Source organism: Aeromicrobium sp. 9AM (genome assembly GCF_902506105.1).
Lineage (GTDB): Bacteria > Actinomycetota > Actinomycetes > Propionibacteriales > Nocardioidaceae > Aeromicrobium.
The window spans coordinates 224,527-337,227 of record NZ_LR733303.1 but is presented as its reverse complement, the minus strand read 5'-3'; the positions used below and the strand labels follow the sequence as shown (position 1 = coordinate 337,227).

Here is a 112,701-nt window from a genome sequence, read left to right as displayed (position 1 = left end):
CCTCCTTCAATCCGACGAGATTTGGAACAGAGGCAAGTCGATCTATAACTTCAGGAGCGAATACCACTCCGCCCAAACTTGGCGTGAGGTTGAATCCGATCAGGTCGACACCTGCGTCTGAAAGCCTCTGAAAGTAGTCGTACACCAGAGCGGGGGGCAAAGGCGTCCCGCTGAATGCTGGTATGGAGAACACGAGCAGCGAGTCGGCGCCCGCGTCCTTCAGCTGCCGGGCGAGCTCGACTGCCTGTTCTGTTTGAGCAGCGATTAGGCCCGAGGCAACGTGGAAATCATGGCCGACTTCTTCACGGACTGCCGCGACCACTTTCAGCCGCTCGTCCACGGTGAGGTGGGCTCCTTCTCCCGTGTCGGCATTTACCGTGACACCGATGATGCCCTGGCCTTTTAGCCAAGACGCGTAACGTCTCAGCGCCGAGTAGTCGGGGGAGAAGTTCGCTGTCATCGGGAGTGCCATCGAGGCGTTCACCCCAGCGAATCGGGTGATGCCATCTGGTGATCGTGTCATCGAAATCCTTCCGAAATCTGTCGAGTGATTAAGAGGCTGTCCAGCCACCGTCAACGATGATGGTTTGGCCGGTGACGTAGGCGGATGCAGGTGAAGCGAGGTAGACGAAAGTGCCGGCGAGGTCATCAGGCGATCCCAATCGCCCCAAAGGGACTCGCTCGAGCAGCCTTTCGCGCTGCGCAGGATCGTTGGCGAGCCAGTCACGATTCATCTCAGTTGCGATATAACCCGGTGCGATGGTGTTCGCCCGCACGTGGGCAGGGCCCAGATCGACCGCCAGGCTTTGGGTGTATTGGCGGACCGCTCCCTTGGTCGCGGCGTATGCGGCCCGGTCCTTAAGTCCCAGCACTGAGCCAAGCGATCCGACGTTGATGATGGAGCCGGCCCCACTTTGGACAAGGGCTGGCAGGAGCTCTTGGGTAACGGCGTAAAGGCCTCGGACGTTGACGCTCCAAACCTCGTCCAGGTGCTGAAGTCCGGCGTCCAGTGAGGAAGCTCGACGAATGACCCCCGCCGCGTTGATCAAGATGCTTACGCCGCCAAGCTCGTCGACAAGAGACCGAAGAGCTTGAACTTCTTGGGCGTGGCGAAGATCCGCGGCTTGGGCGATGACCTTGTTTCCTTCGGCTCGCATGCGAGCGACTGAATCCAACAAAGTGTCACCGTCGATATCTACGGCGACGACCTCCGCACCGGCCGTCGCCAACGCTGAGGCTGCGCTTCGTCCGATTCCACGGCCGGCCCCGGTCACGACAGCTCGCAGGCCACTCAGGTCGAATCCAGACAGAGGTTCGCCCGGTCTTACGGATTCATCGATGTACGCCATATGCGGCGGCCCCCTCTCTCAGGTCTCACTTAATCTGTTCTGCGTCACGGAACGACTTGCGGTGTGAGAAAACGTATTCCTTCCGGAGGCAGGCTGTCAACGCGCGCCAGATCGGGTCTGCGCGTGTCGAGCGCCCCTTGACTACAAGGTTTGCAGTGTCAATAGTGTTCTCTATCGCAAAGATTCATTCTCTATGAGAGAACGACACCGACACTAGGATTGACTATGACTCGCAGCTCACCGTCCACGGACTTCTCGCACGATCTTCGGCCCAACCAGCTTTCGACCTCCAACCTCATCTACCTCGTGCTCGCGGCGGCCGCACCGCTCGCAGGCGTGGTTGCAGCGGTGCCGCTGGTGGTGAGTGGCGTCGGTATCGGCGCGCCAGGCATGTACCTGGCTATGGGCGTTATCCTCGCCTGCTTCGCAGTTGGCTACGCCACAATGGGCCGCCACGTCCTCCGGCCAGGCGCCTTCTACGCGTACATCACGCTCGGCATCGGGACACTCCCCGGTATGGCGTCGGCAGCGATCGCCGCGGTCTCCTATGTGCTGTGCTACATAGGGACTGTGGCCATAACCTCGGCCTTCGCCTCTAACATCATCGAGGATCACACTGGGCGGCGAATCAGTTGGATCCTGCTGGGTGCCATCCTCCTGGCGTTCGTATCACTGGCTGCTCGCCGTGGAATTCAGGTCAGTGCCCGCATCCTCACAGTCGTCTTCTCGTTCGAAATCCTGATCGTGTTGCTGTTGGATCTGGTCATCCTGATTCGACAAGGCTTCGGAGCTTTTTCGCTGTCCTCGTTCTCACCAGAGAACATTCTTGACGGATCGCCAGGTTTCGCCTTCGCGTTCGCGGCTGTTTCGTTCGTCGGCTTCGAGGCGACGGCCATCTACAGCCGCGAGACCAAAGATCCTGATCGCACCGTCCCACGAGCGACATACGGTGCGGTCGCGCTTGTCGCGACCTTCTATGTGTTGGCCGCGTGGTCACTCGTAGCCGCCAACGGCGGGGAGAAGTCGGGCGATGTCGCAGGAGCAGATCCAGGGGCGTTCACGTTCGACACGATGGATCGCTTTATAGGGTCCGGAGCCACCACTGTGATGAACCTTCTGTTCCTTACCAGCTACGTAGCGTGCGCAATCGGCACTCACAACAACGGCGCGCGCTATGTCTACTCGCTGGCACGGGACAGGATGCTTCCGCGCATGCTCGGCAAGGCCCACCCTGACCATGCATCCCCGTATGTCTCAAGCGATTTCATCACCGGAGCAACCGCTCTCATCCTCATGATCGGGTTCGCAACGAGCCTTGACCCATTCCTTGTGATCGGCGTCGCGACAGTCGGGCTGACGGGTGTAGGAATTCTGCTCCTTCAGACGTTGGTGTGCATCTCTGCGATTTTCTACTTCTGGTCTCGTCCAGAGCGGCATTGGGCCAAGACGATAGTTTTCCCCGCACTAGGGGCAATCGGGATGTCATTCGGATTGGTGCTTGTGATTAGCAATTGGGAGTTCATTGGACGCACGCCCTCATCCATTCTGAACGCCCTGCCCTGGTTGATGGTGGTCTCGGCTGTCGCTGCCATCGCTTACGGGTTGCACCTGAAGCGTTCCGCGCCCCAGTTGTACGCCGCATTCGGACGTTCATCTGAACCGACGGACCCGACGCGCGCGCGAGCTATCAACTAGAGCCAACCTGGCCGTGGATGGATACAACATCCACGGCCAGGCCGGCTTCGACCGGACATCAGATTGACCTGACTGGGTTGCGCCGCGGCGGCGGGCGCACCACGTGCGCCTGCTAGTTGCAGGGTGTCCGGCCCCCCGTTTCTGTCCGCTTCTGTGTGAATGCCTCAGATACTGAGAGTGCTAGTGGCGATTGAGGATGCCAGCAACTAAGAGGTACACGACAGAGCAGATCGTGTGGACTCCGAGGTTGCGGACTCGGATCCAGTGCGCGGGGTCCGTTGCGTAGTAGTCGATACAGTCGGCGTCCGATGCGCCGGTCGGAATATCAATCAGTTCTTCGAGAGGGACCGCCTCCACGCTCCACGTGATGGTGGTCAGATCAACAGATCCATAGTCGCGGAGAAGGTGATCGTTGTTGGCATGGTCATACAGCCATTGTTCGAGGACATCGTCGGGCCAGCGGAGCTCGACGGTCTCGGGCATCGTCCGAAAGGTCGCAAAGCCATGCCCATTTTCACGGCAAGACTCGGCTGCGCGTGCGAACTCGGCTAGGTGCATCTCATGCTCGTTACCTATGGGCTCGGTCCCGGTATTTCTTGCGGAGGTCTTCGATCTCGTTCTGGATGGACTCGGCCCGTTGTCTGGAAAGGTCGGGCGTCTCATACGTGAATCCTCTAGCCGAGTCGTGAGTGTCCTGAGATCTGTCCCGAATGGCGCGCACCGGCCCTCGCCGAAGACACTGAGTGCGGCGAACGGTCAATCAGCAGAGGCAGCCAAGAACTTGGGGCGACTGGCGTCGAGACGACGAACGAGCTCGCGGTCTGGGCGAGCGAAAACGAGCATGAACGAGATCTCGATGAGCCTAGGCGGTTCACGAATCCCAACGTGTGCAACACAGTCCCATATCGACTACGGGCCCAACTGCCGGAATCGTTCATGGTCGACTACGAAGACCCCTCGTCAGCACTTCTAGGCACCGGCGGCTACTGCTTCGACTTCAAAAAGAATGTCGGGTGCAGCCAAGCTAGCAACGCCGATAACAGTTTGCGTAGGCGGCAGGTCGCCGCATCGTGCCGCCACTGCCTGCCCGATTGTTGCGAGCTTCTCGAAGTCAAGATCCACGACGTAAGTCCTCAACTGGACAACATTCATAAGATCGAGATCGTGGGCGGCGAGGGCAATATCTACATTGCTGAATGCCTGCTGAACCTGTGCGGCGAAATCCGCCGAGACAACCGTTCCTTCGGTACCCGACCCGTACTGGCCCGACACGAACACGAGATCCGTCCCTGCGGGGACTGATGCAGTGTGGCTATAGCCGAACGGAACCGGGTTGTGCAGACCGTATGGATTGAGGATGGCATGGGACATAGCACTACCTTTCTACGTTTGAGTTTCCCGACGGGCTGTCAGAAACGTGTTCAGAACTGACTCGGAGCGCGAAGGCAAGCTGCGCCAGGACGATCTCTCGATACGCGTTGACTTGTGGTGCGAAGTGCCCGAGGACCACCGGGTAGAGAAGGCCGACGATGCTCGACACGAGTGACTCGACAATTACCTGAACCTCGAACCGCGGGCTGAACGCGCCGCGTTCTGTACCTAGTTGCACTGCTTTCACATAAGGTTCCCGATACTGCTTGGCCAATGCAGCAGCGTGCTCTTGCAACTCGGCATCGTGGACGGCCGCGGTCCAGAACTCCATCAGCATTCGCCAAGTGGGGGCAGGTGTGCTGAGGCCCTGATCTACCATCGCGACCAACTGCTGCCAAGAACCGTCGCACTGCGACGCGAGTTCGTTCATCGCGTCAACGACCACCACGGTGGCTCGTTCAAATGCCTCGATCAGCATGTCTTCGCGCGAGCCGAAGTACCCCTGCAGAGTACTAACGGCGATACCGGATGCCTCGGCTACATCGGCATAACGCGTAGCGGCTAAGCCCCGTTCTGCGACTACTGCAATCGCGTGATCAAGCACGTACGCGCGCCTCTCGCCACCCGCGCGCCGTGAACGCCGAACAACCCCCTCGCTCATGTTGCTACCGTATCACAATACGGTAGCAACATGAGCGACAGTTCAAACCCCTGCCGCGGTCCGATCTCGCCCTTGCACGGGTTCTCCTCAGCCCTCAAGCAACGCCCCTATCAAACGGCATCGAACTCCCGACTCTGGGGATGAAATGCTGTTGAGGTCCGCGTCGACTCCGTACCCAGCGTGACCCCGAGGGGTGCTTCTTTGGAACCACGCCAAGGCGTCCCACCGCTCATCATGCATTTGAGCTAGCCAACTGACGTTGAAGAAAGTGATGAGGATGCTTCGGGGCGTTCGGCCTTGTGTATGCGCATCCGCACCGCAGATATGGCGCAAAGCGCAACCCCAAGAAAAGACAAAGTGATGCCGGCATGAACCAAAGCTGAGGTGAGGTACGCAGATGACTCGTCATCAACGACATACGCTGCGAGCTGCCGGAGGGACCAGAACGGCATAATGTGCGCGAATGTTCCGTCAGGATTCGCGAGCATCTGCACCGACAATATGGTCAGGAGGGCAAGGGCCCCTTCCAACTCTCGGCGAAGCAGCGCCCCTAGCAGCGCTCCCAACGGAACGCTGATCGCTACCGCCAGCGCAAACATCAGCGCGAGCGCCCAATGCCGGGCAAGCGCTTGGTCGACGATGACCAGCCCAAAGCCCGCGGCAGCGAGCAGGGTCCCGACTGCAGAAACTGCCAGCACTCGCCCGCCAAGAAGTTGCAGAACCGAGTAGCCAGCCACCCGCAGACGTCGTTCAACTGGGATAGCACCTACAGTTACGAACAGAGCAAGAGTCGAAATCGTCCAGCCGAGACCCAACGAGAGCAATCGAATGGATTGGCCCGGCAGATCGTGGCGGGCAAGATAGAACGCGACCGGCAGCAGCGCGAGGAGGGCCAGCATTTGCTTCCTTCGGCTCAGTTCGTGGAGAACTTGTCGCGCGACAATCGTCATTCGGGCCCTCCATGCGGCAGGAGCTCAAGCACATGGTCGACTTCATCAGGTTCGTGGAGAAGATGTGTAACCACAACCACGGCAGTTCCGGATTCGCGCCATCGACGCACCTCGCCCCAGAAGTCCGCGTAACTACCCCGGTCAAAACCTTGGTAGGGCTCGTCAAGGAGCAACAGTTCGGGTCGACTCAACTCTCCGAGAATCAAGTTCAATTTTTGCTTAGTTCCACCGGAGAGCTCCGACACAGGCTGTTGCGCCCTCGGTCGCCATCCCAGCCGCGCCGCAAGACGTTCACCCGTCGCACGAGATCGGCCCCGACCAATTCTCGACGCTCCCCCAAACAACTCGAAATGCTCCTGAGCGCTCAGCAAATCGTATGTTCCACCGGACTGCGGCACCCATCCCACGTGTGGCACTCGCTCTACTTTTCCTTCGCTGGCGTTCTGGAGCCCCGCGCAAATTTCCAACAATGTTGATTTGCCTGCCCCATTCGCGCCAACGACCGCGACGACTTGCCCGGCTCGAACCTCCAGATCGACGTCTCCTAGGACGCGGCGGCGCCCGTACGTCTTACCAACACTCGAAAGCCGAAGTACCACCCCTCCAGACTGACGATTGAGCGGCTCAGCCACCGCGACCCGCGAGGCGCGAGCGAGCTGCTCTGCGTAAGTCCTGGCCGGACCGAAAAGGGCTGCCGGGTGGAGTTCCGCGGCGCGCGCTTCGTCCATCGCGTCCTCGGTCATTTGTGCCGCCAGGGGGACTTCGACTCCCGCAGCATGCAGTCCGATACGGAACTGGCTACGCCATTCCTCTGGATCTGCGGACTTCATTTTCTCACCGCTGCTGAACCCGCGCCCATAACTCTGCTCATCTGCGCACTGAAGGACTCCCAATCGGCGGCGCCGGCGTGAGCTGCTCGACGCCCTTCTTCTGTGAGGCGGAAGTACTTCCGGGGTGGACCCGTCCGTGATGCCTCACGCTCCCCGACAATAAGTCCCGAGGTTTCGAGACGGACAAGCGCTGGGTAGAGGGTGCCTCCCGGCACACTTGAGAACCCCGCGTCTTCCAGGCGTTTGGCGATGCCGAGCCCATAGTCGCGCTGCTCGAGCAATAGCCGGACTATGCACACATCGAGAAATCCGTACAACCAACTGTTCGCAGTCACGTACTTAGCCTACCTGGTAACCAGACAGACTATCTACTGGGCTAGGCCAACCTCTCGGGTGACTCGTTGATCGACATCGAGATCCTGGCAAGCCGCTAGCGGGTGCGACTTCATCGGCGAGTACGGCAAAAAGGTTCAGGAAGCAGCGCGGCTGCTTCGCAGGAACTGACCGAGTTCACGAGAGCCTGAGCCTATGCGCCGGCTTCTGGCGGCGCGGATCACCCCCCGAAGGCTTCATCGATCAACGACGCGACCCGCGCCGAATCAGATGACGCCACGGTCTGGTGAATCCGGCCGACCTTCAATAGGCATAACTCGTCGGCGTGGATCTTGGCACGCTCGAGGCTCTGCTCGACGAGTAGCACCCCCATCCCTTCGCTCTGGAGCTCGGCAATCTTTTGGTACACAAGATCGACCATTACAGGCGCAAGGCCCAGAGCAGGCTCGTCCAACAGGAGGTAGTTCGGGCGCCGAAGCATCGCGCGTCCCAGCGCCACCATCTGCTGCTGCCCCCCGCTGAGCAGGGCGACCTCGTCGTGCAGTCGGCCGCGAAGGTCGGGGAACACGTCCAGCGCCTCGTCGACGCGCTTCCTCACGTCGACATCGCCACCGATCACGAGGTTCTCCATGACCGTGAACTCTCCAAGCAGGCCTCGCCCCTCGTGCACCACGGAGTTGCCGGCCCGTACACGGTCGTGCGTCTTCATTGCTGCGAGGTCCCGTCCCTCCAGGCGCAACGAACCGGACGAAGCCACCAGACCCAGGATCGATCGGACCACAGTGGTCTTGCCTGCGCCGTTCGTGCCCACTAGCGCCACCGTCTGTCCCCTGTGAATCGAGAGAGACACTCCGAAGAGAGCCTGCACCCTGCCGTACGACGCGGTGACGTCCTGCAGTTCAATCATGTGAAGCACTCCCGAAGTAGGCGAGCCGGACGGATTCCTGAGAAAGCACGTCACCGGGAGGCCCAGCGGCGATCAGCCGGCCTGCGTCGAGTGCGAACGCCTCAGAGCACAAGCGGCGGACGAGCCCCACGTCGTGCTCGACAAGCACCACAGTGCACGCGTACGACGCATGGATAGCCAACAGAACCTCCTCGAGGTCTCGCCGCGCCCCTTCGTCCAGTCCGGCCGCAGGCTCGTCGAGCAGCATCACCGACGGACGCGATACGAGGACCCTCCCGATCTCGACGAGGCGACGGCTCGCGAACGGCAGCTCGGAGACCGGGCGGTGCCGCTGTTGGTTCAGGCCGAGCAACTGCAGAACCTCCGTTGCTGTCTCGTTGGGCGCTCGCTCTGCGCGTCGCATCGACCGGGTCCCGGCCAACTGCGCTAGCAGGCCGGGGTACGGAAGACGGTCGAGACCCACGAGCACGTTCGTCAGAACCGACTCATCCTCAAGCAGTCGCACCGTCTGGAAGCTGCGCATCAAGCCTCGGTGCACCCGCTCGGCCGGCGACGCAGATGTGACGTCCTCATCCTCCAGCCATACCTCGCCGGCCGAGATGTGGGTCAGCCCGGCGAATACATTGAGCAGGGTGCTCTTCCCGGCCCCGTTGGGACCGGTGATGCCGGTGATGCTGCCGGTCGCTACCCCCAAGCTCACGTCCGCCAGGGCGGCCAGGGCCCCGTACTTTACTGTGACGGCGTCGGTCCGCAGCACCACGAGATCGGCGCTCATCGCCGCGCCCACATAGAGAATCGACGGCGCCCCGACGTCGCGGCGCTGGCAAGGCCACCCGGCGCCGCAAGAGCGACAATCGTGAGGAGTAACCCCGCCGTCAGCGGGTAGAGGTTTGCCTTGTCGATCAGGTTGAAGAACTGTGGCGCCAGCACGAGGTAAAACGCTCCAAGCCATGCCCCTACGACGCTCCTCGACCCGCCGATGACGACGGCAACGAAGAGGTAGATCGACGAGAATAGGTGGAAGTCGGTTGGGGCGAGGAAACCCGTCACTGCCGCAAACACCCATCCCGCAACGCCTGCGAAAACCGCGGCGATCAGAAAGGCGATGATCTTGGTGCTGCGCACGGACGCTCCGACGGAGTCAACGACGAGCTCGGAGTCCCGGACCGCGGCCATTCGTCTGCCCAGCTTGGTCCGAGGGAGGTTCCACGCGACGTAGGTCGCAATGATCGCAGGGACGACGGCGAACAAGTACGCGTCCACCGGCTGAGTGGTGTCGAGACCGGCGATCAGCATGCCAGGGACTGGCGCGCCCTGCGTACCACCCGTCAGGTCGGTCGTCTCGGTCAAGCTCCAGACAAAGATCTCGCCGAACGCCAGAGTTACCAAGCCGAGCCGCAAACCCGAAAGACGGAGCGTGGGTACGGCACCAGAGCACCAGCGACGAGCCCTACACCCACCACGGCGAGAAGTTGGACCAGTGGGTCGACGTCGCGCTGGGCTAGCACGAGCGTCGTGTAGGCCCCTACGCCCATGAACGACGCATGGGCGAGTGAGAGCTGACCCGTCCGACCGAACAGAATGTGCAGCCCTAGCGTCGCGATGCCGTACGCCAGGAGCTGCGTCGCGATGAACAACCAATACGTGCCCAACACAAACGGGGGCAGCGCCACAAGGGCTAGCAGTCCCACCGCGACGAGTGCTGAGCGCACCCGTCTGGATCTCGGAGCACCGGTCGACGTGATGGGCGATCGGACGTCGGCGATCGTCATGCTCGTGCCTCCTTACGCTCGTCTACAAGTCGTTGAGGCGTGAGACCAAGAGCGACGATCACCAGTGCGAAGACTGCCGGCACGGCTGCGGACGCTCCAAGGGAGTACACCACGAACGACTCATAGATCCCGAGCGCCACTGCGATCAGCAGCGGGGTCCAGAATCGATTGAGGCCGCCGATCATCCCGGCGACGAATGCCTTGATCAGCAATGAGGTCATGTAGAAGGGGTCGACCGCGAGCCGGCTGGCCGCCAGAATGGCGACCACGGCGACAATCAGGCCCGAGACTGCCCAGATTGCGGTCTTGAGTCGCGGAACATCGACGCCAGCGGCTGAAGCGATTGTTGCGCTGCTCGCACTCGCCCTCGCCGACAGCCCCACGGCGGTGCGGTTCCAGAAGTACCAAACGCCGAGCACGGCGATCGTCGAGACGATTACAACGACGGCGTCACTCACGTTGACGGACACTCCTCCAACGGAGATTCCGGTGTTCGTCCCAAGAGCGAGGAATGAGTGCGAGTCTGCATCTACAAGCAGTTCCATTGCTGTGGTGATGAACAGAAAGATGCCGAGCGTGACGACAACGTCAAGGCCCGGCTGCGCGGCCGACACTCGCCTCATGGCGAGTCGCTCGATCATGGCAGAGAGCACCGCGCCCGTGATCAGGGCAAGCGTCACAGCCAATGGCACGGGCAGGCCGACTCGCGCGTAAAGTGCCCAGCACCCGAGCGCGGCGGCCATCCCGACCTGTCCGTACGCGAAGTTGATCGTCCCGCTGACCTGGAAGACGATCAGCACACCGAGCAGGAGGAGCGCGTAGAGCAGACCTGTCGTCGTCCCGCCAATGAGGACTTGAATGATGTCAGCGAACATGCCATCCATGGCGATCGCCCCGTCAGTCGATCGGGACAGTGTTCTCAAGCACGGTCACCTTCGAGCCACTGATCTTGCCGACGCCAATCGCCTCGACTCCTGAGCGGTCGCCCTTGCCCCATGTCACGGGTGGAATGATGCCGGTTTCGAAGCCCTTGATTTGTTCAAGCCCTCTCATGAGGCACGGGCGGTTGAGGCCCTTGGCCTGCCTGAGACCCTCGGCCGTCAGTTCGGCCTGGACCCAGCCGATCGCGTTGAACTTTGTCGGAGCCTTGCCAGTTTGCTTCGTGAAGTCGGCGACGAACTTCTTGACTTTGGGGTCGTCGCTCGTCAGCTGCGCTGCGTCGAGCACAACGGACATGTCTTGGACGAGCGGCGAGAACTCTGCAAGGAACGTCTCGTCAGTCATGCCGGCCCACGCCGCGGTGCGCGGCTCGTAGCCGATCCGCTTCGTCGCTTGAGCAGGCCACCCGTGTCAGCGTTCGTCATGATAAGGAACATCCAGTCAGCGTCGAAGCGTCGCAGCTGGGCCGCGATCGGGCCGAAGTCGGTAGTGCCGGGCTTCTCCGGCACGTACAGAATCTCAGAGTTGTCTCCTACGGCTGCCTCGATGCCGACCTTGGCCGAGTCGCCGATGTCCCCCGCCACGCCGACCAGAGCGATCCTCTTCGGCGCGGGTTGGTCTTTGAAGACGTATGTCGCGAGGCCAGTGAACTGCTTCTCGTAGTCGACCGTCGCCGAGAAGATGGACGGCGTGTCGGTCCCGCCGATCTGAGTGCTCGGCGCGTTCGGGGCTATCGCCGGGACATCCCGCTGCTTGAGGTATGGCACCGTGCTGAGAAAATTGGGGGTACCCATCCCTCCGGAGATCGCGAGCACCTTGTCGCGCTCGACGAGCTGACGCGTCTTCTGTTGAGACTTGGCAGGATCGAATTCGTTGGCACTCCTTCAATAGGCCAGGCCCGCGCCTACCTCCGGGAGCCGTCAAGCCCACCCGGCGCGAATGGCCAAGATGGCGGCCTGGACTCGGTCGCGGCTGCCGGTCTTGTCGAGGACGTTACCGACATAGGTTTTGACGGTTGAGATCGAGAGATGGAGAGCGTCAGCGATCTCGGCGTTCGTACGTCCGTTCCCTATCAAGGACAGCACGTCACATTCACGGCCAGTTAATGAGTACGCCGCCAGGTCGACCAACGTGACTGGACCTGCAGCACGGACCCTTTCGAGCACCGCTCCCGTCACTTCCGGGGAAAGGATCGAGTGGCCCGCCGCTACCCGTCGTACCGATTCGACCAGTTCGCGGCCGCTGCATCGCTTCAGCAGGAAACCTCGGGCACCTGCTGCGATCGCGTCGATGACGTACTCGTCTTGTTCGAATGTCGTCACCACGATCACCGCCGGCGCATGAGGCAGCGCCAATACCGCCCGCGTAGCGTTCAGACCGTTCATGATTGGCATCCGGATGTCGACCAAAGCGACATCAAGGTGGGGGTCGAGTCGTACGGAGTCAAGAAAGGCTTTGCCGTTCGCCGACTGCACCACAACTTCGATGTCGTCGTTTGCGCCCAAGATCAGGGCGAAGCCCTCCCGGACCATCACCTGGTCGTCAACGACCGCTACTCGAATCACAGCCGCGGTTCCAGGGGCAATACCACGTCAATGACAGTGCTGCCGCCGAGCCGCCCAGCCAATTCCCATGACCCAGCCTGCGCAGCCACTCGCTCTCGGATCCCGATCAATCCCGAGCCGCGACGGGCCACAGGGTCGAGCGTCGAGGGTGGCCCGACGCCGTTGTCGGTGACCCGCACCCGCAGGTGCCGGTCCAGACGGACCACCTCAACCCAGGACTCGGTCGCTTGCGCGTGGCGGGCCACGTTGGTGAGTGCCTCCTGCACGATGCGGTAGACCGTCAGCGCCTGCACGTCGTTCAGTTCCACGTCGGCACTGATATGGACGGTGGTCGCGACCCCTTGCAGCCGGAGTGGTGCCGCTAGCAACTCGTCGATGTCAGAGAGCTGAGGCGGTGCGGACACTTGCAGGTCGGTGTTCAGGTCTCGTAGATGGTCCACCATGCTGTCTAGCTCGCCCAGTGCCGTGCGCCCCAGGGCCCCAATCGCCCGCAACGCGCCCTCAGCGTCCGTGACCAGTCCGGCCTCGGCCTGGATCACAATCGCGGTCACTTGGTGACCGATCACGTCGTGCAGCTCGCGAGCCATCACCGCACGCTGCTCCAGCCAGCGGGCTTGTCCGCTAAGCTCATCGGCCCTCTCGACCAACTCAGTGACCCGCATCCGGTAACGAATCAGCAACCCCACTCCCCCGCCGAGACCGACTGCGAGGAATGGGACTGGAGACGCGCTGGCGGGGTTGAACATGATGGCTAGGACTGCGCCGGCGACACCCCCCACCCACGCCGACACGACCACTCGCCTGCGCTCTTCCACCGTGGCAAGCAATGAGAAGGCCGCGATGAGTGGCCACACATAGGTGCCGCCGGGCGGTGCCCAGAAGGCCACGACTGCCGCACCCGCCGCGAGCGCTTCGCTCCGCAGGCGCGGGATCCTCCACGTGAGGAGGGCGAAAACAGGTGAAGCGAGCGTCGCCCTAAAAGGGGACTGATCGGCGTAGTAGAACGTCTGCGTCCGCACCACGATTAGGACGCCCACCAGCGTGGTGGCCCAGAGGACCCAGGCCCCTGCCCGGAGTCTGACCGGATCGGTCAGGGACCTTCCTTTGATACGCACCACCACAGTCTCACCGATAGTCGTCACCGGTAGGAAGCGATGTGCCGACCTTTGGTACCGAGGTACCAAACGGAACGCTACCTGAGGTGGAACCACCCGAAGCACTTGTGACGGATCGTCGCTTAGGTGAAAAAGTCCTCAGACCGGCAGTTCTTGCTGCCTTGCTCGGCGCGGGTGGTGGGCCACCCGGGGACCGCCTGGTCGATAGCAGCGGTCTCAGTGGTCTGCTACCTGATCTTTCAAGTGATCCCCTCGCCGCCGACGTTCCACGACATGGCGGTCTATCGTGCCGAGGGAATGGCCATGCGCCAAGGTTTGGGCCTCTATGGCGCACTGCCCGGCGTGCATGGACTGGCTACTTACCCGCCATTCGCAGCAATCTTGTTCGTGCCAACCACGGTCCTGCCTCTGTCGATGCTCGGCCCCATGTCTTTGGCCTTCAACCTCGCACTGCTCATACCCGTCGCCCATCTCTCTCTACGCCTGACCGGCGCCTCGGGGCATCGGTTGAATGCAGGAACGGCCATGGTCATCGCCGCGGCTTTGTGGTGCGAACCGATCCAGGCCACGCTCGGATTCGGGCAGATTAACCTGCTCCTGCTCACCCTGATCCTGGCCGATTTCACGGTACTCCGCGACACCCGCTGGGCCGGCGTAGGCATCGGGCTGGCAACGGGCCTGAAGATCACCCCCGCCATCTTCGGCATCTACCTGATGATCACCGGTCGCCGTCGAGCTGGCTTGACCACCATTGCCACCACCACCGCCACCCTGGTGGTCTCCGCCATCGTCGCTACTCGAGACACCTGGGACTTCTGGACCCGCTATTTGTTTGACGATCGGCGAGTGGGGCGACCTGAAAACGTCTCAAATCAGACAATCCGTGGCTGGCTGGTCCGGGCCTTCCAAACTCGGGAACTGCAGGGCTGGCAGCTGGTCCTCCTCGCGACCATCGTGCTCGTCCTGCTGGTTCTCGGGATGAGCATCGCACTTCGCGCACAACGTCGAGGAGACGAACTGGGCGGGCTCTTGGCCACGGCCTGTACCGCTCTGCTGATTTCTCCCATCTCATGGAGCCACCATTGGGTGTGGTGCGCCCCCATTCTTGTCTACGCCTGGCACCGATCCCGGCTGCTCCTTGCCGTGACACTAGCCCTGACGTGGACCGGCGTCGTTTGGGTCGTCCCGCACGGTGACCGCCTCGAGCTGGCTCTTACACCCCTCCAAGTCGCCGTCTCCGGACCATACGTGGTCTGGGGGGTGGCGACTCTCGCGATGACAGGGCGCCATCCAGGCCGCGCCCGTCGAGTCGACAGGTCTTCGACGGTTGCAAACCAGAAGTAGGGAACGGGCGAGCTGACATGACGTCCGATCCCAGGTTGGCGTCCGCCCAGAGCTGATCGGCTTGGTCGACGTCCCCTGCGAGCTGCCACGCCAGCCAAGTCGCAACCCACTCAGCATCTTGAGAAGAGGCAAGGGAATTGACCGCGGCACGCAGGGCAGATCTATTCGACAGGAGCCTTCTCAAACTCGCGCACCAATAACGAGATGTCGCCTATCGGGAGACATTCCTAACCGGATGAATGCGACCTTGGCAGACCCGAAAGTGAGGCCGACCACTCCCACGATTACCAGCAGTGGAAGCACTAGCTGGCCATCAGGAATGACGCCCTCGTCGCGCGCCACACCGAACGGAATGATCGTCGCCAGCGACGCGACTGAACCATAGAGCACACCCACGCCCGCCACGACGACCGCCTCCAGCATCACGGAACTGGAAAGCTGTTCTGCATCTCCACCGATCAATCGGAGTCGCCTGAACTCCTCTCGTCGGTCGGAGAAAACGGCGGCGAACGAGTTGATCACCATGATGGCAGCGAACAAAGCGATCATGATCACTACGACGTTGTTGAGCAGATTGACCGAGCCGCTTGTGTCGTCTTGGAGCGCCGAGCGGTCGAGGGTACGGCCATCGATGCCTACGAGCATCAGAGTGCCAACCGCAGTTGCCGTCAACACGATGACAGGGCCGAGCACACCCGCGAGCATCCTTCTGCGGCGCACGACACTGAAGCGCGCAAGGTGGCCAGGCGCCCCGAAGCGGGCGAGGATCGGGCTGGCCAGGCCCGCCACCGTGCCCAAAAGCACAGGACTGAGCAAGGCAAATCCAATACCGACCAGAATCGAGCTGGACCCCGACGTCGCCATGGCCGCATACGGATCGTCGGACTTTGCTGTCACTGTGATCGTGACGATGCCGAGCACGACGCCGTACATGATGAAGACGACCGCGGCCAAGATCCGATACCAGCGCATCTTGGAGCGATCGTTGGCGGCCCTGCGAGCGAGCAACTTGATCGACGACCGTGTCGCTCTGCGACCAGCAACCGATGCAGCCACGGCACTCACGATGATCATGATCACGAAGACGATTGACAATGCGACCCACCCCGTCTTGCCCGCTACCGAAGTTGCGATCAGATCGCGCCTCTTCAGAAGCGACAACAGTGCCCGCCCTGCGCCGGCTGCGAAGATTGCGCCCAGAGCCGAAGCGATCAGTGCGATGAACACCGCCTCCGAGCGAATAAGTGTACGCACTTGCCGCGGAGTCGCCCCGATAGAACGAAGCATCCCGATCTCGGACTCGCGTTGACGCACCGTAACCCCGAGCGTCGAGGCCACAGAGAACAGCACAATCAGCACGCCCCAACTGCCGACTACCGCGCCAATCGTCACTAGAGTCTGGCGATCCGCACTGGACATCTGTCCTGTTGCAGTTTCTATAAGGGTCGCGAACGTCCCGATGATGAAAGTGCCGAGCGCAATCGACGCAAAGGCTGCAGTCGATGAACTCGCGCGGTGACGCAGAGAACGCAGTGCCAAGGTCGTCATGCCACCCTCCGCCCCAGATGAGCGAGTCGAGACGCAACAATGTCGGCCGTGGGGTTGACCAGACTCCCGTCGATTTGTCCGTCCACCAGGAACACGACCGCCTCGGCGCGAGCCGCAGCAGCAGGATCGTGGGTCACCATGACTACCGTGGCGTCCAAGTTGTTGACACAACTCACCAACAGATCAAGAATCTCAACGGCTGACTGGGAGTCGAGCGAGCCTGTGGGCTCGTCGGCAAGAATGACATCCGGGCCCGTGACAAGTGCACGCGCAATTGATACGCGCTGTTGCTGTCCGCCTGAGAGTTCTGACGGCATGTGGTCCGCGCGGCCACCGAGACCTACTGCCTCTAGCAACTCGCGTACACGTTCGTCGTCGACGCGCCTTCCCGCCAAGCGCAGGGGAAGCCCAACGTTCTCAGCTGCCGTCAGGTAAGGCATGAGCTGGAAATCTTGAAACACCATTCCCACGTGAGCACGCCGAAACTCAGCCAGTTGCCTCTCGTTCATGCCAGTTATCTCGCGGCCACCTATCCGAATAGTTCCGCTGTCAACGGCTTCCAAGCCAACGACGCTGTTGAGAAGTGTGCTCTTGCCCGACCCCGACGGCCCCATCACAGCCGTGAACGAGCCGTTGAAAAGAGTCAGATCTATGCCATCTAGCGCCGTGACCGGGGCTGCCGGTCCGCCGAAAGTGCGGCTCACTCCGCGGACTTCAAGGGCAGGGGTCATGGTGTCCTTCTTCGTTCGAGTGTGTGATGAGTTCACGCTACGGAGGAACGCCCTGCGGACGCGATGGGCTGAACTCCACCGGACGGGTAGGCGTAGACCCACCTCTCCACTCTCGCGACGATGTTCGAAGCTGACCTGCCGCCGCCTTCCTCGCATCGACGGGCGATGATGCCTGGACACCGGCCCAGCCCGCGCCGTCGGGGATGATCCTTGTCTCATCCACGGGCAACCGGCTGACGACCCCACGACCGGCAACCCGACGTGCTGGCCGTTGCCGACAGCGGCGGTCGCTACCAAGCAACCTCGGAGTCAACCGGGCGGTCAGCCCACGGTAGGCCGCAATCGACTCTTGATCGCCCAACACGTCGCCCGATCCCGTGGTCGTCGGTCTGGCCGATCTCCTCGACGTCCAGATCCTCGCTACAGGGTGCGATGCGTCAAACCCAGGTAAAGGCGTCGACCAATGGACCAGGATCACTCACGCTGACTCAGCGTAGAGCGGCTCGACACCGCTGGCTTCGAGTTGGGCCGCCTGTGCAGAGTGCTCATACGTACCAGCTCGCGTAGGGCAACGAACAGACAGAACGCCGCGTACGCGGCAGACAGAGCATGTGCGCTCAGCACCAAGGCCAGGACCGCTCCTACTGCCGCACCGGGGGCTGCTCCGAGGATGAGAGTGAGGCTCAACCGCCGAGCTGCCGTTCCTTGGCGAGCGTGCATGATCCAGCCGACAATCGAGTTCGGAAAGAACATCAGCAACGATGTACCCACTGCCGTGTGCAGGTCGCAGCCAAACAGCACCATCATCACGGGTACAGCGAGTAGCCCCCCGCCGAGCCCAATCGCAGATGACCACGCACCGATCAAGACTCCGCATATCACAGAGAGTGGCGCGATGTAGGCCCAACTATGCACCGCACCTGCTGGAACTAGGGCACCTCCATCGAGTGGGTCGATACCGGCGGTAGCGAGCACGAACTTCGCCACAGAGAGCAGCAACACGGTCACGAACAACCATCGCAACAGGCTGTGCGAAACCTTCAAGATCAATGCCGCGCCGAACAGGCCTCCGAAGGTGCCCCCCGCGAGCATGCCCAAGCCTGCGTTCCAGTCCAGGTGACCACCGACTAGCGCGAATGTAAGCGCTCCAACGCCGACTACCGCGGTGTTAGCAGCAGTCGCCGTTCCATGCAGGCTCGGACGCTGCAAGGTGGTGAGGCCTTCCAGGGTGGGGACGTAGAAGACGCCACTGCCGCCGCCAAACAGCCCGCCAATGAGGCCGCCGATCGCGCCGACCCCCATCTCAGCGGGAAGTCCACCGCGCAGCGCCTCGGCCCGAGAGGATGGGGCATTGGGTCCGGGAACCTTTGGCATCTTGTGCCTTTCTCCTTGCTAAACGTGCCACGAAAGTTGACACACTTGTCTGAGGAGTAGACAAGTTGTACTCTGCCTGAGACACGGTCCTAGGAAAATGAGCGACACCTCAGACAAGCAGAGGAGTTTTGATGCCGAGCGCTGTCCAGCGGGACGCATTAGGTGCACAGACCGCGCAGATACTGCTCGAACGCATCAAGGCCGGCGAGTGGGCCCTAGGGCACAAACTGCCGGGCGAAACCACGCTGGCTGCCCAACTCGGGGTGGGCCGGTCGACGGTGCGCGAGGCAATCCGTGAGCTGGCCGGCAGGGGTGTGCTCGATCCACGTCAGGGAGCGGGCGTGTTCGTCACTGCCATCGACGCCACCGAGGACTGGGACGCCGTGCTCAAGCGGGCTGATATCGCCTCAGTCATCGAGGGGCGAATCGCTATCGAAACCGAAGCAGCGGGACTAGCAGCGCTCCGGCGTACGGCCGCCGACATTCGCGCAATGCGCCGAGCTCTCGGGCGCCGTGTGGTTGATGGACAGACCACTGAGGAGTACGTGGATGCAGACATGACGCTGCACCGCACCGTTGTTGCGGCCGCCCACAACGACGTTCTCCTGGAGCTATTCGACGGGTTCGTTCCCCGAATCCGCCGAGCGATGATCGAACTCCTTCGCATGCGACCCCACAGTCGCCACGCCAACGGGGATGACCAGGGTGCCCACGCCGCACTCGTGGCGGCCATTGTCGACCATGATCCCGCCACAGCGGCTGACAAGAGCCGATCTCACCTTGCAGAGATGAAGGACGCGCTGACATGACGGCATACGACAGGAGCGCCAACCCAGCGCCGGTTATCCAACTCGACAACGTCACGTTTCGACGCGGCGACCGGACGATACTGGATGCCATTAGTTTCGCCGTCCGGGCTGGCGAGCACTGGTCACTGATCGGCCCCAACGGCGCCGGCAAAAGCACCATCCTCGGCTTCTGTGGTGCCGTGACGCATCCGACCTCGGGGACGGTCGACATCCTCGGCCGGCGTCTGGGGCACGTCGAGCTTCAGACCCTGCGCCGCTCGATCGGGCATGTAGATCCCCGCCACCCGATCAGGTCCCCCTTGAGCTTGCGGGAGGTTGTCCTGACGGGTCTGACCGGGACGATCGAGACACTTTTGCGATGGCGCCCCGAGCGCGCGCAAGTCGAACACGCCGACAAGTTGATCGACCAGATCGGACTGAGCAAAAGAAGTGACGATGTGTGGCCGAACCTGTCCCAAGGTGAACGAGGACGGGCTCTTGTCGCGCGCGCGCTCATGAGCAAGCCGTCTCTCCTCCTTCTCGACGAGCCCACCACCGGTCTGGATGTCGCCGCCCGCGAGCAACTACTCACGACGATCGCCGACTTGGAGCACACGCAGCCCGAGCTGGCCTCGATCTTGGTCACCCACCATCTTGAGGAGTTGCCTAGCAGCACCTCGCACGCGGTCCTGCTCAGTGACGGCCGCGTCGTGAGCGCCGGACCGATCCACGATGTGCTGACCACAGCGAATGTGTCATCGGCCTTCGAGCATCCCATCCGGGTAGGCCAACACGACCGCCGGTGGTATGCACTGGCTGAGTCGCCACCGAGTCTTCGCGCCCTTGCATGACCTCAACGAGGACATAGGGGTCCGCGAAGGTGGGATTTTTGTGACGAACCACTATGTCTACATTATTCTCAGACGTACCGGATTCATGTGCGTGCGGACATGCGTTGGACTACTGTTCACGGTGTGGACTTACCAAAGCTGCTCGACGGCCGGCTCAAGCTGAAGCACCTTGTTCTCGTTGACATTCTGATGACTCAGGGCTCCGTGGTCGGCGCTGCCAAGGCTCTCCACGTCACGCAACCGGTGGTCACTCGAAGTCTTCAGGACCTTGAAGCCGTGCTTGGGGTCCCCCTTTTTGATCGAGGGGCTCGCGGCTTGTCGCCTACTGAGTTTGGCGTGGCTTTCACGGCTCATGCTCGCGCCGTGATTGCACAGCTCCGACAGTCGGCCCGCCATCTGACTGAGATCGCTGACGCTGATCGAGGACAGGTGTCGATCGGGACGCACCTGGCTGGCTCCAATATCCTGATCCCCCGCGCCATAGCAAAGCTGAAATCGGCTCATCCCTTGCTCACTGTGATCGTCAAAGAGGGGCCATCTGACTCCTTGCTGACTGATCTCGCGGCGGGGCGGATCGATCTCATCGTCGGACGATTGACCGCACCCTCGAACGAGGGCCTGATCCGCCGGCCCTTGTATCAGGAATCCGTGCGCGTGGTGGTCGGAGCCCAGCACCCATTTGCTGGCGCGGACGTTCTTGAGCTCGGCGATTTGGCGGCATTTCCGTGGATCCTTCCTGGCCCGGACACCGTACTCCGGGGAGAGCTCGAGGCGTACTTCCTCGAGCAGGGCTTCGAGGTTCCTCGGAACCGAGTCGAGACGACCTCATTCCTCACTGCTCGGCAGCTGATGCTCGAGACCGAGCATGTTGCCGTGATGCCTGAACTCATTGCTCGCGAGGATCCACGCATCTCCCGACTGCCAATCTCACTCGAGCCCATCGGCCATAGCGTAGGCCTCACGCTCAGCGCCGAGAGACAGCTCAACCCTGCTTCCACTGCCATGATCGCGGCGCTCCGAAACGCAGCACTTCACATGACGGGCTGAGCCGCATTCAACCGTGGCCGGAGACCTAGGAACAGCTCTGCGTTGCCCCGAAGAACCTTCTCGCGCTGCTCAGCAGTGAGATCTGGGCTGGTTCGCACGACGTGTCCGGCAGGGCGCTCTCCCAGTGGATAGGGATAGTCGCTCCCCAGCAGTACGTGATCGTGCCCTACCGTTTCCACCAGCAGGCGTAGCGCGCGATGATCGAACACCACTGAGTCGGTGTAGAACCGCCCAAGATAGTGGGACGGGGGGTGTTCGGAAGTCCCGATGACGTCATGCCGTTGGCGCCAAGCATTGTCCATCCTGCCGACCCAGAAGGCAAAGGAGCCTCCCCCATGCGCAAAACAAATACGCAATGTGGGAGGAAGTCTGTCGAAGGCGCCTCCGAGGATCATGGCCAGGATGGACAGATGAGTCTCTGACGGCATCCCAGCCAACCATTGCGCCATCCAACGGTCCAGACGAGGAGAGCTCGCCATGTCCCACGGATGCACGAATACCGGAACTCCCAACGAAGCGGCGTGCTGAAGGAACGTCACAACGCCGGCACTATCTAGGTCAAGATCACCGACGTGGTTCCCAATCTCCACCCCGCCGTGCCCATTGGCGATCGAGCGTTCGAGCTCCCGGCAAGCCGCATCTGCATCCTGCAGCGGCACCTGACAAAACGGGATGAGACGTTCCGGCGCTGAAGCGCAGATCTCAAGCGCCAAGTCATTGAAGATGGCGGCAATCTTCGCTGCCTGCTCTGAGGGATGACCGTAGGAGAAGAAGGCCGGCGTCGGGGACAAGACCTGGATGTCAACTCCGTCCGCGTCCATCTGCACAAGCCGCGCGTCCGCGTTCCAAGCGTTGTCCTGAACCGTCCTGAACTCCCGCGACCCCATCATGATGGTCGCTTCGCGCTCTGAATCGATCCGGAGCTTCGGCATGGGGTGGTCCGCAGTACCCAGGTCGGGCCACCCTCGAGGCACGTAATGAGTGTGGACGTCGATAGATCCAACCACGCTGATCGTCAGCCCTTACCTGGGTGCACGGCCCCGCAGTTCTGACATGTCCGACCCTCGGTGCTCTCGTAGAAGGTACGGAAGACTGGCGGGAGGTCCTCGACGATGTCGCGAACCTGAAGCTCCACTTCGTGGACAAGGTGAGAACAGTTGGGGCAGTACCACTGAAACTTCTCGAGGGTCCCTTCCTGGCGCACACGCTCGATGACCAGCCCAATGGAACCCGCCTCTGGACGCTGCGGCGAATGGGGCAGGTTTCCGGGCAACAGCCACATCTCGCCTTCGCGAATGTGGACCGTCCGCGGACCTTCGGCGGTCATCAAGTCGACGTGCATGCTCCCCTTGACCTGATAGAACCACTCCTCGTACGGGTCGAGATGGAAGTCCGTTCGCTGGTTCGGACCGCCGACGACCTGAACGATGAAGTCTGAGCCGGTCGCCATGGCGCAGTTGTTGACCGGCGGCTTGAGCAGGTGCTCGTGCTCCTCGACCCAGGCCTTGAAGTTGATGGGGGCGGTGACGTTTGCGGCGGTCATAGTGATGCTCCTTCATTCTGATACTTCCGGCGACTCGCGATGACTTGTAGCTCAACGAGCAGATGGGGATGCGGCAATTGGTGGACGGCGACGGTGGTCCTCGTGGGACCGTTCTCGTCGAAGCGTTCGGCATAAACCTCATTGAATCCGCCGAAGTCGTTCATCGACGTCAGGAACGCAGTGACCTGAAGGACATCGGTGAGGTCGGATCCAACTTCAGCCAGGATGCGTTCGATGGTGTCGATCACGGCCCGGGTCTGAGCACGTATATCGAGATTGGTCGTTCCGAACTCGTCGACCTCGACCCCTGCAAAGGTGTTGTCGGCGCGCCGCGAGCTCGTCCCTGAGACGAAGACGAGGTCGCCCGCAACCTTCACGTGGGGAAATGATCCGCGCGGGATGGCCAGCCCCTCGACAACAACGCTTCCCATCGATGCAGGTTTCATGAAGCCTCCTCCATCGAGGTTCCAGTGGCGGTAAAGGAGACGCGCCCTAGCCCGGCGATCGTGGTGGTCACGGACCCGCCAACCAGCGGAACTGCTCCGGTCGCAGCCCCGGCGAGGATGATGTCGCCCCGCCGCAGCACAAACCCTTGCGACCGAGCGACGCTCGTCAACAGAGCCAGCCCACGCCACGGGTCGCCGAGGATGGCCCCGGTCGTTCCAGTCGCTGCCACGGTCGATCCCACGGTCATCCTGACTGCCAAGTTGCTCAGGTCGCGAGGCGACACCCATCGGCCGGTCACGAAAGCCGCCCCTGACGTGTTGTCGGCGATGACGTCACCGTGGCTGAAGAGGAAGTCCCGATAGCGAGAGTCGATGATCTCTATGGCCGGGGCAACGGCGTCGATCGCGGCCTCCACAGAGCACCGCGGATCATCAAGATCGAGGTCATCGCCGATCCGCAAGGCCACTTCTGGTTCTACGCGGGGATGGATGAGCCCCTCGAGATTGAGGTCGCCACCGTCAGGTACCTCCATGGCATCCGTGAGGTGGCCGACGATCACATCGTCCACTCCCATCTGCCGCATCTTGGCACGACTGGTGAATCCCAGCTTCAGCCCGACCGGCGTCTCACCACGATCGACGCGGCGGGCCACGAGGAGTCTCTGCACCTCGTAGGCCGAGTCGATGTCCCACTGAATGACGCGGCCCTCGATCGGGGCACCGCTGAGGTGCGCATCGTCGAGAACGCGGGACGCCTCTCGAGCTTCAAACAGCGCCTCGATCATGCGTGGTCACCTCGTGCGGCAAGGAGGTCCAATGCGACATCCGGGATCATGTCTTCCTGACCTCCCACGAGCTGTCGACGCCCCACCTCCATCAAGATGGAGCGAACATCGATCCCGAACTTCTCCGACGCCCGCCGAGCGTGCAGCAGGAAGCTGGAGTAGACACCGGCAAACCCCAGCGTCAGTGTGTCTCGATCCACTCGCACCGGGTGCAGACTCGCTGGTCGAACGACATCATCGGCCACATCCTGCAAGGCAAAAAGGTCGGCGCCGTGCTGCCAGCCGAGCAAATCGGCTACGGCAACGAATGGCTCAGCGGGACAGTTGCCCGCGCCCGCTCCCTGGCCTGCAAGCGCAACATCGACGCGGACAGCCCCGTGCTCCACGGCGGCAATGCTATTGGCGACCGAGAGTGACAGGTTCTCATGCGCATGAATCCCAACTTGGGTGGTTGGAGAGAGCACCTCGCGATAGGCGTCGACACGGTCCGTGACACCGTGGCTGGTGAGGCGACCCCCCGAGTCCGTCACGTAGACGCAATGAGCTCCGTAAGACTCCATCAGGAGCGCCTGCTTCGCGAGCTCTTCAGGCTCGGCCATGTGGCTGAGCATCAAGAAACCGGAGACATCCATGTCGTGTGAACGGGCCCAGTCGATGTGCTGCGCGGCAACATTCGCCTCGGTGCAGTGCGTCGCGACACGGACGCTGGTGACTCCCTGACGGTGCGCCCGCGCGAGATCTTCGATGGTCCCGATGCCCGGGATGAGAAGCGTGGTCAGCCGTGCTTGCTGGACTACGTCCGCCGCTGCCTCGATCCATTCTGCGTCAGTGCAGGAACCGAACCCATACGTCGCGCTGGATCCGCCCAGCCCATCACCGTGCGCCACCTCGATTGCATCGACGCCAGCACGATCGACCGCAGAGGCAATCGCTCGAACTTGCTCGACCGTGTACGCATGACCCATCGCGTGCATGCCGTCACGCAGCGTGACGTCTTGCAGGTACAAAGTCATCGGGCTGCCACCTCTCGAAGTTCGAGCATCCGTTCTGCTGTCCGGAGCGCAGCGGAGGTCATGATGTCGAGATTGCCGGCGTACTCAGGAAGGTAGTGACCCGCGCCGGAGACCTCGAGGAATGCGGTGACCATGGTTCCGCTGACATGCCGGCCGAGTGCAGGCACGAACACCTCATGGAGGTCGTCGAACTGCAGTGACTGCTTGAGCCGGTAACCAGGCACGAACTCCTGCACGCCTGCCACCATGTCGTGAATCGAGGTGGTGATCGCGTCTTGACGGAGAACATCTCCCCCCGCAGAATGCTCCACCAGGCAGGACACGGTGTCCCGCATGATGATGGCGGGTTCCGCGGGGTTGAGGATGATGATCGCCTTGCCAACCGAGGCGCCCCCGACCGATTCGATCGCGCGACTCGTCGTTTCAGTGAACTCGTCGATGTTGGCACGAGTCCCGGGTCCCGCAGAGCGCGAAGCAATCGAGGCGACGATCTCAGCGTAGGCGACTGGCATCACACGAGAGACCGCAGCGACGATCGGAATGGTGGCCTGCCCGCCGCACGTGATCATGTTGACGTTGTCTGAGTGGAGGGACTGACCGAGGTTGACGGTTGGAACGACGTATGGCCCTAGCGCGGCAGGAGTGAGATCCACCATCAGTAGCCCGTGGTCACGCGCGAAACGAGCATTCTCAGCGTGTGCCTTGGCCGACGTTGCGTCAAAGACCACCCGCGCGTCGGTCAGCTCGCGCATCGCCGCCAACCCCTCGATGCCCCCGGCCGTCGTCGCAATGCCACGCTTCGCCGCTCGGGCAAGTCCGTCCGATGCCTGATCGATGCCTACCATTGCGGCGACGACCAACCGGTCTGACAGACGCTCGATCTTGAACATCAGGTCCGTTCCAATGTTTCCCGACCCGACGATTACTGCCCCAACCTTCATCGGACTGCTCCTTGAGTGAAAATGACGTCTACCTCGCCGAGCTCGCTGAAGCGCGCGGTGAACCGTCCTGGGCCACTGACATCGACCATGGGTCCCAGCGCTCCGGCGAGCACCACATCGCCGCGTCGGAGCGGCTGGCCGCGCCGGGCGAGCTCACGCGCCACCCAGGTTGCAGAAACCACCGGAGAACCCATGCAAGCAGCGCCGGATCCGTACGAGACGTCGTCGCCGTCGAGGTCCAGCACCATGCCCACCTGACTCAGGTCGAGGCCGTCGAGTGAGTGAGGAACCGTGCCAAGCACCACTCCCCCGCTGGACGCATTGTCGGCCACCGTGTCCGCGATCGTGACGTCCCAGGACTGAATACGCGAATCGACGATCTCGATCGCTGGCAGCACGAACCGTGTTGCCCCGAGAAGATCTGCGATCGACGTGGTCGGTGATTCCAGATCTTCGCCCAGAACGAAGGCGATCTCGGCCTCAACTTTCGGCTGAAGGAAGGCGTCCAACGACAGCTCGACCCCTTTCGGGTGAAGCATGTCATCGAGGACCACCCCGAAGTCTGGTTCGAAGACGCCGAACTGCTGCTGAACCGCGGCGGAAGTCAATCCGATCTTGCAACCCACGACCACGGCTCCGGCATCGCGTCGGCGTGCCACCACACGCTCCTGCACCGCATACGCGGCGTCCAGATCGCCAGCGCCGATCAGATCTCGGACCGGCTCACAGGGCACTCGGTCACGATGTGCGCGAAGCAGTCGGTTGGCAGCCTCGTCGATGACCGCGCTCACAGCTGTACGCACACGTTCGTCGGCTCTGTGTAGAAGTGCAGCGATGACTCGCCGCCCTCTCGACCGATGCCGGACAGGCCCGCGCCGCCGAAGGGTGAACGGAGGTCGCGCAGAAACCACGTATTGACCCAGGACATTCCAACATTCATTGCCTGCGCAACTTGGTGTCCCCGCACAAGGTCAGAGGTCCACACAGATGCTGCTAAGCCGTACTCCGAATCATTGGCCAAGCTGATGGCCTCAGCATCGGTGTCAAAGGGGACCAGGCCTGCAACCGGACCAAAGATCTCCTCGCGCATGGGGCGCGCGTCATTGTCCATCCCCACCCAGAGCGTAGGTTCGATCCAAGCCCCATCCTCATACTTCGCGCCAAGGTCTGGCACGCCCCCTCCCACGACCGCCCTGGCACCGGCGGCCTCCGCCAGCGCGAAGTACGCCAGAACCTTGTCGCGGTGGGCACGCGAGATCAACGGTCCGGTCGTGGTGCCGGTATCTCGTGGATCGCCCAGAACCAGACGTGCCGCGCGATCCGCGAGCCCTTCGACGACGTCGTCGAACACCGACCGCTGCACGTAGACCCGCTCGGTGCAGAGACACACCTGTCCGGTGTTCGAGAAGACGGATCGGGTCAAACCATCCAAGGTGGCGTCGAGATCGGCGTCGGCAAAAACGACAGCTGCGTTCTTGCCGCCGAGCTCGAACGACACCGGCCGGACACCGGTCGCAGCGGCCCGCATGACCTGAGTGCCGGTGGCAGTGGAGCCTGTAAACGTCACACCGTCGACCCCAGAGTGCCCGACAAGATGGCTTCCCGCGGAGTCCAGCCCATATCCGTGGACGACGTTGTAGACGCCGTCCGGAAGCCCAACCTCCCGAAACACATCCGCCAGCAGCGTGGCGGTGGTGGGGGTCTCTTCCGACGGTTTGACGACGACGGCATTGCCGCACGCGAGAGCTGGCGCCACCTTCCACGTCAACAAGAGGAGGGGAAGGTTCCATGGCACCACGACGGCGACCACACCCAGAGGTTTGCGAACCACGTAGTTCAACGCCTGCCGACCGCCAGGCAGTTCTGAACGGAATGATGACTCACCCGCTGCGCTCACCACGTCGGCGAAGGTGCTCAGGTTCGCTACGGCCCGAGCGACGTCTACCTCACGGGCGTGGGTGATCGGCTTGCCGGTGTCGCGGATCTCGGCTTCGACAAACTCTTCGAACCGCTCCTCGATGCGCAGAGCGGCGCGACGAAGGAGGGCGGCTCGCTCGCGCGTTGACCACTTGGACCACTCGCCGGCGACAGCATTCCGAGCCGACCGCACCGCCCGATCTACCAGCGATGCATCCGCCTCGTGCACGCTCGCGACCGCACGACCTGTGACTGGATCAACGTCGTCGAAAAGACGGGTCGGGTCCGGATCGACGAATCGGCCGGCGACGAAGTTGCGGACGATCTCGTCCGGCGCTACTGAACTCATGCACTCAGCCTGTGGCATTTGCCTATGTCTGACAAATGCATTCTGGCACTGCTGCCATGTCTCAATCCACATGTCAGGGCGCAGGGCATCCCAAATGTCACCACGACTCGCCTCTCGGGATTCCGTGCACGTGATCGGCTACCTCGACCAGGGCGTCGACCGACGCTTCAAGTTGTGACCCGAAGTGGTGCCAGAGATGGGGCATGCCCTCGAAGACCGACAACGAGACCTCGACCCCTACAGCCTCGGCGGCGCGAGCCAAGGCTTCCGCGTCACCGCGCAGCACTTCCTGTGAACCGACTTGTATCAGCAGGCGGGGTAGGCCAGTCAGGTCTGCGAAGAGTGGTGAGGCCGAAGGATCGGTAGCCGGTGTCGTTCCCAGGTAATGACCGGCTGATGCCTTCAGCGACTCACGACTCACGAAGCTGTCATTTCCCGTTTCGAAGGCCGGATTGGTGCATGTCAGATCGACCCACGGCGACATGGCGACGAGGCTCCCTGGTAGCGGCAGCGCAGCGTCGCGTACCGCGACAGCCGTAGAGATGGTCAGGCCGCCGCCGGCAGACTCTCCGCAGATGGTCACCTGGCTAGCCTCGTACCCCTGCGACAACAACCATTGGAATGCACGGGTCGAGGACCGCCTGGCCGCGGGGAAAGGGTTCTCAGGCGCGAGTGGATAGTCGATTAGAAGCGCCGCCGCTCCACAGCTTCGTGCGAACCGGCTGACCATCTCCACGTGCCCTTCCGACCCACCGACGACGTAGGCTCCCCCGTGGAGGTAGAGCAGGACCCTGCCAGGTTTCGACTCTGGGACCGTGATCCATCGGGCTGGTGTCCCGTCAGCATTGACGGTGGCCACCTTGACATCGTGCTCGATGATGAACTGTCGGCACCAGAGTCGGTAGGCTTCCCGGCGCGCAAGGACAGAGACACCGTCGCCCGTCGGCATCATCGACGAAAGCGACATCACGGCCCGACGCGTTGCGTCGTTCTCTGCGTACTGGTGCTCGATTATCCGCATTTCCAGCCCTCTCCGTGGGGACCGTCCCGTGCCTTCCTGTTTGGGAAGCACGAGACGATCCCGCGGGGTATCGCCCGCGCGACCTGTGGGTCCGCACGCGGCGAAGTCTCAGCTCGCAGGCGTGACAGCCTGCTGTCGGGTGCTCACCTTGTAGTCAGCGATACGAAGAAGTTCTTCGGCGTCCCGAACCGGCGGATAGATGCGCTCCCGATTGGTGCGCTGCTTGTGAGCTTTCGCCTCGGCGCCCAACTTCTGGACAGTCCGCTCCCACCCTGTTGTGTACACCGCTCCGGCAGGACCGAGATCGACGCAGGTTGCGTACGGTGCAGGTTCGAATGGAGCGAGATCTGTGCCGATGATCGCCGCGACGGCGTTGTAGCCGGCGAACTTTCCGAGAGGAATGGCGTGCTGACAGCTTGGCATCACGGTATGTCCCTCTTCCGCGATCGCGGCAGCGGTGTCGCCAGCGACCAGGACATCGGGTGTGCCGGTCGCCCGAAGGAATTCATCCACAACGACGCGACCGATTGGATCTCGATCACGCGAGACCATCTTGGTGAGCTCCGACGCGCGAATGCCAGCAGTCCACACGACGGTACGCGCTGAGATGCTCGTCCCGTCGTCAAGGACGACCTGGTCCGGAGCCACCCGGGTCACTGTCCTGCCCAGCAATACATCTACGCCAAGGTCAGCCAAGGATTGTTCAATCACTGGGCGGGGCCCAGCCCCTAGATCGGGGCCCACCACGGCTTCCCGCTCGACGAGGATGACTTTGGCAGGATTGGCAGAATCGGGCGTGAGGTCTGCGAGTCGCCCCACGAGCTCAGTCGCGATCTCAATGCCGGTGAACCCTGCGCCGACCACGACCACGGTAGGACGTTCACCCCGGGACGCCTCTTGGCGAAGATGCCGATCGAGTGCGATCGAGCCTTCCATGGTGTCGACATCATGGAGAAGGTCCGCCCCCTCGAAGTGAGGTTTCGCAAGGCGGCTCCCCGTAGCCAGGATCAGCTTCCGGTACTCGACCGTGCCCATCGTGCCGTCGGATTCCTCGATGGAGAGCATGTGCGAAAGTGGATCGACAGCTTGCACGGATGCCTTCACCCGCCTCAGTTGAGTTCCCCCGAAGATGTCCTCCAACGGCACCCCGAGCAGTTCCGGCTGATCCTCGTACAAGCGCGGACGGATGACCAGCGAGTCGTTTGGGGAGATCAGGGTGATGTCGAGGTCCGTGTCGCTCTCCCGAGCGGCACGCAGTGCGGCAGCGGCACTCCACACTCCGGCGAATCCTCCGCCAACGACTGCGATATCGGTCTTCATGATTGTTCTCTTTCTACTAGCGGTCTGGATGATCGAGTGCCGTCAAATGAAGTTGGGTGCCACCTCAGCGGGTTCTGCCGCCCGTCCGATCTCCACTTCCGGGGTGATCTTGAAGAGGACAAGTGCGGAGCCAAGGCTGGCCGCGCTCATCAGGATCATGTATGCCGTGATGAGCGACGCGTCATCCGTCAGGCCGAACAGCCATTGCGCGATGAACGGAGAGAGCCCACCGATGACGGAGGCCAGGCCGAGGATCCAACCCATACCTGAGTACCGCATGCCTGCGGGGAACACGTCCGCCATGATGCTGCCCTGCAGTCCATGCGTCATCGGGAGTACGAATCCCATCGCTGCGAAACCGATCCCGATGGCCACTGCATTTCGCGTGTCGAGCAGAGCGAAGTAGCTGGCGGCGACGATGACCAGAGACACTGAACCACTCAAGAACACCTTGCGACGGCCAACGCGATCAGCAACAGACGTCCAGAAGGGAATCGTGAGCATCCAGACCAGGGAGGCTCCAGCAACACCCAGCAGCAGCGACTGCCGTTCGAATCCGAGCGTCGTGGGACCATAGCTGAGCGTGAACACGGTGAAGACGTACGAACACCCCGCAGCTCCGATGATGAGAAGCACCGTGAGGAGAATCTGGCGCCAGTTGGAACGGACAGCCGCAACACCAGGTGCCGCGAGCACGTCGTTGCGCTGCTTCACCTCGAGGAACTCCGGAGTCTCTGAGATTCCGACACGAATGAGAATCCCGACTGCGACAAGAACGGCGCTGAACAGGAACGGCACTCGCCAAGCCCACGTTGTCAGCGCCTCCTCGGAGACCGCATGCGTGATCACGAGAAACACGATGTTTGCAAGGACCAGGCCCGCAGGAACGCCCATTTGTGGGAACCCGCCGTACAAGTTGCGCTTCCCAGCCGGGGCGTGCTCGAGAGAGATCAGCACCGCACCGCTGGTCTCGCCGCCGAGGCCGATGCCCTGGATCAGACGCAGGAGCACCAGGAGCGCTGGAGCCCAGACGCCGATCGTCGAGTAGGTCGGCAGCACTCCGATCGCCACCGAGGCGATGCCCATGGTCAAGAGTGACGCGACAAGAGTCGTCTTACGACCAATGCGATCGCCAAAGTGTCCGAAGATCAGTCCCCCCACCGGACGAGCGCCAAATCCGACCGCAAACGTCGCGAAGGATGCAAGCACTCCCGCTGTGGGGCTAAGGCCGGGAAAGAACTCCGAACCGAAAACCAACGCGGCGGCTGTCCCGTACAAATAGAAGTCGTACCACTCAATGACTGACCCGATCAAACTCGCGGCGGCGACGCGACGATGCTCCTTGGATAGGCCGCGCTGCACGCGTGCCTCAGGCCGTACGTTCATGTGTGTCTCCGTAATCGGTTGACGTGTTGACTTGTCCCAAGCCAGCGTGATTCAACCCACACATGTTCGTCTAATGCGAAAACCTCAATATGGCATACCCGGATGCCTATACCTAGTCGGTTCGCGCAGGCCACCAAAACGGAACGTGGGGAGAGGCCCCTGGCGTCGCCGTGGAGTGTTCACCGAAGGTTCGCGCTGCCCTTCGTCCGGGACGAAGCGATCTAAAGGCGTTCTTGGCCTAGCTGTACTCGGCTAGGACGTTGGTGACACACGGCTGATCGGTGGCTGTCCTCCGAGGGCTGAGTGGCGTCGTCGATTGTTGTAGTGCTCGAGCCAGGGCGCAAGTGCGGCGGCGCGTTCGTCGTTTGAGTAGAAGATCTGCCGGTATGCCCACTCCGCCTGGAGAGTTCGGTTGAGCCTTTCGACTTTGCCGTTCTGCCAGGGGCAGTGGGCTTTGATGAAGATGTGCTCGGCGCCGAGCAGCTCGACAGCATCTCGCACGTCGTTCGATCGTTTGTAACTCAAGTGGTTGTCGGTCATCACCTGACGGATTCGGGTGATCCCGCGGGCGGCGAGATAGTTCGCTGCTCTGAGCAGGAACGCTGCGCAGGTTGGGCCCTTCTCGTCGGGCAGGATTTCTGAGTAGGCCAGCCGTGTGTGGTCGTCGACGAGCGAGTGGACGTAGTCGAAACCGATGCCGCGTTCGCGAACCCCTTCGCTTCGCCCGTGCGCTTTCCAACCTCCACCGATCGGGATGCGGCCGATCTTCTTGACGTCCATGTGGACCAGATCGCCCGGAGACTCCCGCTCGTAACGGACCGCGGTCTGCTTCGAGGACCGGATCACTTCACCGGTCAGCGGATCACACTCACGCAAAAACGGGACTTGGTGACGACGCAAGATCGATGACACGGTCCGCGCTGGCAGGCCGATCTCGGGCCCGATCCAATCGGGCCCGCGGCGATGCTTGGCCCGCATCGCCAGCACCACCACCTCGGCCTGCGGAGACGTCCGAGACGGTGATCGGTGCGGACGCGACGACCGGTCCTGCAAACCGGCCGGCCCCTCGGCCTTGAACCGGTTGATCCAACGATGAGCGCACTGCCTGGAGATCCCCAGCTCCTTCGCGACATGCGCGACCGGACGACCGTGGTCGAGGACTCGAGAAACGATCAACAGGCGACCGCGGACATTCAAACGGGCATTACGGTGAGACATGAGGACCTCCTGGGCCTCTGGGCGACTTAGACATCACCCACTAAGCCCGGAGGTCCTCACATTTCACAAGACCCGAACTGTCACCAACGTCTCCGCCGAGTACACCTAGCGCTGAGGTGGAGCTCGTGATCCTTGAGACTCAGTCCGGAATCTGAGTCCGTCCGATCGCCGTGTGCGCAGTTGTGAACCGCCCCTTACTGAGTTCGTGCGGCGTGGTGCCCGACAGGCGCACGAACTCTCGCGTGAGATGACTCTGATCGGAATAGCCAAATCTGGATGCAACGCGGGACAGGGGCTGCCGGGTCAGACCGTGCGAGGCCCGCTCGAATCGAACGATGCTGGCTGCGGCCTTCGGCGTTAGCCCGATGCGCTGGAAGAATCGGGACGTCACGTGACGCTGGCTCCATCCCGTCTGCAAAACCAACTCACCGATGCGAGCCCGCCCACCCGAGCCGTGAATCTCCTGCCACATCCACGAAACAAGTGGATCGTGTTCGGCGCCGCTACCCAGAAGCTGAAGCAGTTCTCTCTCCGCCAGTGCGAATCTCTCCGACCAGGTTGACGCGCCTCGCACCTTGTCGAGGAAGGAACCTCCCAAGGCAGGGACGACCTCCTCGACGTCCACCAGGTTCCCTGCCAGTTCACGCCCAGGCACTCCTAGCAGATGACCCACTCCAAGGGGCGTGAGATATATCTGAAGGCAGTACTGGGAGGCGTCGAAGGATGTGGTCGCGTACCCCGGCATGAGGCCGGCGATGAAAGACGACCGACTGCCGGTACCGCCACCGGCAGAAAGCTCGAGGATCTCCAGCGTGGGGCCGAGCGATAGAACAAGCGGTACAAGACTTCCGGCTGGTTGACGACGGATCACGGGTTCGTCGGTGCGCTCGAGGTAGCCGACCATGCCCGCAACGAAACCGCGCAGGGCGGGGTGGACGTTGTGTCGAACCAGAACCGGCCCGCAAGATGCGTCCCTGGAGTCGGGCAACAGTTTGATCCCTCTCGGTCAAATTTCTTCAAGACACGATACGTCCCCGCATCGAGGATGGTGCTCTTACTTACGAAAGGGGCGTTCATGCGCAAACTGGTCGCGATCGAGTTTCTCTCCGTTGACGGAGTGATGCAAGGATTGGGTTCGTACGATGAGGACCGTGAGGGAGGATTCGAGCACGGCGGGTGGGGAGCGCCCTATGCAGAGGCCATCCACGCCACCGTTGGCTCGAGCGGGGCCGACGACACTTCGGCGTACCTGTTCGGACGCAAGACGTACGAGAAGATGGCCGCATTCTGGCCACACCAACCGGACACCAATCCGATTGCGGCAAGCATGAATGCGGCCGAGAAGTTCGTCGTGACGACGACGCGGGACCAGTTCGAGTGGGACAACTCGCGGCGGATTGCCGGAGATGTCGTTGATGGGGTGAGGGCGATGAAAGCCGACGGTGAGGGGATTGTTGCCATGCTTGGAAGCGGCGTCCTCGCTCGTAGCTTGCTCGCCGAGGGGGTCATCGACTCACTCCGATTGTTTATTCACCCCTTGCTGCTCGGAAGTGGAAAACGCCTGTTCGGCGACCTGGGTCGGCCTTGTGATCTAACGTTGACGAACTGCGAAAGCACGCCCTTGGGGAGTGTGATCTTGACATACGACATCACAGCCGGCTTGAGCGAATAGGCGGCACATGGACATGGATCATTCGGAAGTCTCGGACCTGTCAAGATCGGAGTTCGAGAGGACATGCGTCTTCTTGAACACCGCGAGTCTCGGGCGGCCTCCGCAGCGTAGTTGGGACGCTCTTCAGACCGAGCTGTGGCGATGGAAGGAGGGGATGGGCAACCCAATCGATTACGACACCTACATAGCAAGGTCCCGCGAGCTGTATGCGTCGTTGGTCAACGTGTCCGCGCACGATGTCGCGGTGGGTTCTCAAGTCTCTGCCTTTGCCGGAGTCATTGCTGCGGGGCTCCCATCGGGGAGCGAAGTAATCGTTGCACGGGGTGATTTCACGAGCATCATCTTCCCGTTTCTCGCTCAGGAATCGCGCGGCGTTCGAGTGCGCGAGGTTCCCCTCGAAGGTATCGCAGCTGCCGTCGACGGCCGAACGACTCTAGTAGCGGTGTCAGCCGTTCAGTCCGCGGATGGCCGCATCGCACCGCTCGACGACCTCGAACGAGCGTGTGATCAGTACGGTGCGAAGGTTCTCTTGGACACCACCCAAGCAGTGGGGTGGCTGCCCATCGACGCGAGTCGCTGGGCCTTCACTGTGGGGGGAGGCTACAAGTGGTTGATGGGACCCCGAGGGACCGCGTTCATGACAATCCGGGAGCACGATGCGGCCGATCTGCTTCCCCACGCTGCGGGCTGGTATGCCGGTGAGCGTCCCTGGGATGCCATCTACGGATTGCCGTTGCGTTTGGCCACAACGGCCCGCCGATTCGATGTCTCGCCAGCATGGTTCAGTTGGGTTGGGCAAGCACCGTCCCTTGAACTCCTCACCGAGATCGGGCCCGCAATGTTGCACAAGTACTCAGTACATCTCGCGAACCTGTTCCGAACCGAGGTCGGCTTCGCACCAGGCGAATCCGCAATCGTCTCGGTTATCCCGACCGGCGACATCAATCTGGCTCTGGACGAGTCCCGATTGGTAGCTGCAACACGCGCAGGACGGCTTCGGCTGTCGTTCCACATCTGCAACACCATGCAGGACGCCGCCGATGCCGCCACTGCCCTCCGGGGCCTCATTGCCCCCGAACCCGACTAAACCCGCACCTGGAGTATCAATGAGAATCGATCTAGCCCGCCAGTTCGCCGACTCCTGGGTCACCGCGTGGAACTCGCACGACCTGGAAGGCGTGCTTTCACACTTTGCCGACGACGCTGTCTTCAGCTCACCCGTCGCGGCGCAACTGATGCCGAACACCGCCGGCATACTCCGCGGGAAGGAAGCAATAAGGGAGTACTGGTCAAACGGCCTGACGCTCATCCCCGACCTCCGATTCGAGATCCAGCATGTCTTCGTCGGATTGGAGACCGTCGTGATCACCTACCGCAATCAGGCTGACCGGCTCGTCAGCGAAGTCCTGCACTTCAACGACGAGGGCATCGTGACCTCCGGCGCTGGAACGTACCTGACCGACGACGCGGCAACGGCCACCGGGGCAAGCGCTCGCTAGTGCGTCCTATTGCATCTACGTCAGTGTCGCGCGGCCCGCGCTCACCATCTCGTCGACCACCGCTTCCAGTCCCGGGCCGCCACGACTCGACCGCCGCACCACGAGAAAGACTCGACGCATCGCCGACTCATCGCTGAGTGGAAGTGCCATCACGTCGGGGGGTAGCTCGCCTCGACCGAGCCGAGGAACCGCCGCGACGGCAAGTCCATCCCTCACGTAAGCGATGAGCGAAGCGTACTCTGACGCTTCGTGGAGAATCGTGGGATCGATTTGGGACGACAGCCGGTGGCCCGTGAGCCACGTACGGTACGGATCCCCGACCGGAGTTACGGCCCACGGTTCGTCCGCCAAGTCGTGGAGCGTCAGAGAACTCTTCGCGGCCAGCGGATGACTAGCCGGAAGAATCGCGTCAACGCGATCGACTCCAAGTGGAATGCGTTCAAGAACTCCTTCGATGGTTGGTTGCCGACCAGGGCCCCAGGTCTTGGTGACCGCGGCCTGGATGTCTCCCCGCCGTACGGCCTCCAGGGCTTCCTCAGGTCCCAGCTCACGGACCCGCACGTGCAGGTCCGGGTGGGAACGCGCAAGCGTTGACAGCACCGGAATCGCGATCCCGCGGACGGCGGTAGGAAACGCCGCCACGTCCATTGCCCCGACCGGCTCGTCTACGCTGCGCGCGGCCAGATCGTCGAGTTGCAGCAACAGCGGCCGACCGATGTCAGCAAGATTGCGGGCCCGCTCAGTGAGAACGATCCCTCGACCAACACGCTCGACCATCGGTGAGTTCAGCTTGCGCTCCAGTCGGCGCAGATGTTGCGTGACATTCGGAGCGGTGTACCCCAATTCTGTTGCCGCTGCGGTCACCGACTTGGTGTCCTGGATCGCGATGAGGATGCGAAGCCCTTGCACATCTATCATTAAGCAATGCTAAAGCAATATGGAGTCAAACTGTAAATGGAATGAGCACCGCTGATCACTCATCATGGTGGGCATGACTCGGCCATCTAGCGTGATTCCGTCGCAAGCGGCAGGTCGTACGCTGCCCACGATCCTCTTGGGCGCGGCCATGGCCGGATGGGGAACTATCGGCTACTTCACACTTCAGGCGTCGGCCTCTCCCATCACGATCGCAGCGTGGCGCTGTGTGTTCGCTGTCGCGGCATTGCTCGTTCTGGCCAAAGCGAGCGGCTCTCTAGCCGCGTCGCGTTTCACTGCGCGAGCCGTCGCCCTGACGCTACTTGGCGGATTCGCCTTGGTCGCCAACTGGGTGTTGCTCTTCACGGCATTCAAGTCGACGACACTTACGATTGCGACCGTCACCTACCACATGGAGCCGTTCTTTCTCGTCGCATTGAGTGCGATCGCCACGCGCCGCGCGCCGGACGTCCGATCGTTGTGTTGGCTCACAGCAGCGATGATCGGGCTACTGTTCACCACCGAGTTCGTGAGCGCCGCCGGTGTCACTTCAGTTGGAGGTAGATGGGATGGGGTCGCGGCCGCACTCGCTGCTGGCGGACTCTACGCTGTGGCCACTTTCGCGGCCACGCGCACTGAGGGAATCCACCCTCAAGTGATGACACTCATGCAATGCGCCTTGGGCGCAGTCATCCTGCTGCCCTTTGCGGACCGCCTCGATTGGTCAGGGACGTCCTGGATGTGGATTGCGACGCTGGGGTTGTTTCACACTGGCGTCTTGTACTGGGTGCTGTATGCAACCGTCAGACAGCTTTCCGTGGTTGCGATAGCAGCGCTTTCATTCATCAACCCTGCAGTCGCGGTGCTGACCGACATCTGGGTGTACAACCACCCTCTTTCGACGGGTCAGATCGCAGGCATTGCCATCATCGGCGCGGCAACGGTGGCGGTCACACGTAGGGCCAACAGACCGACTGACTGATCACCCCTGTCATCTCTCATCCATGACTCCAGCGCTGCACGACCTTGTGCCGACAAGGCGGCCGCATTGAGAGCCCGTCGTCCGGCGTCGATCGCCGGATGGTTGCGGGTGCCTCGACGGCAGGCCAAGAGCTGGCCTCCCGTCTGTCCAAGATCAGCGACAAGGTCTTGAACGACCGGTTGGGGCAGTTGGTCAGCGACGGCCTTCTGCGTCGGCAGCGATGTTCTGGCTACCCGTCCACAACTGTCTACGAGATGACAGAACGAGGTCGGTTGCTCCGCCCTCTTCTCATCGAGCTGTACAGAACGGGTAGCGCTTCTCACCAGGACTGCGTGACGTCAAAGGCGGGCCGAGAAGGGCTTGTCGCTATCGACGATCAAGGTGTCCATGATGCGTCGCGCCGCCTCGAGACGATCGATCGATTCTGAGAGCTTCGCCCGCTCGGCCGCCAAGCCGTCCAAGAGTTCTGGACACGGTGGCGCTAGCACGTTGTCGGGATCGGCGATGCACGGCAGAATTTCCGCGATCACAGAGGTGTTGAGGCCCGCCGAAAGAAGGACCTTTATCTGGTGCACCTGGCGGACGGCCGATTCGTCATAAGCCCGGTAGCCACTGAGCTGCCGCTCAGGGACGATGAGCCCCTGCTCCTCGTAATAGCGGATCGAGCGAGTGCTGACGCCCGTGAGACGACTCAGTTCTCCAATTCTCATGAATCGAAATTATCATTTGACCTTCACACTGATGTGAATGTTTACGGTGCGGACATGAACACTTCTCATTCCTCATCTCCTCAAGTAACGGTCGTCGGGCTCGGCCCCATGGGTCAAGCCCTCGCAACCACCCTTCTCCAGGCTGGGCACGGGGTCACAGTCTGGAACCGCACCCACCAGAAGGCGCGGCAACTCGTCGAGTCCGGCGCGGAGGCTCATGAAGATCTCCATGAAGCGCTGAGTGGGTCACAGTATGTGCTGATCTGCCTGAGAGACTACGAAGCGGTCCATTCGGTGTTCCGCGACCTCAGCGTTCTTCGTCCCGATCACATCGTGATCAACCTGACAACAGGTGCGCCACAGGACGCGCGAGACATGGCAGAGACAGCACGTGACGCGGACCTCGAGTACTTGGAGGGGGCGATTCTGACGCCCACTCCGACTATCGGTACACCCGCCGCCACGATTCTCTATGCCGGGTCTGAGGCTACCTTTGGGGCCGCTGGACCGATCACTGAGGCACTAGGCGGGTCTCCGCACTACTTGGGACCCGACTTCGGGAGGCCGGCGGCGCTCGACCTGGCCCTGCTCGACGTCTTCTCAACTACAGTGTCCGGCGTGGTCCATGGCTTCGCGCTCGCGAAAGCCGAAGGAATCGCCGCGAGCACATTCGCGGCCTTCGCCAAGGGCATGAGCGCTCTCCTGCCGGAGATCATCGAGCGTTTCAGCGCTCAGATCGATGCACAGTCGTTCCCGGGAGATCGCTCGACGATTGCCTCCGCGAAATCGGGTGTTGGTCACATCATTGAGGCTGCTACGGGGCACGGTCTGAATGTCGCAGCGTTGAAGGGACTAGAGAACGTCATCGACCAAGCCATCTCGGCGGGATATGAGAACGACGGACTGGCTCGCCTGAGCCAGTTCATGCACAACTGACGGCCGGTGGGCCATTCGCTTCCGGCGCAGATGCGGATGGCCCATCAGTCCCAGGTGCGCCCAGATCCGCCGCGGCGACCCTGTATGCGAGCGTGTCACGGCGAAGGATCGAACAGCCCGCACCTCCGGACACTGCGGCTGGCGGTCGCGACAAATCAAGCCAGTCTGGACATTTGCCGCTGCGCTGGGAGCAATGGGCCTGATCGCTGCCTCGGAACCGGCGTTCATCACGATCGAGGTCGTGGGCGCGGCGTACTTGATCTGCCTCGGTTACCAGTCCCTGTTCGTAGCCATTCACTTTCACACCACCCTGCGTCACGATGGTCCAGTCGCGACACTTCCCGGTAGACGCGCGATCCGGCAAGGCCTCATCAACGGTCTGGCCAACCCCAAGATGGCTGCATCTCTTCATGGCCTGCTCCCCCAGTTCGTTTCGGCAGGTAACGCTGCCTTCCTGATCAACATGCTGACGTCTTATGGCTCGCGATTCACTGCCTCGCTGTAAATCGGATCCGAGAGGTCTTGCCCCACTCTCGGATCCGTAGTACGCCGGACAGAGTGTCTGGAGCAGTGCTCGTCACATTCGGACGCCATATACGGTGGTCAACTCAAGGTGCGCTACCACTCGCGGATCTCTTCTGGCTGCGTTGCCGTCTACCCACGTCTCGAACAGACCTAAGGCAACGAGTTCGACATTCTCTCTGGGCGCTTCCTTCAAGTGGGCTGGCGCTAATCGTCGCTCACCGCCGTCGTCGGGTGTCAGTGAGCGCGGAGCGGATTCCACACGTTCGCAGCGCGACCCTCGGCGACGTGCCGCTCGTAGGCGCGGACTTTGCCGCTGATGGCCGCGAGGTGATCGAGAAGGACCCCGATGTCATCGCGAACTCGGTGCTCGTGCGCTCGCAGGAGGTCCAGTCGCTGTTGTTCGTTTCCAGGGCCCTCCCTGACAAGCGCCGCGAAGGCGGCGATGGTCTCGATGGGCATACCGGAAGCGCGGAACCGATTGCACAGAAGGATCCATTCGATGTCCTCCGCGGCATAGCGGCGACGGCCCGACGCCGTACGCGGGAGGTCACGAAGGAGCATTCCTTCTGCCTCGAAGTAACGCAGCGCATGAACGCTCAGCCCGGTCGCCTCGGCGGCCGCTCCGATCGCAAGGTCTTCGGTCACTCTCGTCGATGGCCACTTCGGTTCCCGCCTCGTTGAAGTGAGCGTCGATGTAAGCCATCGCGATCGGGTACCTGAGAGTGGGCGAAGGGGCACCGCTTGTGACGATGCCGATTGGTTCGTCTGTCCCCTTGATCAGGACTGTCTGTCCTTCGCGCGCGATTCGTCGTCCGTCCAGCTCGAGTCCGACGAGCGCACGTTCGACGGGGCGATGTGATCGCTCCTCCAGCGACTTCCTACCCACGAAGTCCGAAGGCTTGTCGAGGGCCACGATCCGGCCCATCCCCGCATCGAATGGAGTGGTTCGGATGTCGAGCTCGTGCCCGTAGAGCGGCATCCCTGCCTCGAGGCGGAGCGTGTCGCGGCATGACAGCCCGGCAGGCTTGAGTCCCTTGGACTCCCCAGCTTTGGTCAAGGCCTTCCAGACTCCCACAGCCTCGCGACTGTTGAGGTAGATCTCGAATCCATCCTCACCCGTGTAACCAGTGCGGGCGATTTTGACCGGAGCGAAGCTGATCACGGACCGCAGGATGGAGTAGTACTTCAAAGTGTCAATCGGGGCGTCGGTGACCTGCCGGAGGATCTCCAGCGAAGCTGGCCCCTGGATCGCTACAAGTGCGTCAGTCTCCGACCGATTAGTTACAGAGGTGTCGAACTCCGCGGCCCGGCTTAGCAGCTGCGTCAGCACGGTCGAATGGTTGCTTGCGTTCGCAACGACCAGGAACTGCTCTTCGCCCGTCCGGTAGACCACCAGGTCGTCGATGACACCCCCAGCGTCATCGCAGATCATCGTGTACTTGGCCTTGCCAACGACCAACTTGGAGATCCAACCGACAAGGGCTGCATCAAGTGCACCGGCAGCGCCGGGACCTTCTAGCTCAATCTGTCCCATGTGCGACAGATCGAAAAGGCCAGCCGCCTCCCTTACGGCGTGATGCTCCTCAATGTCCGAGGAGTAGCGCACTGGCATGTTCCAACCGGCGAAACTGGTGAATGATGCGCCGAGCTGTCGGTGGATTTCGTAGAGCGCGGTGTTGCGCAGCTCGCTCATCGCGAACCACCGACCCAGGCGCAACGGCCGAGACGTTCAAGTCTGCGGGCAAAGCTGCCTTCGATAAGTGGGGTAGCCGAAACTCTGGAAATGGTCATGGGAGGCCTTCGGTGTCATGGCGCGCGTGATACACGCCTTGCTTGGCCTCCCCGCTCTGTCATCGGTACCTGAGAGCTTCACCGTCGAATGAGACGGTTTGCACCGTGGGCGCGGGCTTAGCCCGACTTTCCAGAGTTGCCTAGTCGAATCGGTATGCGGGCCTGAGAGATTCTGGGGAGTGTTGCTCCTTCGGCGCCCATCCAATGGTGATGGTGGGACTCTCCCGACTGACTGCGGCGAGATATGCGGTTGTATGAAGAAGGTAGGTGTAACGGCGCGCGCGTCAACCCATCATCCCGCCGCCTGTGCCACCGGCTGGCGACAGATCACGGCGCCGGGGCGCCGGCCAAGGTCGTACGATGGAGCGCGGTCAGTTTACAAGCGGCGACGCCGAGACCCGCTCCAGCTGCGAGCAATACCCGCTGGCTGCGACGAGCAAGGCGGAGACGAGTCGGGCGCGGATCTGGACCGTGTGGAGACTCAGAAGCACCCAATCGGCACGTGCGTCGACAGGACGCTGGCATCGCCGCCTGGGTGCCAGCGATCTGATTCCGCCGCGGAGGCTCGCGCGCGACATCGACACAATCGACACGAGGCTGCCGGCCGCCCAAGTCCGACTCGAAGACGTTGAGGCCGAACTGGCCGAATGCGAGGACAGAGGTAGCCCGCGACGGAGTCGCGGTAACAGCGGCCCGTGCTTCACAGACCGAGAATGGCAACAGGCCAGGTGAAAAAAGGTCGGGAAGGCGGCCCGCGCACGGCTGACAAACGGCCTGTCCGGACGGGCCTGCACCCACTCTCGTTGGCGACTCCGTCTGGACAGCACTCGCCCACTCGTCATCGACCTAGAGGGCGACTGAGTCGTCCCGCGTCCTGTCACTCGCCGACCACGACGTGGTCGCTGCGCCCGGTCACAGGATCAACAAGCCAGACGCCTACGGCAAAGTCAAACAACGTCCTTAGGCAAAGCGCCTCGCGCAGAGCGAATCGGTCACTGACGACCGCCAGCATCATGCTCAACTGGTCCTGATACTGCTCTGGGCCTTCAGTTACTGCCGCAAACAGCGGCGCTCCAACATAGTCCTCGACTCTCATGCGGACCTCGTCAGTCATCGCCGACTTCCACTCGTTGAACGCATGACGGTAGATCAATACCGAAAGGTCACCCTCAACCTCGCCCAAGTAGTCGACAAAGGCCAACACCTCGTCTTCGTCCCCTACTAGCTGAACCTCTGTTGTCAGTCTTGCCACGTCCATTCCCCTTTCCGGTTGAGCCCCACTGGGGCTTCGTGCCCGGACAGTGCGTGGGGACGGGCGGACGTCAACCACTACCTCGGACTTGGTTGACATGTGTCGTTTTAATACGACAGAGTGACTGATTCTTCTATTGCCCGGCGGAGGTCAACGAAATGGCATTGCGTACGTCGGCGCGCTCCGTTTGCAGATATACCGGCCGACGAGCGGAGCCGGAAACTTTTCTTCAAGAGAGCCCCGTTTTTACTGTCAGGCGGCGGCGCATCGGCACGAGGAGGTGCATGCCTGACACAGTCCCCTCAGTTCTTCACGTACCTATGCTCGACCCAGAGGCAGTCGCCGACGTCCTGCAGATAAGCATTCGCCATCTGGCGGACCTACGCCGCGAAGACGCCACGTTTCCTGCACCGCGCATGGTGGGCTCGCTTCCTCGTTGGACGTATGAGTCCATCTACGCCTGGGTTGAGTTGCCTTCACGTGGGGCCGAAGCCCACCCTGCTGACGCTCTCGCGGCGGTTTCGCGAACGACGCCGTCTCGTTCGAAGGGGGTTGCGCGTGTCCACTAAAGGCACTTCGCGCCGAATGCGGCGCGACATGGACCCGGTGCGCGTGTACGCCGATGGTCGGATTTGTTATTGGACCGGCGGCGTTCCCGGACAGGGGAAGCGCCGCATTCAGCGTTGCGGCACGCTGGAGAACGCCGAGGCGGAGGCCACTAGACTCCGCGCCAAGTTGGCACTGATGCATGGGGCGCAACCGGAGGTTTTCGCCACTGTGGATGCCGCGTTTCAAGCCATGCTCATCTCGATGCGTAAGAACAAGCGACCGGCGGGCACCATTTCGCAGTACAAGTCGAACTGGAACGTGTGGGTTCCCGAGCTTGTCGGGACCACCCGCTGCATTGACATCGAGTTGCGTCACTGGTCGGCCATCTTCGACTATGCGGTCCAGAACGCTGCGTCGAAAGCAACCGTCAAGTCGATTGCGCGAACGGTCAGCGCGTTCACGACTTGGGCTGTTGACCATGGCTACTTTGTGGATGCTGAACCGTTCGGCGAACCGCGCCGTCGGCGTAGCATCGTGAAAAGGGCGTACAACACGGCACCGAGCGCAGGCAGTGATGATGTCGTCACGCTGAATAGGTGCCCGTCGGTGGCAGATATCCAGAAGTTCGCGGCCGCATTCGAGGAGCAGTACCCCGGGTACGGGGAGCGCCTTGTTCTGCTGGCTCTGGGCACGGGGTTGCGTATCAACGAGCTGCTGGCCCTTCGGCACGACTCCATTGACTTGGACACCGGCGTAGTGGCTGTCACCAGTCAGCTGGACCGTTCCGAGCCTTGGCCGGCAACTGTCCCGCCCAAGGGTGAGAAAGCTCGCGTCGCGTTCATGTGGACCGCCACAGCGGACGTCGCGCGAAGTCTCATTGCCGACTCGCTCAAACGCCCTGCCGATGACCCGCACCACGGTTGGCTGTTCCCGCGGTACCGGTCGGTCACGGCATGGGCAGACCGTGCCGGGCACCTTGCGGGCGACGCGACATCGAATTGCGACTGGCAGTGGACGTTCCATTGGCTTCGCCATTCCTATGCTTCATACTCGCTGGCACCTGTTCAGGCCGGTGGGTTTGGGCTGGACTTGAAGTCGGTGTCCGAATGGCTGGGTCACTCCAAGACGAGCATCACCCAAGACATGTATGTGGCTCGTCAAGCAGATGACGTATCCCGGGCGTACGCGGCAACGTCCACACTCCCCGGCCTCTAATCCCGCCCCGTGCTGGGCACGCTTCCAGGTCAACGGTGAGTGGGTGTCGGTGGCCGCGACTAGCGTTACAGACATGCGCTCGGACACTCACGACCTGTGGGTGCCGTTGCGTTCGAACGCCTACTCGTTGGTTGCGGGAGCGCCTGTCGCGGCCATGCGGCGAAGGTTGAAACAGGCCGGGGTCAGCTACGACCACGTGCTGCTCGAAGGCGGTGGGCTGGGAATCACGGCGGGTCTGACGGTTGGATTGAAACTCCCTGCCGACTGAGGCGACCAACGCGTTCCAGACTGCGCGACAACGTCACATCTCACCTGGTCAGCGGTTCCATTTGTCCCGGGGAACGAACGAACAGAACATCGGCGATGGTTCGATGCTCCTTCCAAAGCCTGGTTGGGCGCCCACAGTGAGGACTCCACAACCGATGGAGGAAGCATGGCTCTTTTCAGCCCATCTCAACCGCTGCGTTCGCCGGACACCGATCCGCGATCAGCTGGCGCACTCATCGAGGTCGCACACCAGCACGCTCTTCGAAACAGGGCGCCGAGTGTCCCGTGGCCAACCGACCCCGTCCCGCGAATCCGTGGGGCTGGGCGCCGTTTGCGCATCGTGCGCGTCCCGCGTGACGGATGACTCGTCATTCAAACGCTGCTAAGTCACATGGAGGGGCCAGAGTTCTACACGAACTCTGGCCCCGTCTTGACGCACGCAGTCCATGTGCAACCCAGCACACGTTTTCGTGGCAGCGAAGAGTCAGAGTGAACCCTTCGAAGCTTCAGCTGGCGTGAACGCCCTCATCGCTTGAGGCGCTGTCAGCGCCGTGACCAGCACCGCGACGACCGCCCCGGAGCCCGCCAAAGCTAAGAACAAGTGCGTTGGCACTGAGGCCCTGTCGTCGAAAGCGACCATGGCTCGAGCGACCATCCAGCCAACAACGACTCCAGCCGCCGCGACCGTCAACAGTGGGACCCCGGTTGAGACGATGTGCGCTCTGGCCAATTCGTTTCGTTCGGCACCCAAGACATACAGACCGCGGAGCCTGTTCCGTCGCGCTTCAGCCTCGCCTAGGGCGGCGATAAGGATCGCCACAGAACCCAACACCGTGCTCGCGGACATGCCCAGAAGCAGCCACGTGACCTGGGCTGGGAACTGCTTGGAGCCTGCGTCCAGGCCAGCGAACTCCCCGAGATCGAATTCGGCCGTCGGCGCGGCTGAGCTGAGCAGCGCAAGGGTCCGCGGGACCACATCAAACGGCACATTGATCAGGAAAGACCGAGCGTTTCCGTCTGCGACGGGCTTGATGGACGACGGCGCCAGAAGCAGCCCGTCGAAGCCGACGCCCAAAGCCGGAGCGGGAACGACATCGGCCGCTACCGGAAGAGGCGTCTTGACACCACCTAGAACCACAGTTTTACTGCCGGTTGCCCTGGTCTCTTCGCTGACGGGAGCCCCCGTGGAAGACAACCACTGAAGTCCCCCATCGCACCGCAGCGCTTTGCGTTCGGTGAGCCGTTCCAATGCCGCGCACGACGCGAAAACGGTTGGAACATTCCCTTTGTCGCCCTCCAGTTCACCAATGAGGGCCACGCCCTGGACACCTTCGGTCTTCATGACGGTGTCCAAGCTCAAGAACCCGTCGAAATCATTCACTGCGATCGGTGCTCCGGTGCGCGTCGTCGCGAGTTCGGCCGCGTTGGAGCTGGAGCCGCCGTTGAGAACTGAGGTGAAGGCGACTGTGCCGATGCACAGCACGGTGAGAACCGCCAGGATGCTCGCCATCCGCGTCGCCGTGCCTGGTTCGGTTGCGTTGATTCTGAGACCGATGAGAGTTCCTCCGCGCTTCACTCTCGGCATTGCCGCGCGAGCGAAGGTCACCGTCAGGTCGTTACTGGAGAGCGCCAGGCCAGCCGCGACGACGCCGCAGCCAATCCAAAGAACTAGTGCGTTCGAACCGCCGGCGCCTGACGGCATCCACCGAATTGCGCCAAGCACCACCAGCCCGGCCGCAAGAACGAACAGGCCCGCGTGCCGGCCCACCGTACTGACACGCCTCGCTTTGCGTGACGGTAGAGGACGAGGGTCGATGCTCGCTCCTAGCGCTGCAGCGACCCCGGCGACCACCATCACGCACGCAGCGACGAAAACGATGACGGCGAGTGGAAGGCGTGCATCTTGGGTGAACCAGCCGAAACTGGTTCCGGGCACGGCACTGAAAGTGGCCAATGCCCCCCAATAGGTAGCGGCACCGAGCACAGTTGCGGGCAAAGCCACGGTGAGCGTCTCGACAGCCATGACCCAACGAACCTGCATTCGGCTCAGCCCCAATGCGCGCAAGGTTCGGATGCGTCCGCGGCGGCGGCGACTCGAAAGTCTTGCGCTGATAGCCACAACCACAACCAGGGGCACGCCCAGGACCATTGCCAAGAAGCCAGTCACGACCGTGTTGAGAACGGTGTTGCTGTCTTGCCCACCATCAGTGTTCTGGGTACCGAATCCAACTACCTGGACCAGGCCTGGTGCCTCGACGTTGGCACCGAGAACTGCTCGGAGCTCATGCGGCTGAGTAAGACCTTGTGCATGAACTGTCCCGACAACGCGGTAACCGTGAAAGAGGTTACGGACCACCGCATTGTCCTTGACCAGCTTTCGCAGATCCGGTGACGCGTACATTTCCCCTGGCCCGGGATTGGCAGCAATCCCTGGTGGACGGAGGTCATTTCCTTGCGCCCCCGCAATGATGGTCCGGGTAATCGTGTGACCGTCCCATTGCCGTTGGGCGACGAGCCTTGGGTCCACGGCTGACATCCCGGACGGCTTGTCCTTGGTTGAGACATCCACCGCGAGATGATGCGACCGGGCATCCTGATTCGACGCAGCGAACGGTGCAGAAACACCACACAGTGCGACGAACGTGACAATCGCAATGCCTGCCGCCAGAAGGGCGGCACGAATGACGCTCGCGTAGTCCCGTTGGAACGCGAGTCGAACGCCGACCACAGACAAGCGGCCAATCATCGCGACCTTGTTTCGCCCAGGGGGTCGGCGCGGGCCGTCTCGAGCTCAAGGGTGCGATCGCACTCGCTTGCGACAGCTTGGCTGTGGGTCACCAAGACCAGTGGGGTGTCCAGTGCTCGTGCTGCGCCGATCATCGCCGACACGGCATCTGCGGCCGTCTCCTCGTCGAGCGAACCCGTCGGTTCATCGGCGAAGAGCACCCGAGGTCTGTGCGACATGGCCCGTGCGATTGCCACACGTTGCATCTGTCCGCCTGAAATCTGGTCAATGTTTCGGTCACCCAGGTCGCCGAGGTCGAACTGTCCGAGGAGTTCTCGCACTCTGGCGCTGACGGTGTCGGGGGCGAGCCGCAACAGTTGCAACGGCAGGGCAACGTTCTCCGCGACGGTCAACTCGGGGATGAGGTCCCCATTTTGGAAGACGACGCCGAACGACTTGAGTCGCAGCCGCGAGCGGCGTCGATCCGACCATTGGTCGAATCGACGCCCCTCGAAGGCCACCTCGCCATCACTTGGGGTGAGCAAACCTGCCAGCAGATGCAGCAGAGTCGATTTGCCCGAGCCGCTACGCCCACGTACGGCTAACACCTCGCCCGGGTCGAGGCGTAGCTCGACGTCGGTGAGGATCGGCTGGCCGCGGTACGCAAAACTCAAAGCACTACACGACAGGACTGCTGCGGTCTGCTGAGACCGCAAGATTGGCGATGTGTTAGGACTGCGAAGGCTCACGCATATCCCGTCTTGTAGCTGCTGCAGTCGTCAGGGAACGCGCCCTTTTCTTCACAAACCTTGACCTTCACGTAGCGGTCCTCGGCGAAGTTGTGCACGAAGTTCTTGCCTGTGTCGTTCTCGCCGCTGTAGGACTCCTTGCCGCTTCCGCTGGTGTCGGTGTTCCACTGGATGAAGACGGTGCCTGCGCTGATCTTGAACAGGCGGAACGTGTCGCCTGTGTCGCTGCCGTAGTCACCGGCGTCGGCGGAGAACCGCGCCTTCGCGTCCTTGTCGCCCTCGTTGTTGTAGAAGTACGGGATGCTTTTGCTGGCCTGGGCGGCCGGGGCAAAGTTCAGCACACCCACCGCCACCACCAGCGCTCCAGCCGCTATGGATTTCTTGTTCAATTGCTCGCCTTCCGCTTGAGCGCTGTCGTTGATGCAACGCTTTGGTGCTTAGTCCCGGGAGCGGTGGCGTTATTACAGCCTGACGCGAACAAGCGTCGAAATCTCAGCCGCACAGCGGTGGCCGAGCAACGAGGCTCGGACACGCGGGACTGTTTCAGCTCGCAGACGGCCGGCCCGTCAACGTCCTGACCTCGACCTCGTCAGGTGCCCGCTCGCGCAACACCTTCAGGCGATCTGAGCCCTCACGGGCATACAGGGTCACGTCCACCAGCACCCCAGACGAGTCTGGGAAGAACTCGCCCATCGAGTGGACAGCACCCACATCCATGTGAGCACGATGCGCCTCCACACCCAGGTTCATCACGTCTTCCAACACTTGCATGTCTGCGCCGAGCGTCGCCGGGTCCAGCTTCATGGTTGCCAACAGCGCGGCCACGTGCGGCGACCGGTCAAGAGAAACATCCTCGGCCTGCTCGACGTCCAGCACGTCTGAGTCCAGACGAAGCACCGCAGACTCAATCAAGTGAATATTTGCCGCACGATCGGCGGTAGCGAAGATCAGTGACGCTCTGGCCGGACTTCCGGGTTCCAACCTAGGTGTCATCAACACGACAGCATCCGCCGCCAAAGCTTCAACCGACCACTGGACCCCGGCGCCAACGAACCCAGGATCCTCCGTGTACACGCTTACCTTCGCTGCACGTTCACCGTTCCTCCACGCCCAAACCGCCGGCGGCATCGGCCACTCCTCTGTCCCATGCGGCTCCACCAAGAAGGTCTCAAATGTGTCGTAAGCAATATCACGCATCGCGTTCATAAGGTCCCCCGAAGTTTGTGGCCTTCGACCATACGCGGGCGCAGAACCTTGCGGCCCCAGGACCCGATCCTCGCAACCGCCGCAGCACGCTCACACATCTAAACCACTCGACATGCAGACCTCTGCACTGGTGACGAAAGTTCGTGGTTAGTACCTTGGCAACGACAACAAATTGTTACCCCAATTGCCGTCGGCATGCGTCCGAAGATACGGCTGGCCGTGCGCCGGGCGCACCACGAGCGCCGCAACCCGTGAAGCACCCTGGCCAACCCACGCACGACCGCCTTCGCTGACCCAGTTGACCATGTCCGGCTTGCCGGTGCGCTTGGTCTGGGACGAGTCCGCCCACTCATACTCAGTGATGTGCTCGTGCCCCGTGCCGCCCTCAAGGTGTACCCGCACGATCGTGACCTCTGCCATTGCGTTCTCCTTCACTAGTGGTATCTACCGGTCACACAGCCCAACCGAAAATGACAGCGGCGGACGAACAACTTGCTCGCCATGTTCGAATGTGACCGATGGCTCGCCCGGCCGGACTACTCGACGGCGATCCACTGCCAGCCGGTCAGCACCAAAGCCCTCAGCACCGCGGCCCGATGATGAGCTCCCGGGCCAGGCCAACAGCCGCGTAGGTCGCTTCGGGCGCAATGACCGCCGGGCGGGCTCAACCCATCTGCTCAACGAATCGCTCACCGTCGGCAGTGAGGTGCCACAAAGTGAAGTTGTGGCGACCAGTCACCTCGATAAGGCCACGCGACTGAAGAGACAACATGGTCTCGTGCAGGGACCCCAGCCCCAGCTCACCTGCCAACCGAGTCGCGCTGATGCCACCCACGAACAAATCAGCACGGCCCAGCACGACCCGTTCCCGCTTTGTGAGGGTGGCCCGGCGCTTGGCACGTTTCGCACTCATCAGGTCTTGGCACTGTTTCAGACTCAGGCGCATCTGATGGTAGTCATCAGGGAACCTCAACCCCGGCGGCATACCGAGCGCCTCACCACCAGGGGCCTGACGGCAGTCGCACAACAAGTCGGTCAGCATCTCCGGCGCCCGGGCAACAGTGGTCGCCGGTTCACCGCACTCGCACACGATAGGTGCCAGCAGCTGGTAACCGTTTTCGTCCTTGCCGGCATCAGTCAGGCACGGCTGGATGGGGCGTTGGCGAGTGTTCTTGTCCGCGAAAGGCGCAACCAGGTGCTTGAAAATCACCGCGCCCGGACCCATCACCCGGCGCAGCTGCCGCCCGGAGATCAGGCCGTGCTGCGCCACCACCCAGACAGCGAACTGTCGCACCAGAAGCGATGACCCGTACTTTCCCCTACCAGACCAGCTCCAGTCAGGGTCGGTGTAAACCGTGACGATCCAGTCCACAAACACACGGTCCCGCCACTGCTCCCCCACCCAGTCCGGCAACGGCTCACCGCACACCTCATGAAGCAGCAGGTACCGCAACTCGCGAAACGGCGCATTCGTGACCGTCTGCGCCGCGTCCCGACACATCCGTCCCGACCCGACGAGGGTGCTGACAATCTCATGGCGGGTTCGGCGTTCACCAGTTGCTGTTGCCGGCCGATTCAACGCAAGAACCGTGCTACGTCCCTGCGTGTTGACCGGCCAACGCACCGGACCGAGCTCGGCAACACCATCGACAGTGTTCAGACGCATCGAGGCCACAGCCCACCACGTGCCCTGGACCAGTTCCATCCGAAACTTCGGGAAAATCATCTGGAACGCGACCCGCTCCTGTTGCGTCATGCTGCCTTGGCACGACTTCAACCGTGACAGTGCTCGCACCCACACGTCCGCGCGCACATCAAACGGTTCGTTCACTACTACCTCAGCCGGTTCGGCGCGCAAGTCAGCGACCGCTTTGCGCAAACGGACCACGTCGGCGGTGCGCCGGTCAGCCATCAAGTCATACTCGGCTTCAAGCTCCGCATTGTTCTTTGCGTTCGCTTTCACGGCCATCGTCCTGGCACTCTCAGCTTCACGCTTCGCAGCCGCCAACGCCGCGTTCAATGCGCTGAGCTTCTCAGTGCGCACATCGACAGTGGTCATGTTGCGCGTGGTGCCAAACACCGACTGTCCCGGAAGCATCCGAACCGGCACACCCACGCGGATGGCATCCAAGAACGCGTCAGCCATGCCGTCCAGAATGTCGATGAATCCGGCGTAGCCGACAATTTGCATGTCGGCTGCGTGCCGTCCGATAAGAGACTTCAGGCTTCGACCGTCGCGCACCATCACATGCCTCCGTCGCGCTGGTGCTGGCGAAGTTCAGGATCCACAGCCGGATCCATCGACGACACCGGCCACCGAATGATCCGGTACGACTTGGCGCTACTGGCCTGAAGCTCATAGAACCAGTCGCCATCAATCCAATTCCGGCCCATGAAAGGCCGAATGGTCTTGTGCGCTCGGGCAGCATGCCGTCGGGACACCGTTTTGCCGTCCATCCGGTTCAACATCTCAGGAGACAACAGCCCTCGCAGCAAGTCAGCATCGTCCGAATAGTCCGCCACCGTCACCGCCAGAGGCCGCGGGGAGTTGCAGTCACCGGACTCCAACAGGCGCGACGCCAACGAAGTCGCCTTCAACGCGAACGCCTGAAGAAGCTCCGGTTCAGCCCACCCACCCTCAGGTGTGCCCAACTTGAACAACATCTGCAACTCACCCGGGTCCTTCTTGTCCCGCGGGAACCGCACCACCTTCAAACCCGACAACTCATCCAAGTCCCCGAGCGGGTTCGTGTACCTGTGCAAGTACTCCCCTGCCACCCACACCGGCGCCCACATCAGCAACGTGCGAATGGCCTGCTCAGCATTAACCCGAGCTGACAACGGCTTGTACTGGTTCGTCTTCGGGTCCCTACGAAACGACCGCACACCGACCCTGTCCAACTCGACAGCCTTCTGCGACGGCGGCGCATCAGAACACAAGATGATCAACATCTCGCGAACCGCATCCCGCTTCGACACATCCACCACCAGCTGCTTGGTCTTCTTGTCGAACGTGTAACCAAACGGGACCACCCCCGCACCCAACGGCCACTCGTTGCGTCGCCACTGCGAAACCCTGCCAGCCAACAGCCGCTGCACAATGGCGGTGCGCTCCGACGAGGCACACCACCCCATGATCGTCAGCATCATGAACCCAACCCACGCGTCCTTGCCCAACAGGTTGAACCTCTGATCACGCGCGTCCAACACATCAACCCGGTCACGAAGCGCATCAGCCAAACGTGACGCCTCACGCTCGGACCGGATCAGACGCGACAAGTTCGCCGCGTACACCGTCACGGGGCACAACCGCTCAATCTGCTCAGTCAGAATGCGAGTGAAGTTGTTGTAACCAAACTCCGAAACCTTCGCCGCCGACGCCTGGCTCCACAAATGCCAATAGCCCTCGAAGAAGAACAACACAGCCTTCGTGTCACCGTGCCGGATCCGCGACACCATCACCTCACGTGTGACCGTCTCACCGTCCACCTCCCACAACACCTGAAATGAGTCCGCGTCCAACGGTGACAACCCCACCGCACGAACCGCCTCAACAGCGGGCAAATGGCGCAAGTTCTGGTACGTCATCTCACGCATCGCATTGAACATCTCCAGATCCCACTCATCACTCTCACGAATGACAACCAGACCCAACGGGCGCGAACCCACCCCCCTCTCGACCGCGCGCACGCTCTCGGCCGTAGCAACCCAGTCCAGACCCCTGAACTTCTTCCCGCCCGCCGCCTTGCGAGCCAGCTTCTTCGCCTTGCGTTTCGCCTTCTTCCGCTTCTTCTTCGACCCGGCCCGACCATTCGACGCCGACGCGACGTTCTCGTGATCGTCCCTGGACCCGGGAACGACTAGGCCCGCCGAATCGTGCGCACCTGCCGCCGGTGCGACGGTTCCATCGGACTCGTTCGTCACCTGTTGGTCTTGCGGGTCCGGCTCGACGCTGTTGTTCTCGTGCTCCTTGCTCATGCCTCTTCCCTTCCACCGCGCCCGCTTTGAGCGTCGGTTGAAGCCGACTCGTTGGCTGCCAGAACCAACCAGGCTCGGGCAAGCAACTCGACGACGACCGGGTCGGAGTCCACCAGCGAGAATTGAGGTGAAGAAGCCATGCAAGCAAGTGTCGGATAGAAACGACACTGTCACAAGTTATTTCGCATCACCATCACTGGGGACCCGCACCGGGTGAGGCGAAGAAACCCGTGTGGGCCTGCCTCTGCTCTGGAACAGTGCAGGCCACGTGATGCCGCGCAACCATTCGAGGTCGGATCCCATCTGCCCGTGCCAAGGACCTCTGACGTTCGAACAGGTCTTGGAGGCAGAACTAGGCATCGCAGACCACTGCCTTTGCGTGCCGTCTGGCTGTGCTGCACTTAGCGAAAAGGCCGACCACGAAGTTCCATGGAAGGTCATCGGCTACGCCTTGATGGCGGCGCTGCGCGAAGGGTTGCCAACCACGGGTCGGGATGTGCGGGTGCCGGCGGAGCTTCTTGGAAAGGTGTGGGCCGCCGAGAAGATGCTCGCGCGATACGTGGAATTGGGAAGTGTCGTTGATGTCGATGAGTGGCGTGAGAAGTTGGCGGATGCGGTGAGTGGCGTGGAGGTTGCCCGGTTGGGCGGGTTGCCGTTCGAGGGTTGGGTAGATGTGTCGGGTTTAGTGCTTCAACTGCTTGGGGTTGGGCTGGGACGGTCGTGTTGTCGTGAATTGGGAGTGTCTGGGCCTCTGCGTGTGCGGCGCGTGTTGAATGCTGGGGTTGAGGTCGCCTGGAAGGTGGAGTTGGTGGTTCAGACCCTGGTTGGGGTGGTTTTGATTGGCCCGATCTCGCTTACCTGGGGCGCGGTGGCGTTGGGCCGGGCACCCTCCTGACCATTGGTGTTGTCACAACATGCTGGTCTCGTGACCGCTGACAACGAAGCTGACTGTTGACGTTTGCAATTTGGTCGGCATATTTGGCGAGTGATGCCACGACTAACAGCATCTGTGCGGTCATGCTGACCACATGCGCAAGGCCGCAGAATGGCTCCCGGCGAGCTCGGAGATCAATACCGCCTACCAGGCGGTCGCGGCCGACACCTTGAGCGAGGCCCGACAGGTCAAGGAAATTGCGCAGTACCACGCGCGGGTTGCGGCTCTTCGGCACAAGCACGCCCTGTTCGAGCGAGTCGGTCTCGCCGTCTTCTTGGCTCTGTCCCTAGCAATCTTTGCTTTCTTTATAACCTCCGCGAAGACCATCGTTCCCGTACCCGACGACGTCGAGGTTACGTATGCAAACCTGGGATCGATCTTCGGGCGATACATGGACGACGTCGCTTTTGGTCGAGTGCTCACCTGGGTCGTATTTCCGACGGTGGTGGGATTCTTCATCGCATCTTGGCTGCGTCACCATGCTGTTCCCTTAGGGCCGCCCCTCGCGGCGAGCGACGACGTCCTGCGGATCCTGAACTACGAAGACCCCACGCAGGATCAGGTGAGCCGAGCGCTTGGCGTCGTGACGCACACGTTGTTGATGGCACCGCCGACGCGATATCGGACCAGCACGGCGGCGCAATGGCAGCTCCGTGGGCGGATCGGACTCGCGGTAAAACTTGGCAAGCTCGAGCAGCGCTACCTCGACGATGAAGTCAACGAGTCTGTTGTGCGTGCCGAGATCGTTGCCGCCACGGTCGTATTCGTGCTCGACAAGTGGCCTGACTTGACAGCCGATGAGGCGGCCACGATGGTCAGCCGACCAACGACGGTGTTCCGCAAGGCCCTGATCGTCGCGGGCGTCGTCGCCGCTCTCGGGCCGGTACTCGCAGCCTGGAACTCCGCGTTCGCTTATGGCGCTCGCTGACCTCCGTTGTCAGCGTCGAGACCTCAGCCCGACGATTACTGCGTTTTGATCTTCGCTTTGGACGTCTGCATGTAGTCCTCAGAATTGAGGGTGAGCGTAAGGGTTCCGCCAACCTTGGCTTTGGTGAAAATGAGGCCGAGGGTCCCGGTGGAATCTGCTTCTAGCTCTTCGACGCCGTAGTACGACGAGTTCTGCGACTGTCGTTTGTCGACTCCGCGGTATGCCGCATTGCCCGAGTTGATGGCCACCGGTGCACCCTTGCTCGCCACCTTCACAATTACGAAAAGATCGCCCGATTGCACAGATTGATAGGCGACGAGAAACTCCACCGTCCCGAGTTGTCCGGCGCTCACCTTGCTGCCGTCACCGACGGTGATGCGCTTGTTGAGCGGCACGTTGTTGACGGTGAAGTTTGCGAGCTTGCCGGCAGTCGCCTCGAAGTCGGCCCAGGTCACACAGTCGGACGGGTCGTCCGGATTCGAACAGTCCTTGAAACCGTCATCAACCGTTTCCAACTCTGTTGCCTCGTCTGGTGAACCGTTATCGATGGAGGCATCGACGCCGGCTCGTTGGTACTTGAGGTAAGCCTCGGCGACGGATCCAGGAACCACGAGCTTCATTGCGTCACCGAGTTGGTCAGGATCACCGGAGACGACCGCTTCGAAGTACTCTTTGACGTTCTTGCTGGCAGCCTTCGGCTCGTCGTTGTCGACGCTTTTGGCAGTCGTATCGCCCTTTGCAGACTCGACCTTTGGATCACCGCCGCACGCGCTCAGAAAGACGACCGCAACGAGTGCGATCGAGACGGCAAGAGCGTGCTTCTTCATGAGTGTCCCTAGGTCGGTAGAACGCCTCACCCTAGTGCGTCCCTACCCGCAATATTGGAGAACACTGACGACACGTTCCGCGTGGCGGACAAAGCCCGAACGCAAGGCTTCTTCTTGGCTGAAGCCCACCCTGATGCCGCTCAAACTACGCAGTTGGGAAGAGCGCCGAGCGAGACGAGGGTCCAGATCGTTGGGTCCGTCGTCGGCGCCGTGAAGCCCTCGAAGCGTGTCCAGATTGGTCGTATCGTTCGATCATGGCGCCACATGACCCCGACCGTCTTCTGACTGACGAGGACACGCTCTCGCTGACGATTGGACGAGTCGTCCGCGCCCACGCCCGTGTTGAATACGGACTACGGAACGTTCGTGAAGCCCTCGACCCTAATCCATCCCTTGAGAACAGTCCCGCCGGCTTCCTTGGAGCTGATCGACTCGTGAACGACTGCGTGGCGCGACTGCGGCACTCAGGTGTGACGCCAACAGTCATTGACGCGGGCGTCCGTGCACTTGAGGCAGCAAGGGACGCAAGCGGGCTACGAAACCAGATCGTCCACAATCTTTGGATGCTGGAGTCTGACGGCAGCGAGGGCGAGGAGCCGCTTTGGAACCTCGTCGGTCCCGACCCTAGGCAAGCAGGAAACGGGGTGTGCTCAAGAACGACCACCCAGACAGTCGAGAATGCTCAAACGGCGTTGGAGCACGCAGCCGCCCGCGTCTCCGGACTGTTCATGGCGCTGCATGAAGTTCTTCCACGCTTTTCAGAATCGCCCCGTTCTCGGCGTCAGGTCAGCGGCCTTCCCAGATACCTCGCCCTGATGGACGGGCACTTGCGTCTGGACATCAACGGGGACTGGGAGTTCAGTTCACCAGTCTGAAGATGTGGCGGAATGATGGTGCCGGCACACAGGTCCTCGCCACACCCATCGCGAAGGATGGAGCGAAGTTCCGGCTTATCGCATCCACGTCGATCAAGCTCAACCTGCTTGAAATCTCATCCGACGCACCAAATGAGGCGCGCCCTGCGAACACATCACATTCTGAGCATTTCGGAGGCAGGTGCCACAGCAGGCCCCTACGCTGACGCCTGAACGTTCAGAGATCAGGAGCGAAAATAGCCTACGAGTTCACAAATGGTCCCAAAGTCACACCGCGGACCATTCAGCAGGTGTCCGACGTGATCAAAGAGGTCGGCCAGGAGCGCCGATTCATGGGGATGATGCGTCGGCTTGGAACTCGTAGCAACGTTTCAACGGGGGTGAGTTCGTATTCCTACGGCCCATTCACACCGGATGCAAACGACGATCCGTTCGCATCCGCAGGGGAACAACCGGCTTGGCGCGTCGGGTGGCATTGGGGTGGAAGCGTTACCAACTCCATGAACATGACACTCAACCAAGGATGGCAGGTCATCTTCAACGTTTTCGATGACGGGGGAAGCCGCCGCGTGACGGCTCAAGTACAGGGGGCAGGCATGCGGAAAGAGGTTCAGCGCTTCGTGGACTCCGTGTTTCAGCTTCTCTGATGGTCCTGGGTGGATCGCAAGAGATATCTGAACGGCTGCTCGATCTTCTCCGCGACGCCGGCGTACCCGCGGCAATCGTTGCGGTGATCGGAACCGCTATTGCGGTGTACCAGTTCGCTGACCGGATCGAAACCGGAGTGTACGCATCTGAACAGCAGGCTGTCGCATTGTTCGCCCGTTCGTCGCGGCGGGTGCGCGCCCTGGGCCTCTTTCTCGCATCTCACGTCGTAGCAACAACCACCACTATCGGCGTCGCTACCGAGGTGTTGGCAGATCCTCAAGTGACCACATTCCTCGGCGTCACATCTTCAGAAGGACTATTCCGCGTTCAGGCTTCGATCACCGCGTACTTCCTCGTCATCGACTGGTGGGCAATGAAGCATGGAGACGTTTTGCCGTTGGCGGCAGGGGTGGCAGTAGGCACCCTTGGAGGAATTGGCATCCTGATATTCGGGCTCCGGGATGCCGTAACTGCCGAGAATTGGCAGGTAATGATCCCGTGGCTCGTGGTCATCTTCGTATGGTTCCGTGCTTTTGGCTGGGCCTCCTCCACTGGCTCCGGCCTGGCACGAGCCATCCAGAACCCATGAGCGCACCGAGATCAAGGCGATGATTAGGTTCCCTGAACTCCGATGCGCCCTTTTACAACAACCTCCGGCGATCGCCGGCGGTGACCCAGCGGCCGTCATTTTCCGTACCTTCGCCAGCTCATACGATTTGGACCGGATGAACTGGCCTGGGGCTCGCCGCGGCGCGTCACTGGCGGCGAATCTGACGCGGTCGTGCGATGAAATGACGCTGCTGACCGAAGGCTCGACCATCTCGCCGAACGGGGCGTCGGGGCGTCAGCTCTGGACCGGCGTCTCAGCCACCTCCGGCCCAGCAGTGTCCCGCCTGATCGCGGTCAACTTAACTAAATAGGCGTCCCCAGCGGGAGTCAACTTCCAGTAGACCGCCTTGTCCGCCGGGGTTCGTTTCCTAGCTCCGTTTGTGATGATGCCGAGTGCTCGCAACTGCACCACAACAATGCCCCACGAATCTGCTTGGACGTGGACCGTGAGGTTCTCCGTTCCTCTCCAGCCTCCGTCTTCAATTTCGTGCAACGCTCGGGTAGCGAGTTGCTCGAAAGTCGACTTAAGGAGCGATTCAGGTGCCTCATCCAACATAAGGGGACCTAATCCACCAACGATTTCATCCCAGGTGAACTCCAGCTCGATGGCTTGCGTCTTGAAGTCATAGCCGCTCCAGTACCGTGCGTCGAACTGCAAAGCTACGGCGTCCTCACCGTGCTCAAACGTCTCATCGACTTCGGAAGCCCCTTCGTTCTGAGCTTGCTGCAGTCGCTCCTTTTGCGCTTCGGCCAGAGCCGCACGAAGCTCTGCGATCGCGGTCCGTGTCGCTTCCGTCATAGCTTGGTCGCCCCGAACCCAACCGGGGCGATCGTGCTGCTTCATTGCCCGGATCAAGCCACGTGACACGACCGACGCCAGTTCGTCCGCGGTCCTGTACTCCTTCACCATCCGCGACCTGACCTTCGTACGAAACGCCTCAAGCCGTTCACGAGCTTCCTCGTCTATGTCCGACATCCCGACAGGGATGGAGGCGGGATCGGCGTGGACGAATCCGAGCACTGGGATACCGCACTCCACAGCGAAGTCATATTCCTTCTCGGTATAACTCACCCCCTCCGGCGTAACCGAGCCGTATCGACCGCCCACGATGACCACGTAGTAATCGCTGAGTCGAATGACCTCTTGGATAAGCGACCACTGGTCCTCATTTGCGGCCGGGAACATCTCCATGCCGGCGGGGAAGCAGTCGAGTTCAAGCAACGCCTGGATGACGGCGCGACGCTCCTCGACCAAGTCCAAGTACGTTGAACTGACGAAGACCTGGTGCCGAGTTTCGTGCGCTTGACCCATAGCGGAGACTCTATCGACGAGCTGAGACCACTGACGGTCAACGGAGGACACGCGCCGCGCCCTGTACCACGTCATGTTCTGACGAGCGCGGATGCACCTAGCCTATATATGGCCCCGGATACAAAGGGTGATCGAGCGGTCGCCGCGCGGAGGTCCTGAACGTCGCCACCCGATCCTGCCGCATCAAGCAAACACTGCGGCGTCGCGCGCATTCGGCACAGTCCCAAATCCAACCCAACCCCGGACAAAAGCGCTACCGCGTGCGCCCCGAATGGAACATGTAACCCGGCGAGCGAGCCACACCAGGTCGAAGGCGGCGCCCGCCGCAGGCGCTCTGGTTCCGACACACCATCACCACACATGGCACCGCTACTTGCCGACCGAAAGAAGGAACAACTCATGACGAAGAACCGCAACTTCAAGGTCGAGGTTCGGGCCAGAATGGCCATGACCGGAGAGAAATACACAGTCGCACGTCGGGCAGTGTTGCTGGAGCGCCCCGCCGACCCAACACCCCCGCCAGAGGTCACAGCGTCGCCGCGACCCGGCGATGCACCTATTCAGTGACCCGCCCGGGTGAGGGAGGACGGGCTCGTGCGAGCTTGCGCTATCGAGCGCTGGGAGCAGTCTTCGACGAATTGGCGCGCATCCCTGAGTTCGTGTGCGTCCACCTCCTCGAACTCCTCCAGTACCTCGGCCACAATTTCGGGCGACTCTGCCAGGGCGTCAGCAACCACGCCGCGGAGCGGCTCTTCGTCCGGGAACGACGCCACCTGGCAGGTGAGTAGAAACCATGCCAAGCCTGATTGCCCTAAGTAGGCGCTGGCCATGATGGTGCTCAGTCTTGTGCCGCGGCGAACATCATGGGCGAGGACGCTCCAGGACACGACGTCCAGCGCATCCGTCCTCCGCAGGTGACGCTTGGCCGCATGGATTGTGTCGTCGCTGACAGTGACGGTGATGTCTTCGCGACGCCAGCGGCGCTTTTGTCGCTCGAGACCGAACTGTTCGATAACTTCGTAGAGTATGGCTTTGCGGAACATGTCCTGCCATTCGTTGGGGCCTTGCGCTATGACGTCTTCGCACATGCGCTGAGCTTCGGCGTACTCCCCCGCGAACATGAGGGCCTCGCACATCTGCGACCCAATGTCTTGGACGGTTGCGCCAAGGCGTTGTGCTGTTCTGTAGTGCTCGACTGCAGCCTCAAAGCGTCCCCCGTGCCAATCGATTCCGCCGAGGACCCGGTACGGACGCCACGTCTTCCCGTACCCGTCCGGGTCATCTGAGATGCGCTTTCGCTCAAGCTGAGCCAGAGACTCGGGCTGCCAGATGGCGCGGATCTGCTGAGTATTCAGGCCGACCGCGTGGGCCCGCCGTACCTGCTCGAGTTCGGACTTGCTCAGACCGACAACGGGCAACTCGGCAGCCTTTTGAAAGTTGCCTGGAATTGCGAGAAGTTCGGACATCACATGCGACGGTGCGCACTGTCGCGGAAAGCTTTCCGGCGCAGACGGAGGCCAGATCCGTTTGGCGTAACCGGATGAGTCCATCTGCTCCTCAACCGCATCCAGCAGCTGGGAGTTTGGTTGTGGGGCGACAACGAGAAAGAAGGCCAGTTCGTTGTATGCGAGGAAACCGAACCCTGCGTTGTCGATTTCTGTGGTCACGTCTGGAACTTGCTCCAGCGGCTTCAGGAGAGTCGTCTGCAGTCCCATTGCTACACGAGCTGAGGATGCGTCGGAATGCACAATCCAGACCCGCGTTCGGGCCAAAGGGGCGGGGGCGTCAGCCATGGTTCGTCGCTCCCCGGCCGTAAAGGGCCCCTTGTCTTGCTTGTGAATTAGCGCGTACCCCATCCAGGACTTCGTCGCCCATGTCGTTAGCGCAGTCTGTGCATCTTGATCGAGACGAAATGGCCAACCCGCGACGGACCAAGGGCCAAGGAGCTTCTTGACGTCGTCCTCGAGCCGCTTCATCCACCCACCGTTGCATTCGCGACAAACGTCGATGGTCACGTGAGGGAGCAGTTCCGCGACGCGAACGATGTCGCGCTCCACCAACTGATATTTCCCGCGTTCGTCGGTCTGAAGACCACCGACGGCAACGGGAATTCGCCGCCCTGTCGCGCCCCTGAGCAGTTGCTGTGCGCCCACCGACTTCCGCATCCACTGAGCCCACACATGCTCGCGATTCTTGGCACCCGCACCGCCACAAAAGGGACAGCGAAACGGAGTTCGAGACGACATTTCGCTAGCGTAACGACTCGCAAACGGTCGACGTCTGACCTGTGGAACGCGGCAAACCGTTCTGCGCCGCACGGGAAGCAAGGCTCGACCTAAGTGGCTGTGTCGGCCGGGCCAAGCGCGCGGTCTGTTGAGTCCGGTGACAGGAGCCAACCCGGGAGCGATCATCCGGTTAGCGATACGTGCCTTCTCAACGCGAGTAGTCTGCGGTTTCAGGGGACGAGCAATCGGAGACGAAGATGGCCGATTTCACAGTTGATGTGCAACCTCCCACCCTCGCGCTTGAGGTGGGGCAAACAAGAAGTTTCATCGCGAAGCCTTCACTTGATGGTGACGCAACCTACGAGTGGCACTTCGAAGACGGACCCATTCCTGGCGAGACAAAGAGCCAACTTCGGGTCGTCGGCAAACCAGACGCAGTCGGCTGGTACTCGGCCCGGGTAAGTGTTGGGGAGAAGGTCGTCTCGTCCGAGCGAGTTGAAGTATCCCTGGAGCCGGTCGAAACCCCCATCCAGTGGCCAACGAAGTTCGCGAGGATTCTCGCCGGCGTTCTCGCCGGAGCCGGCGCATTCCTTGCCCTCCCCGCTTGGATTTATGCCGTTCGCGGCAACGGCGATGGAACCACCGAACGCGTCATTGCCGGCCTGCTCTTCACTGCCGGGGTCCTTATTCTCGCGGCAGCGGCGTACGTCCTCATCGTGGACTACCGCGGTCACTCACTCAGCGGCGTGCCTGGCGTGTCACGCCGGTCGGCAGTGGCCGATCCGGCAGACGTGATCGATGCGATCAAGGGGCTCTTTGCTGAGTTCGGGAAAGCAACACGTGGTGCCATAGCCCTGCTGATTGCTGGTTTGGTGTTGTGCGCGCTGGCCGCATGGGTCGCGCGCGATGATGACGCTGCCAAGACCCCGCCAAACACACCAACCACCTCGACCCCGGCGACGCCGACCCCTTCGCCAACCTGACGGTGCTCGATAAACGCCCTAGAGGATCGTGCGGATGAAGCAATTCAGGAGTTCAGTCGAGTTGCTGCGAGAGCCTGAGCCAATCTTGGTCACGCTGCAGCGCGGGACCTGCATGTTGGCCACTACATCGAATCCTTATGTTTGGCCCATCCCAGCGTTCATCTGTTACGCCATCCTTGCCTCGTGGCTCCCGCGCGCCGCTCCCGTCGGCATGCTCGTCACGTTTCACAATTTCGCTGGCAACCAGAACACCCCGCCTTTCCGCGAAGTGCACACTGTCTTCGCTGCACCAGATTTTCGGGGACCGCAGGAAAGCGGGACGCCGTCGGCGCCGGTCGTAGTTGGGAGCTGGTTGTTCGAGACCGGGCGCCTCACCCGACATTCCCCCGATCGAACAGATGCGGGCGAAACATGGGCCGTATCGGTAGGTGGCGAACTGCCACGCCGACAACAACTTGGCTCGGCTATCGACAGTGAGACTGACGGCGAAGCAGCCCTTGCCGTACTGAATCATTTCCCGTGGCGCTCCAAAATTTGAGGGCGGTTACACCTTCGGCCTGATACCTGGATAGCTTGCGCCGAACGATGTGCATCCGGAGTCGCAAGTCTCTATTGGTCCCGTGGCGTTGGCTTGACGCGCGCCAACAACCATCTGAACTCGCCGTGGACACCCTCAAGGTCCCCGTACTTTTGCCACGCGAGCGGGTAGTGACCAGCAAGGTGCCTCGTGTTGGCCGGGTAAGTCCCCGTAGCCCATTCCAAGGTCCCGACGAGTTCTAGATGTACTCGGCTAGGACGTTGGTGACACACGGCTGATCGGTGGTTGTCCTCCGAGGGCTGAGTGGCGTCGTCGATTGTTGTAGTGCTCGAGCCAGGGCGCAAGTGCGGCGGCGCGTTCGTCGTTTGAGTAGAAGATCTGCCGGTATGCCCACTCCGCCTGGAGAGTTCGGTTGAGCCTTTCGACTTTGCCGTTCTGCCAGGGGCAGTGGGCTTTGATGAAGATGTGCTCGGCGCCGAGCAGCTCGACAGCATCTCGCACGTCGTTCGATCGTTTGTAACTCAAGTGGTTGTCGGTCATCACCTGACGGATTCGGGTGATCCCGCGGGCGGCGAGATAGTTCGCTGCTCTGAGCAGGAACGCTGCGCAGGTTGGGCCCTTCTCGTCGGGCAGGATTTCTGAGTAGGCCAGCCGTGTGTGGTCGTCGACGAGCGAGTGGACGTAGTCGAAACCGATGCCGCGTTCGCGAACCCCTTCGCTTCGCCCGTGCGCTTTCCAACCTCCACCGATCGGGATGCGGCCGATCTTCTTGACGTCCATGTGGACCAGATCGCCCGGAGACTCCCGCTCGTAACGGACCGCGGTCTGCTTCGAGGACCGGATCACTTCACCGGTCAGCGGATCACACTCACGCAAAAACGGGACTTGGTGACGACGCAAGATCGATGACACGGTCCGCGCTGGCAGGCCGATCTCGGGCCCGATCCAATCGGGCCCGCGGCGATGCTTGGCCCGCATCGCCAGCACCACCACCTCGGCCTGCGGAGACGTCCGAGACGGTGATCGGTGCGGACGCGACGACCGGTCCTGCAAACCGGCCGGCCCCTCGGCCTTGAACCGGTTGATCCAACGATGAGCGCACTGCCTGGAGATCCCCAGCTCCTTCGCGACATGCGCGACCGGACGACCGTGGTCGAGGACTCGAGAAACGATCAACAGGCGACCGCGGACATTCAAACGGGCATTACGGTGAGACATGAGGACCTCCTGGGCCTCTGGGCGACTTAGACATCACCCACTAAGCCCGGAGGTCCTCACATTTCACAAGACCCGAACTGTCACCAACGTCTCCGCCGAGTACATCTAGACCTTCGTGAATTCGGAACGCGTGGTCTCTTGTCGGCCTACTCGAGCGTGGTCGATTCCACAGCGCGGCGTCGTTCGTCAGAAGAATGGCCAAGCCGTTGGTGCTCGGCGAAGCCGCACAGAAACGCTCCAACCTATCAAAGACAAAGTTGCGTCGAGCGAGATCCGGTGCGCCGTGGTGGCGCAAATGAAAGGTTTCGCCCGTAGCAGCGTCCACCCCGTCCCATGCGGCAGTGACGTACTTGAACTCAATCGCTGTTCTGCTGGCAGCGTCGAAACACAACAGGTCCAGATATTCGGCGTTCGTCTGACGTACCTCAAGTCTGACCTGCATCGACGGGTCGAGATCGTGGATCACCTGAGCGAACGCGTGCTGAAAGTCCGCCTCCGAGTGAAAGACCGCGCGTCGAGAGCGCAGTGCGGTGATGACCGAGTGTGCGTTGAGCCGGTGAGCTAAATCGAGGTCGAGCCTGGGGTCGTCCATCATCTAGTCAGACTCAAAGATCGGCGCGTCTGAAAGGTCAGCGTCGATGTTCAAAACCTTCGCTCTTCCAGTCATCTGCGCCAGAAGGACTGCGGCGTTCTCGGCCATTCGCCTCGCAGATGTCCAGCGCAAGTCCATCTGGGCGCCGCCGACGCCGAGTGAAGCGGACGATGCGATGGACAAGGTGACTGACCCGCCGTGCGACAAATGTGAGACGAGTTCCTTGTGGATGCGTCGGCTCGTCCGCTGTCTGGATCGATCCGTCTTGGCATTTCGATAGTTCCCTACTCGTTTGGCAAGATCTATTGACTCCCCTATGTAGATGGATGGCAAGGAGTCGCCGCTCAACGGCTCGAAGTCAAAGCGGTACAGGCCTGGCACGTGCGGAAGGGCTGGGAAGCATGGAATGCCAGCCGGGTCGAGTGTCACACTGCCAGCTGTTCGCCAGGAGAATGAGACGGTGGCGGCGACCGTGTCCAACACTGGCAATGAAAGTTCGTCGAATGCCTGATGACCACTCGAGGCACGCTGACCGTCTTGTCCGATCAAGAACCCGAGCTTCGCTAGCTGGCGCCGCGCGGTCTGGGATTGGAACTGTGGTCGATCGGGCTGTAACGCGATGGCGAGCGCTTGCTTGACGGGCCAACGAACGCCTTCGACCTCTACCCAATGCGTCTGCACTGGACCTGGTGTTCTCCCTCGAAGGCTCGCGCAAATGTCCTCCGCCGTGAGGTCAAACTCCATGCCGTCTACAACGAACCGCATGAGGCATCCTTTCCTGACTTAAAGGTCTTCATTCTCCAAGTCGTCTGGGGTTCGGGCCGATCCGTAGACGCCGAGGAGCAGTAGGCGCTGTTGGAATGCAACTACCTCTGACAGCAATGACGCGACGAATTCCGGCGGAAGTCCAAGCGTTTCAACGAGGGGCGTGCCGTCCTCGTTTTTCGGGTCATCCAATTTCTTGAGTGCCTCGCGGGTGCCCTTGAGGCTGAGCGCCAAAGAGTTCTGGCGCTTTAGGAGTGTGGCCGCTGGACTAGCTAGAGGCTCTTCGTCGGTTTCAGGCTCGTCGGACTTGAGTTGCCAGGTCTGTCGAATCCACGCACTGTCGAGGAGCACGGGTTCGCCGTTGGCGGCGACTACTGTTCCACCCGCTGCGTCGATGCGCCTGGGCGCTTGCCCCGACCTGCCGTCGTGAATGACGGCGATGAGTTGCCGCACACCGTGCTCGTCGTTGACCATGAGTGACAAAACGGCGGTGATGTCTCGCCGGTCCTCTTGCCCGCCGCGTGTCTGGCGCGCGATGACACGGTGCCTAGCCAACCAATAGGAGGCGAGCGCTAGGACGCGACGAATGTGTGGTCCAGGACCGCCGACTGTTTCGAGTTCCGCAACAGCGTCAGCGGCAAAACCAGTGTCTTTCGCGAGGTCGGCTCGTGGTTGAACCGTCCAACCGGACTGAAGCTCGTCCATCTGGTAGATCGCAGTCAACAACGCTCGGGTCGATGTGATCTGCGAATCGGTCAGTGAGCTGCGGAATGAGCGAATTGTCCCTTCCGCTACGAGCTCGGCACGCATCCGTGGCGTCACCTTTGACTTTGACGTCAGGGCCCGCAGCGCTTGGCTTGTGATGCTGTCTCGTTTGCCGAGCTGCTTGAGCAGGTAAGCCGCTCTAACATCCGGGTCAGTTCGAAACCCAGCGTTCCTTGTTTCCTCAGCATCCAGGTGTGCGCCCAGCCACGCTGCTTCGGCTGGCTCGATCCGGCCGGCACTCTCAAGTGCGCGCAAAGCTACATCGAGTTGGACGTCCAGGCGGTTGGATGTGCTCCATGGTCGCGGCGGGTCCACGTGGAGTGTGCCGAGGCGAGAGTAGATCGCGTCGGCCAGGGTGCTTGCCGAATCGTCTCGGACAAATCCCACGATTATTGACGCGGGCGCGGCGATGACCCGCAATTGCGAGATCTCTTCGTCGGAAAGGGCGTCGAGAGACCGCCCGGCGAGCGTCAATACGTTGCCAACCCGTTGACGGAGGGCGCGCTCGTTCGGGGCCAACCGCAACAAGACCTCAGACGGTTCAACGTCCAGATGCGCGTACGCTGCCGTGAGTCGCGAACTGCCGTCCACGGTGGAAAGGACAGCGGTGTCAGCTTTCGACTCAGTCCACTCTTCGGAGTCGGGGCTCGCGACGACCAGTGGCAGCAGAAGCATGGGTTGGCGGATGCCAAGCAGGCCGACGGACTCCTGAAGGTTGTTCGTGGCTCGCAAGTACTCCGTTTGCGCGTCGAGGGCGCTGATGAGATCGACCGTGGGCATCGGCGGAATGACGAGTTCGCAGGCTGCGTCGTCCAGAGCCGGCACCAGGTCGGGCAACGGCGCCTTGCGGTCTTCGCGATCTTCAGCAGGATATGCATAGGTCGTGGAGGTGCGAGGGTTCACCGGGTACGGGATCAGCGCCGGTGTCCACACGTCCACGTGCACGACCTCGAGATAGCCACCTTCGACGCGCATGCGTCCAGGTTCATCGAGCTGTCGCCTCGCGGCCGCTGGATCGCACACAGCCAGCGAGATCGCGTTGGCCGCGTGGGCGTGGTGGCCGCGTGTCATCAACGCGTCCTTGAACTTCCGGACGGCTGGCATTCGCGCCAGATCGGGAAGCGCCGGGATCTTGACCGGTGGGATCGTGGTGTCTTCAGACATGTGGGAAACTTTCATTCGCGTGGGCGATACCCGGGACCGGGCAGGGTGAGGTCACTTCTTGGTCCGAAGCCATGAGACGAGCCGCGGCAGCGACGTCAGGGTCCCGATAACGATCGTGTAGATCAGGGGCGGGACTTGGACCTGTCCGACAGTCAGCATGAGGGAGTCCGACACAGAGCCGTGACCGAGCAACATGAGGCAGAAGTCTGCGGCTGAGATCACGGTCGCAGACCAGACGGTGCACTCGAAAACGACGCGCAGCATCCGTACGCACGCGAGCAAGATCACGACGACCCCGTCGGCGAAGTTCTCGAAGGAGACTACGAAGCGTCCCCATCTGGGACCCAGGACGTGGTCGTCGAGGCACTCGTCGCGAGGGCAACGGTGCACAGCGCACAGCGCACTTGAGGGTGAGTCGAGACTGTTGAGGTTTGGCGATGTCATCGCGGCACCTCAGGTCGTGCAGCACACGACCCCCGCTGGGCGCTCGACATCTCGTCGGCGCTGGCGGTGGGCTGCGCGAATACTGGGTGGGGAGTTCACTAGGGCTCCTGACCTTGCCGAACACCGGCTCTTGTCGGTGTCGAGGTAGGTCGGCCTCGTGCTCCCCTCCAGGATCTCCATGCAAGATGCGTGGCGCAGCCTGTCGGAGTTGTCCTTCGGCTTCGACCGGGTTGAGCTTGGCGTGGAATGCGTCCCAGACCTTGCTCGGCCGACCTTGAGCGACCGTGGTGGCTCAGTGCGTCGTCCGGTTTCTGCAGAAAAGATCAACTGCCTTACGGTCAGTCTAGCAAAGCTGGGCGATCGCGGTGGGTGCTAGCGCGCCGACATGATCGCCGCAGTGCGCTCGAGCTCCGCTCGTAGTCGGACTCGACCCCGAGCCCGTCGGACTTGGCACGCGCGTGACCGACGATCGGATCGTTGCGTGTGTGTGCATCCCGCGACAGCCGTCAGGACAGATCGCGGCGTACCAACCAGCGCAACCGAGGGTCAAGAAGGATGACCGCAGCAGCGTTGGGTACGCGATGATGCCGAGGTGAACCGTGACGAAGCACTAGAAGTCTTGCAGCTCGATGCGAACCCGTCTGCGGACGAAATCCAAACCGCATTTCGCCGGTTTGTGGCCGAAGGGCATCCTGACCGAGGTGGCGATGCCAATTCTTTCAGCCGGGTTGTTGAAGCTCGCGACACGCTAGTCCAGTCGTCTACTGCTTTGGTTCCGATGAATCAGGTCCGTGAAATAGTTTTGGCTGCCACGAGGCCCATGGAGGAACAAGCAAGACGAACAGAGCTGCGAAACGAGACTAACGATGTTGTTCGCGGAGCTGTCCGGGTTCGTACGTCGGAAATAAGGCACCAGCAACGCAGGCTCGCAACCCTCACGTTCATGAGTGCGATGGTCGGCGCTGCGTCACAAGTTGGTCGTCTCGAGCCGTTCAAACAAACTGGTGTCTCTAACAGTCTTGGTGTCGCGTTCGCGGCGATCGCCCTTGCGTTGGGCCTCATGATCGCCCTCACCAACCAGAACAAGGCACAGATTCAGGCCGATATCGAAGACATTGCTGACACGATGAATGACAAGGCGGTTCTTGTCCGGACATTGCACGATGTGCTTGGGCCGGGGGCAACAGCACGACCTTGGTCCCCAGAGGAACTGCACGGCGCGGTTGGGAAATGGGTGCACGAGAGCGGGGAGTCTCGCCCGACTCCGATCCGGGGAGGCGTCTCTCAGCGCCTGCTCGGGCCGACGGGGCGTGCGAGGCCACTTCCGCACTTCGCGCGACGCATGGGTGTCAACGAGTTTGGTCGGCTGCTCCTGGCGAAAGCAAAGGAACGCGGCGTCGTGATCGAAAGCGAGAACTGGGACAACGACCACCTCAGTGTCTCGTACCAGTTCAATCGACCCTCGAAAGGCGAAGCAGAGGGCACAGCGCGTCAAAACAGCTAGACGTACTCCTAAGGCGGGGTCGGTGAGGCTTCCTTGCGTTCAAGCCTGCAGCTCCCCGGAGTCCCAGCGTTCGTTCTGCGGAAGACTGTGCCCATGGATCAGGGGACCTCACCTCACGACCAGCGGACAATCCTGGAGGAGTTGCTTGACCTTTGCGAGGGCAGCCTTGCGACATCCACCGATAGCGCAGTTGTAGCCGTCATTCACTCTTGGTTCGTCCAAACGATCGACAGCGTGAGAGGCGCTCTTATCGTGCATGACGCTGGGCTAGCCAGCACGACAAGCCCCCTGGTGCGTGCGGCGATCGAGTACGCAGTTGGGATGCACTGGCTCCGTCAGGTCTGGGACGCAGGCCTTGGTGGGCTGCACAACTCCCATAAGCGGTGGGCTAAGAACCTCAAGCGAGCACTCGCGACTGCCGAGGCGCAAGACCTGTATCCGGATGACCCAAAGTGGCCTGATGCGTGGGCTGAGCTCCTCGCTGAGATTGAAGCTAGACCTCCTGCGCCGCAGGTGAAAGGGGGCGGGAACATCGCAGAGCGGTTCGAAGTCACCGAGCTAGCCCACGTCTACGTAGCGTGGCTCAGTGAGACCTCCCTGAGCCACGCCACCCACGCCTCGGCGACGCCATACCTGGAGCAGATCCATGGTGGCTACAAGCTCTCCCGAACGCCCCATGCATCGCGCGATGAGTCCTTGGAAGGAAGGTGTTTTGTCGCGCTTGACATCGCGCTTCATGCGATCGCAGAGGCCTTCGACTCGGACCCACTGCGGACGACGCTGACGGATATCGAAGACCGCTTCGCAGCCACTTCCGCGGTCGGCATGGAAGAGGCATAATTGGCGCGGCCCCTTTTGCGGCTACTAGACGATTGCGGTAGGACCGGCGTCTGGCCAGACTCGGTCCAGGTGTCCGGCGGGAGGCTCTCCACGCGGCTGCCCACCGAGTGTTGGTGTGGCTCTCTTCCGGTCTGCAGTCCGTCGGGCACCGTGACGAGGCGTGGCTCGAAAGGGGACTGCCCAGCTCGTGGTAGCACTGCCCACCTCGCCGTCCTATCGGTACGAGGCAAGCAGGAGAACGCTTATGACGAAGGTGATCATCGGGGTCGATCCCCACAAGCTGTCGGCGACCATCGAGGTCATCGACCGACACGAGAAGCGGTTGGGTTCTGGCCGCTTCGGCACCGACCAGGCCGGCTACACCGCGATGCGAACCTACGCGAAGAACTGGCCCGACCGGATCTGGGCGATCGAGGGATCCAACGGCGCCGGCCGACCGTTGGCGCAACGTCTGCTCGAGGCCGGCGAGCATGTCGTGGACGTGCCAGCCAAGCTCGCCGCCAGGGTCCGGCTCTTCGACACCGGCCACAACCGCAAGACCGACGCCCGCGACGCGCACTCCATCGCTGTCGTCGCGGTCCGCACCAAGACCTTGCGGGTGCTGCGCGCCGACGGGGAGCTCGAAGCGTTGCGGATGCTGTGCGACCGGCGAGACGAACTGACCCGGCTGCGGGTCCAGACCGTCAACCGCCTCCAGCGGCTGCTGGCAGAACTGGTCCCCGGCACGACCAAGAAAGACCTCACAGCCCTGCAAGCCAAGGCAATCCTCGCGTCGGTGCGCCCCCGCGACATCGCCGGGAAGACCCGCCGCAAGATCGCGGCCGACGAGCTCGCCGACCTGATCGCGGTCGAGAAGAAGATGACCAAAGCCACCGCCGAACTCAAGGCCCTGGTCAAGGCCCGCGGGTCACGACTGATGGACCTGCACGGTGTCGGACCCGTGGTCGCTGCCCGCACTCTGGCCGACGTCGGCGACATCGCCCGGTTCGCCAATCGCAACAGGTTCGCGTCCTGGAACGGCACCGCACCCCTGGACGCCTCCTCCGGTGAACAGAACCGGCACCGGCTGTCGCGGGCCGGGAACCGGCGGATGAACCACATGATCCACATCGCCGCGATCAGCCAGATCCGCCTCGACACCGAAGGTCGGGCCTACTACCGGCGCAAGCTCTCCGCCGGCAAGACCAAGCTCGAGGCACTGCGCTGCCTCAAGCGCAGGATCTCCGACGCGCTCTACCGACAACTCCTCGCCGATGCCGAACGAGCAGCTCTGGCCACCGCGCCCGATAGCGCTGGCACGGGTCCGGGAGGGCACTGCGGGGCGTCTCAAGAATCCAGCGCGGTCGACCTGCCCCCGCACATCGACACTTCGGATCAGCCACTTCCCGGACCCGCACAACTGACGCTACAACCGCCGAGCACCGGCAGGAAAGCCCCGCCGAGGAAAGCACCCCAGACCACGGGTTGACAACAAAGGGGAGCCGGAAAGACGCACCGTCCTAGGAGCCGCGTCTGCCAGATCGGGCAACGAGGTTCTGACACCGGCGTGCGCCACGATCGTCACATGAGCCAGGCGACTCTCCTACTGTTGTCCGCAGCCGTTTCCGGCGTCGTGTCGTTCGGCGTCACGCGGGCGTCGACTCGGTACGACTACAAGCTCGCACGCCGCTCCCGCGCCGTTGAGCAACTGACACCTCACCTGTACGGACTCCAGGACCTAGTCGTAATGGCCGACTCCGGCATGGTTGCTGGTCGCGAGTTTTCGGACGCCATCTTGGGCTGGAACAAGGCCTGGAATACGTACAGCGTCGGGCTTCCGAGATCTTGGCGGTTCATCTACCGGGAGGCAAACGCAGCCGTAGGCGCGTTCGCTGGTCCACAAGTCTTCGCCGCTATTGATCGCAGAGTGTGGGATGAGCCTCTGGCCGAATACGACCCCGGCTGGCAGACGAAGGCCGAGTTCTACCTGAAGCACCTTGCGGCATGTGTCGCCCGGTGCGACGAGCGGCGGCCTCCTCAGCCGCAGAAGTTTGATACCTGGTTGAAGTCGCATGACGCCAGAAGGGCTGAATAAGAAGCAGAGCCGGCAGGCGGCGGGGTATATGCGCCTCAAGTGTCGGTGTGCCTGCGTACCTTGCAATCTATGGAGACTTGGATCGCAGTAGTTGCCGCATTGGCAGCGGCGGCTGCCGCAATTGCCACAGTTGTGTCCGGCCGCTTCGTCCGACAGCAGGTGCGGGAGATGAGGAGGCAGACAGATCTTCAACAAGCCATCGCGGAGGGCTCATCGTCGCCATATGTTTGGGCCGACGTTCGACTGCAATCCCGCAACGGCTGGAATTTGGAGTTTGTCATCGGGAATTCCGGTCCAACCGTCGCCACAAACGTACGAGTCACGATTGACCCGCCGTTACCAACCGATCACGAGGGCGCCTTCCTGGAGGCGATGCATCAACGCCTCCAGGAGGGCCTGTCGTCTCTCGCGCCAGGGCGCACGCTCCATTGGACGCTGGGGCCTTCACCGGACCTTGTGAACAGATCCGGATCCCTTGCCCACCGGGTCCGTATCGCGTGCGATGGTCCGTACGGGGCTGTGGCGGTGAGCGAGTACTCCATCGATATGGCTGATTTCCGCGAGTCTGTCGCCCGTCACGACGGCTCGTTTGTCGACGTGGCTCGCGAGATTGCCGCCCTTACGAAGAAGTTGCCGGAGCAGAGCAAACCTTTCCGCGTACGGCTCGACGGCGAACAGGACTGAAGCCGGCCGAAGACGTACCTATCGCCGAACGTCTGGATGCCCGGCACGGTCAGTCAGCGACATCATCCTTGAGAGGGTGGTCCTACCGGGCCACATCGGCGCGGTCCAGGCGCCGGTGCACGTACGAGAACAGCGCAAAGGCCTCGAAGAAGTCTTGCTTATCCTCGTCCGAACCGAGTCGAGTCGCGTGGGCGCGCGGGTTGCGATAGTGGCCGTGGATCCCGGTCAGCAGGGTCTTGAAGCCGCGATGCTCGCTCTTCTCGGACTCTGTTTGGAACGGTGTCATAGTGACTAGCGGCTCCGTGACCTTGCCACCGAATACCGCCGCGTAGAGGTCTTCGCCGTCTGTCCCGAGGCCGGCGTGTCGGCGCAGCCGGTCGGGGATCGACTTTGCGGCTTCCTGGATCGCGTGGAACAGCGACTTCCGAAGCAGTTCCTCGTCGCAATACGCAAGCAGAACCGGGTGGCAGGCGCGGCGCCGCAACTCGGCCACGAGCTCGCCCGACAGTTGCGCTGCTTCACCTAGGGTGGAGACCTTCGGCGCTCGCGCAAACTGTCCCTTGTCGTTAACGCGGAACCCGAACAGGATTAGAACCTCGTTGAGTTGACCCTGGAGCTGAGCGAATCGGCTCGGGTCGCTGACGTATCGCGAAGGGTGCATCGCCGCGTTGAGGAACACGATCAGCACGTTGCCGGCGTGCTGCGTGACCTGGGCGTTGTTGAGGGTGATGAGCAGGCGTGTGCGCTTGTTCGGCCCATCCTCCAACCCGAGCTTTGCGGCGCTTAGCACCCTCTCCAACTCCGAGGTGGATAGCGCCGGATAGTCCGTCGCGGCGACCACGTTGCACACCGCCTCGGTCATCGCAGTCGGGAACACCGCCAGTCGCTCGCCCACAACATCTCCTTGTCCGGCGGCATTGTCGCCATCACCGACAATCTGACCGCATACTTCTCTACCGCACTCAAGCGCGGTCCTTCTCCGTCGGGAAAATTGCCGCGCCGAGCATTCTCGCTGACGCCGGGCAGAACTGCTCTCCTAGAGTCTGCGTTCTCGTGCGACGACATGCGGCACCACGGAACGCAATGTCATGGAACCGCCCGCTTCGCGCACACTAGCCGTGTCACGAATTGCTACGAGGCGTTGATGAGCGTTTCTAGCCTCGCACTCAGCCCATCTTTCAAAGCCGCCAGGCCCTCCCGATTTGGGTAGTAGGTCAGCGCGCGAATCGACCTCAGATCGAACGGCACATGCTCCATGTTCTGAGTCGTCAGCACGACGTCGCGTCCAATCGTGTGCGCGATACCCGTCTCATAGAAGACGTTCGCGTTCCTATCAGTCAGATCAGCGACGACTACTCGAGCTGTCCAGATTAACTCAAGTACGTCATCCAGGATGTGCTCGTTCTTCCAGATGTCATCTGCACGTTGGCACCGCATCCCGGCGTCGGCTGACGCCTGACGCAACGTCTCGTACACCGGCGTGAACTTGGCCTCGAACGGCATCATGACCGCGACCAAGTCGTGCGACTGGAGCTTATGTGTGGGGAGACGGAATGCCTTCGGCCCCGGCATTGACGTGCCCGCCACCGTGCCCCACAACGCCGCGTACGCGTCGACGTCCTTTACTGCCCAATGGGTTCGATAGAACTCGAAGTCTTCAATGGCCCAGCGGTCTGCGTCCGCCAGCAGCTTCTCAAGGGGTAATGGGGACACGTTTGCGTCCGGTACGAACCGGAATCTGTAGCTAGCACCGTGCCGGGCGAGGTCCATGATTTGGCCCAGTCGAGCGAACTCCGGTTCACCTTGTCCGATCTCTGGCATCACCAAAGTCGGCAACCCCATTAGTACTGCAGGGTCTGGACCCCCATGCGGTGCGACATGCCCTCGGACACTGTCCGTGGTGTACTCGAACATCCGACTCGCGTGGGCAGTGCCTTCAGGGAAGCCAATCAGCAGGTTGTACATCGAGACTTGATCCCTCCAATACGGTCTGAGACATCGTCCCGCTTTCCCAGCCGAGTCCATGCTAGGGCGCGCGGAATGCTGGGGCTTGTAAACGATGCCGCCTTACTCGCGAGTTGGGGCAAGTCCAAGCACAGAATGCTGGGAGAGCAAGCGGCAACAGCGTCCGCTTCTCGGCGGATCCAAGCTGTTAGGTGCCTCGTCTTTCTGGGCGGTTCGACGTGCCTTCTCGACCCGCGAACCCTGCCAGACCTTCGGTCAACCAACCCACCACAGCAACCACCCACTACGTCCCACTCCTTGAACAACCCGCATCTGCGAATCACAGCTCAACCGGCTCGACCGAAACTTAGACACCGGCCGTGGTCGCGACCACGATGGGTGGGTGGCTCTCGTGACTCGAGGTCTCAACTATCAGCTGTGCGATGCGAAGACTCTTCAACGAATTGCCGCACCTCGAGGAGGTCGTCATCAGCCGATTCATCGAATAGCCGCAGCAACTCGGCTACCACCGTCGCAGAGTCCGCCAGTCCTTCAGATACCGCGTCACGTAGGGGTTCCCCGGGCGAAAGTGGCACCACTTCGCAACTGAGCCCGAACCACGGCATTACTGAATCACCCAAGTAGGCGCTCGCCATGACGGTGCTCAATCTGGTGTCTGGGCGCACATCGTGGGCGAGAACGCTCCACGACACGACGTCCAATGCATCTGACCTGCGCAAATAGCGCTTGGCTACACGAATTGCCTCGTCGCTGACAGTCATCGTCACGTCTTCTCGACGCCGCCGGCGCTTTTGTCGCTTCAGTCCGAGTTCTTCGACGACTTCATAAAGAATGGCGTCGCGGAAGACATCCCGCCATTCATTGCGGCCCTCAGACATCACCTCATCGCACACGCGCTGAGCTTTCGCGAACTCTCCGGCGAACATCAGCGCGTCGCAAAGTTGTGAGCCGATGTCTTGAACGGTTGCACCAAAACGTTGCGCGGTTCGGTAGTGCTCGACTGCGGCCTCGAAGCGTCCGCCGTGCCATTCAATGCCGCCCAGAACCTTGTACGGCCGCCACGTCTTGGCGTACCCATCAGGGTCATCCGAGATGCGCTTTCGTTCGAGTCGAGCCAGAGACTCGGGTTGCCAAACGGCGCGGATCTGGAAAGCGTCAGCACCGGCCTCGTACGCCCGACGCACATCTTCGAGTTCTGTTTTGCCCAGACCTACAACGGGCAAGCCTGTAGCCCGGTGAAAGTTGCCCGGGATCGCGAGAAGGTCGGACATGACGGGCGCCGGCGCGCAGTGCTGGGGAAAACTTGTCGGAGCAGACGCAGGCCAAATTCGTTTCGCGAAACCATTGGAGTCCATGTCCTCCTCAACGAAATCGAGCAGTGGGGACTTCGGCTCTGGCGCGATGGCCATGAAAAAGGCCAGTTCGTTGTATGCGAGGAAGCCAAATCCTGCATTGTCCATTTCTGTTGTGACGTCTGGAACCTCATCCGACGGCTTCATAAGAGTTGGGTGTAGCCCCATTCCTACCCACGCTGTCGGCGCGTCAGAATGCACCACCCAGATCCGCGTTCGCGCAAGGGGCCCAGGTTCGCTGACCATGGCCCGTCGCTCATCACTCGTGAACGGCCCTTCGTCTCGCTGGTGGATCAGCGCGTAAGCCATCCAGGACTTCGTAGCCCACACGGCTAGTGCGGTTTGCGCATCTTGGTCAAGCTGAATAGGCCAACCCGCCGCGGACCAGGGGCCCATCAACGTCTTGGCATCGTCCTCAAGCCGCTTCATCCAACCGCCATTGCAGCCTAGACAAACGTCGATGGTGACGTGAGGCAGCAGTTCGGCGACTCGAACGATGTCGCGCTCTACGAGTTGATACTTCCCGCGTTCGTCTATCTGCAGGTCACCTACAGCAACCGGCACGCGCCGCCCTGTTGCGCCCTTGAGCAGTTGTTGGGCACCTACCGACTTCCGCATCCACTGAGCCCATACGTGCTCGCGGGTCTTGACGCCCGCCTCGCCACAAAAGGGACAGCGAAACGGGGTTCGAGAGGACATCTTGTCAGCGTAACGACCGCCAAACGCAAGGGTTCAGACTCGCCAGGCCACGCACCAGTTCTGCGATGCGCAAGGAGCGCGCCACAGTCAGCGTCAATCGTGGCGTAACGGCGACGGGCCGGGACAGTTCCGGTCCATGAGCACCTTGCCGCAGGCACGTCCCGCCGGACGCGAGCCCCAGCCCCTTTTCACCTGTCCAGAACTTGCAGACGCGGTCCAACAGCTCCTCGCGGAATCACCTGTCGATGAGGACGAATTCGGGGACACCACATTCACGTTCTCTCCGAGAAGCATCTGACCGACACCGAGCGCCGGCAAGCCACCCAACGACGCGCCTCAGGCGCATCTTCGGTTCGTCAATACTCAGTTCGCCGCGAGTCGGGCCATCGAGAGTCGCCCCAGCTCGGCGGTCGCGAGCTGGGGCGTCGCGCCAATCTGGCCAGGGTCACAACAGGATTTCCGACCCTTCAGTGAACACCGAAACACCATCAGCAGGTGCCGGGTAAAAGTTGTAGCCCCAGTCGCACAGGAACTGCAAGTCCCAAAACCACTCAGAGATGGCAGACATGACCTCTCGCGGATTGTCGTTGGTGGCAGCAATCCAGAAGAGTTCCCGACCTCGGTCCTCGGAGTCCCGGAACTCCGGCACCTCCAATGAGCGCGCCACAACTGGCCCCTCACCGCTCGGTGGAAGGCTGACATGTGTGGCGTCGAATACGCCCGTTTGCACGTATTGCATGCTGAAGTGCGCGAGGCGGCGAAAGTCGATGACGTCGTCGTGGGTTGCAGCTTCGAGGAGCTCTTTGAACTTCACGAGCTGGTCCACTGGACCGGAAACTCGTACGGACATGGTGTAAATGGCGGTGTCCAGAACAGACATGGCGGGTCCTTGCGGGTAGGGGACGAGACTCCCCAGACGGTCCGGACCAGCTCGCAGACGTCAAGAGTCCGGGTGACGCGACCGTCCGGCAGGTTGGTCGGGCGTCTCCGTGCTGTTCGGAGACCGGGCTGAATGGTGGGGGCTCGTCAAAGTGGCGAGGTGCCGCTACGGTCGTCTCAAGCTTCACCGCGCTACCGCATGGGAGTTGAGCATGGCCGGAAAATTCGAGGTGTTCACCGACAGCGCCGGCAAGTTCCGGTTCCGTCTCAAAGCACGCAATGGCGAGGTTGTCGCCAGCAGCGAGGCGTACGAGTCGAAGTCTGCCGCCATTGGCGGCACCGAAGCGGTTCAGCGTGCTGCCGACGGTGCTTCGGTCGTAGACCTGACCTGAGGGGCGCCACCCTCCTCGAAGTCGGGTGTCAGAAGGGGTCGCCCCACTCGCTGTGTACGACATTTGCGAACGCTTGTAGGTCTGCGACGCGGCCTTGAGCGGCAGCTTCGATGACGGTCAGCCCGCCTAGTTCTGGCATCGGGGTATCGCGGATGAGCAGCGCCACGGACCAGGAGTCGCACGAGCGGAGACGGGTCATGACGATGTCCAAGTGTGGCCGCACGCGGACCCGACCCTCGATGGACTCGAATTGGAAGACTGGTACGACGAGTGCCCCATCTGAGGTCTGCAGTCCCAAGACCCGGCCCGCCGCGATGGCTTGTTCTAACTCCTCAACGCCAGACATTTCCAACGCTTGGCTGGTGTGTTCGGGAGTCCAGAACGGGCCCAGTCGCTGAACCAAAGCACTGGGAGCGACTTCGCCTTCATCGGCACCCGCTTCGAGCCCGTCGCCCGCGTTGTCGTCAGCCATCAACACGGTCCGTTCGAACCCGATGTTCCAGTTGACGACTTGCCGCCCTCGAGGTCGTCCCACGCAGACTACGAAGCCAGTCCAGGGCGGAGCCTGACTGACTATCCGGTCGGGCGTCGGAGCTCCGGTGCCGGCTCACGCGGCCACAGCGCCGTGCCCAGGCACGACTCGAGTTTGGCCAACGTGACCATGTCCGCCCACGTGTTCCCCGCCAGAATGTCGTACAAAGTCGAACGCCGGATGTCAGCAGCCTGCGCAACCTCCGATTTGTTGCGCCCCTTGAGCGCAGCCGCCAACGCGACCGAGACCGCAACCGCGTGAGCCAGTACCTCAGGTGCGTCGGGGTCGAACTCTCCGTCCGGCCACGACCCGCTGATGAGCCATTCGCGAGGTGGCCTCGAGCCAAAAGTTCTACGCACAACATCACCCTAGACCGGTAGGTACGACGGGCGGACACATTGGGCCACCACTGGTGTAGACCACTACATAACCACGCACTCCAGACAGGACCTGCGCATGCGGCCTTACGCCACCGCCCCGTCATGGCGCTCCCCCGGCCGAATGGTGCTCAAGAGCCCTCACCAACGGCGTCGCTCTCAACCACTGCTCAGCGGACTCCTGTGTCATGGGTGGAAGGGTGCCCGGCGCCTCGCGCAGCATCGCGAGGAGTTCACGCGCCAGCACCTGAACATAGAAGTGACCCGCATGCCGAGACAGCCAATGAATCAGTTCTCGACGTTCGTCCGCGCTCATCAAATCGATGCGGTACCTGGTACCGGCTTCGTCAGCCCAGTACGCACCCTGGTCAAAGACGAACAGGTCAAACCCAGGATGGCCGGCGCCCAGACTGTCCAGATCCGCGTCCGAAGGCGCCACGGGCCGCTCGTTCGAGCGGTTGCGCCCGGATTGATGCGGCCGAGGCGAGAAGGGGTGATGATTTCGATGCCGATCGCGAGTCACGATGCCTCCATCGTGCAGAGGTCTACACCATAGACGAAGTCACCGCTCCCGCATTGACACGGCATACGCGTGTCACCCGTTCGCATGTGAGGCGCGAGTGGCAGCGGCCGACAATTGAGCGACGCGACTCTTACTCAGACCTGTGGCGGTTGCAATGTCGCCATAGCTGAGCCCGTTGACTCGCAGCCTTCCCACCGCCAGTATGCGAATGGCGGCCAGGCGCTGGAGAACACAGGGCATCATTCGCAAGGTGCGGTTGACCGAGCGGATGGCAACGGCGGGGTCCGACTCCCGCTGTACGCGGTCGGCAAGACTCGTCAGGGCGCCGACCCATGCCGGAGTGAGCTCCAGTTTCGCGGCTTTCGCTTCTGCCCGCATCTTCTGCACGTGTCGTTTCTATCAGACATCGTCGAGGCGTGTACAGAGGTCTACCCACCCGCGGAGTGCTCCCGAATATTTGGCCAAATGCCTCAATCTTGCCTACTGACAAAAGCGGGGCCGATGTGCAATTCTGACAACCCGTTGCAAAAGTCATTTCACATCACATTCGGGGGAACAGTGATGAAGCGAGTCGTACCGTCCACCCTGCTGCTCAGCACCTTGCTGATAGGCGCCAACACCGTCGCGGCCGGAGCAGCGACACCGACCGAAGCGCTGGTCAGCGGCACTGTCGTTGGCGCGGCTGGGTCCCCAGCCGCCGGAGCCAAGGTTGCCGTGTTCGCCGAAGCCCAAGCGAGCAACAACCTCAAGCAAGGCGCGACCGCCACCATGCCCCTGGTCGGATCCGCGACCGCCGACAACAACGGTCGATACACAATCGCGGTGCCGGCCTCCTTCGACACCGCCACGCTGGCCGACCCGGCCGGCATCGTCACGTTCACCGCCGTCGCGCAAGACGGCTCCCGCGTCCAGACGACCGACTTCCAACGCCAGCTCGACACGTCCGCCGGCCCAGCCCGCCTCGTTGCCGTGGACGCCGCCAAGTCGTACTCGGCCGACGCTGCCCGCGCTGCCGCAGCCGACGGTGCGGTGACCGGCTCCCCCGCGACCGTGTCGTTCAACCTGGGCAGCTCGAGCGCGCAAACGGTGCAGAAGTCCGCCTCGAGCAACGCAGACGGGCGTGACGTCACCCAGATGTCCACGTCCATCAGCGTCGTCAAGGACTACGGGTCCCGGTGGGCGTACGTCGGCCAGTGGGCGTCCACCACCGCGTACGTGAAAGCGAAGTTCTCCTACACCAAGTCCGCATCGTCCAGCCTGGGTGTCGCGGTCTCGTCGACCGGCAAAAAGGGCACGTTCAAGGCATCCGGGACCCGGAGCCGGTCGTCGTCCTCGACCATCAACTTCGGCACCCGCACCGGCAAGAAGAGCGTGAAGTACCGGACCTTGTTCCACTACCAGAAGCGCCAGTACGTGACCTGCACTGCCGGGTGGACGTGCTCGGACGTGTTCAAAATTGAGCCCGTCGGCTGGCGCGGGGGCACCAGCACCCTGAACCGGACCCTTCCCTCGGCCAAGAAGTGCACCCCGTACGAGAAGGGGTCCGGGCTGTCCAAGACCAGCTCGAAGGCGTACAAGTTCAGCGGAGGCGTGTCGAACTCTGGCATGACCGTGGTCGAGCTCAGCGCCCAGTCCGGTTACAGCTCCAAGGTCAGCCAGTCCGTCACATTCACGAAGGACGGGAAGCTATGCGGGCGCAGTGCCTACCCGACGGGGTCTCCCCAGGTGCTGATCGCGAAACCGAAGTGACCTGGCACCGGCCCCTGGCAGCAGTCGCGCTCCTGGTCGGCCTGACCGCGTGCGGCGGGTCCGACGACAAGCCCAAGACGGACGGACCGCTGGAGACGTACCCGGACAAGGCCGTGGTGTGCCTTCAACAACCCGCTGACGGGCTCTTGACGCTGGGGGTCGAGGTCACCAAGAACACGTCGGACCGCAAGCTGACGATCACCAGCATCCGGTTGACCGACACCAAGGGCATGAAGTTGCTGGGCACCAAGGTCATGCTCATTCCCGACTCGTCCGACCAGACCCTGGTCGGTGCCCGCAACGGGTGGCCACCCAAGCTGGACGCGGCCGAGGCCGACGTGCAATCAGCATTCGACAAGGCACCCAAGGGCAACGACGCAACCGTGCCCGGCGGGCACACCCGGACGGTGTCGTTCATCGCCGGTGTCAAGACCAAGGCCGGTGCCACCGCCGGCCCACTGCGGGTGCGGTACACCGACGACGACGGTCACCGGTACGTCTGGCAGGGCACGACGTCTTACCGTACGTCCGCGAAGCCGTGCGACGGCTGAACCAACAACAGGGGCTCAGCCCCGCTGGCGGGGCAACAATGACCTTCCGACCGGCCGCCGTCCGCGCGGAGACAGGATCGACGTTAAGGCGCTCGACGAGCCGCCCTTGAGAGCTGCGCGACTCGAGACTTGCTCAGTTTCGTCTCACTCGCAATGCGGTCATAGGACCACCCTCGCCCACGCAGTTCTGCGACCGCATCCAGGCGCACGTCTGCGAACTGTTCCAGCTCGAAATCGAGCTGAGCGAAGAAGTCGTTGAGGGCCTGAACTCTTTCCACCGCTTCCACGATGGAGCCGAGCTGGTGACATTCCCTCAGCAACGCGGCTTGTAGCTCCGCGGAGATGATGCCGTCCCTCGCACCTGCGCGATTGTGACGACGAGAAGGCATCTCACCACCACACTGCGTGTAGAGGTCTACACTCCAACAGGCGCGCACCGCTGTGCGCATCCGAATTAGGACCGCTGCGTTGGTGATGTTGACCGGCACTCGATTACTCGGACCTCTGCCACGTTCTACCCGCTCGAGCATGGCGTTTGCGAGTGGTCCATTTCGCACACGCCCCGCGAAGGAACTGCCTACCCTTAGGAGCGCAATCGCGCGACACCCAGGGGACGGAAGCACAGTGAACATCTTGCGCAGGGGCATTGCCCTGCTCGCAGCACTCGCAACATTGGCCGCAGCACCCGTGATGGCAGAACAAGCCTCCGCCGCTGAGCCCGACACCGGCACCATCATTAGCAACGGCAAAATCTCCACGGACACCACATGGACTGCTGCCGGTAGCCCCTACCGTTTGGAAACAACAGTCCAAGTGGATGCTGGCGTCGCCCTCACTCTCGAGCCCGGAACCGTGGTCATCTCCCCCTGGGCCACTGACGGCTTCCTGGTCGCCGGAACTCTGGACGTTGGAGGGTCCAGAGAGGCGCCCGTCGAACTTCGGGGCAGCGCCGGCTACTTCGCACGGGTCGCGTCCGCGGCCGCACGCATCGACGTCAACCACGCAAAGATCACTGGCTTCGGTTCGCTGTTCTACTCCCCCAGCGCCAACGCCACCTACTCCCTGCAGAACTCCAACATCCAAGACATCTCCAGCAGCTCAAGCGTCCGGCAGCCGAAAGCGTTCACTGCCAAGAACAACGCATTCGACCAGTTCGGCGGATTCACCTTCACCTACACATCCACCAGCACACCCAGCAGCGCAGCCATCATTGACGGCAACCGATTCCGTGGCCGCACGTCAGCCTCAGCGGTCCTCATCAAGAGCACCGACACTTTGGGCAACCGCGTCCAAGTTCACGGCAACACGTTCGAGCGGACGTTGGGCAAAGTCATCGACTCGGCCGGGACCAGCCCAGTGGACGCAACCGGGAACTACTGGTTCACCACAAACTCGGCAGAGATCTTGGACGAAATCAACGACTCCCGCAACCAAATCGGACGCACCACCATCGTGCCGGTCGAACCCGTCCTCGACGACATCCCAGCAGGCACCCCAGCACTACGGCCGAACGCACCATGGGGCGTCATAGCCATCGGAACGACCCGGTCCATCTCCGCTCTCTGGTCACCGCCCGCGACAGACGGCGGCTCCCCGGTCCTCGGCTACTCACTGACCCTCAGAGAACCCCTCAACGACACCATCCGCACAGCAGAGGTGGGACCGGGCGCAACGACGTACACATTCACGGGGCTCCGTGACCAGTTCCCGTACACCGTCACCGTCAGAGCCATCAACGCAGTCGGCGCCAGCGACGTCATCATTCGCGACGTCAACACGACCAACGCAACCCTCGTACCTGGTGCGGTCACCGCGGAGCACTTGGGCGACGGGGACGTGAACGTCAACTGGATACCCTCACACGTCAACGGCGTCACGGTCACCGAGTACAAGGTCTTCGCGGGAAACCAGCACCTTGCCACCGTCGGAGCAGACCAGGACTCGGTCACCGTCCCCGTCCCGCTCGGGGGCCGGTACGAGTTCGGCGTCATCGCGGTGACAAACATTGGCGACAGCTCAACCGGCTGGTCGAAACCCCTCGCGGTCGATGTGCCACCCAGCGCACCAATCGCCAAGGCTGTCGTCGGTGACCGGAGAGCGAACCTGTCGTGGGTGCAGCCAGCGAACTCATCAGCGTTCGACGTCACCAGCTACGTGGTCAAGAACATCACCACCGGGACTGAGCAGTTGGCCAGCTCCACAACCGCACAGGTCACCGGGCTGACCCCGGGAAAGCGGTACCAGTTCGTCGTGGTTGCGCGAAGTGACGCCGGCCAAAGCGCGCCATCAGCAACGGTCAGCGTCCTGGCCGCGACGAAACCCGGCGCCGTGGCGAAACCCCGCGTCACCGCCGGTAAAGGCAAAGTGACAATTTCGTGGCGCGCACCGGCCACCAACTACTCGCCCATCAAACGCTACGAAATCTGGTCCAGTACCGGCTCCGTCCGAAAGATCAGCGCATCTGCCAGGACGTACACCTGGAAGTCGCTCAAGAAGGGCAAAAAGGTCAAGTTCAGGGTGCGCGCGGTCAACTCCGTTGGCACAGGCTCGTACTCCACAACCAGCTCGACCGTCACGGTCAAGTAGCAGATTCTTCAGACGCACGGCGCCGGCCACGACGCTGAGCAACGAACGACCAAGCGAAGATGCCGATCAAAGCTGAACACCCAAGGGCAACCGCACCAGCAACAAACCTGCCATCGCCGCTCTCAACCGCCCTCCGTACTGAGATCGACATCGCCGCCCCAACCACCACCATCGGTAATGACAAACCTGCCAGTTCGGCAACGAACTTGAACCAGTCGCTGCCCGCGCCCACCAAGTGGTCTTTCCACCTGTCCAAAGCGACCCAAACGGCGATGACCAACAGCGCCGACGGCCCCCACCCTGCCCCTTCCATGTTCGAGGCCCAACTACTCGGCGGCCCCGCCATATAGCCCATCACTGCGCCGCTGCTCAAACTCGCGTAGTGGAGCGGGACCAACCATCTATCGGGCCATGGCGGTGTACGTGTCCACCAGCCAGAGTCTGTCCCACCACAGGCGCCAGTCACATCCGAGCGCGAATCGTTGCCGCTTCCCACACCTGCAGGACTGTCACCACCATGCACCTTCACATCGTCGAAAACCTCACACTTCCGCCCGTAGTTGGGGCGTTGGCTACGGCTGCGGTTCTCGTCGCGAGCGCTCATCTCGGCGCCGAACTTCTCTGGTCTGTCGACGTCCGGCTTCGCCAGCGGAAATTGACCCGAGGCACGCGCATGGCGACGCTCACCGTCCTCGGGATGATCAACGCAACCATCATGCTCGCGCTCCTCGGTCTAATCGTCTCGCTTGGGTAAGGCGGCACACCACGGTCACGTATTTCTGTTCTGCCTCACCCTGCTAGTCCACCCAGAGCGTCAGCGATTACATGCCATCGTCAGCGGGCTACGGCTCAGTGTTCCGGTCGCACTCTGCTTCAGGCACTGCTCCAGATTTCCACCTTCCGAGCATGTTCTTACACGGATGAGACGCCGGTAATCACTGCCATTTGAGCGGGATCTGGTGTCATGAAGACACCAAGAATCCTCACGTCAGCAACCATCCTCACCGCAGTGGCTGCGGCCAATCTCCTGTCAGCCGGTCCAGCCGACGCAGCCATCGGGGACTGTCCGAGCGGCTACATGTGCCTGTGGAGTCAACCGAACTACAGCGGCACGATCAAGAAGATCAACGCGACAGGGTCCTACAAGGCCATCGGTCTCTCAACGGTCGAGTCGTACTACAACCATCGGTCCAAGCGCACTTGGCTGCACTCGACAACTGACGGGTCCGGCAGCTACGTGTGCCTGGACCCGGGCGACCGCGCAAGCAGCCTGTCGGGCTGGCAGGACAACGCCAAAGCCGTCTACCTCGCAACGATCACGAACTGCTAGTCCAGCATGTGCTCGCCGGTAAGATCAACGGGTGGAGGAAGAGGAGTTCACCGCTCTGTATCGCCAGATGAGTGGCCGACTCTTCTCATTTGCTGCACGCCGGCTCTCGCCCCAAGCCGCCGACGACGCCGTCGCGCTGACCTTCGAAACCGTCTGGGACAAACGCGACGAATGCCCAACCGACCCGGACGGGCGGGTCGGTTGGGTGTTCACGATCTGTCGGTACAAGATCTTGCAGGAGTCAGACAGGTTCCACCGCAAACATCACGACAGCCGCTTCGCGCACGACTTCCGTCCTCGCCCCGCCGTCACTGCAGACGTTTCGGACTCTGTGGTCGAGTCCGCGGTTGGTCACTGGATCTACCAACAACTGAGTGCTCTGGAGCGGGACCTGTTCGATGTGGCATTCATGAAAGGGGTGTCCCGCGAACAAGCGTCTGCGATGCTCTCCATCTCTGTAGGCACATTCACAACCCGCGTGTCCCGACTACGCGCACGCATCAAAACCTTGCAAGCACTCGCGGACGAGTCAGAGCCGAGCATCGGAAAGGGGGCCTCATGACGCGCGAAGACGCCCGCAACCCGGGCGCGGATGAGCTGGACCTGCTCCGGGCCGAAGCCGAAGCGCTCGGCATGCCCGGCGAGGTGACACACGAGGCCGTCGGGATAGAACCAACCAGTGCCGAAGACATGCTCGCCCGGGTCAAGTCACGTTCGTCCACCCCACACGACAAACCTGATGAGCTTGCGGCCCACCGGCCGCGCCGCAAGCTCATCATTCGGATGGCCGCGGCAGCGGCGGCAGTAGCCGGCGTCATCACAGTCTCTGTTGCGCCCTGGCAGGAACACGCGGCAACAGCCGCCAGCCCTCCGGTTCTGGACTATGAGTTCGCGAACGCCAGCAACATCGCGTTCGCGCCCGGCAAACCCGCGCAGAACGATCTGCTGTCTTTGGCGAAGGCCGCCCAAGCCAACACCCGTCAGCTTGGAACCGGCGACACCCAGTACATCCTGAGCGACAACTGGTTTGCCAGCCTCGAAGCAACCCAAGCGGCGCAACTCATTCCCAAACGGCGCCAGTCCTGGTTCAGGCCCGACGGGTCGGTTCGCGTCCAGGAACAGTCAGGAACACCCTTGTCACCCGACGGTCGCGGCCTGAACACCCAACCCCCGAAGACCGTCCAGAACCTCATGAACGAGACCTACCCGCCCAGCGGGTTGAAAGCATCGTTCGTTCGAGACCTCGACGGTCCAGTGTCGCAAGTCCGCAAGTCACTGATGGACGCCGGCGAATGCGAAGTACGGACCCCCAGCGCGGCTCGTGCTTCATGCCTGTTTCAACAGGTCTGGGGCCTCTACACCCAGTACGTCGTGCCACCGAAGGTCGCGGCCAAGTTGTGGGAGGTCTTAGCGAGCGAACGAACGTTACGGTCCCTGGGCACGGTCAAAGACCGAGCTGGACGCAACGGCGTTGGCATCTCCCTCCTTCCCCAGGACTCGCCACAATTCCGCAAAGTCCTCATCATCAGCAGCAAGACCGGTGAGCTTTTCGGGTCCGAAGACATCCTCATCAAGAATGACCCCGAACTGAACATCAAAGCGCCCGCTATCTACTCCTTCACAGCACTGTTGGACTCAAGGTTCACTCCAGCTCGCGGACCACACGCGACCGAGTGACTCGACCAGTCCCGCGCACCTGGAAAGCGTCCGCGCGGCCGGATGCCGGCCCCCGCACCCCACCTTTGGATGACAAAACTCGCGACGCCGCCAGGAATGAACACACCTGTCATGTAATGCGACCCGCCGTGTCGTGACTTGTAGGTATGAGGGCGGCAGAAACCTGGCGCCAGTCACCACCCCTGGAGGAAACATGGCAAGAAAGCGCTACGACGTCGTGCACAAGGTGCAAACCTGGCAAGTAACACATGCCGGAGAGACCCTGTCGTCCCACGAAACCAAGGATCCGGCGATCGACGCGGGTGTGCGCGTCGCCAAGGCCAACACCCCGAGCCAGCTGCTCATCCATCGCACTGATGGAACTATCGAAGACGAGCGAACGTACGAGGACGACCCGTACCCTCCCGCCGGCTGACGCACAGACGCCCACCCGACAATGCGGGTGGACTTTCTGTGTGAAAGGCGACGGTAATCTCGGCGTCCCGAATGGGACCAACAGTCAGCGCTGCATTTCCGGGGGGTGCAGTGCTGCCACCACTCATTCGCTGCTGAGGAACAAACAACCATGGTCGCACCGAACATGCCTGCACCCTCCCCCTCGTACGTCGCCGTGCTCAAGGCAAAGCAGGGCGAGCTTCTCGCCATACAGACCACAGCGCCTGACTCGTTCGTTCCGCTGCTTGAAGTCGTCGATCTGCAAAAGGCCAACGCGATTGCCCGCGGCTGGCCACACGCCGGGCACGTCGTTTGGGTTCAGCCGGTGAACTGGACCGGAGTCGCGGACGCGACATGGGCCAACCGCACCACCACCCTGTTCACCTCCCTGCGCACGGCCGGCGTGGACGCAGTTCCGGTCGTCACCCTGGACGAGACCGCCAGCCTGTACGCCGCGGTAGCCGCAACCGTCAAGGCCGACAAACGTGGCGTCGTTCTACGCATTGACTGCGAGGAAGCGCTCGAGGAAACCCCCGCCGCCCTCACCACAGCAATAGATCAAACACTCCAAGCCGTGGGCGTAACCGCAGCTCAGGCAGATCTCGTCCTGGACGCTGGGCTCGTATCTGGCGGAGTCGCTGTGCAATCGACCGCCGCACTCACAGCCCTGAACGCGCTCCCTCACCTCACCCAATGGCGGAACGTCGTGACGGCCTTCTCCGCCTTTCCCAAACTGGTGGGCGAACACGTGCCCCCGTCGAGTGTGGGAAGCATCCCACGCACTGACGCGGCCGCGTTCAACCAACTGAGTTCGCGGTGGACTACTCGAACCCTGGTGTACGCCGACTACGGAGTAGGCGTGCCCACGTACTCAGACGTGAGCTGGAGCCCCATCCCGAACATCCGGTACGCGGTCCCCGGCGAATGGGTCGTACACCGTGCCGCAACAAAGAACAATCCAAGCCCCCAGTACGTCCAGCTCGCCAAGGACGTTGTGGCGGCACCATACTTCGCGGGCGCCTCATTCAGCCCAGGTGACGCCTACATCGCAGCGGTGGCTACGGGAGCCGACGGGCCAGGAAACGCGGGGTCGTACCTGAAGACGGCGATGTCGCGACACTTTCACGTGGTGCTGGACTCTCTCGCCACTCACGGCGCGCCTTAAGGTTCTGACGAACCTCAGCGCGCAGCACGTCCAAGTCCAGCCCACCAGCAAGCCGCTGCCACAACACGTGCCGCGGTTTGGTGCGCACACCAGCATCGAGCCCATGCCGGTGCAGAACTTCAAGTGCTTCACCGCGCCAAAGCAGTTGCGCCAGGTGGTGCGGATCCACGTGACGGTTTCGCCGCGCGAGTCGTCCGTGCCGCAACTCGACGCTCCCCGACCCGCCGGACGCAACCAGGATGCCCCACCAGTTTGGGACTAGCGCCCGAGCCGATTTCAGATGCCGTTCGGCAACCACCAGGTAGGCGTGATCCAGAACCAGGCCATACGTCCGAACCTGATTTGGCAGCCGGTCAAGCCGGTCACGCTCACTCTTGAGCTCATAGCCAGTCAGCGCCCCATTCACCACAGCCACGTCTACGCGAGCCAGGCCGCACAGACCCAACTCATCGACAATCAACGTGGTGTCACGTTCCTCAGCGTGCTCGGTGTCCAAGCGAGCTCGGAGGGCGACTCTGACGTCGTGGTCGCGCATGACGTAACCCTACCTTTCGTCAACGGGCAACCGATGTCGTACGCGAGGCGCGCACCAGGAACATTCAGCGCTCAAGAGGGCACCGTGCGCGTGCGAAACGTTGCAGCAATAGCGTGCGGCGTCTCCTCAACAAGCACACGCGTTTCCGGACAAGGTCGCTTCACAGGCACTGTGTTGACGCGTCCAGAGATCTCGGTGAACGGCGCGCGAACCAAGGCATAGGAACCTCGCCGGTTCGCTACCCTGCCCTTTCGACCCCGCTGCACACTGCGGAGCCAAACACCCTCAGACCAGTACGGTCCCTTGCGCACTGAGGTCACTGCTGTAGAGCGCCGGGTCGAGGTCTCTGATGACTTGCGTTGACCTGTGATCAGGACCGGTGCTGTACGCAACCCCGCCCACGTGCGCTGCCAGAATGAGTTCGCTCGCGTCGGCCCGCTGCCCTTCGGACTCAGTGGAGTCGATGAGGACCTCTCCCAAGACATCCGGCAAACCCTTCGACCGCGCACGCCGATCGACAGCTTCGATGACCCAAATGTACTTAGGCATGTGAGCAAACCGGTAGAGCGCCTCAAGTTCTGCTGGCATCCCCCTACCGGCCAACCTCGCCTTGAACTCGGTCGATTTGACTGCGTACGTCTGCACCGCCAAAGCATCAGCAGCCGCAGCTTCGGCCGCTACGGAGACGAGCTCACCGTACGAGTCGATCATCGTCCTCAGCCAAGCTCCGCCACTGACCTCAGCACGCTCGGCAGCGATGTACATCTTGGTCATCAGCGGCATCAAAATCGTGCTCCATTTGTGCGCCGGGTTCGGCTCGTCGTACGGGTCATCGACCTTGATGTACGGACCAGCTGAGTCATCGTGCCGCCACAACGTCAACTTCGAATGCCCGACGCTGGGCGTTCGCCTCCAAGCCACCACCACCCACGCATGGTTCGGTGACAACACGATCGGCGGGAGCTGAGAACTCACATAACGACACACCACGTTGTACAAGGTGATGGCACCAGGGTCCGGCTCGTCGTTCTTCGCCGGCACCGGCATCCGAGCCATGGACAAGCCCAGACGCGTAGACCCATCAAGAACTTGCGACTGGGTCAGACCCGCCGAAGGAACCTGCCGTCCGATGACACTCCCACCACTGCACGCCTCATGAATGTCCTTCGGCAACTTCCGTCCAAGCCCGTGCACTGTTTCTGCGTGCCGAAGAACCATCCACAACGAAGCGTGCGCACACCTCAGGTACTGACGGTCCTGACTGATGAACGGCATCGCCGACACCATGAACGGCCAACCGAACAGATGAACTGTCTCAGTGGCCTGCGCAACAACCGCTCCAGCCATGTCAGGAGGCGGGCTGATCATCGTCCGGCCCACCGGAGCATTGGGGGTGGGTCGAAGAACCATGTACCCCCTGTAGTGGTCCTGGTACTGGTCCAAGTCCTGCAGGTCAGATGGGATCTCGACGGTGAAGAAGTGCAACCGGTGGCATACCGACGGGAACCGGCGAAACGTAGCGCCATAGAACTCAGCGTGCTGGCTGCGCCAGTCAGCATCTATGTACCGGTACTCGACCAGCACAGAACGAACACCATGCAAGGCCGCGATCTCGAACACACGCCTCAGCGGCCTATTGACGCCTTCGCCCCGATAGCGGCGTTCAAGTTCCTCCCAGTCCTCATCGTCATTGATGACGACGACATGGCCCGGGGTGTCATCCGGAGACCAGTCGAGAAAGGAAGAAGGCATGAAGGAATATGACGAGTTGTCGTGTGACTACAGGTCAGTGAATGCAGATGAGTTGGGAGTCTTCGTCTACGTGTCGTTCAGCCTGCTCGATGGCAGACATCGCCTTCTCCCATGCGGAGTGGGACTCGGCAGAGAACGTCAACTTGGAGACCTCCGCGATAGAACCCTCAAGGGTCCTTCCTGGAACTTTGATCGCCACGTACGCCATTGTTCTCCTGTTCGGGGTGGCCAACACTGGCCCGTTCTTATGCCGTGATCGTAGCCGCATCTGCCGACTGAAACCGGCATTCGAGCGGTATCCGCCACGCAAGATCAACGCGAAGCTGCTGCAGCCTCGGGTGGAAGGTTCGGGAGGTGCTTCCTGATCGCTTTCGCGATGTCGCCAGTCGCGCCGGCTTCGACGAGTCCAGTAATCAGCGACTGACTGAACTCGTCATCGAACAGAATTGGGTCCACGCCGTCCTCGTGCGGGCCTGCGAAGCGGTCCACTTCGGCCAAGTCGTCGACCGCTACCGACTCGCCACCGCGCGGATTCCACGGTTCGCTCGGCTGTTCGGGCTCTGCGACTGTCTCTGCTTCTAGAGCGTCAGTCGTCATGGGTAATCACCTTCTGGAAGTTAAGTACAGCATTACATACTCGCACGGTCGCGAAGATCAACACCAGGAACAGTGCGGCGACCAGTCCCACTGACAACCATCCGTTGATCGATTGGATGTCAGCAGCCTCCTTGGTAGAGGAACGGCTCTGCAGCACGACCCACACCCAGCAGAACGAGATAGCCAGCACAACGTTGAAGAAGACCAACGCCTTGGAGAGAACGGAAACGCCGTCATCTCCGGTGCGAAACGATGAATTGGAAAATGTCCCAATCGCCGCGATGAGTGCCAAGATCACTGCCGGGCTTGTCACTTGGGCCAGCGGTATGAGGAACCCGAACAGCGAGAGCAGCGACGCCAACGCTGTTGTCAGGAAGCACGTCAACCAGGTCGCCCCTGCGGACCCCAGCGGGCGTTCCTGCGTCAGAAAGACCGCGTCGATGGCTTCCGTTGAGTGCGTCCCTCGTCCGACGAGAAGGTGCGGAGCAGAGATGCTCGGCGAAGGCTGACAGGTCACCAGCTGGGGCGATGAACCTGCCGCGCTTCTATCGGGCAGCCTTGTCAGGTGTTTGACGTGCTGGCGGCCCGTGACAGCCTTCGGCCGATGGGTGGCAAATCTGCGTAAGGCGTAGTGGCCGTCCGCAACCTGGTACGTGATGTGGAACGAGTCCGTCCGCCGTGCCCACGGGCACTCAACACGTACGTACGACGGCCGGCCACCCACGAACGTCTTGGCTTTGTCCATCAACCGCTCACGCCTCTCGTTGTACGCGCGGCGATGCTTGTACGTCAGGGAGTTGCGGCCCTCGTCGGCACTTACGAAGTCAGCGAGAAGCAGATACCTGGTGCACAGCAGCTCCGCGGTTTGCTTGAGGTCGTGCACGAGCGCCGGGACACACTTGGTCTGTGTCGCACCGTCAAGGTGCCCGTCCGACGTGAACAAACTCTTAAACACCTCCTCGGCTGCGTCCGCGTGGAGTGTCACGCACTCGAACAGCAGGGCTTGTTTCGCTATCAAGATGTCTCTTGCGCCCGACTCGTCTTCCAACCAGGGCTGGTAGGCCTTGTACAGGAGCATGGTCAGCAGGGCCTTCGCTACGAACTGGTGATCGTCGTGAGACAGAAGCGTGAGTTCTTCGCCTGCCGCGTTCCGGAGGTCCGAGATGCTCCTCAACTTCCCTTTACGGGGTGTGGCGATGAGCACGGGAAGCCGAAAACTGCCGACTGTCTTTTCCACAACGTTCCGCATGAATGTCGGACCGAGTTCGAGTGTGACTTGGCGCTCGATGTCCCCATTTATGTACGTGACGACCTCCCGGACCTCATCGAGAGGCTGCGAGCCCCGGATGAGAGCGAGGGCAGCGGTGAGGCCTCGGGCATCGAACTTCGGCTCTGTCGCGACCGTCACATGTACCCCCGAATTCTAGACTGCTTCGTCAGCCTTTCCGCAACGCCGCATTCAGCTCGCAGACCGTGGCTCATCGTCGGCACAGAGGGCCGACTGCCACGCGAGCCTATGGGCTCGAAGCCCCCAAAGTAGGACGTATCGTGAATTTCAGCCGTCACACAAGCGTCACACAGCTTGTGCATCTGGGTGCGAACCCGTGCTTTTGCGTGCGCGAGCCTTCGCGGAACGTGAAACAGACTGGTCGCTGCTTCTACCTTTGCTGGCGGAGATAATCGCTGTGATTGCAGCGCTCAGAGCGTCGACTGGACTCCGGCGAGGAGCTGGCGGGCCATCACGACGCGCTGCACCTGGTTGGTGCCCTCGTAGATCTGGGTGATCTTGGCGTCGCGCATCATCCGCTCGACCGGGTAGTCGCGAGTGAAGCCGTAGCCGCCGAGCAGCTGCACCGCATCCGTCGTGACCTGCATCGCGGTGTCGGAGGCGAACGCCTTGGCAGCGGCGCCGAAGAACGTCAGATCCTTGTCGCCACGCTCGGAGCGACCGGCGGCGGCGTACGTCAGCTGCCGGGCGGCTTCGATCTTCATGCCCATGTCGGCGAGCATGAACTGCAGCCCCTGGAAGTCGGCGATCTTGTGGCCGAACTGCTTGCGCTCCTGGACGTACCCCAGCGCGTAGTCGAGTGCGCCCTGCGCGACACCGACGGCCTGGGCCGCGATCGTGACGCGGGTGTGGTCGAGCGTCTTCATCGCGGTGGCGAAGCCGGTGCCCTCGGGGCCGATGATCCGGTCGCCCGGGATGCGGACGTTGTCGAGGTAGACCTCGCGGGTCGGCGAGCCCTTGATGCCGAGCTTGCGCTCCGGCGCCCCGAACGACACGCCCTCGTCGGACTTCTCGACGACGAACGCCGAGATGCCCTTCGTACGCTTGTCGGGATCGGTGACCGCCAGGACCGTGTAGAACTCGGACTCGCCGGCGTTGGAGATCCACCGCTTGACGCCGTTGAGGATCCAGTCGTCGCCGCTGCGGACCGCGCGGGTCTTCTGGTTGGCGGCGTCGCTGCCGGCCTCGGGCTCGGACAGGCAGTAGGAGAAGCCCTCGCCGTGCGCCAGGCGCGAGAGGTAGTTCTTCTTGAGCTGCTCGTCGCCAGCGATCATCAGCGGCAGCGAGCCGAGCTTGTTGACCGCCGGGATCAGCGAGGCGGAGACGTCGACGCGGGCGATCTCCTCGATGACCAGCACGGTGGCCAGTGCATCGGCACCCGCTCCGCCATAGGCCTCGGGCACGTGGGGAGCATGGAAGTCCGCGGCGAGCAGCGCGGCGGCCGCCTCGTGGGGCCAGCGGGCGTTCTCGTCGACATCGGCCGCGAACGGGGCGATCTTGGCCTCGGCGACGGCGCGGACGGCCTCGCGAATGGCCTGGTGCTCCTCGGACAGGACGAACAAGTCGGACACGTGGACTCCCGATAGTAGGACGACCAAGTAATAATACCCCGATCATCGCGCGGTCCCAACCGCACCTTTCGTGGCATCGGACACACTGGCGACATGACGAGCACCTTCACCGGGCACATCGCCGGGTTCGGGACGTCATCGGGCGTGCGCATCGTGGTGGGCATCTGGGACGAGAGCCCGTTCGGGCCGTTCGCCGATGTCATGGTCGAGGACCGGTCGGGCCACCGCACTCTGCTCGCGGCACGCCAGAGCGTCGCCGACTTCGTGGCGTCGACGTACGTGTTCGACGAGGTCCGCCTGGAACCGGTCTCGGTCGAGCGTGGCGACGAGTGGTCGGTGCACACCCGGTCGCTGCAGGCACGCTTCACCCCTGGCCAGCGACTGTGGGTCGCGCCGCTGCTGGGGCTCGTGCCGGAGGTGGTGCGCCGCACGGCGACGTGGGCCAAGGTCTGCAACCCGGTCGCTGCCCGGCTCATGCCGGGCGTACGGACGTACGGCTCGGCGGGCGGCGGCAGCACCGAGTGGTACGCCGCGCGGGACGTGCGCCGCCTGATCGACGCACGGGCGACCTGGGAGGGTGAGGAGCTCGGACGGCTCGGACCCGTGGAGCCGGCCGTGCGGTTCGGCTTCGCCTCGGCGCCGGCAACCCCGACACTCACGGCCCTGACGTCGTACGTACGGCGGTAGATTTCTCGGTATGCGCACCGAGATCACCAACCAGGCCGAGCTGCGTGACCTGCTCGGCACCCCGCTGCAACGCACGCTCGACAAGGACTCCCAGGCGTTCCTGCCCGAGCACCGTGCGTGGCTCGCGGCGTCGCCGTTCTGCCTCGTCGCGACGTCTGACGCCAACGGCGCGTGCGACGTCTCGCCCAAGGGCGATCCGGCGGGCTTTGCCCACGTGGTCGACGACACGACCGTCGCGATCCCGGAGCGGCCCGGCAACAAGCGGGCGGACGGATTCGCCAACATCCTCGAGAACCCGCACGTCGGGCTGATCTTCGTGGTCCCCGGTCGCGGCGACACGCTGCGCATCAACGGCCGCGCAACGCTGCTGGCCGACGCGCCGTACGCCGATCAGATGGTCGTCAAGGGCCACCGGCCGGTGGTGATCCTCGAGGTCGCGGTCGAGCAGATCTTCTTCCACTGCTCGAAGGCGTTCCTGCGCTCCAAGCTGTGGGATCCCGAGACGTGGCACCCTGACGCCGTGCCGAGCCGGGCGCAGATCGCCAAGTCCCTCGAGCGCCCGAACGACTCACTCGAGGAGATCGAGGCCTACTACGGCCCGGCCTACGCCGAGAAGCTCTACACGAGCTGACGGTTCGTCCGGAGGAGCGACGGTTTACCACGTTCTCCTGGTAAACCAGCACCTCACCGGGCAAACCTCGGGGCGACCCGCACTTCTCCGGGCAAGACGGCACTTCTCCGGGCGAATTTGCCCGGGTAAGTGGCGGTTTACCAGGTTCTCCTGGTAAACCGACGCGTCAGCGGAAGCCGAGGCCGCCGTGCGGGTTGCGGATCTTCTCGCCCTTGGCGCGGGCCGTGTCGGCGAGGTCGGCCTGGAAGGCGAGCATCTTCTGGGTCAACGCGGCGTCCCCGGTGGCCAGGATGCGTACGGCCAGCAGGCCGGCGTTGCGGGCATTGCCGATCGACACGGTGGCGACCGGCACACCGGCGGGCATCTGGACGATCGACAGCAGCGAGTCCATGCCGTCGAGGTGCTTGAGCGCCACCGGGACGCCGATCACGGGCAAGGGGGTCACCGCCGCGAGCATGCCGGGCAGGTGGGCCGCTCCCCCGGCGCCGGCGATGATGACCTCGATGCCGCGCGCGTGGGCGTCGCGACCGTACGCCAGCATCTCGTCGGGCATGCGGTGCGCCGAGACGACGTCGGCCTCGTACGCGATGCCGAACTCGCCCAGCGCCGTCGCCGCGGCCTCCATCGTGGGCCAGTCGGAGTCCGAGCCCATCACGATGCCTACGCGGGCTGAGTCAGTCATGGGTCACTCCGTCTGTGAACAGTGCTGCCGCACGCCGGGCTCGGGCGAGCACGTCGTCGAGATCTGATCCGTATGCCGTCACGTGCCCGACCTTGCGTCCGGCCTTGACGGACTTGCCGTAGAGGTGGACCTTGACGTCGGGCTCCGCCGCCAGCACCACCGCGCGCTGCGCCTCGAGGTCCTCGACGGCGCCGCCCAGGATGTTGACCATGACCGAAAAGGGCGTACGCGCCTCGGTCGAGCCGAGCGGCAGGTCCAGCACAGCGCGCAGGTGATTCTCGAACTGGCTCGTCACGGCACCGTCGATCGACCAGTGGCCCGTGTTGTGCGGGCGCATCGCGAGCTCGTTGACGAGGAGCCGCCCGTCGGCGGTCTCGAACAGCTCGACCGCAAGGATGCCGGTGACGTCGAGCTCGGTCGCGATGCGTTCGGCCATGGCACGCGCCTCGGCATCCAGGCCGGCGTCGAGGTCGGGCGCCGGGGCGATGACCTCGGCACAGACACCGTTGGCCTGGCGGGACTCGACGACGGGATAGGCGCGCACCTCGCCCGACGGCGAGCGGGCGACCAGAGCGGACAGCTCGCGACGGAAGTCGACGAGCTCCTCGGCGAGCAGCGACCGGCCGGACGCGAACGCCTCGTCGGCGTCGGCCGCCGAGCGTACGACCCACACGCCCTTGCCGTCGTAACCGCCTCGGGTGGTCTTGACCACGGCGGGGAAGCCGAAGGACGCAAGCTCCTCAGCTGTGGTGACCATGCGGAAGCGCGGGCAGGGTATGCCCATCTCGGAAAGTCGCGCTCGCATGTCGCCCTTGTCCTGGGCGTACAGGAGCGCGTGCGGCCCGGGACGGCACGCGTGGCCCTCGGTCTCCAGCGCCCGGAGGTGCTCGGGAGGTACGTGCTCGTGATCGAACGTCACGACCGGCGCATCGGCCACGATCGCCCGCAGGGTGTCGAGGTCGGTGTAGTCACCGACGACGTGGTCGGGCACGACCTGGGCGGCGGACACGTCGGGCGCCTCGGCGAGGAGCCGGATGCGGATGCCGAGACCGATCGCGGCCTGCTGCATCATGCGAGCCAGCTGGCCGCCGCCGATGACTGCGAGCTGGGGTGATGGCACGACCACAGACTATCGGGAGCGGAAGCCGCGCCGTTCGGTCACGGTGATGGGCGAGACGTTGCCGAACCCGCGCAGTGGACGAGGCGGCAGGGTCCGGGTGTCGAACTCGTCGCCGAGGGTCGCGGCGGTCGCCCCGTCGATCAGCACGCGGTTGCTGCGCGCGACGTGCGAGAGCCGTGCGGCGAGGTTGACCGGCGGGCCGAACACATCGCCGAGCCGGCTGATCGCCGAGCCGGTCGCCAGGCCGACGCGGATGTCGGGCATGTCGTCGCGCGACGAGATCTGCGAGACGAGATCCAGCGCAGTGCGGGTGCCCTCGGGGGCATCGGCGATCACGAACAGGACAGCATCGCCGAGCGTCTTGACGACCCGGCCGCCGTGCGCGGTGACGATGTCGGTGCAACGGGTCTCGAAGTTCTCGACCAGCGCACCGAGCGTCGAGTCGTCGAGCTCGTTGGACAGCGAGGTGAACCGGGACAGGTCCGCGAAGCCGACCGTCACGACCGTCGACAGCAGCTCCTCGTCGGCCGCGCCCAGAGCCTCGATGCGGGCCGCTGCGGCGGCGAGATGGCGCCGCCAGGCGTAGATCATGAGCTGCTCGAACCCCGGCGCGGCGTCGGTGGCCAGGCTCACCGCGGCGCCGAGCCGGCTCTTGGCCTTGCCACCCTCGACGTCGTGCTCGACCTGGTCGACGAGGGTCGAGACCTGCCAGTCGGCGAGCCGGGACATCGTGGTGCCGAGCGCACGGGTGATGCGGAAGACGGTCTCCTCGTCGAGCACGCCAGACTCGATGGCAGCCGCAACGGTCGCCACCGCCGAGACGTCCGGATCGCCGTACGCGATCGCCTCACCCGTGTCGGGGAAGCCCAGGGCGCGCCACAGCCTCTGGCCGTCCTCCAGGCTCAGCCCGCCCTTGTCGGCGACCTCGGAGCTGGTGAGGGTCAGCTCGCCGCCCAGGATCAGGCGCGCGAGCTCGTCACGGAGTTCAGACCGACTCATCACTCGCCGTCTTGTCGTGCTTCTCGAACACGAGGTTGGTCACGGTGCGGTGGAACGCCTCGATGTGCGGGATGTCCTTGAGCTCGAGCCCGGCCTGTTCGCTGGCGTCATGGATGATCAGCGTGCCGCAGCCGAGGATGCGGTCGTTGAGGTTCTTCTCGAACGCGACGTCGTTGATGCGGCTCAGCGGAATGACCCGGCCCGTGCGGGTCAGCAGGCCCTTCTGCTCGACGATGCGCTTGTTGCTCAGCGTGTAGGTCCAGGTGAGCCACTTGAGGAACGGCAGCACCGAGCCCCACAGGATCAGGATGACCATCGCGGCGATCACGATCCATCGCGGGATGCCGCTGCCGGAGTCGCCGACGGCGTTGATCGCGAAGCCTCCGACACCGGCCACGACAAGCAGGATCAGCAGCGGGATGAACAGCACCTTGACGTGGGTGCGGGTGGTGGCGATGACCTGCTCGCCATCGATCATCAGCTTGCGCGGAAGGCTCATGCCGTTGATTTTGTCACGTTGCCGGTCGGACGTGGGTGATATCACCCGCGCTGATCGCCTGGCCGTCCACCAGCAGGCGTCCCAGCTCGTCGATGCCGGTCGCCTGACCCTCGAGCGAGCCGCCGTTCGGGAGGCTCACCCGGACCCGGGTGCCCAGCGTGACGCACCGACGGACGTACGAGTCGCGGATGCCCGAGCCCGGGTCGCCGCCGGCCGCCGCCCAGGCCCGGTAGAGCGCCTCGAGGTTGCGCAGGAACGCCCGCAGGACGATCGTGCGGTCGGTCTCGGTCGCCCCTTCGAGCACGAGCGACGTGGCGGTGTCGACCGGCAGCTCGTCCTGGCGCAGCGACACGTTGAGGCCGACACCGATGATCGCCGCCGAGCCCTGCGGGGTGTCGACCCGCTCGAGCAGGATGCCGGCGATCTTGCGGCCGTCGACCAGGACGTCGTTGGGCCACTTGAGCCCTGACTCGACGCCGCACTCGTGCACGGTTGCGTCGACCGCGAGACCGACGAGCAGCGGCAGCCACACCCAACGCGCCGCCGGCACCGAGTCGGGGCGAAGCAGCACCGACACGATGACCCCCGAGGCCGCCGGTGACTCCCACGCGCGGTCGAGCCGGCCGCGGCCCGCCGTCTGGAGGTCCGTCGTGTGGATCGTCCCTTCCAGCGCTCCGGCGCGCGCGGCGTTCGCGACGTCGAGGTTGGTGCTGCCGGTCTCCGGCGTCACGACGACGTCGGTCCAGAACCGGTCGGGGCCGGTCAGGGCCGTGCGCAGCGCATCGGCGTCGAGCGGAGGGCGGTCCAGGTCGCGATAGGGCATGAGAACAGACTCACATACCGGTCAGGGCCTGCGATCGTTACGCTGACCCCCGTGACCGAACACGAGATCGAAGCCCATCCCGAGCTCCACACGACCGCCGGCAAGCTCGCCGACTTCCAGCGACGCCAGAAGGAAGCCACGGTCGACATGGCCGAGCGCGCGGCCGAGAAGCAGGCCAAGAAGGGCCGCGGCAGCGCCCGCCAGCGCATCGAGGACCTCCTCGACGAAGGCTCGTTCGTCGAGCTCGACGCCCTGGCCCGGCACCGCAGCACGGCGTTCGGCCTGCAGGAGAACCGGCCGCTCGGCGACGGCGTCATCACCGGCTACGGCACGATCGACGGCCGCCAGGTGTGCGTGTTCAGCCAGGACTTCTCGATCTTCGGCGGCAGCCTCGGGCAGGTCTACGGCGAGAAGATCACCAAGGTCATGGACCTCGCGATCAAGTCCGGCTGCCCCATCATCGGCATCAACGAGGGTGCCGGCGCGCGCATCCAGGAGGGCGTCGTCTCGCTCGGCCTCTACGGCGAGATCTTCAAGCGCAACGTGCACGCCTCGGGCGTCATCCCGCAGATCTCTCTGATCATGGGCACCAACGCCGGCGGCCACGTCTACTCCCCCGCCGTCACCGACTTCGTCGTGATGGTCGACAAGACCTCCAACATGTTCATCACCGGCCCCGACATCATCAAGACCGTCACCGGCGAGGACGTCACGATGGAGGACCTCGGCGGCGCACGCACGCACAACACCAAGTCCGGCAACGCGCACTACATGGCGGCCGACGAGGAAGACGCCCTCGAGTACGTCAAGGCGCTCATCTCGTTCCTCCCGCAGAACAACATGGAGGAGCCTGAGCCGTACGACGAGGTGGCCGACCTCGAGCCGACCGAGACCGACCTCGCGCTCAACACCCTGATCCCGGACTCGGCCAACCAGCCGTACGACATGCACACCGTGATCCAGTCGATCGTCGACGACGGCGACTTCCTCGAGGTCATGCCGCTGTTCGCCCCCAACATCATCATCGGCTACGGCCGCGTCGAGGGCCGCAGCGTCGGCGTCGTCGCCAACCAGCCGATGCAGCTGGCCGGCTGCCTCGACATCGACGCTTCCGAGAAGGCGGCCCGCTTCGTGCGCACGTGCGACGCGTTCAACATCCCCGTCCTCACGTTCGTCGACGTGCCGGGATTCCTGCCCGGCACCGGCCAGGAGTGGGACGGCATCATCCGCCGCGGCGCCAAGCTCATCTACGCGTACGCCGAGGCGACCGTCCCGCTCGTCACGGTCATCACCCGCAAGGCGTACGGCGGCGCGTACGACGTCATGGGCTCCAAGCACCTCGGCGCCGACATCAACATCGCCTGGCCGTCGGCCCAGATCGCCGTCGTCGGCGCCTCGGGCGCTGTCGGCATCCTCTACCGCAAGGAGATCGCGGCCGCGGACGACCCGGACGCCAAGCGGGCCGAGCTCATGACGGCGTACGAGGACGAGCTCTGCAACCCCTACCTCGCGGCCGAGCGTGGCTACGTCGACGCCGTCATCGAGCCGGCGCAGACCCGCGCCGAGGTCGTCAAGGCCCTGCGCCTGCTCAAGACCAAGCGCGAGACGCTGCCGCCCAAGAAGCACGGGAACATCCCCCTGTGAGCGACGAGACCCCCGACGTGCCGGTCGACGCTTCGACAGGCTCAACGAGCGAAGGACATCGGCCGATCCTGCGCGTCGTCAAGGGTGACCTGACGCCCGAGGAGCTGGCTGCGCTCGTCGCGGTCGTGGCGGCCCGCAACGCCGCAGCCGCGCACGCTGCCGCCCGCACCAAGCCCAAGGTCCGGTCGCAGTGGGGGCACCCCGCCCGCATGGCCCGCACGCCGCACCGGGTCGGCCCGGACCTGTGGCGCCGCTCGGCCTTCGGCGGCTGAGGATGCCGCTGCGGCCACTGGCGGACGTGTCGCCGGCTGACTGGTTCGTCGGCGACGCGGCTCCTGGGATCCTGCGGGCCAACCTCGGACCGTCCGGCTTCGAGTCGTACGTCCGGGTGCTGCACAGCCCGATGGGGCATGACGACGAACGATACGAGGGTCACCTTGAGGAGCGCCTCCTGCGCGCCCTGTGCGAGGTCCTGTCCGCGCACACCGCGACGCCCGACGACTGCTTCTTCGGGCTCTGGGACGGCTATGGCGACCTGTACGGCGGCGACGCGGTCGGCTTCCTCACGGCATTCAGCGGCCCCATGCGGTGGCCCGGCCGGATCTTCGGCAAGGAGAAGCCTCCCCCGCCGGTCCCGCCGGCGTTCCCGGCCTCGATCCTCGAAGGTCCCAAGGTCGCGTTCTTCCACGACTACCTGCTGTTCGGCGGCCCGCTCAGCGACGCCGGCGCGTGGGGCGCGGCGAGCTACGGCCACGCGATCCGCCGCGACATCAACAGCCCCAACCTCATGTGGCCCGCCGACCACGCATGGTTCGTGACGACCACGATCGAGAACACCTGGACAGCCGTCGGCGGCACGCAGGAGCTGACGGACGCCTTGCTGCGCGACGACCGGCTCGAGGTCGTACGGACCCGCTACGACGAAGGAGCCCTGCGATGAGGATCATCCTCGCCTCGGCCTCGCCCGCGCGGCTCGCGACGCTTCGCGCTGCGGGCATCCAGCCCGAGGTCATCGTCTCGGGCGTCGACGAGGAGCGCATCACGTCGACCGACGCCGCCAACCTCGCCACCGCCCTGGCGCAGCTCAAGTGCCGAGCAGTCGCCGCCCAGGTCGACGCCGACGCGTTGATCATCGGCTGCGACTCCGTGCTGGCGTTCGAGGGCGAGATCTTCGGCAAGCCCGCCGGGCCGGTCGAGGCCGCCGGCCGGTGGCGCCGGATGCGCGGCAGCAGCGGCGTCCTGCACACGGGCCACTGCGTACGCCGTGGTGACGAGGAGTATCTCGAGGCCGCCTCGACGATCGTGCACTTCGCCGACATCACCGACGCCGAGATCGACGCGTACGTGGCGACCGGAGAGCCGTTGCAGGTCGCCGGTGCGTTCACGATCGACGGGCTCGGTGGTGCGTTCATCACCGGCATCGAGGGCGATCACCACAACGTCGTCGGGCTCTCGCTGCCCCTGCTCCGCGACCTCGTGGGCGACCTCGGGATCGCCTGGACGGACCTCTGGTCGCTGCCGACCAGATGATTTCGTTGGTCTCTGCCGCCAAACAGTGGGAGACTGGACAGACGATGGCAACTTCACCGCGGCGACGCCGCTATCACCCGTCCAGTCCCTTCCAGGCGAAGCCGGAGGTCGCGGACGAGGTATACGAAGTCGGGGCTCGCGTCTCACACGACACGTTCGGCCTCGGCCGCATCGTCAGCCTTCAAGGCACCCAGTCGGCGCAGGTCGACTTCGGCGACGAGGTCAAGCACATACCTCTGCCGTGCGCCAAGATGACCAACCTGTAGGTCTTCCACCTCGGTCCTCGAGCCAGCCCGGCCTTCGTGAAGACAGCGTGAGAAGCACTGTCACAACCACACGGGTGCCGGACACTTACTGAGTGTGACTGACTTTCTGGACGTCCGCGGCCGCGAGCTCGCATTCGAGCGTGTCTGGCGTGACGAGGTGCCGCGCATCATCTCGTACGCGTCCCGCCACGTCGGGTCCGCCGATGCGCACGATGTCGCTGCGGAGACGTTCACCATCGCGTGGCGGCGTTGGGACGACATCAGCGACCCGCCGTTCCCCTGGCTGCTTGGCGTCGCGCGCCATGTCGTCTCGAACCACGTGAGAACGCTGCAGAGAGGGCGCAGGCTGCAGGACCGGGTCCGTCTGCTCACCGCGGTGACGGGACAGAGCAGTCCCCACCTGGACTTTGCAGCCCGCCTCGAAGCACTTCGACGGTTGGCCGCGCTCAGCGAGAAGGAGCGAGAAGCTCTCCTCTTGACCGCCTGGGACGGGCTGACGCCGGAACAGGCCGGCCGGTTGTTGGGCGTCAGTGCCGCTGCCGTGCGCAAACGCATCAGCAGGGCACGAGCGGCAATCGACGTCATCGAGTTCTCCCCGGCTGCCGACATCGACCTGCAGGAGAAGTCATGAGATCGCACATCATCGACGAGCTGCGCCCCGTGCTTCCCGACATCGACCCGGAATGGGAGTCCGAGACCCGAAGGGCGATCCTCGCCGCAGCACGCGTCACCAGGAGCAGGAACCGCCGGCTCCTGCGACTGGCCTCCGCGGCGGCGGTCGTCGCCGCGCTTGCCGGCGGAGCGGTCTTCGCCAGGAACACCCTCCCCTCGGACGATGTGCGTCCTGCCGGGCCGGCCTCAAAGGCTCCTGCTCAGACGCCGAAGACATCGGAGACGCCGAAGGTCACCCCTCGGCCGGAAAAGACGTACGTGCCGGCCCCCGGCGATCCGAAGACCCACGAGCTGAACATCACCATCCGGGACAAGGGAATCTCCTACACGCCTGGCACCTGCGCCGCCATCCGCGGTGCCACCGACTACCAGGACTTCCTTGCCTTCTCCGGTCCTGACAAGCAGTACGAGAACCGACCTCTCAAGGACGGCGAGTTCACGATCCCCAAGCAGGGCACGAGGCTGGCTGACGGCACCTGCGAGGCGAAGCTGACCGTCACTCTCACGTACGCCCCGAGGTACCGGGCCGGCATTGCGCGGGAGGGCCATGGCATTTCGGGTCCCGACGATGCTGGAGAAACGCTGATCACGACCAAGGGCGACCCTCAGGACGTGGTGGTCCTCAACTATCCCCACTGACCTCGATCTGCCGCTCGGGTGCGGATCAGAACGCGTTGGGGCCGAATGCCTCCGCCCGGGCGACCAGCTCGGGCGGCGCCGTCGCCATCGGTACGCAGGCCGGGATCGCGTCCAGGGCCAGCTGCATCCGTGCGTCGGTCCAGAGGATCCGCTCCGCCGCGCGTTCCTGCTGCAGCTCGGGCCGCTGCCACCACGGTGCAGGACCGAAGGCCTCGGCGAACTGCGTCGCTCGAACGGCGTAGAAGCCCGGGTTGCACTCGCGCGCCATCTCGATGCGGCGCCGCGTCTGGGCAGCATCCGAGCCCGCGAACCGGTCGTCGTGCGCTGCCCAGCTCGTGTGTGCGTCGAGCCAGTCGATCACGAGGTCGAGAAGTCGCGGGATGCGTTGCACGACGGCATCGCGCAAGGCGATCGCCGGTGCGTGCTGCGACGCGATGCGGAAGCGCTCCAGCTCGAACGTGAACGGGTCGACCGACCCGCTCGGCGAAGCCGCGGCCATCGCATCGCGACGGCTGAGCAAAGCGGCCGCCTCGGCCCCGCGCGCCACGTCACCGGTCGACCTCGAGTGCTCTACCGCTGCGACGAGCGTCTCGCGGGTCGGAGTGATGGTCCCGCCCAGCGCCTCGTTGAGGCCGGCTTCGTCGACCTGACGGAGGAACACCGGATAGCTCACTCCCGAGCGGCCGATCGCGATGAGCTGCTCCAGCACGCCGATCGCCTCCTCCTGGCCGCTCATCGAGCGGAGCTGCTGGAGGGACCCTTCGTACGCCTGGAGTGACTGGGCCAGCAACGTCTCGTCGTCCGGGATCGTGGCCGGAGCGCCGGTCGTCCCCCCACCGGCGGCTGCCGTCATGACGCGCGTGTAGGCATCCGTGAACCGCTGGTAGTAGCCACCGCCTGCCAGCTTCGCCGAGAAGTCGCCGACGTCGCCGAGCTCCTGCCCGAGGGCCTCCATCGCGGCAAGAGCGTCCGCCATCTCGTCGACGTCCTCACCGGTCGAGCCGGCGCTCCGGACGCCACTGAGGAGATCGCGGAACGTGCCGAGCATCGCGTCCACCATCGTGGGATCGACGGGCATCAGCGGCCTCCGCGTACGAGTGAGCCGTGCTCGGCGAGGCGTTGTTCGAAGACCTCGGCGGCGACCGGCACGAGACGTCGGTGCCGCTCGGCGCGGGCCACCTCCGGGTCGAACGACCAGCCGGCCTGATGCCGCCGCCCTTCGGCCTCGACCTGCGTCCACGCTTCGCGCTCGGTCGCGACCGCCTCGGTCGCGAGCTGCTCGAGCTCCGATCGCCAGCGGTCCGGCACCTGCGCCGTCCGCCACGTCTCGACGTTCTCGAGCGTCGTCAGCGACATCGCCCACAACCGGGTCAGCTCATCGACCGTTACCGCGATGCCGGTGCGCTGCTCGATCTCACCCAGCATCGAGGCGAGCGCAGGGGCATCGGCCGTGCTCGCGACGCTGCGGAGCACCTCGGCAGGACCTTGCGCACGCACCGTCTCGCCCGTCTCGGCGTACACCGCGGCCCTCGCGTTGGCCTGGTCCCGGGCGAGGGCGTGGCCCATGGCGAGGGACAGTTCGATCGCCTTGGACCTCAGGTCCTCGAACGACGTGGCGGCATCGACCGCGTCCGCCATGGCTCGCTCGGCCGCCGCGGTCTCGGGATAGAGCGGGTTGGCGGCATAGCGGGCGGCGCGGGAGCGGTAGTACTCGCGGTACTCGGCGAGGCGGTTGCTGTCGTCCATCCGGACAGACTAGGGATTGCCACGCGGTCGAGGAGTCGTTTCGACAAGCTCGACGAACGGTTGCGAGCCGCGCGCCCTACTCGACCGGCAGGCCGAGACCGCGCGCGATGAGCATGCGCTGCACCTCGGACGTACCCTCGCCGATCTCGAGGATCTTGGCGTCGCGGTAGAACCGGGCGACCGGATACTCCTCCATGAAGCCGTAGCCGCCGAACACCTGCGTCGCGATGCGTGTCGCGGTGACCGCGGACTCCGAGGTGTAGAGCTTGGCGATCGCGGCGGCCTGCTTGAACTCCTTGGCGGGTGCGCCGGCATCCTTGAGCGCGGCCGCCTGGTACGTCAGCGCGCGTCCGGCCTGCGCCATCACGGCGAGGTCGGAGATCTGGAACGCGACACCCTGCTTGGTGCCGATCGGCACGCCGAAGGTCGTACGTTCGCCGGCGTACTGGACACAGAGCTCGAGGCACGCCTGGATGCATCCCACTGCGAGCGCCGCGATCGCGACACGTCCGTCGTCGAGCGTCGCGAGGAACTGCGCGTAGCCGCGGCCTCGCTCGCCCAGCAGGTGGTCGGCGGGCACCCGTGCGTCCACGAACGAGAGCGGGTGGGTGTCGGAGATGTGCCAGCCGAGCTTGTCGTACGCCGGCTCGACGATGAAGCCGGGCGTGCCGGACGGCAGGACGATCGTGGAGAGCTCCGGCGAGCCATTCTCGCGCGTGCCCGTGCGGGCGGTGACGGTCACCAGCGAGGTGATCTCGCTGCCGGAGTTGGTGATGAACTGCTTGGCGCCGTTGACGACCCACTCGTCGCCGTCGAGGTCGGCCTTGGTCTTGGTCGCGCTGGCGTCCGAGCCGGCACCGGGCTCGGTGAGGCCGAAGCCGGCGAGCGCCTGACCGGCGACGAGGTCGGGCAGCCAGCGTTCCTTCTGCTCCTGCGTGCCGAACGTCAGGATCGGGTTGATGCCGAGCCCCACGGCCGCCTCGAGCGTGATGCCGATCGACTGGTCGACCCGGCCGAGCTCCTCGATCGCGACGCACAGGCTCGTGAAGTCGCCGTCGGCGCCACCGAACTCCTCAGGAGCCGTGAGCCCGAACAGGCCCAGATCGCCCATCTTCCTGACCAGGTCGACGGGAAAATGGTGCGCCTTGTCCCACTGCGCGACGTGCGGCGCGACCTCGGCCTCGGCGAACTCGCGGACGCTGCGACGGAACATCTCGTGCTCGGGTGACAGGGCGAAGGTCATGCCCGCATGTTAACAACCGTTAACCTGAACCGCCAGAAGGGGTGGACCCCGGACACGTCCAGTAGCGTGTGCGCAACCACAGACGTTCGGGGGAACGATGCGACGAATCCTGGCCATCTCCGCGGTGACGGCGCTCGCTCTCGGCGTCACCCCCGCTGTCGCCGAGGACGGCACCAAGGTCGAGTCCAACGGCAAGCTCGTCCTGCTCCTGGACTCGTCGGGGTCGATGAAGGAGTCTGCCGGCGGGCAGACCAAGATCTCGGCGGCGAGGGCCGCCCTGAAGGACGTCGTCGCCCAGCTGCCCGACGACGCTCAGGTCGGCGTACGGGTGTTCGGCGCGAAGGTCTTCTCCGCCAAGGACGAGGGCGCCTGCACCGACACCCAGAACGTCGTACCCGTCGGCCCGCTCGACCGAGGCCGGATCAGCAAGGCCGTCGCGCGCTACAAGCCGTACGGAGAGACCCCGATCGGCAATGCGCTCAAGGGCGCCGCCAAGGACCTCGGACCGGACGGCAAGCGCACCATCGTGCTGCTGTCGGACGGTGAGCCGACGTGCGACCCGGATCCGTGCAAGGTCGCCAAGGACCTGCGCCGACAAGGCGTCGACCTGACCGTCAACGTCGTGGGCCTCAACGTCTCGGGCCGGGCCCGCACCGCGCTGGAGTGCATCGCCGACGCAGGTGGCGGCACCTACTACGGCGTCGAGCAGCCCGAGGACCTCGCCTCGAGCCTCGTCTCGGTCAGCGTCCGGTCGCTGCGGAAGTTCCGGCTGACCGGCACCCCGGTCACCGGCGGCACGTCGACCGCCGATCCGCTCGCCCTGAAGCCCGGTCGCTACACCGACACGACCCAGGGCAAGGCCACGAGCCGCTACTACACGATCAAGAAGCCCAAGAGCTCCGACGTGATCGTCTCCGCCGTGGCACGACCGCCCTACGACAGCGGCACCACCAACAGGCTCGAGGTCGAGCTGCTGACCCCGGACGGTCAACGCTGCGAGGCGGACTACGCGTTCCGGCCCAACGTCCTGCAGGACCAGTCCATCCTCAGCGTCGGGGCCAGCTTCTCGCCGCGCCTGTCGGGCGCGTCCCACGACGCGTGCGACGCGGCCCCGAGCCTGCTGGCGCGGGTGGGGCTCGACGCCCCGGCGCAGGATCCGTACGAGCTGCTCGTCACCACCCGTCCGCGCATCACGAACTTCGCCACGCTGCCCCCGTCGATCACGACTGACGAGGTGCGCACCTCGGCGGACGCACCGTTCGAGCCGGCCGGAACGCCGAAACCGGTCGTGGGCGGGGTCAGCTTCACCGACGCGCCGGCGCTCGAGCCGGGCCGCTACAGCGACTCGCTGCGACCCGGCGAGCAACTGATCTATCGCATCCCGGCGAGCTGGGGCCAGCGACCGCGCATCCGCGCAACGCTCGAGACCGACGTCCAAGGCGCCAAGGAGCTGTCGATGCCGGGCATCCTCGCGGAAGTGACGATGATCGCGCCGACGCTGCACTCCCTCGGCCGCACCGGACCCAACGGCGGCAACTTCTGGGGCGGCGAGCGGCCCGTGACGTTGACCGGCGAGGGCTACGAGCTGCGGGCCCGCAACATCGAGAGCACCTCGACCAGCGTCAGGTCTGTCTCGGCCGCCGGTGACCAGTACGCCGTGCTGTCGATGGCCCGGCCGCTCGGCAACGACGGCACGCACTTCGCCGCGCCCGTGACGATCTCGGTGGACGTCGTCGGCACCGCGACGGGCAAGCCGACGTACGCCGGCAAGGTCAAGGGAGCCGGCTCGACGACCAAGAAGCCGGCTGCCGACGAGGGCTCCGGAGTGCCCTGGCTGCCGATCGGCGTGGGGCTCGGAGCGGTGGCTCTCCTGGCGGCTGGATTCGGTCTCGGACGGCGCGGGCGGGCCTCGGCGTAACCAACCTCATAGGGCTGTGGGCCGCCTGACGCCCTAGACTGCGGCAGGCAACCGTGTCGGATCGAGGAGAACATTCAGTGAGCAAGCCCCTGGCCAAGGTCCTGATCGCCAACCGCGGAGAGATCGCCGTGCGCGTGATCCGTGCCTGCAAGGACGCCGGCATCGGCAGCGTCGCCGTCTACGCGGAGCCCGATCGCGACGCGGTGTTCGTACGCCTCGCCGACGAGGCCTACTCGCTCGAGGGCTCCACGCCCGGCGACTCGTACCTGTCGATCGAGAAGATCCTCGCTGTCGCCGAGCGCTCCGGCGCCGACAGCGTGCACCCCGGCTACGGCTTCCTCGCCGAGAACGCGTCGTTCGCGCAGGCCGTCATCGACGCCGGACTGATCTGGATCGGCCCCCCGCCGGCCGCCATCGAGAGCCTCGGCGACAAGGCCAAGGCCAAGCAGATCGCCCGGAAGGCCAACGCTCCGCTCGCTCCCGGCACCAAGGACGCCGTCAAGGACGCCGACGAGATCATCGAGTTCGCCAAGGAGAACGGCCTGCCGGTCGCGATCAAGGCCGTCTTCGGCGGCGGCGGTCGCGGTCTCAAGGTCGCCCGCACGATCGAGGAGATCCCCGAGCTCTTCGAGTCGGCCGTGCGCGAGGCCGTCAGCGCGTTCGGACGCGGCGAGTGCCTCGTCGAGAAGTTCCTCGACAAGCCCCGGCACGTCGAGACCCAGTGCCTGGCCGACTCGCACGGCAACGTCGTCGTCGTGTCGACCCGCGACTGCTCGCTGCAACGCCGTCACCAGAAGCTCGTCGAGGAGGCGCCCGCGCCCTACCTCACCGACGACCAGATCGGCCGCCTCTACGACTCGTCCAAGGCGATCCTCCGCGAGGCCGGCTACGTCGGCGCCGGCACGTGCGAGTTCCTCGTGGCCCGCGACGGCACGATCAGCTTCCTCGAGGTCAACACCCGTCTCCAGGTCGAGCACCCGGTCTCCGAGGAGGTCACCGGTCTCGACCTCGTACGCGAGATGTTCCGCATCGCCGCGGGCGAGGAGCTCGGCTACGACGACCCGGAGATCCGCGGCCACTCGATGGAGTTCCGCATCAACGCCGAGGACGGCGGGCGCGGCTTCCTGCCTGCTCCCGGCACGCTGACCAAGTGGGCTCCCCCGTCGGGTCCAGGCGTACGCCTCGACGGTGGCTACGAGGAGGGCGAGACGATCCCCGGCTCGTTCGACTCCCTCGTCGCCAAGCTCATCGTCTCCGGCACGAGCCGCGAGCAGGTGCTCGAGCGCTCCCGCCGTGCCCTCGACGAGTTCGTCGTCGACGGCATGCCGACCGTCATCCCGTTCCACCGCTCGGTCGTCGACGACCCGGCGTTCACCGCCGCAGACGGCAGCTTCGACGTCTACACGACGTGGATCGAGACCGACTACGTCAACGAGCTCGAGCCTTATGCCGGCGCGTCCGAGACCGATGAACCCGCTGAGCGTGAGCGGGTGACGGTCGAGGTCGGCGGCAAGCGCGTCGAGGTCGTGCTGCCCGGTGGACTCGGCGCCTCGGCCGTCGCCAGCAACGGCGGGGGCAAGAAGGCCAAGCACTCGCGCAAGGCATCCGGCCCCGCGGCCAGCGGCGACTCGCTGACCG

Annotated in this window: 115 protein-coding genes, 3 pseudogenes and 1 riboswitch (2 of these 119 cut by a window edge); of the genes and pseudogenes, 45 read left to right on the top strand and 73 right to left on the bottom strand. The window is 63.1% G+C overall.

All coding sequences use genetic code 11. From position 1 onward, the window contains the following. Together BOSE46_RS01705 and BOSE46_RS01700 are read right to left on the bottom strand one after the other, a co-directional pair. Nucleotides 1-523 carry the 5' portion of a dihydrodipicolinate synthase family protein gene (locus BOSE46_RS01705; protein WP_159537666.1) on the bottom strand. It extends 413 nt beyond the left edge of the window, so only the first 523 of its 936 coding nucleotides appear in the window; the start codon lies at nt 521-523; the stop codon falls past the left edge of the window. 28 nt (nt 524-551) lie between these two features. Beyond that, nucleotides 552-1,349 (bottom strand): SDR family NAD(P)-dependent oxidoreductase, encoded by a 798-nt coding sequence (locus BOSE46_RS01700; RefSeq protein WP_159537664.1) that lies wholly within the window; start codon nt 1,347-1,349, stop codon nt 552-554. Between the two features lie 225 nt (nt 1,350-1,574). Here BOSE46_RS01700 and BOSE46_RS01695 point away from each other — a divergent pair, with 225 nt between their 5' ends. Beyond that, nucleotides 1,575-3,044 (top strand): APC family permease, encoded by a 1,470-nt coding sequence (locus BOSE46_RS01695; RefSeq protein ID WP_159537662.1) that lies wholly within the window; start codon nt 1,575-1,577, stop codon nt 3,042-3,044. Between the two features lie 180 nt (nt 3,045-3,224). Here the strand turns inward: BOSE46_RS01695 and BOSE46_RS01690 are convergent, their stop codons facing one another. The 13 genes and pseudogenes from BOSE46_RS01690 to BOSE46_RS01620 form a co-directional block, all read right to left on the bottom strand. Then, entirely contained in the window at nt 3,225-3,527 is a 303-nt protein-coding gene (locus tag BOSE46_RS01690; RefSeq protein ID WP_159537660.1) for a hypothetical protein, read from the bottom strand. Between the two features lie 486 nt (nt 3,528-4,013). Then, nucleotides 4,014-4,415 (bottom strand): RidA family protein, encoded by a 402-nt coding sequence (locus BOSE46_RS01685; protein ID WP_159537658.1) that lies wholly within the window; start codon nt 4,413-4,415, stop codon nt 4,014-4,016. Between the two features lie 4 nt (nt 4,416-4,419). After that, the gene (locus BOSE46_RS01680) at nt 4,420-5,076 is read right to left on the bottom strand and encodes a TetR/AcrR family transcriptional regulator (protein WP_159537656.1); all 657 of its coding nucleotides are present in this window, start codon (nt 5,074-5,076) and stop codon (nt 4,420-4,422) included. Between the two features lie 245 nt (nt 5,077-5,321). After that, nucleotides 5,322-6,026, bottom strand: coding sequence for a hypothetical protein (locus BOSE46_RS01675; RefSeq protein WP_159537654.1), 705 nt, complete (start codon nt 6,024-6,026; stop codon nt 5,322-5,324). After that, nucleotides 6,023-6,754, bottom strand: coding sequence for an ATP-binding cassette domain-containing protein (locus tag BOSE46_RS21660; protein WP_371415500.1), 732 nt, complete (start codon nt 6,752-6,754; stop codon nt 6,023-6,025). The genes BOSE46_RS01675 and BOSE46_RS21660 overlap by 4 nt, the downstream gene beginning before the upstream one ends. A gap of 98 nt (nt 6,755-6,852) precedes the next feature. Continuing rightward, the gene (locus tag BOSE46_RS21655) at nt 6,853-7,155 is read right to left on the bottom strand and encodes a PadR family transcriptional regulator (RefSeq protein ID WP_371415499.1); all 303 of its coding nucleotides are present in this window, start codon (nt 7,153-7,155) and stop codon (nt 6,853-6,855) included. Between the two features lie 254 nt (nt 7,156-7,409). Continuing rightward, complete coding sequence (locus BOSE46_RS01660) at nt 7,410-8,096, bottom strand: ABC transporter ATP-binding protein (protein ID WP_159537648.1); 687 nt, start codon at nt 8,094-8,096, stop codon at nt 7,410-7,412. Continuing rightward, a complete protein-coding gene (locus tag BOSE46_RS01655; RefSeq protein ID WP_159537646.1) occupies nt 8,089-8,871 on the bottom strand; it encodes an ABC transporter ATP-binding protein in 783 nt (260 codons plus the stop codon). The genes BOSE46_RS01660 and BOSE46_RS01655 overlap by 8 nt, the downstream gene beginning before the upstream one ends. Then, nucleotides 8,868-9,868, bottom strand: a pseudogene (locus tag BOSE46_RS21395) (branched-chain amino acid ABC transporter permease). The gene BOSE46_RS01655 and the pseudogene BOSE46_RS21395 overlap by 4 nt, the downstream one beginning before the upstream one ends. Continuing rightward, nucleotides 9,865-10,752 (bottom strand): branched-chain amino acid ABC transporter permease, encoded by an 888-nt coding sequence (locus BOSE46_RS01640; protein ID WP_159537641.1) that lies wholly within the window; start codon nt 10,750-10,752, stop codon nt 9,865-9,867. Before BOSE46_RS01640 ends, BOSE46_RS21395 begins: the two are co-directional and overlap by 4 nt. A gap of 13 nt (nt 10,753-10,765) precedes the next feature. Next, a pseudogene (locus BOSE46_RS21390) lies at nt 10,766-11,622 on the bottom strand (ABC transporter substrate-binding protein). 105 nt (nt 11,623-11,727) lie between these two features. Beyond that, nucleotides 11,728-12,372 (bottom strand): response regulator transcription factor, encoded by a 645-nt coding sequence (locus BOSE46_RS01625; RefSeq protein ID WP_159537639.1) that lies wholly within the window; start codon nt 12,370-12,372, stop codon nt 11,728-11,730. Then, complete coding sequence (locus BOSE46_RS01620) at nt 12,369-13,487, bottom strand: sensor histidine kinase (RefSeq protein ID WP_159537637.1); 1,119 nt, start codon at nt 13,485-13,487, stop codon at nt 12,369-12,371. The genes BOSE46_RS01625 and BOSE46_RS01620 overlap by 4 nt, the downstream gene beginning before the upstream one ends. A 126-nt stretch (nt 13,488-13,613) precedes the next feature. On the opposite strand from BOSE46_RS01620, the gene BOSE46_RS01615 reads away from it, so the two are divergent. Further along, nucleotides 13,614-14,831 (top strand): glycosyltransferase 87 family protein, encoded by a 1,218-nt coding sequence (locus BOSE46_RS01615; RefSeq protein WP_159537635.1) that lies wholly within the window; start codon nt 13,614-13,616, stop codon nt 14,829-14,831. Nucleotides 14,832-15,011: 180 nt separating this feature from the next. Here the strand turns inward: BOSE46_RS01615 and BOSE46_RS01610 are convergent, their stop codons facing one another. The 3 genes from BOSE46_RS01610 to BOSE46_RS01600 all read right to left on the bottom strand — a co-directional run bounded on the left by BOSE46_RS01610 (nt 15,012) and on the right by BOSE46_RS01600 (nt 18,484). After that, nucleotides 15,012-16,379, bottom strand: a complete 1,368-nt coding sequence (locus tag BOSE46_RS01610; protein ID WP_159537633.1) for an ABC transporter permease — start codon at nt 16,377-16,379, stop codon at nt 15,012-15,014. Further along, nucleotides 16,376-17,110: an ABC transporter ATP-binding protein gene (locus BOSE46_RS01605; protein ID WP_159537631.1), complete on the bottom strand. Its 735-nt coding sequence runs from the start codon at nt 17,108-17,110 to the stop codon at nt 16,376-16,378. Before BOSE46_RS01605 ends, BOSE46_RS01610 begins: the two co-directional genes overlap by 4 nt. Before the next feature lie 474 nt (nt 17,111-17,584). Further along, a complete protein-coding gene (locus tag BOSE46_RS01600; protein WP_159537629.1) occupies nt 17,585-18,484 on the bottom strand; it encodes a sulfite exporter TauE/SafE family protein in 900 nt (299 codons plus the stop codon). A 131-nt stretch (nt 18,485-18,615) separates the two neighbouring features. Between BOSE46_RS01600 and BOSE46_RS01595 the strand changes: the two genes are divergently transcribed. The 3 genes from BOSE46_RS01595 to BOSE46_RS01585 all read left to right on the top strand — a co-directional run bounded on the left by BOSE46_RS01595 (nt 18,616) and on the right by BOSE46_RS01585 (nt 21,170). Continuing rightward, nucleotides 18,616-19,293, top strand: a complete 678-nt coding sequence (locus BOSE46_RS01595; RefSeq protein ID WP_159537627.1) for a FadR/GntR family transcriptional regulator — start codon at nt 18,616-18,618, stop codon at nt 19,291-19,293. Beyond that, nucleotides 19,290-20,123, top strand: coding sequence for an ABC transporter ATP-binding protein (locus BOSE46_RS01590; RefSeq protein WP_159537625.1), 834 nt, complete (start codon nt 19,290-19,292; stop codon nt 20,121-20,123). Before BOSE46_RS01595 ends, BOSE46_RS01590 begins: the two co-directional genes overlap by 4 nt. A 123-nt stretch (nt 20,124-20,246) precedes the next feature. Then, a complete protein-coding gene (locus tag BOSE46_RS01585; RefSeq protein WP_159537623.1) occupies nt 20,247-21,170 on the top strand; it encodes a LysR family transcriptional regulator in 924 nt (307 codons plus the stop codon). Here BOSE46_RS01585 and BOSE46_RS01580 read toward each other — a convergent pair. The 13 genes from BOSE46_RS01580 to BOSE46_RS01520 all read right to left on the bottom strand — a co-directional run bounded on the left by BOSE46_RS01580 (nt 21,155) and on the right by BOSE46_RS01520 (nt 34,013). Continuing rightward, the gene (locus BOSE46_RS01580) at nt 21,155-22,177 is read right to left on the bottom strand and encodes an amidohydrolase family protein (protein WP_159537621.1); all 1,023 of its coding nucleotides are present in this window, start codon (nt 22,175-22,177) and stop codon (nt 21,155-21,157) included. The two genes, BOSE46_RS01585 and BOSE46_RS01580, sit on opposite strands and share 16 nt — an antisense overlap. A gap of 8 nt (nt 22,178-22,185) precedes the next feature. Then, nucleotides 22,186-22,713: a 3-hydroxyanthranilate 3,4-dioxygenase gene (locus tag BOSE46_RS01575; protein WP_159537619.1), complete on the bottom strand. Its 528-nt coding sequence runs from the start codon at nt 22,711-22,713 to the stop codon at nt 22,186-22,188. Next, on the bottom strand, nt 22,710-23,159 hold the full coding sequence (locus BOSE46_RS01570; RefSeq protein WP_236551580.1) for a RidA family protein: 450 nt from the start codon (nt 23,157-23,159) through the stop codon (nt 22,710-22,712). The genes BOSE46_RS01575 and BOSE46_RS01570 overlap by 4 nt, the downstream gene beginning before the upstream one ends. Continuing rightward, a complete protein-coding gene (locus BOSE46_RS01565) occupies nt 23,156-23,944 on the bottom strand; it encodes a 2-keto-4-pentenoate hydratase (RefSeq protein ID WP_159537617.1) in 789 nt (262 codons plus the stop codon). The genes BOSE46_RS01570 and BOSE46_RS01565 overlap by 4 nt, the downstream gene beginning before the upstream one ends. Next, nucleotides 23,941-24,957: a 4-hydroxy-2-oxovalerate aldolase gene (dmpG, locus tag BOSE46_RS01560; RefSeq protein ID WP_159537615.1), complete on the bottom strand. Its 1,017-nt coding sequence runs from the start codon at nt 24,955-24,957 to the stop codon at nt 23,941-23,943. The genes BOSE46_RS01565 and dmpG overlap by 4 nt, the downstream gene beginning before the upstream one ends. After that, nucleotides 24,954-25,898, bottom strand: coding sequence for an acetaldehyde dehydrogenase (acetylating) (locus tag BOSE46_RS01555; RefSeq protein ID WP_159537613.1), 945 nt, complete (start codon nt 25,896-25,898; stop codon nt 24,954-24,956). Before BOSE46_RS01555 ends, dmpG begins: the two co-directional genes overlap by 4 nt. Then, nucleotides 25,895-26,689 carry a 2-keto-4-pentenoate hydratase gene (locus BOSE46_RS01550; RefSeq protein ID WP_159537611.1) on the bottom strand — a complete coding sequence of 265 codons (795 nt, stop codon included), beginning with the start codon at nt 26,687-26,689 and terminating at the stop codon, nt 25,895-25,897. Before BOSE46_RS01550 ends, BOSE46_RS01555 begins: the two co-directional genes overlap by 4 nt. After that, nucleotides 26,686-28,164 (bottom strand): 2-hydroxymuconic semialdehyde dehydrogenase, encoded by a 1,479-nt coding sequence (locus BOSE46_RS01545; RefSeq protein WP_159537609.1) that lies wholly within the window; start codon nt 28,162-28,164, stop codon nt 26,686-26,688. The genes BOSE46_RS01550 and BOSE46_RS01545 overlap by 4 nt, the downstream gene beginning before the upstream one ends. Before the next feature lie 97 nt (nt 28,165-28,261). Then, nucleotides 28,262-29,113, bottom strand: a complete 852-nt coding sequence (locus BOSE46_RS01540) for an alpha/beta hydrolase (protein ID WP_236551627.1) — start codon at nt 29,111-29,113, stop codon at nt 28,262-28,264. A gap of 180 nt (nt 29,114-29,293) precedes the next feature. Beyond that, entirely contained in the window at nt 29,294-30,505 is a 1,212-nt protein-coding gene (locus BOSE46_RS01535; RefSeq protein ID WP_159537605.1) for an NAD(P)/FAD-dependent oxidoreductase, read from the bottom strand. A gap of 42 nt (nt 30,506-30,547) precedes the next feature. After that, nucleotides 30,548-31,891: an MFS transporter gene (locus BOSE46_RS01530; protein WP_159537603.1), complete on the bottom strand. Its 1,344-nt coding sequence runs from the start codon at nt 31,889-31,891 to the stop codon at nt 30,548-30,550. Between the two features lie 252 nt (nt 31,892-32,143). Further along, a complete protein-coding gene (locus tag BOSE46_RS01525; RefSeq protein WP_159537541.1) occupies nt 32,144-33,109 on the bottom strand; it encodes an IS481 family transposase in 966 nt (321 codons plus the stop codon). Between the two features lie 139 nt (nt 33,110-33,248). Next, complete coding sequence (locus BOSE46_RS01520; protein ID WP_159537601.1) at nt 33,249-34,013, bottom strand: helix-turn-helix domain-containing protein; 765 nt, start codon at nt 34,011-34,013, stop codon at nt 33,249-33,251. A 171-nt stretch (nt 34,014-34,184) separates the two neighbouring features. Between BOSE46_RS01520 and BOSE46_RS01515 the strand changes: the two genes are divergently transcribed. The 3 genes from BOSE46_RS01515 to BOSE46_RS01505 all read left to right on the top strand — a co-directional run bounded on the left by BOSE46_RS01515 (nt 34,185) and on the right by BOSE46_RS01505 (nt 36,280). Then, nucleotides 34,185-34,781 (top strand): dihydrofolate reductase family protein, encoded by a 597-nt coding sequence (locus BOSE46_RS01515; protein WP_159537599.1) that lies wholly within the window; start codon nt 34,185-34,187, stop codon nt 34,779-34,781. 154 nt (nt 34,782-34,935) lie between these two features. Next, entirely contained in the window at nt 34,936-35,868 is a 933-nt protein-coding gene (locus tag BOSE46_RS01510; protein ID WP_236551579.1) for an aminotransferase class V-fold PLP-dependent enzyme, read from the top strand. A 19-nt stretch (nt 35,869-35,887) separates the two neighbouring features. Then, on the top strand, nt 35,888-36,280 hold the full coding sequence (locus BOSE46_RS01505) for a nuclear transport factor 2 family protein (protein WP_159537597.1): 393 nt from the start codon (nt 35,888-35,890) through the stop codon (nt 36,278-36,280). A 15-nt stretch (nt 36,281-36,295) separates the two neighbouring features. Here BOSE46_RS01505 and BOSE46_RS01500 read toward each other — a convergent pair whose 3' ends face one another. After that, on the bottom strand, nt 36,296-37,198 hold the full coding sequence (locus BOSE46_RS01500; RefSeq protein WP_159537595.1) for a LysR family transcriptional regulator: 903 nt from the start codon (nt 37,196-37,198) through the stop codon (nt 36,296-36,298). Nucleotides 37,199-37,271: 73 nt separating this feature from the next. Here BOSE46_RS01500 and BOSE46_RS01495 point away from each other — a divergent pair, with 73 nt between their 5' ends. Together BOSE46_RS01495 and BOSE46_RS21650 are read left to right on the top strand one after the other, a co-directional pair. Then, nucleotides 37,272-38,177 carry a DMT family transporter gene (locus tag BOSE46_RS01495; RefSeq protein WP_159537593.1) on the top strand — a complete coding sequence of 302 codons (906 nt, stop codon included), beginning with the start codon at nt 37,272-37,274 and terminating at the stop codon, nt 38,175-38,177. 98 nt (nt 38,178-38,275) lie between these two features. Further along, nucleotides 38,276-38,605: a winged helix-turn-helix transcriptional regulator gene (locus BOSE46_RS21650; protein WP_159537591.1), complete on the top strand. Its 330-nt coding sequence runs from the start codon at nt 38,276-38,278 to the stop codon at nt 38,603-38,605. Here the strand turns inward: BOSE46_RS21650 and BOSE46_RS01485 are convergent. Continuing rightward, nucleotides 38,516-38,887, bottom strand: coding sequence for a MerR family transcriptional regulator (locus BOSE46_RS01485; protein ID WP_159537589.1), 372 nt, complete (start codon nt 38,885-38,887; stop codon nt 38,516-38,518). The genes BOSE46_RS21650 and BOSE46_RS01485 overlap by 90 nt on opposite strands. Nucleotides 38,888-38,941: 54 nt before the next feature. On the opposite strand from BOSE46_RS01485, the gene BOSE46_RS01480 reads away from it, so the two are divergent. After that, complete coding sequence (locus BOSE46_RS01480) at nt 38,942-39,823, top strand: NAD(P)-dependent oxidoreductase (RefSeq protein ID WP_159537587.1); 882 nt, start codon at nt 38,942-38,944, stop codon at nt 39,821-39,823. A 13-nt stretch (nt 39,824-39,836) separates the two neighbouring features. After that, nucleotides 39,837-40,328: a LysE family translocator gene (locus BOSE46_RS01475; RefSeq protein ID WP_371415498.1), complete on the top strand. Its 492-nt coding sequence runs from the start codon at nt 39,837-39,839 to the stop codon at nt 40,326-40,328. A gap of 254 nt (nt 40,329-40,582) precedes the next feature. Here BOSE46_RS01475 and BOSE46_RS21385 read toward each other — a convergent pair whose 3' ends face one another. The 4 genes and pseudogenes from BOSE46_RS21385 to BOSE46_RS01460 form a co-directional block, all read right to left on the bottom strand. Next, nucleotides 40,583-40,807: a hypothetical protein gene (locus BOSE46_RS21385; RefSeq protein WP_236551578.1), complete on the bottom strand. Its 225-nt coding sequence runs from the start codon at nt 40,805-40,807 to the stop codon at nt 40,583-40,585. Between the two features lie 36 nt (nt 40,808-40,843). Continuing rightward, a pseudogene (locus BOSE46_RS21645) lies at nt 40,844-40,933 on the bottom strand (transcriptional regulator); the annotation flags it as partial. Then, the gene (gcvT, locus tag BOSE46_RS01465) at nt 40,896-42,041 is read right to left on the bottom strand and encodes a glycine cleavage system aminomethyltransferase GcvT (RefSeq protein WP_159537581.1); all 1,146 of its coding nucleotides are present in this window, start codon (nt 42,039-42,041) and stop codon (nt 40,896-40,898) included. The pseudogene BOSE46_RS21645 and the gene gcvT, both read right to left, overlap by 38 nt. A 238-nt stretch (nt 42,042-42,279) precedes the next feature. Then, nucleotides 42,280-42,376, bottom strand: a riboswitch (glycine riboswitch). 640 nt (nt 42,377-43,016) lie between these two features. Continuing rightward, a complete protein-coding gene (locus BOSE46_RS01460) occupies nt 43,017-43,391 on the bottom strand; it encodes a hypothetical protein (RefSeq protein ID WP_159537579.1) in 375 nt (124 codons plus the stop codon). 558 nt (nt 43,392-43,949) lie between these two features. Between BOSE46_RS01460 and BOSE46_RS01455 the strand changes: the two genes are divergently transcribed. Both BOSE46_RS01455 and BOSE46_RS01450 read left to right on the top strand, forming a co-directional pair. Continuing rightward, complete coding sequence (locus BOSE46_RS01455) at nt 43,950-45,155, top strand: tyrosine-type recombinase/integrase (RefSeq protein WP_159537577.1); 1,206 nt, start codon at nt 43,950-43,952, stop codon at nt 45,153-45,155. Between the two features lie 73 nt (nt 45,156-45,228). Further along, the gene (locus tag BOSE46_RS01450) at nt 45,229-45,423 is read left to right on the top strand and encodes a hypothetical protein (protein WP_159537575.1); all 195 of its coding nucleotides are present in this window, start codon (nt 45,229-45,231) and stop codon (nt 45,421-45,423) included. Between the two features lie 483 nt (nt 45,424-45,906). On the opposite strand, the gene BOSE46_RS01445 is transcribed toward BOSE46_RS01450, so the two are convergent. From BOSE46_RS01445 to BOSE46_RS01415, 7 genes are all read right to left on the bottom strand, one after another. Next, the gene (locus BOSE46_RS01445; RefSeq protein WP_159537573.1) at nt 45,907-48,168 is read right to left on the bottom strand and encodes an FtsX-like permease family protein; all 2,262 of its coding nucleotides are present in this window, start codon (nt 48,166-48,168) and stop codon (nt 45,907-45,909) included. After that, nucleotides 48,165-48,821, bottom strand: coding sequence for an ABC transporter ATP-binding protein (locus tag BOSE46_RS01440; protein ID WP_159537571.1), 657 nt, complete (start codon nt 48,819-48,821; stop codon nt 48,165-48,167). The genes BOSE46_RS01445 and BOSE46_RS01440 overlap by 4 nt, the downstream gene beginning before the upstream one ends. Nucleotides 48,822-48,892: 71 nt before the next feature. Next, nucleotides 48,893-49,237, bottom strand: coding sequence for a hypothetical protein (locus tag BOSE46_RS01435; protein WP_159537569.1), 345 nt, complete (start codon nt 49,235-49,237; stop codon nt 48,893-48,895). A gap of 202 nt (nt 49,238-49,439) precedes the next feature. Next, nucleotides 49,440-50,102, bottom strand: coding sequence for a hypothetical protein (locus tag BOSE46_RS01430; protein ID WP_159537567.1), 663 nt, complete (start codon nt 50,100-50,102; stop codon nt 49,440-49,442). A gap of 147 nt (nt 50,103-50,249) precedes the next feature. Next, complete coding sequence (locus BOSE46_RS01425; protein ID WP_159537565.1) at nt 50,250-50,522, bottom strand: DUF3892 domain-containing protein; 273 nt, start codon at nt 50,520-50,522, stop codon at nt 50,250-50,252. 244 nt (nt 50,523-50,766) lie between these two features. Then, nucleotides 50,767-52,347, bottom strand: coding sequence for a hypothetical protein (locus BOSE46_RS01420; protein WP_159537563.1), 1,581 nt, complete (start codon nt 52,345-52,347; stop codon nt 50,767-50,769). Next, on the bottom strand, nt 52,347-54,080 hold the full coding sequence (locus BOSE46_RS01415; protein ID WP_159537561.1) for a hypothetical protein: 1,734 nt from the start codon (nt 54,078-54,080) through the stop codon (nt 52,347-52,349). The genes BOSE46_RS01420 and BOSE46_RS01415 overlap by 1 nt, the downstream gene beginning before the upstream one ends. A 232-nt stretch (nt 54,081-54,312) precedes the next feature. Between BOSE46_RS01415 and BOSE46_RS01410 the strand changes: the two genes are divergently transcribed. Together BOSE46_RS01410 and BOSE46_RS01405 are read left to right on the top strand one after the other, a co-directional pair. Then, nucleotides 54,313-54,975, top strand: a complete 663-nt coding sequence (locus BOSE46_RS01410; protein ID WP_159537559.1) for a hypothetical protein — start codon at nt 54,313-54,315, stop codon at nt 54,973-54,975. A 133-nt stretch (nt 54,976-55,108) separates the two neighbouring features. Beyond that, a complete protein-coding gene (locus BOSE46_RS01405) occupies nt 55,109-55,942 on the top strand; it encodes a hypothetical protein (protein WP_159537557.1) in 834 nt (277 codons plus the stop codon). Nucleotides 55,943-55,977: 35 nt separating this feature from the next. On the opposite strand, the gene BOSE46_RS01400 is transcribed toward BOSE46_RS01405, so the two are convergent. Next, nucleotides 55,978-56,769, bottom strand: coding sequence for a hypothetical protein (locus BOSE46_RS01400; protein ID WP_159537555.1), 792 nt, complete (start codon nt 56,767-56,769; stop codon nt 55,978-55,980). 254 nt (nt 56,770-57,023) lie between these two features. On the opposite strand from BOSE46_RS01400, the gene BOSE46_RS01395 reads away from it, so the two are divergent. The 3 genes from BOSE46_RS01395 to BOSE46_RS01385 all read left to right on the top strand — a co-directional run bounded on the left by BOSE46_RS01395 (nt 57,024) and on the right by BOSE46_RS01385 (nt 58,881). Next, a complete protein-coding gene (locus BOSE46_RS01395) occupies nt 57,024-57,644 on the top strand; it encodes a hypothetical protein (protein WP_159537553.1) in 621 nt (206 codons plus the stop codon). A gap of 290 nt (nt 57,645-57,934) precedes the next feature. Then, nucleotides 57,935-58,291 carry a hypothetical protein gene (locus tag BOSE46_RS01390; protein ID WP_159537551.1) on the top strand — a complete coding sequence of 119 codons (357 nt, stop codon included), beginning with the start codon at nt 57,935-57,937 and terminating at the stop codon, nt 58,289-58,291. After that, the gene (locus BOSE46_RS01385) at nt 58,291-58,881 is read left to right on the top strand and encodes a hypothetical protein (protein WP_159537549.1); all 591 of its coding nucleotides are present in this window, start codon (nt 58,291-58,293) and stop codon (nt 58,879-58,881) included. The genes BOSE46_RS01390 and BOSE46_RS01385 overlap by 1 nt, the downstream gene beginning before the upstream one ends. 255 nt (nt 58,882-59,136) lie before the next feature. On the opposite strand, the gene BOSE46_RS01380 is transcribed toward BOSE46_RS01385, so the two are convergent. Both BOSE46_RS01380 and BOSE46_RS01375 read right to left on the bottom strand, forming a co-directional pair. Beyond that, nucleotides 59,137-60,213, bottom strand: a complete 1,077-nt coding sequence (locus BOSE46_RS01380) for a DUF4062 domain-containing protein (protein ID WP_159537547.1) — start codon at nt 60,211-60,213, stop codon at nt 59,137-59,139. Nucleotides 60,214-60,773: 560 nt separating this feature from the next. Beyond that, nucleotides 60,774-62,378: a tetratricopeptide repeat protein gene (locus BOSE46_RS01375; protein WP_159537545.1), complete on the bottom strand. Its 1,605-nt coding sequence runs from the start codon at nt 62,376-62,378 to the stop codon at nt 60,774-60,776. A 317-nt stretch (nt 62,379-62,695) separates the two neighbouring features. Here BOSE46_RS01375 and BOSE46_RS01370 point away from each other — a divergent pair, with 317 nt between their 5' ends. Then, nucleotides 62,696-63,421, top strand: a complete 726-nt coding sequence (locus tag BOSE46_RS01370) for a hypothetical protein (RefSeq protein ID WP_159537543.1) — start codon at nt 62,696-62,698, stop codon at nt 63,419-63,421. A gap of 790 nt (nt 63,422-64,211) precedes the next feature. Here the strand turns inward: BOSE46_RS01370 and BOSE46_RS01365 are convergent. From BOSE46_RS01365 to BOSE46_RS01345, 5 genes are read right to left on the bottom strand one after another with little or no spacing between them, the layout of a single operon-like run. Next, nucleotides 64,212-65,177, bottom strand: coding sequence for an IS481 family transposase (locus BOSE46_RS01365; protein ID WP_159537541.1), 966 nt, complete (start codon nt 65,175-65,177; stop codon nt 64,212-64,214). Between the two features lie 40 nt (nt 65,178-65,217). Beyond that, entirely contained in the window at nt 65,218-65,772 is a 555-nt protein-coding gene (locus BOSE46_RS01360) for a hypothetical protein (protein WP_159537539.1), read from the bottom strand. After that, a complete protein-coding gene (locus BOSE46_RS01355; protein ID WP_159537537.1) occupies nt 65,773-66,534 on the bottom strand; it encodes a hypothetical protein in 762 nt (253 codons plus the stop codon). Between the two features lie 18 nt (nt 66,535-66,552). Beyond that, nucleotides 66,553-68,463: a hypothetical protein gene (locus BOSE46_RS01350; RefSeq protein WP_159537535.1), complete on the bottom strand. Its 1,911-nt coding sequence runs from the start codon at nt 68,461-68,463 to the stop codon at nt 66,553-66,555. A 51-nt stretch (nt 68,464-68,514) separates the two neighbouring features. Continuing rightward, entirely contained in the window at nt 68,515-68,853 is a 339-nt protein-coding gene (locus BOSE46_RS01345; RefSeq protein WP_159537533.1) for a hypothetical protein, read from the bottom strand. Nucleotides 68,854-69,499: 646 nt separating this feature from the next. On the opposite strand from BOSE46_RS01345, the gene BOSE46_RS01340 reads away from it, so the two are divergent. The 5 genes from BOSE46_RS01340 (at nt 69,500) to BOSE46_RS01320 (ending at nt 74,009) form a co-directional block, all read left to right on the top strand. Then, nucleotides 69,500-70,411, top strand: a complete 912-nt coding sequence (locus BOSE46_RS01340; RefSeq protein ID WP_159537531.1) for a hypothetical protein — start codon at nt 69,500-69,502, stop codon at nt 70,409-70,411. A gap of 93 nt (nt 70,412-70,504) precedes the next feature. Beyond that, on the top strand, nt 70,505-71,251 hold the full coding sequence (locus BOSE46_RS01335; RefSeq protein WP_159537529.1) for a hypothetical protein: 747 nt from the start codon (nt 70,505-70,507) through the stop codon (nt 71,249-71,251). A gap of 244 nt (nt 71,252-71,495) precedes the next feature. Continuing rightward, nucleotides 71,496-72,719, top strand: a complete 1,224-nt coding sequence (locus BOSE46_RS01330) for an IS110 family transposase (RefSeq protein WP_159537527.1) — start codon at nt 71,496-71,498, stop codon at nt 72,717-72,719. A 96-nt stretch (nt 72,720-72,815) separates the two neighbouring features. Beyond that, nucleotides 72,816-73,325, top strand: coding sequence for a hypothetical protein (locus tag BOSE46_RS01325; RefSeq protein ID WP_159537525.1), 510 nt, complete (start codon nt 72,816-72,818; stop codon nt 73,323-73,325). A gap of 69 nt (nt 73,326-73,394) precedes the next feature. Continuing rightward, nucleotides 73,395-74,009 (top strand): hypothetical protein, encoded by a 615-nt coding sequence (locus BOSE46_RS01320; protein WP_159537523.1) that lies wholly within the window; start codon nt 73,395-73,397, stop codon nt 74,007-74,009. Nucleotides 74,010-74,091: 82 nt separating this feature from the next. Here the strand turns inward: BOSE46_RS01320 and BOSE46_RS01315 are convergent, their stop codons facing one another. The 4 genes from BOSE46_RS01315 to BOSE46_RS01300 all read right to left on the bottom strand — a co-directional run bounded on the left by BOSE46_RS01315 (nt 74,092) and on the right by BOSE46_RS01300 (nt 78,905). Next, complete coding sequence (locus BOSE46_RS01315) at nt 74,092-74,904, bottom strand: TIGR02391 family protein (protein ID WP_201299467.1); 813 nt, start codon at nt 74,902-74,904, stop codon at nt 74,092-74,094. Between the two features lie 236 nt (nt 74,905-75,140). Further along, nucleotides 75,141-75,830, bottom strand: a complete 690-nt coding sequence (locus tag BOSE46_RS01310) for a hypothetical protein (protein ID WP_159537521.1) — start codon at nt 75,828-75,830, stop codon at nt 75,141-75,143. A gap of 548 nt (nt 75,831-76,378) precedes the next feature. Then, nucleotides 76,379-78,025, bottom strand: coding sequence for a hypothetical protein (locus tag BOSE46_RS01305; RefSeq protein WP_159537519.1), 1,647 nt, complete (start codon nt 78,023-78,025; stop codon nt 76,379-76,381). A gap of 445 nt (nt 78,026-78,470) precedes the next feature. Further along, nucleotides 78,471-78,905 (bottom strand): hypothetical protein, encoded by a 435-nt coding sequence (locus BOSE46_RS01300; protein WP_159537517.1) that lies wholly within the window; start codon nt 78,903-78,905, stop codon nt 78,471-78,473. A gap of 211 nt (nt 78,906-79,116) precedes the next feature. Here BOSE46_RS01300 and BOSE46_RS01295 point away from each other — a divergent pair, with 211 nt between their 5' ends. After that, a complete protein-coding gene (locus BOSE46_RS01295) occupies nt 79,117-79,296 on the top strand; it encodes a DUF1508 domain-containing protein (protein WP_159537515.1) in 180 nt (59 codons plus the stop codon). Nucleotides 79,297-79,324: 28 nt separating this feature from the next. On the opposite strand, the gene BOSE46_RS01290 is transcribed toward BOSE46_RS01295, so the two are convergent. The 4 genes from BOSE46_RS01290 to BOSE46_RS01275 form a co-directional block, all read right to left on the bottom strand. Continuing rightward, nucleotides 79,325-79,768, bottom strand: a complete 444-nt coding sequence (locus tag BOSE46_RS01290) for a hypothetical protein (protein WP_159537513.1) — start codon at nt 79,766-79,768, stop codon at nt 79,325-79,327. Between the two features lie 101 nt (nt 79,769-79,869). Then, nucleotides 79,870-80,187 carry a helix-turn-helix transcriptional regulator gene (locus tag BOSE46_RS21640; RefSeq protein WP_159537511.1) on the bottom strand — a complete coding sequence of 106 codons (318 nt, stop codon included), beginning with the start codon at nt 80,185-80,187 and terminating at the stop codon, nt 79,870-79,872. A 121-nt stretch (nt 80,188-80,308) separates the two neighbouring features. Next, a complete protein-coding gene (locus BOSE46_RS01280; RefSeq protein ID WP_236551577.1) occupies nt 80,309-80,644 on the bottom strand; it encodes a hypothetical protein in 336 nt (111 codons plus the stop codon). A 156-nt stretch (nt 80,645-80,800) separates the two neighbouring features. Then, nucleotides 80,801-81,115, bottom strand: coding sequence for a hypothetical protein (locus tag BOSE46_RS01275; RefSeq protein ID WP_159537507.1), 315 nt, complete (start codon nt 81,113-81,115; stop codon nt 80,801-80,803). A 174-nt stretch (nt 81,116-81,289) separates the two neighbouring features. Between BOSE46_RS01275 and BOSE46_RS01270 the strand changes: the two genes are divergently transcribed. The 8 genes from BOSE46_RS01270 (at nt 81,290) to BOSE46_RS01235 (ending at nt 90,221) form a co-directional block, all read left to right on the top strand. After that, complete coding sequence (locus BOSE46_RS01270) at nt 81,290-82,477, top strand: hypothetical protein (protein WP_159537505.1); 1,188 nt, start codon at nt 81,290-81,292, stop codon at nt 82,475-82,477. Then, nucleotides 82,474-83,028, top strand: coding sequence for a hypothetical protein (locus BOSE46_RS01265; protein WP_159537503.1), 555 nt, complete (start codon nt 82,474-82,476; stop codon nt 83,026-83,028). The genes BOSE46_RS01270 and BOSE46_RS01265 overlap by 4 nt, the downstream gene beginning before the upstream one ends. Before the next feature lie 690 nt (nt 83,029-83,718). After that, nucleotides 83,719-85,614: a fibronectin type III domain-containing protein gene (locus BOSE46_RS01260; protein ID WP_159537501.1), complete on the top strand. Its 1,896-nt coding sequence runs from the start codon at nt 83,719-83,721 to the stop codon at nt 85,612-85,614. 964 nt (nt 85,615-86,578) lie between these two features. After that, nucleotides 86,579-86,944 carry a peptidase inhibitor family I36 protein gene (locus tag BOSE46_RS01255; RefSeq protein WP_159537499.1) on the top strand — a complete coding sequence of 122 codons (366 nt, stop codon included), beginning with the start codon at nt 86,579-86,581 and terminating at the stop codon, nt 86,942-86,944. 31 nt (nt 86,945-86,975) lie between these two features. Continuing rightward, on the top strand, nt 86,976-87,506 hold the full coding sequence (locus BOSE46_RS01250) for an RNA polymerase sigma factor (protein ID WP_159537497.1): 531 nt from the start codon (nt 86,976-86,978) through the stop codon (nt 87,504-87,506). Next, nucleotides 87,503-88,621, top strand: a complete 1,119-nt coding sequence (locus tag BOSE46_RS01245) for a CU044_5270 family protein (RefSeq protein WP_159537495.1) — start codon at nt 87,503-87,505, stop codon at nt 88,619-88,621. The genes BOSE46_RS01250 and BOSE46_RS01245 overlap by 4 nt, the downstream gene beginning before the upstream one ends. Before the next feature lie 193 nt (nt 88,622-88,814). Then, nucleotides 88,815-89,036, top strand: coding sequence for a DUF2188 domain-containing protein (locus BOSE46_RS01240; RefSeq protein ID WP_159537493.1), 222 nt, complete (start codon nt 88,815-88,817; stop codon nt 89,034-89,036). 150 nt (nt 89,037-89,186) lie between these two features. Continuing rightward, a complete protein-coding gene (locus BOSE46_RS01235) occupies nt 89,187-90,221 on the top strand; it encodes a beta family protein (protein WP_159537491.1) in 1,035 nt (344 codons plus the stop codon). Here the strand turns inward: BOSE46_RS01235 and BOSE46_RS21635 are convergent. The 5 genes from BOSE46_RS21635 to BOSE46_RS01210 all read right to left on the bottom strand — a co-directional run bounded on the left by BOSE46_RS21635 (nt 90,115) and on the right by BOSE46_RS01210 (nt 95,964). Further along, complete coding sequence (locus BOSE46_RS21635) at nt 90,115-90,756, bottom strand: sce7726 family protein (RefSeq protein WP_159537489.1); 642 nt, start codon at nt 90,754-90,756, stop codon at nt 90,115-90,117. The two genes, BOSE46_RS01235 and BOSE46_RS21635, sit on opposite strands and share 107 nt — an antisense overlap. Before the next feature lie 285 nt (nt 90,757-91,041). Then, on the bottom strand, nt 91,042-92,508 hold the full coding sequence (locus BOSE46_RS01225) for a hypothetical protein (protein ID WP_159537487.1): 1,467 nt from the start codon (nt 92,506-92,508) through the stop codon (nt 91,042-91,044). Between the two features lie 312 nt (nt 92,509-92,820). Next, entirely contained in the window at nt 92,821-93,105 is a 285-nt protein-coding gene (locus BOSE46_RS01220) for a hypothetical protein (RefSeq protein WP_159537485.1), read from the bottom strand. Further along, on the bottom strand, nt 93,095-94,513 hold the full coding sequence (locus BOSE46_RS01215; RefSeq protein ID WP_159537483.1) for a hypothetical protein: 1,419 nt from the start codon (nt 94,511-94,513) through the stop codon (nt 93,095-93,097). The genes BOSE46_RS01220 and BOSE46_RS01215 overlap by 11 nt, the downstream gene beginning before the upstream one ends. 290 nt (nt 94,514-94,803) lie before the next feature. Further along, on the bottom strand, nt 94,804-95,964 hold the full coding sequence (locus BOSE46_RS01210) for an acyl-CoA dehydrogenase family protein (protein ID WP_159537482.1): 1,161 nt from the start codon (nt 95,962-95,964) through the stop codon (nt 94,804-94,806). A gap of 93 nt (nt 95,965-96,057) precedes the next feature. Here BOSE46_RS01210 and BOSE46_RS01205 point away from each other — a divergent pair, with 93 nt between their 5' ends. Beyond that, on the top strand, nt 96,058-96,651 hold the full coding sequence (locus tag BOSE46_RS01205; RefSeq protein WP_159537480.1) for a hypothetical protein: 594 nt from the start codon (nt 96,058-96,060) through the stop codon (nt 96,649-96,651). Nucleotides 96,652-96,661: 10 nt separating this feature from the next. Further along, nucleotides 96,662-97,282 (top strand): pyridoxamine 5'-phosphate oxidase family protein, encoded by a 621-nt coding sequence (locus tag BOSE46_RS01200; protein ID WP_159537478.1) that lies wholly within the window; start codon nt 96,662-96,664, stop codon nt 97,280-97,282. 166 nt (nt 97,283-97,448) lie between these two features. Here BOSE46_RS01200 and purE read toward each other — a convergent pair whose 3' ends face one another. From purE to BOSE46_RS01175, 5 genes are read right to left on the bottom strand one after another with little or no spacing between them, the layout of a single operon-like run. Further along, complete coding sequence (gene purE / locus BOSE46_RS01195) at nt 97,449-97,964, bottom strand: 5-(carboxyamino)imidazole ribonucleotide mutase (protein ID WP_159537476.1); 516 nt, start codon at nt 97,962-97,964, stop codon at nt 97,449-97,451. Further along, nucleotides 97,957-99,084, bottom strand: coding sequence for a 5-(carboxyamino)imidazole ribonucleotide synthase (locus BOSE46_RS01190; protein WP_159537474.1), 1,128 nt, complete (start codon nt 99,082-99,084; stop codon nt 97,957-97,959). The genes purE and BOSE46_RS01190 overlap by 8 nt, the downstream gene beginning before the upstream one ends. Nucleotides 99,085-99,093: 9 nt before the next feature. Then, entirely contained in the window at nt 99,094-100,083 is a 990-nt protein-coding gene (locus BOSE46_RS01185; protein WP_159537472.1) for an adenylate/guanylate cyclase domain-containing protein, read from the bottom strand. After that, nucleotides 100,070-100,582, bottom strand: coding sequence for a PH domain-containing protein (locus BOSE46_RS01180; RefSeq protein ID WP_159537470.1), 513 nt, complete (start codon nt 100,580-100,582; stop codon nt 100,070-100,072). The genes BOSE46_RS01185 and BOSE46_RS01180 overlap by 14 nt, the downstream gene beginning before the upstream one ends. Nucleotides 100,583-100,595: 13 nt before the next feature. After that, nucleotides 100,596-101,405, bottom strand: coding sequence for a biotin--[acetyl-CoA-carboxylase] ligase (locus tag BOSE46_RS01175; protein WP_159537459.1), 810 nt, complete (start codon nt 101,403-101,405; stop codon nt 100,596-100,598). 51 nt (nt 101,406-101,456) lie between these two features. Here BOSE46_RS01175 and BOSE46_RS01170 point away from each other — a divergent pair, with 51 nt between their 5' ends. From BOSE46_RS01170 to BOSE46_RS01140, 7 genes are all read left to right on the top strand, one after another. Continuing rightward, nucleotides 101,457-103,049 carry an acyl-CoA carboxylase subunit beta gene (locus BOSE46_RS01170; RefSeq protein WP_236551575.1) on the top strand — a complete coding sequence of 531 codons (1,593 nt, stop codon included), beginning with the start codon at nt 101,457-101,459 and terminating at the stop codon, nt 103,047-103,049. Further along, nucleotides 103,046-103,321: an acyl-CoA carboxylase subunit epsilon gene (locus tag BOSE46_RS01165; protein ID WP_201299466.1), complete on the top strand. Its 276-nt coding sequence runs from the start codon at nt 103,046-103,048 to the stop codon at nt 103,319-103,321. The genes BOSE46_RS01170 and BOSE46_RS01165 overlap by 4 nt, the downstream gene beginning before the upstream one ends. 2 nt (nt 103,322-103,323) lie before the next feature. Next, nucleotides 103,324-103,989 (top strand): hypothetical protein, encoded by a 666-nt coding sequence (locus tag BOSE46_RS01160; protein WP_159537457.1) that lies wholly within the window; start codon nt 103,324-103,326, stop codon nt 103,987-103,989. Continuing rightward, a complete protein-coding gene (locus BOSE46_RS01155; RefSeq protein ID WP_159537455.1) occupies nt 103,986-104,579 on the top strand; it encodes a nucleoside triphosphate pyrophosphatase in 594 nt (197 codons plus the stop codon). Before BOSE46_RS01160 ends, BOSE46_RS01155 begins: the two co-directional genes overlap by 4 nt. A gap of 44 nt (nt 104,580-104,623) precedes the next feature. Continuing rightward, on the top strand, nt 104,624-104,845 hold the full coding sequence (locus BOSE46_RS01150; protein ID WP_056398807.1) for a hypothetical protein: 222 nt from the start codon (nt 104,624-104,626) through the stop codon (nt 104,843-104,845). Between the two features lie 94 nt (nt 104,846-104,939). Continuing rightward, nucleotides 104,940-105,476, top strand: a complete 537-nt coding sequence (locus BOSE46_RS01145; RefSeq protein WP_159537453.1) for an RNA polymerase sigma factor — start codon at nt 104,940-104,942, stop codon at nt 105,474-105,476. After that, complete coding sequence (locus tag BOSE46_RS01140; RefSeq protein WP_159537451.1) at nt 105,473-106,156, top strand: hypothetical protein; 684 nt, start codon at nt 105,473-105,475, stop codon at nt 106,154-106,156. The genes BOSE46_RS01145 and BOSE46_RS01140 overlap by 4 nt, the downstream gene beginning before the upstream one ends. A 25-nt stretch (nt 106,157-106,181) precedes the next feature. On the opposite strand, the gene BOSE46_RS01135 is transcribed toward BOSE46_RS01140, so the two are convergent. The 3 genes from BOSE46_RS01135 to BOSE46_RS01125 form a co-directional block, all read right to left on the bottom strand. Further along, nucleotides 106,182-107,234 carry a hypothetical protein gene (locus BOSE46_RS01135; RefSeq protein WP_159537449.1) on the bottom strand — a complete coding sequence of 351 codons (1,053 nt, stop codon included), beginning with the start codon at nt 107,232-107,234 and terminating at the stop codon, nt 106,182-106,184. Further along, the gene (locus BOSE46_RS01130) at nt 107,234-107,902 is read right to left on the bottom strand and encodes a hypothetical protein (RefSeq protein WP_159537447.1); all 669 of its coding nucleotides are present in this window, start codon (nt 107,900-107,902) and stop codon (nt 107,234-107,236) included. Before BOSE46_RS01130 ends, BOSE46_RS01135 begins: the two co-directional genes overlap by 1 nt. 76 nt (nt 107,903-107,978) lie before the next feature. Then, nucleotides 107,979-109,145 carry an acyl-CoA dehydrogenase family protein gene (locus tag BOSE46_RS01125; protein WP_159537445.1) on the bottom strand — a complete coding sequence of 389 codons (1,167 nt, stop codon included), beginning with the start codon at nt 109,143-109,145 and terminating at the stop codon, nt 107,979-107,981. A gap of 97 nt (nt 109,146-109,242) precedes the next feature. Between BOSE46_RS01125 and BOSE46_RS01120 the strand changes: the two genes are divergently transcribed. Continuing rightward, a complete protein-coding gene (locus BOSE46_RS01120; RefSeq protein ID WP_159537443.1) occupies nt 109,243-111,063 on the top strand; it encodes a VWA domain-containing protein in 1,821 nt (606 codons plus the stop codon). A gap of 77 nt (nt 111,064-111,140) precedes the next feature. Next, on the top strand, nt 111,141-112,701 hold the 5' portion of the coding sequence (locus BOSE46_RS01115; protein WP_236551574.1) for a biotin carboxylase N-terminal domain-containing protein. The gene runs 212 nt beyond the window's last position; only the first 1,561 of its 1,773 coding nucleotides appear in the window; its start codon is at nt 111,141-111,143; the stop codon falls past the right edge of the window.

Bases quoted from the DNA above. Each gene is read 5' to 3' on its own strand.
- BOSE46_RS01700 (WP_159537664.1), bottom strand. From the start codon at position 1,349: ATGGCGTACATCGATGAATCCGTAAGACCGGGCGAACCTCTGTCTGGA.
- BOSE46_RS01695 (WP_159537662.1), top strand. From the start codon at position 1,575: ATGACTCGCAGCTCACCGTCCACGGACTTCTCGCACGATCTTCGGCCC.
- BOSE46_RS01690 (WP_159537660.1), bottom strand. From the start codon at position 3,527: ATGCCCGAGACCGTCGAGCTCCGCTGGCCCGACGATGTCCTCGAACAA.
- BOSE46_RS01685 (WP_159537658.1), bottom strand. From the start codon at position 4,415: ATGTCCCATGCCATCCTCAATCCATACGGTCTGCACAACCCGGTTCCG.
- BOSE46_RS01680 (WP_159537656.1), bottom strand. From the start codon at position 5,076: ATGAGCGAGGGGGTTGTTCGGCGTTCACGGCGCGCGGGTGGCGAGAGG.
- BOSE46_RS01675 (WP_159537654.1), bottom strand. From the start codon at position 6,026: ATGACGATTGTCGCGCGACAAGTTCTCCACGAACTGAGCCGAAGGAAG.
- BOSE46_RS21660 (WP_371415500.1), bottom strand. From the start codon at position 6,754: ATGGACGAAGCGCGCGCCGCGGAACTCCACCCGGCAGCCCTTTTCGGT.
- BOSE46_RS01660 (WP_159537648.1), bottom strand. From the start codon at position 8,096: ATGATTGAACTGCAGGACGTCACCGCGTCGTACGGCAGGGTGCAGGCT.
- BOSE46_RS01655 (WP_159537646.1), bottom strand. From the start codon at position 8,871: ATGAGCGCCGATCTCGTGGTGCTGCGGACCGACGCCGTCACAGTAAAG.
- BOSE46_RS01640 (WP_159537641.1), bottom strand. From the start codon at position 10,752: ATGGATGGCATGTTCGCTGACATCATTCAAGTCCTCATTGGCGGGACG.
- BOSE46_RS01610 (WP_159537633.1), bottom strand. From the start codon at position 16,379: ATGACGACCTTGGCACTGCGTTCTCTGCGTCACCGCGCGAGTTCATCG.
- BOSE46_RS01605 (WP_159537631.1), bottom strand. From the start codon at position 17,110: ATGACCCCTGCCCTTGAAGTCCGCGGAGTGAGCCGCACTTTCGGCGGA.
- BOSE46_RS01600 (WP_159537629.1), bottom strand. From the start codon at position 18,484: ATGCCAAAGGTTCCCGGACCCAATGCCCCATCCTCTCGGGCCGAGGCG.
- BOSE46_RS01595 (WP_159537627.1), top strand. From the start codon at position 18,616: ATGCCGAGCGCTGTCCAGCGGGACGCATTAGGTGCACAGACCGCGCAG.
- BOSE46_RS01590 (WP_159537625.1), top strand. From the start codon at position 19,290: ATGACGGCATACGACAGGAGCGCCAACCCAGCGCCGGTTATCCAACTC.
- BOSE46_RS01575 (WP_159537619.1), bottom strand. From the start codon at position 22,713: ATGACCGCCGCAAACGTCACCGCCCCCATCAACTTCAAGGCCTGGGTC.
- BOSE46_RS01570 (WP_236551580.1), bottom strand. From the start codon at position 23,159: ATGAAACCTGCATCGATGGGAAGCGTTGTTGTCGAGGGGCTGGCCATC.
- BOSE46_RS01565 (WP_159537617.1), bottom strand. From the start codon at position 23,944: ATGATCGAGGCGCTGTTTGAAGCTCGAGAGGCGTCCCGCGTTCTCGAC.
- dmpG (WP_159537615.1), bottom strand. From the start codon at position 24,957: ATGACTTTGTACCTGCAAGACGTCACGCTGCGTGACGGCATGCACGCG.
- BOSE46_RS01555 (WP_159537613.1), bottom strand. From the start codon at position 25,898: ATGAAGGTTGGGGCAGTAATCGTCGGGTCGGGAAACATTGGAACGGAC.
- BOSE46_RS01545 (WP_159537609.1), bottom strand. From the start codon at position 28,164: ATGAGTTCAGTAGCGCCGGACGAGATCGTCCGCAACTTCGTCGCCGGC.
- BOSE46_RS01540 (WP_236551627.1), bottom strand. From the start codon at position 29,113: ATGCCGACGGGCGACGGTGTCTCTGTCCTTGCGCGCCGGGAAGCCTAC.
- BOSE46_RS01535 (WP_159537605.1), bottom strand. From the start codon at position 30,505: ATGAAGACCGATATCGCAGTCGTTGGCGGAGGATTCGCCGGAGTGTGG.
- BOSE46_RS01530 (WP_159537603.1), bottom strand. From the start codon at position 31,891: ATGAACGTACGGCCTGAGGCACGCGTGCAGCGCGGCCTATCCAAGGAG.
- BOSE46_RS01525 (WP_159537541.1), bottom strand. From the start codon at position 33,109: ATGTCTCACCGTAATGCCCGTTTGAATGTCCGCGGTCGCCTGTTGATC.
- BOSE46_RS01520 (WP_159537601.1), bottom strand. From the start codon at position 34,013: ATGGTCGGCTACCTCGAGCGCACCGACGAACCCGTGATCCGTCGTCAA.
- BOSE46_RS01515 (WP_159537599.1), top strand. From the start codon at position 34,185: ATGCGCAAACTGGTCGCGATCGAGTTTCTCTCCGTTGACGGAGTGATG.
- BOSE46_RS01510 (WP_236551579.1), top strand. From the start codon at position 34,936: ATGGGCAACCCAATCGATTACGACACCTACATAGCAAGGTCCCGCGAG.
- BOSE46_RS01505 (WP_159537597.1), top strand. From the start codon at position 35,888: ATGAGAATCGATCTAGCCCGCCAGTTCGCCGACTCCTGGGTCACCGCG.
- BOSE46_RS01500 (WP_159537595.1), bottom strand. From the start codon at position 37,198: ATGATAGATGTGCAAGGGCTTCGCATCCTCATCGCGATCCAGGACACC.
- BOSE46_RS01495 (WP_159537593.1), top strand. From the start codon at position 37,272: ATGACTCGGCCATCTAGCGTGATTCCGTCGCAAGCGGCAGGTCGTACG.
- BOSE46_RS21650 (WP_159537591.1), top strand. From the start codon at position 38,276: ATGGTTGCGGGTGCCTCGACGGCAGGCCAAGAGCTGGCCTCCCGTCTG.
- BOSE46_RS01485 (WP_159537589.1), bottom strand. From the start codon at position 38,887: ATGAGAATTGGAGAACTGAGTCGTCTCACGGGCGTCAGCACTCGCTCG.
- BOSE46_RS01480 (WP_159537587.1), top strand. From the start codon at position 38,942: ATGAACACTTCTCATTCCTCATCTCCTCAAGTAACGGTCGTCGGGCTC.
- BOSE46_RS21385 (WP_236551578.1), bottom strand. From the start codon at position 40,807: ATGCCCATCGAGACCATCGCCGCCTTCGCGGCGCTTGTCAGGGAGGGC.
- gcvT (WP_159537581.1), bottom strand. From the start codon at position 42,041: ATGAGCGAGCTGCGCAACACCGCGCTCTACGAAATCCACCGACAGCTC.
- BOSE46_RS01450 (WP_159537575.1), top strand. From the start codon at position 45,229: ATGCGCTCGGACACTCACGACCTGTGGGTGCCGTTGCGTTCGAACGCC.
- BOSE46_RS01445 (WP_159537573.1), bottom strand. From the start codon at position 48,168: ATGATTGGCCGCTTGTCTGTGGTCGGCGTTCGACTCGCGTTCCAACGG.
- BOSE46_RS01430 (WP_159537567.1), bottom strand. From the start codon at position 50,102: ATGAACGCGATGCGTGATATTGCTTACGACACATTTGAGACCTTCTTG.
- BOSE46_RS01425 (WP_159537565.1), bottom strand. From the start codon at position 50,522: ATGGCAGAGGTCACGATCGTGCGGGTACACCTTGAGGGCGGCACGGGG.
- BOSE46_RS01420 (WP_159537563.1), bottom strand. From the start codon at position 52,347: ATGGTGCGCGACGGTCGAAGCCTGAAGTCTCTTATCGGACGGCACGCA.
- BOSE46_RS01415 (WP_159537561.1), bottom strand. From the start codon at position 54,080: ATGAGCAAGGAGCACGAGAACAACAGCGTCGAGCCGGACCCGCAAGAC.
- BOSE46_RS01405 (WP_159537557.1), top strand. From the start codon at position 55,109: ATGCGCAAGGCCGCAGAATGGCTCCCGGCGAGCTCGGAGATCAATACC.
- BOSE46_RS01400 (WP_159537555.1), bottom strand. From the start codon at position 56,769: ATGAAGAAGCACGCTCTTGCCGTCTCGATCGCACTCGTTGCGGTCGTC.
- BOSE46_RS01395 (WP_159537553.1), top strand. From the start codon at position 57,024: ATGGCGCCACATGACCCCGACCGTCTTCTGACTGACGAGGACACGCTC.
- BOSE46_RS01385 (WP_159537549.1), top strand. From the start codon at position 58,291: ATGGTCCTGGGTGGATCGCAAGAGATATCTGAACGGCTGCTCGATCTT.
- BOSE46_RS01380 (WP_159537547.1), bottom strand. From the start codon at position 60,213: ATGGGTCAAGCGCACGAAACTCGGCACCAGGTCTTCGTCAGTTCAACG.
- BOSE46_RS01375 (WP_159537545.1), bottom strand. From the start codon at position 62,378: ATGCGGAAGTCGGTGGGCGCACAGCAACTGCTCAGGGGCGCGACAGGG.
- BOSE46_RS01370 (WP_159537543.1), top strand. From the start codon at position 62,696: ATGGCCGATTTCACAGTTGATGTGCAACCTCCCACCCTCGCGCTTGAG.
- BOSE46_RS01365 (WP_159537541.1), bottom strand. From the start codon at position 65,177: ATGTCTCACCGTAATGCCCGTTTGAATGTCCGCGGTCGCCTGTTGATC.
- BOSE46_RS01360 (WP_159537539.1), bottom strand. From the start codon at position 65,772: ATGATGGACGACCCCAGGCTCGACCTCGATTTAGCTCACCGGCTCAAC.
- BOSE46_RS01355 (WP_159537537.1), bottom strand. From the start codon at position 66,534: ATGCGGTTCGTTGTAGACGGCATGGAGTTTGACCTCACGGCGGAGGAC.
- BOSE46_RS01350 (WP_159537535.1), bottom strand. From the start codon at position 68,463: ATGTCTGAAGACACCACGATCCCACCGGTCAAGATCCCGGCGCTTCCC.
- BOSE46_RS01335 (WP_159537529.1), top strand. From the start codon at position 70,505: ATGGATCAGGGGACCTCACCTCACGACCAGCGGACAATCCTGGAGGAG.
- BOSE46_RS01330 (WP_159537527.1), top strand. From the start codon at position 71,496: ATGACGAAGGTGATCATCGGGGTCGATCCCCACAAGCTGTCGGCGACC.
- BOSE46_RS01325 (WP_159537525.1), top strand. From the start codon at position 72,816: ATGAGCCAGGCGACTCTCCTACTGTTGTCCGCAGCCGTTTCCGGCGTC.
- BOSE46_RS01320 (WP_159537523.1), top strand. From the start codon at position 73,395: ATGGAGACTTGGATCGCAGTAGTTGCCGCATTGGCAGCGGCGGCTGCC.
- BOSE46_RS01310 (WP_159537521.1), bottom strand. From the start codon at position 75,830: ATGCCAGAGATCGGACAAGGTGAACCGGAGTTCGCTCGACTGGGCCAA.
- BOSE46_RS01305 (WP_159537519.1), bottom strand. From the start codon at position 78,025: ATGTCCTCTCGAACCCCGTTTCGCTGTCCCTTTTGTGGCGAGGCGGGC.
- BOSE46_RS01300 (WP_159537517.1), bottom strand. From the start codon at position 78,905: ATGTCTGTTCTGGACACCGCCATTTACACCATGTCCGTACGAGTTTCC.
- BOSE46_RS01295 (WP_159537515.1), top strand. From the start codon at position 79,117: ATGGCCGGAAAATTCGAGGTGTTCACCGACAGCGCCGGCAAGTTCCGG.
- BOSE46_RS01290 (WP_159537513.1), bottom strand. From the start codon at position 79,768: ATGGCTGACGACAACGCGGGCGACGGGCTCGAAGCGGGTGCCGATGAA.
- BOSE46_RS01270 (WP_159537505.1), top strand. From the start codon at position 81,290: ATGAAGCGAGTCGTACCGTCCACCCTGCTGCTCAGCACCTTGCTGATA.
- BOSE46_RS01260 (WP_159537501.1), top strand. From the start codon at position 83,719: ATGGCAGAACAAGCCTCCGCCGCTGAGCCCGACACCGGCACCATCATT.
- BOSE46_RS01255 (WP_159537499.1), top strand. From the start codon at position 86,579: ATGAAGACACCAAGAATCCTCACGTCAGCAACCATCCTCACCGCAGTG.
- BOSE46_RS01245 (WP_159537495.1), top strand. From the start codon at position 87,503: ATGACGCGCGAAGACGCCCGCAACCCGGGCGCGGATGAGCTGGACCTG.
- BOSE46_RS01240 (WP_159537493.1), top strand. From the start codon at position 88,815: ATGGCAAGAAAGCGCTACGACGTCGTGCACAAGGTGCAAACCTGGCAA.
- BOSE46_RS01235 (WP_159537491.1), top strand. From the start codon at position 89,187: ATGGTCGCACCGAACATGCCTGCACCCTCCCCCTCGTACGTCGCCGTG.
- BOSE46_RS21635 (WP_159537489.1), bottom strand. From the start codon at position 90,756: ATGCGCGACCACGACGTCAGAGTCGCCCTCCGAGCTCGCTTGGACACC.
- BOSE46_RS01225 (WP_159537487.1), bottom strand. From the start codon at position 92,508: ATGCCTTCTTCCTTTCTCGACTGGTCTCCGGATGACACCCCGGGCCAT.
- BOSE46_RS01220 (WP_159537485.1), bottom strand. From the start codon at position 93,105: ATGACGACTGACGCTCTAGAAGCAGAGACAGTCGCAGAGCCCGAACAG.
- BOSE46_RS01205 (WP_159537480.1), top strand. From the start codon at position 96,058: ATGACGAGCACCTTCACCGGGCACATCGCCGGGTTCGGGACGTCATCG.
- BOSE46_RS01200 (WP_159537478.1), top strand. From the start codon at position 96,662: ATGCGCACCGAGATCACCAACCAGGCCGAGCTGCGTGACCTGCTCGGC.
- purE (WP_159537476.1), bottom strand. From the start codon at position 97,964: ATGACTGACTCAGCCCGCGTAGGCATCGTGATGGGCTCGGACTCCGAC.
- BOSE46_RS01185 (WP_159537472.1), bottom strand. From the start codon at position 100,083: ATGAGTCGGTCTGAACTCCGTGACGAGCTCGCGCGCCTGATCCTGGGC.
- BOSE46_RS01180 (WP_159537470.1), bottom strand. From the start codon at position 100,582: ATGAGCCTTCCGCGCAAGCTGATGATCGATGGCGAGCAGGTCATCGCC.
- BOSE46_RS01175 (WP_159537459.1), bottom strand. From the start codon at position 101,405: ATGCCCTATCGCGACCTGGACCGCCCTCCGCTCGACGCCGATGCGCTG.
- BOSE46_RS01160 (WP_159537457.1), top strand. From the start codon at position 103,324: ATGCCGCTGCGGCCACTGGCGGACGTGTCGCCGGCTGACTGGTTCGTC.
- BOSE46_RS01155 (WP_159537455.1), top strand. From the start codon at position 103,986: ATGAGGATCATCCTCGCCTCGGCCTCGCCCGCGCGGCTCGCGACGCTT.
- BOSE46_RS01150 (WP_056398807.1), top strand. From the start codon at position 104,624: ATGGCAACTTCACCGCGGCGACGCCGCTATCACCCGTCCAGTCCCTTC.
- BOSE46_RS01140 (WP_159537451.1), top strand. From the start codon at position 105,473: ATGAGATCGCACATCATCGACGAGCTGCGCCCCGTGCTTCCCGACATC.
- BOSE46_RS01135 (WP_159537449.1), bottom strand. From the start codon at position 107,234: ATGCCCGTCGATCCCACGATGGTGGACGCGATGCTCGGCACGTTCCGC.
- BOSE46_RS01130 (WP_159537447.1), bottom strand. From the start codon at position 107,902: ATGGACGACAGCAACCGCCTCGCCGAGTACCGCGAGTACTACCGCTCC.
- BOSE46_RS01125 (WP_159537445.1), bottom strand. From the start codon at position 109,145: ATGACCTTCGCCCTGTCACCCGAGCACGAGATGTTCCGTCGCAGCGTC.
- BOSE46_RS01120 (WP_159537443.1), top strand. From the start codon at position 109,243: ATGCGACGAATCCTGGCCATCTCCGCGGTGACGGCGCTCGCTCTCGGC.